This is a genomic window from Enterovibrio calviensis DSM 14347, assembly GCF_000621165.1.
Classification (GTDB): Bacteria; Pseudomonadota; Gammaproteobacteria; order Enterobacterales; family Vibrionaceae; genus Enterovibrio; species Enterovibrio calviensis.
In genome coordinates, this window is the sequence record NZ_KK211218.1 from 117,196 (window position 1) to 232,538 (window position 115,343).

Annotated in this window: 95 protein-coding genes, 3 pseudogenes and 2 riboswitches (1 of these 100 running past the window's edge); of the genes and pseudogenes, 41 read left to right on the forward strand and 57 right to left on the reverse strand. The window is 47.2% G+C overall.

Annotated features, from left to right (window positions below; all coding sequences use genetic code 11):
* The 3 genes from Q365_RS25970 to Q365_RS26790 all read right to left on the reverse strand — a co-directional run.
* On the reverse strand, positions 1 to 2,588 hold a 2,588-nt coding region (locus Q365_RS25970; RefSeq protein WP_051563851.1), incomplete at its 3' end, for a calcium-binding protein.
* Between the two features lie 555 nt (positions 2,589 to 3,143).
* On the reverse strand, positions 3,144 to 6,233 hold the full coding sequence (locus Q365_RS0121750; RefSeq protein ID WP_162176385.1) for a calcium-binding protein: 3,090 nt from the start codon (positions 6,231 to 6,233) through the stop codon (positions 3,144 to 3,146).
* 158 nt (positions 6,234 to 6,391) lie between these two features.
* On the reverse strand, positions 6,392 to 6,595 hold the full coding sequence (locus Q365_RS26790) for a hypothetical protein (RefSeq protein ID WP_155859038.1): 204 nt from the start codon (positions 6,593 to 6,595) through the stop codon (positions 6,392 to 6,394).
* A 164-nt stretch (positions 6,596 to 6,759) separates the two neighbouring features.
* Here Q365_RS26790 and Q365_RS0121760 point away from each other — a divergent pair, with 164 nt between their 5' ends.
* From Q365_RS0121760 to Q365_RS0121775, 4 genes are all read left to right on the forward strand, one after another.
* Positions 6,760 to 7,272: a DUF2589 domain-containing protein gene (locus Q365_RS0121760; RefSeq protein ID WP_028025342.1), complete on the forward strand. Its 513-nt coding sequence runs from the start codon at positions 6,760 to 6,762 to the stop codon at positions 7,270 to 7,272.
* Between the two features lie 48 nt (positions 7,273 to 7,320).
* A complete protein-coding gene (locus tag Q365_RS0121765; protein WP_028025343.1) occupies positions 7,321 to 8,016 on the forward strand; it encodes a DUF2589 domain-containing protein in 696 nt (231 codons plus the stop codon).
* 112 nt (positions 8,017 to 8,128) lie between these two features.
* Positions 8,129 to 8,350, forward strand: a complete 222-nt coding sequence (locus Q365_RS0121770) for a hypothetical protein (protein WP_028025344.1) — start codon at positions 8,129 to 8,131, stop codon at positions 8,348 to 8,350.
* Between the two features lies 1 nt (position 8,351).
* Positions 8,352 to 8,795: a hypothetical protein gene (locus tag Q365_RS0121775; RefSeq protein ID WP_028025345.1), complete on the forward strand. Its 444-nt coding sequence runs from the start codon at positions 8,352 to 8,354 to the stop codon at positions 8,793 to 8,795.
* Between the two features lie 159 nt (positions 8,796 to 8,954).
* Here Q365_RS0121775 and Q365_RS0121780 read toward each other — a convergent pair whose 3' ends face one another.
* The 3 genes from Q365_RS0121780 to Q365_RS0121790 form a co-directional block, all read right to left on the reverse strand.
* Positions 8,955 to 10,190, reverse strand: coding sequence for a hypothetical protein (locus Q365_RS0121780; RefSeq protein ID WP_028025346.1), 1,236 nt, complete (start codon positions 10,188 to 10,190; stop codon positions 8,955 to 8,957).
* Between the two features lie 33 nt (positions 10,191 to 10,223).
* Positions 10,224 to 11,126: a hypothetical protein gene (locus Q365_RS0121785; RefSeq protein WP_028025347.1), complete on the reverse strand. Its 903-nt coding sequence runs from the start codon at positions 11,124 to 11,126 to the stop codon at positions 10,224 to 10,226.
* A 160-nt stretch (positions 11,127 to 11,286) separates the two neighbouring features.
* Positions 11,287 to 12,081: a hypothetical protein gene (locus Q365_RS0121790; protein WP_028025348.1), complete on the reverse strand. Its 795-nt coding sequence runs from the start codon at positions 12,079 to 12,081 to the stop codon at positions 11,287 to 11,289.
* 313 nt (positions 12,082 to 12,394) lie between these two features.
* On the opposite strand from Q365_RS0121790, the gene Q365_RS26185 reads away from it, so the two are divergent.
* Positions 12,395 to 13,315: a LysR family transcriptional regulator gene (locus Q365_RS26185; protein WP_028025349.1), complete on the forward strand. Its 921-nt coding sequence runs from the start codon at positions 12,395 to 12,397 to the stop codon at positions 13,313 to 13,315.
* Positions 13,316 to 13,479: 164 nt separating this feature from the next.
* Here Q365_RS26185 and Q365_RS0121800 read toward each other — a convergent pair whose 3' ends face one another.
* From Q365_RS0121800 to Q365_RS0121810, 3 genes are all read right to left on the reverse strand, one after another.
* A complete protein-coding gene (locus tag Q365_RS0121800) occupies positions 13,480 to 13,698 on the reverse strand; it encodes a hypothetical protein (protein ID WP_028025350.1) in 219 nt (72 codons plus the stop codon).
* 46 nt (positions 13,699 to 13,744) lie between these two features.
* Positions 13,745 to 15,019, reverse strand: a complete 1,275-nt coding sequence (locus tag Q365_RS0121805; RefSeq protein WP_028025351.1) for a hypothetical protein — start codon at positions 15,017 to 15,019, stop codon at positions 13,745 to 13,747.
* A gap of 446 nt (positions 15,020 to 15,465) precedes the next feature.
* Positions 15,466 to 16,767: a serine hydrolase domain-containing protein gene (locus Q365_RS0121810; RefSeq protein WP_028025352.1), complete on the reverse strand. Its 1,302-nt coding sequence runs from the start codon at positions 16,765 to 16,767 to the stop codon at positions 15,466 to 15,468.
* 144 nt (positions 16,768 to 16,911) lie between these two features.
* Here Q365_RS0121810 and Q365_RS0121815 point away from each other — a divergent pair, with 144 nt between their 5' ends.
* The 6 genes from Q365_RS0121815 to Q365_RS0121840 all read left to right on the forward strand — a co-directional run bounded on the left by Q365_RS0121815 (position 16,912) and on the right by Q365_RS0121840 (position 21,554).
* Entirely contained in the window at positions 16,912 to 17,832 is a 921-nt protein-coding gene (locus Q365_RS0121815; protein WP_081796362.1) for a LysR family transcriptional regulator, read from the forward strand.
* 76 nt (positions 17,833 to 17,908) lie between these two features.
* Complete coding sequence (locus Q365_RS0121820; protein ID WP_028025354.1) at positions 17,909 to 18,520, forward strand: Crp/Fnr family transcriptional regulator; 612 nt, start codon at positions 17,909 to 17,911, stop codon at positions 18,518 to 18,520.
* A 152-nt stretch (positions 18,521 to 18,672) separates the two neighbouring features.
* Positions 18,673 to 19,404 (forward strand): SDR family oxidoreductase, encoded by a 732-nt coding sequence (locus tag Q365_RS0121825; protein WP_028025355.1) that lies wholly within the window; start codon positions 18,673 to 18,675, stop codon positions 19,402 to 19,404.
* Positions 19,405 to 19,851, forward strand: a complete 447-nt coding sequence (locus Q365_RS0121830; RefSeq protein WP_028025356.1) for a DUF2141 domain-containing protein — start codon at positions 19,405 to 19,407, stop codon at positions 19,849 to 19,851.
* Between the two features lie 8 nt (positions 19,852 to 19,859).
* The gene (locus tag Q365_RS26560; RefSeq protein WP_028025357.1) at positions 19,860 to 20,528 is read left to right on the forward strand and encodes a TVP38/TMEM64 family protein; all 669 of its coding nucleotides are present in this window, start codon (positions 19,860 to 19,862) and stop codon (positions 20,526 to 20,528) included.
* Positions 20,529 to 20,906: 378 nt separating this feature from the next.
* Positions 20,907 to 21,554, forward strand: coding sequence for a LysE family translocator (locus Q365_RS0121840; RefSeq protein WP_028025358.1), 648 nt, complete (start codon positions 20,907 to 20,909; stop codon positions 21,552 to 21,554).
* 220 nt (positions 21,555 to 21,774) lie between these two features.
* Here the strand turns inward: Q365_RS0121840 and Q365_RS0121845 are convergent, their stop codons facing one another.
* Complete coding sequence (locus tag Q365_RS0121845; protein WP_028025359.1) at positions 21,775 to 22,263, reverse strand: GNAT family N-acetyltransferase; 489 nt, start codon at positions 22,261 to 22,263, stop codon at positions 21,775 to 21,777.
* 209 nt (positions 22,264 to 22,472) lie between these two features.
* Between Q365_RS0121845 and Q365_RS0121850 the strand changes: the two genes are divergently transcribed.
* Both Q365_RS0121850 and Q365_RS0121855 read left to right on the forward strand, forming a co-directional pair.
* The gene (locus Q365_RS0121850; protein WP_028025360.1) at positions 22,473 to 23,111 is read left to right on the forward strand and encodes a glycine-rich domain-containing protein; all 639 of its coding nucleotides are present in this window, start codon (positions 22,473 to 22,475) and stop codon (positions 23,109 to 23,111) included.
* A gap of 445 nt (positions 23,112 to 23,556) precedes the next feature.
* Positions 23,557 to 23,847 carry a hypothetical protein gene (locus Q365_RS0121855; RefSeq protein ID WP_028025361.1) on the forward strand — a complete coding sequence of 97 codons (291 nt, stop codon included), beginning with the start codon at positions 23,557 to 23,559 and terminating at the stop codon, positions 23,845 to 23,847.
* Positions 23,848 to 24,243: 396 nt separating this feature from the next.
* Here Q365_RS0121855 and Q365_RS27255 read toward each other — a convergent pair.
* The 6 genes and pseudogenes from Q365_RS27255 to Q365_RS0121890 form a co-directional block, all read right to left on the reverse strand.
* Positions 24,244 to 24,387, reverse strand: a pseudogene (locus Q365_RS27255) (alpha-amylase family glycosyl hydrolase); the annotation flags it as partial.
* A gap of 106 nt (positions 24,388 to 24,493) precedes the next feature.
* Positions 24,494 to 24,982, reverse strand: coding sequence for a hypothetical protein (locus Q365_RS0121865; protein WP_245621598.1), 489 nt, complete (start codon positions 24,980 to 24,982; stop codon positions 24,494 to 24,496).
* Positions 24,983 to 25,250: 268 nt separating this feature from the next.
* A pseudogene (locus tag Q365_RS27260) lies at positions 25,251 to 25,361 on the reverse strand (alpha-amylase family glycosyl hydrolase); the annotation flags it as partial.
* Between the two features lie 453 nt (positions 25,362 to 25,814).
* The gene (locus Q365_RS0121875; RefSeq protein WP_081796364.1) at positions 25,815 to 26,636 is read right to left on the reverse strand and encodes an HNH endonuclease; all 822 of its coding nucleotides are present in this window, start codon (positions 26,634 to 26,636) and stop codon (positions 25,815 to 25,817) included.
* Between the two features lie 390 nt (positions 26,637 to 27,026).
* Entirely contained in the window at positions 27,027 to 30,077 is a 3,051-nt protein-coding gene (locus Q365_RS0121885) for an efflux RND transporter permease subunit (protein WP_028025366.1), read from the reverse strand.
* A 3-nt stretch (positions 30,078 to 30,080) separates the two neighbouring features.
* Positions 30,081 to 31,202 (reverse strand): efflux RND transporter periplasmic adaptor subunit, encoded by a 1,122-nt coding sequence (locus Q365_RS0121890; protein ID WP_028025367.1) that lies wholly within the window; start codon positions 31,200 to 31,202, stop codon positions 30,081 to 30,083.
* Between the two features lie 201 nt (positions 31,203 to 31,403).
* Between Q365_RS0121890 and Q365_RS0121895 the strand changes: the two genes are divergently transcribed.
* Positions 31,404 to 32,000, forward strand: a complete 597-nt coding sequence (locus Q365_RS0121895; RefSeq protein WP_028025368.1) for a TetR/AcrR family transcriptional regulator — start codon at positions 31,404 to 31,406, stop codon at positions 31,998 to 32,000.
* A gap of 33 nt (positions 32,001 to 32,033) precedes the next feature.
* On the opposite strand, the gene Q365_RS26805 is transcribed toward Q365_RS0121895, so the two are convergent.
* A complete protein-coding gene (locus tag Q365_RS26805; RefSeq protein WP_155859039.1) occupies positions 32,034 to 32,210 on the reverse strand; it encodes a DUF6435 family protein in 177 nt (58 codons plus the stop codon).
* Between the two features lie 389 nt (positions 32,211 to 32,599).
* Between Q365_RS26805 and Q365_RS0121910 the strand changes: the two genes are divergently transcribed.
* On the forward strand, positions 32,600 to 33,913 hold the full coding sequence (locus Q365_RS0121910; protein ID WP_028025369.1) for an anaerobic C4-dicarboxylate transporter family protein: 1,314 nt from the start codon (positions 32,600 to 32,602) through the stop codon (positions 33,911 to 33,913).
* An 89-nt stretch (positions 33,914 to 34,002) separates the two neighbouring features.
* On the opposite strand, the gene Q365_RS0121915 is transcribed toward Q365_RS0121910, so the two are convergent.
* The 6 genes from Q365_RS0121915 to Q365_RS0121940 form a co-directional block, all read right to left on the reverse strand.
* Positions 34,003 to 35,043 carry a histone deacetylase family protein gene (locus tag Q365_RS0121915; protein WP_028025370.1) on the reverse strand — a complete coding sequence of 347 codons (1,041 nt, stop codon included), beginning with the start codon at positions 35,041 to 35,043 and terminating at the stop codon, positions 34,003 to 34,005.
* Positions 35,043 to 36,071, reverse strand: coding sequence for an ABC transporter substrate-binding protein (locus Q365_RS0121920; RefSeq protein ID WP_028025371.1), 1,029 nt, complete (start codon positions 36,069 to 36,071; stop codon positions 35,043 to 35,045). The genes Q365_RS0121915 and Q365_RS0121920 overlap by 1 nt, the downstream gene beginning before the upstream one ends.
* Before the next feature lie 328 nt (positions 36,072 to 36,399).
* Positions 36,400 to 38,382 (reverse strand): alkyl/aryl-sulfatase, encoded by a 1,983-nt coding sequence (locus Q365_RS0121925; RefSeq protein ID WP_028025372.1) that lies wholly within the window; start codon positions 38,380 to 38,382, stop codon positions 36,400 to 36,402.
* Between the two features lie 102 nt (positions 38,383 to 38,484).
* Positions 38,485 to 39,393, reverse strand: a complete 909-nt coding sequence (locus Q365_RS0121930) for a LysR family transcriptional regulator (RefSeq protein WP_028025373.1) — start codon at positions 39,391 to 39,393, stop codon at positions 38,485 to 38,487.
* Between the two features lie 134 nt (positions 39,394 to 39,527).
* The gene (locus Q365_RS26810; RefSeq protein ID WP_155859040.1) at positions 39,528 to 39,704 is read right to left on the reverse strand and encodes a DUF6435 family protein; all 177 of its coding nucleotides are present in this window, start codon (positions 39,702 to 39,704) and stop codon (positions 39,528 to 39,530) included.
* 97 nt (positions 39,705 to 39,801) lie between these two features.
* Positions 39,802 to 40,701 carry a DMT family transporter gene (locus Q365_RS0121940; RefSeq protein WP_028025374.1) on the reverse strand — a complete coding sequence of 300 codons (900 nt, stop codon included), beginning with the start codon at positions 40,699 to 40,701 and terminating at the stop codon, positions 39,802 to 39,804.
* Between the two features lie 154 nt (positions 40,702 to 40,855).
* Between Q365_RS0121940 and Q365_RS25985 the strand changes: the two genes are divergently transcribed.
* The gene (locus Q365_RS25985) at positions 40,856 to 41,740 is read left to right on the forward strand and encodes a LysR substrate-binding domain-containing protein (protein WP_035025571.1); all 885 of its coding nucleotides are present in this window, start codon (positions 40,856 to 40,858) and stop codon (positions 41,738 to 41,740) included.
* A 14-nt stretch (positions 41,741 to 41,754) separates the two neighbouring features.
* On the opposite strand, the gene Q365_RS0121950 is transcribed toward Q365_RS25985, so the two are convergent.
* Positions 41,755 to 42,519 carry a nuclear transport factor 2 family protein gene (locus Q365_RS0121950; protein ID WP_028025375.1) on the reverse strand — a complete coding sequence of 255 codons (765 nt, stop codon included), beginning with the start codon at positions 42,517 to 42,519 and terminating at the stop codon, positions 41,755 to 41,757.
* Between the two features lie 394 nt (positions 42,520 to 42,913).
* Here Q365_RS0121950 and Q365_RS0121955 point away from each other — a divergent pair, with 394 nt between their 5' ends.
* The 3 genes from Q365_RS0121955 (at position 42,914) to Q365_RS0121970 (ending at position 46,096) form a co-directional block, all read left to right on the forward strand.
* Positions 42,914 to 43,774 (forward strand): PA4780 family RIO1-like protein kinase, encoded by an 861-nt coding sequence (locus Q365_RS0121955; RefSeq protein WP_028025376.1) that lies wholly within the window; start codon positions 42,914 to 42,916, stop codon positions 43,772 to 43,774.
* A gap of 231 nt (positions 43,775 to 44,005) precedes the next feature.
* Positions 44,006 to 45,373 carry a tetratricopeptide repeat protein gene (locus Q365_RS0121965; RefSeq protein WP_028025378.1) on the forward strand — a complete coding sequence of 456 codons (1,368 nt, stop codon included), beginning with the start codon at positions 44,006 to 44,008 and terminating at the stop codon, positions 45,371 to 45,373.
* A gap of 87 nt (positions 45,374 to 45,460) precedes the next feature.
* The gene (locus Q365_RS0121970) at positions 45,461 to 46,096 is read left to right on the forward strand and encodes a DsbA family oxidoreductase (RefSeq protein ID WP_028025379.1); all 636 of its coding nucleotides are present in this window, start codon (positions 45,461 to 45,463) and stop codon (positions 46,094 to 46,096) included.
* 149 nt (positions 46,097 to 46,245) lie between these two features.
* Here Q365_RS0121970 and Q365_RS27265 read toward each other — a convergent pair.
* Positions 46,246 to 46,335, reverse strand: a pseudogene (locus Q365_RS27265) (CDP-alcohol phosphatidyltransferase family protein); the annotation flags it as partial.
* A gap of 306 nt (positions 46,336 to 46,641) precedes the next feature.
* Between Q365_RS27265 and Q365_RS0121980 the strand changes: the two are divergent.
* Positions 46,642 to 47,721, forward strand: coding sequence for a DUF418 domain-containing protein (locus tag Q365_RS0121980; protein ID WP_028025380.1), 1,080 nt, complete (start codon positions 46,642 to 46,644; stop codon positions 47,719 to 47,721).
* A gap of 67 nt (positions 47,722 to 47,788) precedes the next feature.
* Here the strand turns inward: Q365_RS0121980 and Q365_RS0121985 are convergent, their stop codons facing one another.
* The 11 genes from Q365_RS0121985 to torC form a co-directional block, all read right to left on the reverse strand.
* Positions 47,789 to 48,403, reverse strand: coding sequence for a CDP-alcohol phosphatidyltransferase family protein (locus Q365_RS0121985; protein ID WP_028025381.1), 615 nt, complete (start codon positions 48,401 to 48,403; stop codon positions 47,789 to 47,791).
* A complete protein-coding gene (locus Q365_RS25990; protein ID WP_051563852.1) occupies positions 48,396 to 49,106 on the reverse strand; it encodes an ATP-binding cassette domain-containing protein in 711 nt (236 codons plus the stop codon). Before Q365_RS25990 ends, Q365_RS0121985 begins: the two co-directional genes overlap by 8 nt.
* Positions 49,069 to 50,775, reverse strand: coding sequence for an ABC transporter permease (locus Q365_RS0121995; protein WP_028025382.1), 1,707 nt, complete (start codon positions 50,773 to 50,775; stop codon positions 49,069 to 49,071). The genes Q365_RS25990 and Q365_RS0121995 overlap by 38 nt, the downstream gene beginning before the upstream one ends.
* A gap of 40 nt (positions 50,776 to 50,815) precedes the next feature.
* Complete coding sequence (locus tag Q365_RS0122000; RefSeq protein ID WP_028025383.1) at positions 50,816 to 51,955, reverse strand: ABC transporter substrate-binding protein; 1,140 nt, start codon at positions 51,953 to 51,955, stop codon at positions 50,816 to 50,818.
* 26 nt (positions 51,956 to 51,981) lie between these two features.
* Positions 51,982 to 54,138, reverse strand: a complete 2,157-nt coding sequence (gene lpdA / locus Q365_RS0122005) for a dihydrolipoyl dehydrogenase (protein ID WP_028025384.1) — start codon at positions 54,136 to 54,138, stop codon at positions 51,982 to 51,984.
* Between the two features lie 431 nt (positions 54,139 to 54,569).
* Positions 54,570 to 54,926, reverse strand: a complete 357-nt coding sequence (locus Q365_RS0122010) for a hypothetical protein (RefSeq protein WP_028025385.1) — start codon at positions 54,924 to 54,926, stop codon at positions 54,570 to 54,572.
* A 407-nt stretch (positions 54,927 to 55,333) separates the two neighbouring features.
* Positions 55,334 to 55,927: a TfoX/Sxy family DNA transformation protein gene (locus Q365_RS0122015; protein ID WP_028025386.1), complete on the reverse strand. Its 594-nt coding sequence runs from the start codon at positions 55,925 to 55,927 to the stop codon at positions 55,334 to 55,336.
* Between the two features lie 120 nt (positions 55,928 to 56,047).
* Positions 56,048 to 56,143, reverse strand: a riboswitch (cyclic di-GMP riboswitch).
* Between the two features lie 304 nt (positions 56,144 to 56,447).
* Positions 56,448 to 57,458 carry a substrate-binding domain-containing protein gene (locus Q365_RS0122020; RefSeq protein WP_028025387.1) on the reverse strand — a complete coding sequence of 337 codons (1,011 nt, stop codon included), beginning with the start codon at positions 57,456 to 57,458 and terminating at the stop codon, positions 56,448 to 56,450.
* 538 nt (positions 57,459 to 57,996) lie between these two features.
* Complete coding sequence (gene torD / locus Q365_RS0122025; RefSeq protein WP_028025388.1) at positions 57,997 to 58,644, reverse strand: molecular chaperone TorD; 648 nt, start codon at positions 58,642 to 58,644, stop codon at positions 57,997 to 57,999.
* A gap of 98 nt (positions 58,645 to 58,742) precedes the next feature.
* Positions 58,743 to 61,271, reverse strand: a complete 2,529-nt coding sequence (torA, locus tag Q365_RS0122030; RefSeq protein ID WP_028025389.1) for a trimethylamine-N-oxide reductase TorA — start codon at positions 61,269 to 61,271, stop codon at positions 58,743 to 58,745.
* Between the two features lie 85 nt (positions 61,272 to 61,356).
* Positions 61,357 to 62,520 carry a pentaheme c-type cytochrome TorC gene (gene torC / locus Q365_RS0122035; protein WP_028025390.1) on the reverse strand — a complete coding sequence of 388 codons (1,164 nt, stop codon included), beginning with the start codon at positions 62,518 to 62,520 and terminating at the stop codon, positions 61,357 to 61,359.
* Positions 62,521 to 62,932: 412 nt separating this feature from the next.
* Here torC and torR point away from each other — a divergent pair, with 412 nt between their 5' ends.
* The 3 genes from torR to Q365_RS0122050 all read left to right on the forward strand — a co-directional run bounded on the left by torR (position 62,933) and on the right by Q365_RS0122050 (position 65,063).
* Positions 62,933 to 63,643, forward strand: a complete 711-nt coding sequence (gene torR / locus Q365_RS0122040; protein ID WP_028025391.1) for a two-component system response regulator TorR — start codon at positions 62,933 to 62,935, stop codon at positions 63,641 to 63,643.
* Between the two features lie 26 nt (positions 63,644 to 63,669).
* Positions 63,670 to 64,140 carry a DUF2947 domain-containing protein gene (locus Q365_RS0122045; RefSeq protein ID WP_028025392.1) on the forward strand — a complete coding sequence of 157 codons (471 nt, stop codon included), beginning with the start codon at positions 63,670 to 63,672 and terminating at the stop codon, positions 64,138 to 64,140.
* A 521-nt stretch (positions 64,141 to 64,661) separates the two neighbouring features.
* A complete protein-coding gene (locus Q365_RS0122050) occupies positions 64,662 to 65,063 on the forward strand; it encodes a hypothetical protein (protein ID WP_028025393.1) in 402 nt (133 codons plus the stop codon).
* Between the two features lie 566 nt (positions 65,064 to 65,629).
* Here Q365_RS0122050 and Q365_RS0122055 read toward each other — a convergent pair.
* The 13 genes from Q365_RS0122055 to Q365_RS0122115 all read right to left on the reverse strand — a co-directional run bounded on the left by Q365_RS0122055 (position 65,630) and on the right by Q365_RS0122115 (position 80,724).
* A complete protein-coding gene (locus Q365_RS0122055; RefSeq protein ID WP_028025394.1) occupies positions 65,630 to 66,682 on the reverse strand; it encodes a TRAP transporter substrate-binding protein in 1,053 nt (350 codons plus the stop codon).
* Between the two features lie 118 nt (positions 66,683 to 66,800).
* Positions 66,801 to 68,123, reverse strand: coding sequence for a TRAP transporter large permease (locus Q365_RS0122060; RefSeq protein ID WP_028025395.1), 1,323 nt, complete (start codon positions 68,121 to 68,123; stop codon positions 66,801 to 66,803).
* Complete coding sequence (locus Q365_RS0122065; RefSeq protein ID WP_028025396.1) at positions 68,120 to 68,689, reverse strand: TRAP transporter small permease subunit; 570 nt, start codon at positions 68,687 to 68,689, stop codon at positions 68,120 to 68,122. Before Q365_RS0122065 ends, Q365_RS0122060 begins: the two co-directional genes overlap by 4 nt.
* A 33-nt stretch (positions 68,690 to 68,722) precedes the next feature.
* The gene (locus tag Q365_RS0122070; RefSeq protein ID WP_028025397.1) at positions 68,723 to 69,436 is read right to left on the reverse strand and encodes a glutamine amidotransferase-related protein; all 714 of its coding nucleotides are present in this window, start codon (positions 69,434 to 69,436) and stop codon (positions 68,723 to 68,725) included.
* 9 nt (positions 69,437 to 69,445) lie between these two features.
* On the reverse strand, positions 69,446 to 70,612 hold the full coding sequence (locus tag Q365_RS0122075; RefSeq protein ID WP_028025398.1) for an iron-containing alcohol dehydrogenase: 1,167 nt from the start codon (positions 70,610 to 70,612) through the stop codon (positions 69,446 to 69,448).
* A gap of 9 nt (positions 70,613 to 70,621) precedes the next feature.
* Positions 70,622 to 72,007 (reverse strand): aldehyde dehydrogenase family protein, encoded by a 1,386-nt coding sequence (locus Q365_RS0122080; protein WP_028025399.1) that lies wholly within the window; start codon positions 72,005 to 72,007, stop codon positions 70,622 to 70,624.
* Positions 72,008 to 72,016: 9 nt separating this feature from the next.
* Positions 72,017 to 73,387: a glutamine synthetase family protein gene (locus Q365_RS0122085; RefSeq protein WP_028025400.1), complete on the reverse strand. Its 1,371-nt coding sequence runs from the start codon at positions 73,385 to 73,387 to the stop codon at positions 72,017 to 72,019.
* Between the two features lie 215 nt (positions 73,388 to 73,602).
* A complete protein-coding gene (locus Q365_RS0122090) occupies positions 73,603 to 74,586 on the reverse strand; it encodes a LysR family transcriptional regulator (RefSeq protein WP_028025401.1) in 984 nt (327 codons plus the stop codon).
* Between the two features lie 128 nt (positions 74,587 to 74,714).
* Positions 74,715 to 76,388, reverse strand: coding sequence for a pyridoxal-dependent aspartate 1-decarboxylase PanP (gene panP / locus Q365_RS0122095; protein WP_028025402.1), 1,674 nt, complete (start codon positions 76,386 to 76,388; stop codon positions 74,715 to 74,717).
* 187 nt (positions 76,389 to 76,575) lie between these two features.
* Entirely contained in the window at positions 76,576 to 77,112 is a 537-nt protein-coding gene (locus Q365_RS0122100) for a hypothetical protein (protein WP_028025403.1), read from the reverse strand.
* A 163-nt stretch (positions 77,113 to 77,275) separates the two neighbouring features.
* Positions 77,276 to 78,559, reverse strand: a complete 1,284-nt coding sequence (locus Q365_RS0122105) for an ABC transporter substrate-binding protein (protein ID WP_028025404.1) — start codon at positions 78,557 to 78,559, stop codon at positions 77,276 to 77,278.
* Between the two features lie 10 nt (positions 78,560 to 78,569).
* Entirely contained in the window at positions 78,570 to 80,012 is a 1,443-nt protein-coding gene (locus tag Q365_RS0122110; RefSeq protein ID WP_028025405.1) for an ATP-binding protein, read from the reverse strand.
* Entirely contained in the window at positions 80,002 to 80,724 is a 723-nt protein-coding gene (locus Q365_RS0122115) for a response regulator (protein ID WP_028025406.1), read from the reverse strand. The genes Q365_RS0122110 and Q365_RS0122115 overlap by 11 nt, the downstream gene beginning before the upstream one ends.
* Positions 80,725 to 81,311: 587 nt before the next feature.
* Between Q365_RS0122115 and Q365_RS27355 the strand changes: the two genes are divergently transcribed.
* The gene (locus Q365_RS27355) at positions 81,312 to 86,021 is read left to right on the forward strand and encodes a calcium-binding protein (RefSeq protein WP_028025407.1); all 4,710 of its coding nucleotides are present in this window, start codon (positions 81,312 to 81,314) and stop codon (positions 86,019 to 86,021) included.
* A 105-nt stretch (positions 86,022 to 86,126) separates the two neighbouring features.
* Here the strand turns inward: Q365_RS27355 and Q365_RS26825 are convergent, their stop codons facing one another.
* Positions 86,127 to 86,225 (reverse strand): MetS family NSS transporter small subunit, encoded by a 99-nt coding sequence (locus Q365_RS26825; RefSeq protein ID WP_155859041.1) that lies wholly within the window; start codon positions 86,223 to 86,225, stop codon positions 86,127 to 86,129.
* The gene (locus Q365_RS0122130) at positions 86,222 to 87,721 is read right to left on the reverse strand and encodes a sodium-dependent transporter (protein ID WP_028025408.1); all 1,500 of its coding nucleotides are present in this window, start codon (positions 87,719 to 87,721) and stop codon (positions 86,222 to 86,224) included. The genes Q365_RS26825 and Q365_RS0122130 overlap by 4 nt, the downstream gene beginning before the upstream one ends.
* 929 nt (positions 87,722 to 88,650) lie before the next feature.
* Between Q365_RS0122130 and cydH the strand changes: the two genes are divergently transcribed.
* The 7 genes from cydH to Q365_RS0122165 all read left to right on the forward strand — a co-directional run bounded on the left by cydH (position 88,651) and on the right by Q365_RS0122165 (position 97,977).
* On the forward strand, positions 88,651 to 88,743 hold the full coding sequence (cydH, locus tag Q365_RS26830; RefSeq protein ID WP_155859042.1) for a cytochrome bd-I oxidase subunit CydH: 93 nt from the start codon (positions 88,651 to 88,653) through the stop codon (positions 88,741 to 88,743).
* 236 nt (positions 88,744 to 88,979) lie between these two features.
* Positions 88,980 to 90,185 carry a patatin-like phospholipase family protein gene (locus Q365_RS0122140; RefSeq protein WP_028025409.1) on the forward strand — a complete coding sequence of 402 codons (1,206 nt, stop codon included), beginning with the start codon at positions 88,980 to 88,982 and terminating at the stop codon, positions 90,183 to 90,185.
* A gap of 140 nt (positions 90,186 to 90,325) precedes the next feature.
* Entirely contained in the window at positions 90,326 to 90,883 is a 558-nt protein-coding gene (locus Q365_RS0122145; protein WP_028025410.1) for a DapH/DapD/GlmU-related protein, read from the forward strand.
* Positions 90,884 to 91,028: 145 nt separating this feature from the next.
* On the forward strand, positions 91,029 to 91,628 hold the full coding sequence (locus Q365_RS0122150) for a GTP cyclohydrolase II (RefSeq protein WP_035025577.1): 600 nt from the start codon (positions 91,029 to 91,031) through the stop codon (positions 91,626 to 91,628).
* A gap of 339 nt (positions 91,629 to 91,967) precedes the next feature.
* On the forward strand, positions 91,968 to 93,170 hold the full coding sequence (gene emrD, locus Q365_RS0122155; protein ID WP_028025412.1) for a multidrug efflux MFS transporter EmrD: 1,203 nt from the start codon (positions 91,968 to 91,970) through the stop codon (positions 93,168 to 93,170).
* Positions 93,171 to 93,430: 260 nt separating this feature from the next.
* Positions 93,431 to 94,825: a peptide MFS transporter gene (locus tag Q365_RS0122160; RefSeq protein WP_028025413.1), complete on the forward strand. Its 1,395-nt coding sequence runs from the start codon at positions 93,431 to 93,433 to the stop codon at positions 94,823 to 94,825.
* A 347-nt stretch (positions 94,826 to 95,172) separates the two neighbouring features.
* Positions 95,173 to 95,270, forward strand: a riboswitch (cyclic di-GMP riboswitch).
* A 31-nt stretch (positions 95,271 to 95,301) separates the two neighbouring features.
* Positions 95,302 to 97,977 carry a calcium-binding protein gene (locus Q365_RS0122165; RefSeq protein ID WP_028025414.1) on the forward strand — a complete coding sequence of 892 codons (2,676 nt, stop codon included), beginning with the start codon at positions 95,302 to 95,304 and terminating at the stop codon, positions 97,975 to 97,977.
* Between the two features lie 196 nt (positions 97,978 to 98,173).
* On the opposite strand, the gene Q365_RS0122175 is transcribed toward Q365_RS0122165, so the two are convergent.
* Together Q365_RS0122175 and narQ are read right to left on the reverse strand one after the other, a co-directional pair.
* Positions 98,174 to 98,803, reverse strand: coding sequence for a response regulator (locus Q365_RS0122175; protein ID WP_028025415.1), 630 nt, complete (start codon positions 98,801 to 98,803; stop codon positions 98,174 to 98,176).
* A gap of 9 nt (positions 98,804 to 98,812) precedes the next feature.
* A complete protein-coding gene (gene narQ, locus Q365_RS0122180; RefSeq protein ID WP_028025416.1) occupies positions 98,813 to 100,516 on the reverse strand; it encodes a nitrate/nitrite two-component system sensor histidine kinase NarQ in 1,704 nt (567 codons plus the stop codon).
* A gap of 184 nt (positions 100,517 to 100,700) precedes the next feature.
* Between narQ and napF the strand changes: the two genes are divergently transcribed.
* The 5 genes from napF to napC all read left to right on the forward strand — a co-directional run bounded on the left by napF (position 100,701) and on the right by napC (position 105,089).
* Positions 100,701 to 101,180: a ferredoxin-type protein NapF gene (gene napF / locus Q365_RS0122185; protein WP_028025417.1), complete on the forward strand. Its 480-nt coding sequence runs from the start codon at positions 100,701 to 100,703 to the stop codon at positions 101,178 to 101,180.
* Positions 101,177 to 101,452 (forward strand): chaperone NapD, encoded by a 276-nt coding sequence (locus Q365_RS0122190; RefSeq protein ID WP_028025418.1) that lies wholly within the window; start codon positions 101,177 to 101,179, stop codon positions 101,450 to 101,452. The genes napF and Q365_RS0122190 overlap by 4 nt, the downstream gene beginning before the upstream one ends.
* Positions 101,449 to 103,935 (forward strand): nitrate reductase catalytic subunit NapA, encoded by a 2,487-nt coding sequence (gene napA, locus Q365_RS0122195; RefSeq protein WP_028025419.1) that lies wholly within the window; start codon positions 101,449 to 101,451, stop codon positions 103,933 to 103,935. The genes Q365_RS0122190 and napA overlap by 4 nt, the downstream gene beginning before the upstream one ends.
* Before the next feature lie 98 nt (positions 103,936 to 104,033).
* Positions 104,034 to 104,468 (forward strand): nitrate reductase cytochrome c-type subunit, encoded by a 435-nt coding sequence (locus Q365_RS0122200; protein WP_028025420.1) that lies wholly within the window; start codon positions 104,034 to 104,036, stop codon positions 104,466 to 104,468.
* Positions 104,469 to 104,477: 9 nt separating this feature from the next.
* Positions 104,478 to 105,089 carry a cytochrome c-type protein NapC gene (gene napC / locus Q365_RS0122205; RefSeq protein ID WP_028025421.1) on the forward strand — a complete coding sequence of 204 codons (612 nt, stop codon included), beginning with the start codon at positions 104,478 to 104,480 and terminating at the stop codon, positions 105,087 to 105,089.
* 114 nt (positions 105,090 to 105,203) lie between these two features.
* Here napC and Q365_RS0122210 read toward each other — a convergent pair whose 3' ends face one another.
* Positions 105,204 to 105,524, reverse strand: a complete 321-nt coding sequence (locus Q365_RS0122210; protein WP_081796366.1) for an HI1450 family dsDNA-mimic protein — start codon at positions 105,522 to 105,524, stop codon at positions 105,204 to 105,206.
* Between the two features lie 337 nt (positions 105,525 to 105,861).
* Between Q365_RS0122210 and Q365_RS0122215 the strand changes: the two genes are divergently transcribed.
* The 3 genes from Q365_RS0122215 to Q365_RS0122225 all read left to right on the forward strand — a co-directional run bounded on the left by Q365_RS0122215 (position 105,862) and on the right by Q365_RS0122225 (position 109,116).
* Positions 105,862 to 106,650, forward strand: a complete 789-nt coding sequence (locus Q365_RS0122215; RefSeq protein ID WP_028025423.1) for a hypothetical protein — start codon at positions 105,862 to 105,864, stop codon at positions 106,648 to 106,650.
* A gap of 294 nt (positions 106,651 to 106,944) precedes the next feature.
* Positions 106,945 to 108,315: a YjiH family protein gene (locus Q365_RS0122220; RefSeq protein WP_407637609.1), complete on the forward strand. Its 1,371-nt coding sequence runs from the start codon at positions 106,945 to 106,947 to the stop codon at positions 108,313 to 108,315.
* Positions 108,316 to 108,522: 207 nt separating this feature from the next.
* Positions 108,523 to 109,116, forward strand: coding sequence for an alpha/beta fold hydrolase (locus Q365_RS0122225; protein WP_028025425.1), 594 nt, complete (start codon positions 108,523 to 108,525; stop codon positions 109,114 to 109,116).
* A gap of 53 nt (positions 109,117 to 109,169) precedes the next feature.
* On the opposite strand, the gene Q365_RS0122230 is transcribed toward Q365_RS0122225, so the two are convergent.
* A complete protein-coding gene (locus Q365_RS0122230; protein WP_028025426.1) occupies positions 109,170 to 110,453 on the reverse strand; it encodes a DASH family cryptochrome in 1,284 nt (427 codons plus the stop codon).
* Positions 110,454 to 110,929: 476 nt separating this feature from the next.
* Here Q365_RS0122230 and Q365_RS0122235 point away from each other — a divergent pair, with 476 nt between their 5' ends.
* Positions 110,930 to 111,265, forward strand: a complete 336-nt coding sequence (locus Q365_RS0122235; RefSeq protein WP_028025427.1) for a hypothetical protein — start codon at positions 110,930 to 110,932, stop codon at positions 111,263 to 111,265.
* A 428-nt stretch (positions 111,266 to 111,693) separates the two neighbouring features.
* Here the strand turns inward: Q365_RS0122235 and Q365_RS0122240 are convergent, their stop codons facing one another.
* Complete coding sequence (locus Q365_RS0122240) at positions 111,694 to 112,374, reverse strand: OmpA family protein (RefSeq protein ID WP_051563853.1); 681 nt, start codon at positions 112,372 to 112,374, stop codon at positions 111,694 to 111,696.
* Entirely contained in the window at positions 112,371 to 113,762 is a 1,392-nt protein-coding gene (locus Q365_RS0122245) for a TolC family outer membrane protein (RefSeq protein WP_028025429.1), read from the reverse strand. The genes Q365_RS0122240 and Q365_RS0122245 overlap by 4 nt, the downstream gene beginning before the upstream one ends.
* Before the next feature lie 479 nt (positions 113,763 to 114,241).
* On the opposite strand from Q365_RS0122245, the gene Q365_RS0122250 reads away from it, so the two are divergent.
* On the forward strand, positions 114,242 to 115,343 hold the 5' end (the start) of the coding sequence (locus Q365_RS0122250; protein WP_028025430.1) for a retention module-containing protein. It continues 9,218 nt past the right edge of the window; 1,102 of the gene's 10,320 nt are visible here — the first part of the coding sequence; it begins with the start codon at positions 114,242 to 114,244; its stop codon lies beyond the right edge, outside the window.

A 115,343-nucleotide genomic window follows, 5' to 3' on the forward strand; every position in this document is an offset into this window, starting at 1 on the left:
AGAAGACTACTTGCTCGGAAAATGCCATCGTCATCGAGGTGTCGGGAAAGAGTGCTGTTGTCTAGCAGGTGCGTCATATTGATAGTGTCGCTGCCGGCTTCAAAGTCGGTGATAGTGGCGTTATAAATGATGTTTTGGTCAGCGGAGGTGTAGCCGCCAATTTCAAACGTATCTTCGCCATCTCCCCCAGTTAAAATATGGCTCCCTTGGTCTGCAATAAGGTGATCGTTTCCAGCTCCACCATAGAGTTCGTTGTTGCCTTTTTCGCTGTAAAGCGTGTCATCACCGTCTTCACCGTAAAGCTTATCTGTGCCTGAATCGCCCCATATTTGGTCGTCGCCAGCGCCACCAAATACTTCATCATTGCCTGTGCCAGCTTTTATCTGGTCGTTGCCCATGCCGCCATAAATAACGTCATTGCCCCATCCGCCATCAATATTGTCATCCCCGCCGAAGCCTTGAATCGTGTCATTGCCACCATACGTCGTAATTTGATTGTCAGCGTTGTTCCCTAAAATCTGTTCATTTCCACTATTACCGATCACATTGAAAGAAATGTGATCGTTTGAAAGGGTGGAGACGTCTGTGTTTTTGAGTATGACTTGGAAATATTCATTAAACGTGAACACGGCCGATGAGCCTACTTGATCAGGGGTGATCGCCGATAGGTCAATACCCTCCAAGTCATAGGAATAGAATGTGAGTGATAACGTGTCTACACCACCCGTAAAATCTTCTACTTGCGTAAACTGAAATTCGTCGTCGCGATAGAGATCTATATCGCGCCCAAGGATATCGAAGTGGTCATTTCCTTCGCCTCCTACAAGGATGTCATTCCCACCAGTAGACGCTAAGTAATCATCCCCCGTACCACCATCTAGATATTCACTGGTGTTATTTTTCCCTGAAAGTTGATTATCTTGGTCGTCACCAAAAATATTTTTTCCTTGAATGTCGTGGCTTGAAACATTGGGATTTTCAGTGGTTGTGTAGTGCCAGTTCTCATCAAGATGACCCTGCCAGTCGGCTAAAAGGTGGCTGTACGATGTGGCGCTAGTAAAGCTAAAGTCAGAGGCACTGATGTCTGATGATTGTGTTTTGTTTAGCGTAATGCTTGAACCATCAGGCAGCGTAATGCGGGTTGTAGAGTGAAATTGCTCAATCACCAGATCGTCCATGCTTTGTGCAAGGCTGGTATCAATGCTGATGGTATCAACACCCAGCTCAAAGTCGACAATGCGGTCATTTCCGATGTTGGTAGTTTGTCCCTGGGTTGTTTCTTGGCTACGAAATATTGAATGGCCGAAATGGAAGGTATCTGCACCGCTGCCACCGAACAGTAGCTGGTTACCACTATTGCCTGATAGGTAATCATCCCCCGTGCCACCAAAAAGTCGGGAATTGCCGGCTGCCGATCCGTAAGCTTGTAATATATCGTTGCCAGATCCGCCGTTCAGAGTGTCGTCGGTGCCCAGACTAACGAGAATATCGTTGCCGCTACCACCACGGAGGCTGTCTCCGCCAAACCCTTCCAAAAAGTCATTGCCAGCGCCCCCGATGCCGACGTCTTCAGTTGCGGCGTTTGTTGAGATGATGTCATTGCCACCTGCACCAATAGCCAGTTCACTTTCACTGATGTTATCGTTTCCGATTGAGCCGTAAGCCTGATCGTAGCCGGCACCACCGATCAGTGTGTCGTCACCCGTTCCGCTATAGAGAATGTCGTCGCCGAAACCACCAATAAGCTGGTTATCGCCACTTTGACCATACAGAACGTCGTTGCCTTTATTTCCATAAACCCAATCGTCGCCATTGCCAGCGTAAATGACATCGTCACCGTCGTTTCCATACAATAGGTCACTGTGGTCCCCGCCATCGATAGTGTCCTTGCCAATGCCGCCGTATATATAGTCACAGCCAGTACCACCTTCAAGATGATCATCTCCACCTTCTCCAAGAAGGTAATCATCGTCTGCATCACCAGAGAGAAAGTCAGCGTCATCGCCTCCCTCTAGTCGATCAGTTCCTTCGCCACCATAAAGTTCATCCTCGCCTTGGCCTCCGTAGAGTTTGTCTGAACCGCTTCCGCCAAAGAGGGTGTCATCTCCCTCATCGCCTTCAAGCTCGTCATGGCCATCTTCACCGTAAAGTATGTCGTTGTCTTCACCGCCGGAAAGCTCATCGTTCTCGGTGCCGCCATAGAGAACGTCTTCGCCAGCCTCGCCATAGAGTTGGTCTTCGCCATAGTTGCCATGAAGCTCATCATCGCCACTACCGCCATAGAGGTTATCGTTGTAGTTGGTCGGGTTGGAGGGAGATTCGCCGTCATCATTGACATCATCGCCATAGAGTTTGTCGTTACCCTCTCCACCATAGAGATAATCTCGTCGATTGCCACCGTGCAACTCATCGTCTCCGGCGAGGCCGTCAAGCCGGTCTGCACCACCAAGGCCAAAGATTCGGTCGTCTCCCTCCGTACCTTCTAATGTGTCGTTTTGATTTGTCCCGACGATCTCGTTGACGGGTGTTTCTAGCGCACTGACTGACGTTGACTGTGTTTCTATAGAGCCTTCGTTATTATTAGACATACCTTTCTCCGTGAGATGAATTCGCCGCAACGGTTGAATGCGAGTGGCTGGTGCGGACTTTGATGCTTGAAACTGCGGCTATTATTTTTGTATGCCACAACGGGCATTTAACTAAATGATGTAGCTGAAATCTGTAGCATTCTTTAGACAGGTAAACGGCACTCTGCATGGCTTCACAATATCAATCTAAATCACCAGAACCCCATCCCATTGCCTCGAAAATCAACGGATAGAAATAGAACATGCTTTAGACAAAGAAGGGCAAAAATAGACATCGGAGAGTGGTCAAAGCGAAATTTTTATATTTATAATCAATTAATTAATGATTTTCCGGTTCGGTTTCTTGATGTGGTAAACGTCGTTTACATGCATTGTTGGTGATCAATTCAATGGTGAGTGTGAAGAGTATGTTTCGCTGTTGCAGGGGAGGGGATTGAACCCAAACCTTGTGTGGCTTTCTTGAATCAATGTGAGCGAAAGGTTTTGGGGCAATGTTGAAGAAAGCACAACCCCCATTCATTGGGGATTGTGACGAATCGAATCGTGTACTACTAATCAGATTGAATAAAAGAACTCAAAGTCATTGGCACTAATGTCAGTGGCGTCTATCCCTTTGAGAAGCACGTTGACGTGGTCAGCCGTTACTGGTTCGTCCCGATAGGTGTATGCGCGGAACATCTGCACCAGGGTGTCATCTCCTTGTTGAGTGATGATGAAGTCATTGAAATCCATTTGTTCGTGGAAGTAATCATTGAACGCGATTTTGTCTTCGCCGATGACGAAGTCGGTGATGGTGTCGGTTTCAACGTCGCTGGTGTAGTTGGCACGTTCGTCACTCACCACGAAAGTATCGGCACCGTTACCGCCAGTGAGCGTATCTTCGCCGGCGTCGCCTTGAAGCCAATCATTACCTTTACCACCTTCCAACGTATCATTGCCACTGCGGCCCATCAGCGTGTCGTTACCGTCCCAACCCACAATGTGATTCGCGCTGTTTCGTCCGAACAATGTAAAGTTGAATTGATCGCCAGAAATATCGGCCAGATCGACGTTCTCGAGCGTGACTGTCACGTTCTGAGAAGCGTCCAATATGACGTCATCGCCCCCTTGTTCGAGAAGACTACTTGCTCGGAAAATGCCATCGTCATCGAGGTGTCGGGAAAGAGTGCTGTTGTCTAGCAGGTGCGTCATATTGATAGTGTCGCTGCCGGCCTCAAAGTCGGTGATAGTGGCGTTATAAATGATGTTTTGGTCAGCGTAGGTGTAGCCGCCAATTTCAAACGTATCTTCGCCATCTCCTCCTGTTAGCGTGTGATTTCCTTGTTTTGTCAGAAGGAAGTCGTTACCTGCACCACCGTCGAGTTCGTTATAGCCGCCTCCAGTATCGTAGATTTTGTCGTCGCCATCGCCACCATAGAGCTTGTCACTGCCTGAATCGCCCCATATTTGGTCGTTACCTGCGCCACCAAAAATCGTGTCATTGCCTAAACCGCCATCGATGATGTCATCACCGCCAAGGCCATGAATCGAGTCATGCCCATCGCGTGCATCTATTTCGTTAACCGCATCGTTTCCTATAATCTCCTCGCTCCCGTTATTGCAGATCACGCCGAAAGAGATTTGGTCGTTGGAGATAGAGGAAATATCGGTGTTTTTCAGTACCACATGGAAATAATCACTAAACGCAAACACACTTGACGATCCGACTTGCTCAGGAGTGATTGCTGATAGGTCGATCCCCTTTACGTCAAACGAATAGAAATTGATTGTTAGCGTGTCTACGCCAGCAGAATAATCTTCGACTTGTGTAATTTGTGTGTCATGGGAGCTACCATATTTTTCAATGCCGAACCTTTCTGAGATAACAAAGGCATCATTTCCTTCACCACCAACCAGAATGTCGTTCCCGCCTGTGGACACCAAATAATCGTCGCCTGCGCCGCCATCTAAGTATTCGCTGGTATGGGTGCCGCCCGATAAACGATTGTCCTGATGGTTACCGAACAGTTTTTCCCCTTGGCTGTTCCCCAATGAAATATCTTGGTTGTTCTCGGTGGCGTAGTGCCAGTTTTCTTCCAAGTGAGCTTGCCAACCCGCGAGCAGATCGCTGTAAGTCGCAGTGGCAGTAAAGGCGAATGCAGACGCACTAAGGTCAGTGGCGTTGGTGTTGTTTAGAGTGATGGTTGAACCATCGTTCAGGGTAATGCGTGTTGTGGCGCCATATTGCTCAATGACCAGATCATCTATGCTTTGCGCTAGGCGAGTATCAATGCTGATGGTATCGACACCTAGTTCAAAATCGACAATGCGATCATCGCCGATAACAGGGATTTGCGTTGTGGTTGTTTGGTCGGCACGAAAGAGAGAATGGCCGAAATGAAACGTATCAGCGCCGCTGCCACCAAACATAAGCTGGTTGCCAGCGTTACCCGAAAGGTAATCATTCCCTGTGCCGCCATAGAGACGAGAGTTGCTCGCAGCCGAGCCATCAGCTTGTAAGATATCGTTACCAGCGCCGCCGCGAAGTGTGTCGTCCCCTCCTAAGCTAATCAGCACATCGTCACCAGAGCCGCCGCGAAGCTGGTCATTACCATGGCCTTCAAGCCAATCATTCCCCGCGCCACCAATACCAACGTCTGCCGACACTGAGTTTGTTGAGATGATGTCATTACCGCCGCCACCAATGGCGAGTTCACTTTCGCTGATGGTATCTTGGCCTGTCGAGCCATAAGCCAGATCGTCGCCAGAACCACCAATCAATATGTTGTTGCCACTGCTCGCATAGAGAATGTCATTGCCTTGATCGCCTAAAAGCTTGTCGTCGCCACTTTGCCCATCAAGAATGTCGTCTCCTTTGCCGCCGTAGAGCCTGTCGGTACCCGTGCCGCCGAAGAGTGAATCGTTCCCGTCATTGCCATACAAGTAGTCGTTCCCGTCATCGCCGTAGAGCGTATCGTTTCCTTTCCCACCATGGAGGCTGTCATTGCCTGTGCCCCCATTGAGACGATCTTCTCCCGTTTCCCCTAAAAGGTTGTCATTTCCGTCATCACCCCATAAAGAATCATCGCCATCGCCTCCTTCTAACGTATCGCGATCGGAACCGCCATGAAGTCGATCTGCGCCTTCGCCGCCCGTCAGGTTGTCATCGCCACTGCCACCGAATAGGGTGTCTTCGCCTTCATCTCCATACATGTAGTCGTTACCTTCTTCACCATGCAGGGTATCGTTGTTTTCACCGCCCCGCAGGTAGTCGGTTTCTGTGCCACCATAGAGTATGTCGTCGCCAGCTTCGCCATAAATACTGTCATGACCGTAGTAGCCATACAGTTCATCGTTGCCATTGCCGCCGTAGAGTTCGTCTCCGTAGTTATAAACGTCGGTGGGAGAGTTTTCGTCATCGCCATAGAGCTTGTCATTACCGTCGCCGCCATACAGGGTATCTCGTCGATTTCCTCCATATAGCTCGTCATCTCCTCCGTATCCATAGAGCTTGTCACTCCCTCCCAAGCCAAGAATGCGATCGCTCTCCTCTGTTCCTTCTAAGGTGTCAGGTTGAATTGTGCCGATTATTTCGTTGAATGATGCGCTTGTTGCGCTCACTGACGTTGAATGTGTTTCTGTTGAACCTTCGTTTTCGTTGGACATACCTTTCTCCATGAGATGGATTCCGCGCAACGTTGAATGCGGTGTTAACGACGCGGACGCTAATGCTGATGAACAGTGGCGTTATTATTGGTTTACCACTGACACCATTAGACGAAAGGAGCTAGTAGAAATCTGTATTATTTATTAGACAGTTATGGTTAGGGATGTATACCTTCACAAAGCGATAAAAAATCACAAATCTCGCTGAGCAACATTCTTTCGTTGCGGAGCTTCTGCACGCGCAGGCACAAATCAGTCATCCAGATGGCGGCATGATGATCTGGATTAAGAACCTTAAACTGGATACGCAAGCGTTCATCACGTGGGTGCTTGGCTTTGGTATAGGAATAGGTATATTTCATTTGTGACTAATTTAATAACCAAATAAATAATCGCCCATTGTTCTATATTTCATTGCCTTATCTCTGTGTTTCTATCCTGTTATACCCACCATTCCAAATCCGATTTGTGTTAATTCAATTTAAATTCAAAACTAATAGTGTCTGAATTATTCAAAGGAAGAATCATGATTAATTTAAACTCTTTGGTTTCAGCCGTTCACCTGAGCGTGACTAAAGCCAATCAGGCACTTCAAAATGAAAACCAGGAGTTGATCAATCGTTTCTTTGACGCTGTGCCAAGCAGTGAATCAGGAAAGCTTGGTGGGTCGGAAGGTTCTGATAATGATGGTGAAACCACATATCGCCCTAAATACGTGACCATCGAATATCCGACAGAAACTTCTGAAGGCATTCATACAATAAGTGTCGATGTTCCTCTGCTGACACTTGTTCCTGTTGCCAGCCCAAGAGTGAGTGAAGTGAAATTTAGAACCAATTTAGAAGTGAATGTGAATGAAAGTAATGGGCTTGATGTTTCATTCGCTGGAAATAATAACGGCGGTTTGTTCAAGGCTGGAAAAAAAGAGAATCCAACCGCTGAACTTGAAATTACCATTAATGCCGATGAACCGCCTGAAGGACTAAAAAAATTGGTTGAAGGTTATGAAAGAGCACTGAGAGCACAAATCCCAGGTTAATGGGTGCGGGCTTCATTTTGTAAATATTCATCTATCAGGAGAAATACCATGCCAGACGTCAGCACAGGACCAGCACTAGTCTCTATGGCGCAGCAATTCGCAGGATTGCCAATGCGCTCATTAATCGGCGGCCCACTCAATGCCGCGGCACAAGCCAATAGCATGATGGCCGTTACCCAGACCAAATTTATGTTGGACACCTGCTTCAACAAGAAATCAGACACAGACGGCAAAGGCAATGACACGCTAGAGCCCATTATGGTGACCATGCAAATCACCCGAGGGATAATATCCGAAGGGGAAGCGAAAGAGGGCGAAGCACCGGATGTGAACGTAACAGAAGTCACTACCCAATTTGATGTCCCCCTTTTGACGATTGTTCCGCTCAATTCCTTAGGTGTCGATAACGTGCAGGTCGACTTTGAGATGGAAGTGAAATCGAGCTATTCAGACGAATCGTCGCAGTCAACGTCCAGCAAAACCAGTGAACAGGGCAGCTTCTCCGCCAAGCTGGGTGAGGGCTGGTGGTCTGTGGAAGTGAAAGGCAGCATCAGTCACGACAGTCAGTCTGCTTCTGCGCAAAAGTCATCCTATCAAAAGAGTAACAATGCCAAGTACACGGTGAGTGTTCATGCAGGCCAGCTTTCGCTGCCTCAGGGCGTCACGACCATTATTCAAGCGTTCACTAACAGCATCAGTCCGATCACACTGGGTTCCGCAAAAGCTGCGGAAAAATCGTCTTAACCTCATCCTCAATTAATTGAATTCACTGTGTGATTTTATCCCCCGGCTGTACACCGGACGGAGCGATACGCTCTTTTATCAGCCGGGCTTTTTTTGAATAGGAGCATCATTGATGAAAAGCCAATTACCTTGCCCTGATTGCCGGACAAGCATCTCCTTTGATGTCAGCTTGCTGTTGTCTGGCACCTCATTTTCATGCCCTTGCTGCGCACTGAAATTTAGCTTAGATCCTAGTAGCAAACCACAGTTGAGCAAAGCGGTAGAAGGCTTCGCAGAACTTAAGCGGTTAGATAACGAAGCAAAACACGCGTCTACGAACGTGATGAGAGGCTGACATGAAATATTTTAGTACTTCAACCCAATCAATTTCTCTGGTGACGGTTTTGGCCCTGCTGCTATCAGGTTGCATCAAACAGGATAGAGAGGTTGAAAACCTTGCGCTCGGTGCGAATCCCCCGTTGAAAACAGGGTTGGTGATTCGGGCTGGGCAATGTTCAGCAACGGCGTTTAAAAACGGCAGTGGTGTTCATGTGGCTAGCGATGGCGATACCATTTCAGGTCTGAGTGTTAACTGCACAACAAATACGAGTAATAAAGCCGTCTATTCCAATTACCTGACGGGCATTGGCGGATATAGCCAGTACTGTGTTTCAACGGTAGCGGGGCTAAACGGCGTAGGTGCTAAAGTGGTCGCAGACCCGATTAAAGGAAATTCAGAGCACTGCTTGCTATCAGGCAAGGCGAGTAAGATTGCCGGTAAATTAGCTAAGTATCCCTAGCGTGCATGTGAGATTTAACTCATTGTTGTTAAGCGATAAATATCAACTATTAAACGGCGTTTAATCCAGAAGATTAAACGCCGTTTTTGTTCTGTCTGTACTCGTGGGGTTGGGTTCGTTGGCTTGGCTTGGCTAAGCTTTGACTTGGATTAGATTGGATTAGTAAGGCTGATCGCTTTGTTGACCCGCTATCGCTGCCCAACTCATCATCACACTGTTAAAGCTGCTGTAAAAACCGCAGCGCTTATAGATGATGCCTGACCAATTACCGCGTACAGCGTCTGATATAGGTTGACCAGACGCGGTTTGCGTCACCACGATGGGATCCGACACATTGCGGATGAAGGCATAGTTGATGCCCGCTTGCTCAGCTTGATGCGCGATCACCGCGTCATCCATTTCCAAGAAGCAATACGGTTTGCTCGGCTCCTTCCCTTCGATGAAGTAAAAATCCGTGGTTAACAACGCTTGGTCTTTGCTTACCTTTATCTGCGCTTGCTGAAGGTTTTCTGGGTTGAGCGGCGCATTGATCAAATCATCATAGGTGTAAGGCTTGGTGTCTTTTGCTGTTGTGGCATTCGAGGAAGTCGAGGAAGAAGAAGTTGTGATAGTAGAAGTCGCTGTGGTGTCTGCGCTAGCTGAAGTTTGTTCATTTTGAGTTGATTGATTTAGCTCGTCGATGGCCTCGGCAATGGTTGTATTGTTCCAAACCTTGTTCATCGGAAACATCAGGGCGTCCTGCGTTACTCGGTACAAACTCTCTGAGGGGAACCAACGGTTACACGTAAAGGTTTGGTGGTTGTAACTGCAGTTTTCATTTTCCGGTTTTGCCAACAGAATGTGTGCTTTGTTGGTAACAATGGCAGCGCCCAACATATCTGTGATTGCGCCTCCGCCTGCGGTACCGGTTGATAGGATGTACTTGGCACCCACGTTTTTCAGCAATATGTCGATGAAGGCTTCTAAACCTGAAATCCAAGGCGGGTGGGCGAGATGGACTTGTGATTTCACCAACAGCACGCGTTGCTGTTGGCCGCTTTCATTTGTGATCCCCACCAACTGGAAATAGAAAATCGGGTCGGTGTCAGGTTCCTCGCTGTACGGCTCTATTTCTTGGTTATCTGCGTAGCTATACCAACTCTTCCGCCAATCAGTGTCTTCTGCGTAGCGCGGTTCGGTGCTGTTCAGCATGACATGATCAAGCGCTGACCACTCCGCCGATGTCCAAGTCACCAAGATAAAATCGGCGTTTGGCAGTTCACCTGCCGCCATGGTAAGCGGCACTGGTGCATCTTGGTTAATGGCCTGCCACTCAACGGTTGGCAGGGGAAGCGGATTAGTTGTCGTCGTGAGCTGAAACGCAGAGCAAATATTGACATCATCAAAACGGTTCACTGTTTTATCTCCCTATTAGGGTGTCAGGATGGTTCAGTTTTGGAGCAACAAGATCAGCGTTCGCTCGTTGAGCTGAACGTTGTGGATCAGCGAAATATCTGCAGTTTGTTGACTTGATAGCGCCAATTTCCAGCCTTCGCAATTGCCGTCAAATCGATTGAAGGTCATGGCACCATCAGGCTGATACGTGAAGAAGTAGGGGGTTTGATTTGTATCGTAAAAAGTTTGAACGTCGGATTGGCTTAACATTGATGGAGACGCAGATTCATTCAAGACCGGATGCGAACCAAGATCGATGCTGTCCATAAAGTGATCGATGTTGACCTTGAGGTATTTCTCGTTGGTTTTAATAAAGAAGTTTTCCGCGCCGAGGCGGAAAAACGCAAACCGTGTCCAGCCCTGAGCCCACGTATCGGACCAGACTTTTTGCGCATACAAGGCGGAATAAGCTGGGGCGACAATTTGAAATTTCGCTACGTCGCCTGACGTTTTGTTGTAAGCAACAAAGAAGACATCATTTCGATAGTAAAGAGGCTGCACCGTGGTGAAGCCTTGCCCTACTCGAATCTCGGTGACGGGTGTGATTGTTTCGCCATCAAAACGGTAGAACTGCACATAGTCAGAATCTTGATGATACGAAAGTAACCAAGGCTGACCACCAAAATAGAAGCTGTGAAGGGTATCGATGGGGTAGTCGCTTGGAACAGAAACTTGCTGTGAAAAGTAGCACTGCGTTTTTACGTCATAGGTTTTGCTGACAATAAACGCGTTAGGGCTTTGCAGAGCAAAAATGGAGTACGAACAGTCGTTAACATCGACACTGGTACTCGCCGTCACGGCTTGCCCCTGAGATTCGATGTGAGCGTCCGGCAGCGGCGTTAATTGCAGGACGTTGTCCGGCTGAACCGTCACCTCCATTAGCGTACTTGCTTTCATGATTAACTCCTTTGTCCTATTGGTGGATCTATTTGTTTGTGTTTATGCATCGTGTTTGTTGATTTGAATCGATGGAAAGGTGGCGTGCGGGTTGTCGGTTAAGCCAATTGTTTATACGCGATGCTTTAACTGAACCGATGCTTTTAAGCGGACCGATGCCTTAACCAGACAGGCGCACATCCAACGCTTGACCCGCAGACACGTCAATGCCGCTATCATCTTCACTAAACAGTGGCGAGATATTTACCGTGTCGTGAAATGCCTGCATCACCACTGAACATTGATTATCAGCCAGAGTTTGGATAATTCGATCTGGCCAACTCAATACGTCTGACGCAAACCAAATAATCCCGTAACTTTCCTGCATAACAGCGATGATTTCGAATAGATGATTGTTGCTTGATATCGCTTTTTCACAGGCATTCAAGAGATTGACGCTGCTTTGATAGGGGTCAGCCTTTCCGTCATTTTGCCAAATCCAAACAATCACGCCGACATACAGTCCGTGCCAGTCGATCGCTTCACCAGAGAAGTAGTAGGGTGTTTTCCATTGGCATTTGGTGGTGTTTGAGTAAGCCGTGGGAAAATTGGAAAAACTGGCGGGAACGGCATCCGGTGTAAAGTTAAAAACCGTTTCATGAAGGGAGGAGTAGGCTCTGCCAGCTACGGTTTGGTGGCTTGCTTGCTGATAGGTTTGTTGGGATGGATAACCCACTAAGGCGATTTCATCCGGTAGTTTTATGGTTGGGCAGACGACTTTTTGGGAAGCCACTGTTTGGGAAGGGACTGCTGGGTAGTACATTCTGAGGCCCATTGGGGTCATTAGTTGCACGGTGATCGGAATGAATATTTGCCCCAACTTATTTAAGAATCCCTCTGTATTATCAATGAATTCTGGGCGTCGATAGCCTTGCCAAACACGGATGCCATTCGGTGTGATGAGGTTTGTTTTCATATTTGATTTCCGTGTTTTAATTCGAAAAAACGCACTCCAGTATTGTTAGCAAGCAGAAAGGAAGGCAAATCCGATTTGTTATAACCCCTATAACGACATCAGTACGTTGAAACAATCATGTGATGCCGTCTCCGCATCTTGATTGCACCGATATTTAGGAAATGTATCTCGCAAGCGACACTGAGTGTATGAAACGAACACTACACTCAATATAGCGTGTTGTTTGATATACACCCAACCAAGCTAAAAATGCTCTTTGAATAGTCAGGCACACGAAATGCTCAATGAAACTCTTAGTAGGAAGGAAGAGAAAATGATGCATTTAGACCCGAAGTTATTTCGCGCATTTAAAGCGGTGGCTGAATCCCGCAGTTTTAACGATGCCGCTGAAATGGCCGCCATGACTCAGGCAAATATCAGCAAGCACATCCGCAGCTTGGAAGAGCAAGTGGGTTATGAGCTGTTTATTCGAACGCCTAAGTGCCCAGTGATGACAGACGCGGGCAAGAAGCTCCTTCAGCACATCAAAAACATTGAGGATCTCAACAGCGATTTTTCTCTCGAAGTACAAAGCGATTTTAGCCAAATCGAAGGGGTGGTCGGCTATGCCATGCCGCCTTCTTGCTTGTTGTCGCCGCACTTTCTGATGCTGCTCGAACGGCGGTTGGACTACCCAAAACTGGAGATAGATTTAACCCTCATTCACAACAGTCAGGTTTTCGACAAAGTGTTATCGAGTCAGGTTGATTTTGGCTTTGTCACGGAGAAGGTGGATCACCCGCGTTTGGAGTATTTCAGCTTCTGTCAGGAAGAGTATGTCATGGTGGCTGCGCCGAATTGTGGCGTGTCTGAAATCAATGAAGACAATATTCTGGAATACAATTTCATCGAATATCCCGGCATGGATGTGTACTTTAATTTTTGGCGTCGTCACTTCTTCCCAAGCCTTCATTCGGTCAGTGATTTGTCTGTGCATTTCGCGGGGCGAATCAATAGCATCGAAGGGGCTATTTTGATGGCGTTAGGCGGGCTGGGTATCTCGGTTTTCCCTCGTCATTGTGTACAGCAATACATTGATAGTGAGCGTCTGGAAGAGTGCAACATACACTCAACCGTTTCCGATCCGGTTTTCAATCATATCTACATCATCAAACTCAATACCTGCAGCCAGCCGAAGCGTGTCGATAAAGTGATTTCATGGTTTATGGAAATTGCAGCGGATAAGCATCACTGATCTAAGGCTCTTGGTAGTGCTCCGAGCGGTGTGGCCAGCAATGAATAAGAAATGGCGAGTGCCAGATGGGAAGTGAAAATGAGGAATGACAAAAAGGGCAGCGATGCTGCCCTCTCATAGGATGAATCAATTTCTTGGTGCCTAACGTTAGGCTCGGTTTGAAGCTATAGCGATTCCGCTAACGATTCAAACGCCTCCAATTTAGCCTTTGAGGTTTCACGTGCTGCATTGGATGCACTCTCAGCCGAAGAGAAGGTGGCGATAACGACATTCTTATCTTGGTTGATATAGAGGAACTGCCCGAATACGCCGCGATATGTCGCAATGTTCTTGTCTGATTCACATCCAAATGATGGGACAGACGCGATAAGAACTAAAAGCATATACTTGATATTGTAGCTACTTTTCTTAAAGTGCCTGTCCCCACTATTAGTCCATATTAAACTCAGGGGCGTCAGTGAAATCGAGATGGCCGAGCTTTCCGTTTGCTACGACCACGGTAATAGGTCCGAAACTAGCACTACCTGTGTTGGCGTAAACTTTGTAAGTAGCGTTTGCCAATACACCGCGCATTTCATAATGCAGCTGGTCAGAAGTTACCAACGCGCCATCGTTAGAATAAGCGCCATCCAGACTCTCAATATAAAGATCTATATACTCACCGTAACCGGCTTTAGGAGTAAAATCTTGACGATATGTTGTCGCGTCTGCCCACTCTCCAATTTGGTGTTTGTAAGTGCTTGGTACTCTTAATTCAGTGTAGGACGACGGTAGGGTCATGGAGTTCTCTAGAACTGATAATGCCTTATCGAAACTGGAGAAATCTTCATTACTATTGGACGAATTTTTCGAGTCGCGAATCAGTTGAATGATGCCCTCATTTGTTAGACCGTGTGCGCCCAAATACGCTAGCGATTCCAAGTAGATGCTGTAAGGATTGGTATATTGAGGATGGATGCTGGAAAATTCTTGTTCGTCATACCAGGTTTGGACATTAAATGGAGATTCTTTCGTTGTATCGACAAAGTCGTTGAGCGTTGTCGTCGTCAGGTTACCAAACGTAGCACCAGTAAAGAGCTCTGCTGTAGACTCGGTAAACCAGCGTGGCATTCTCAAAAAGGCTAGCTCGTCAATAAGTTGCATTTTGAATGTGTGGAACAATTCATGTTTAGCTAAGTCGTAACCTGATGTGAAGCGAGAGCTGTTTGGGTCAACTGATGTTGGAGAAAATTCAAACTTATCAATATAAGCGGTACCTTGACCAGTCTGACTTGAATCATAGCAGACCGTCCATTTTTGGCTAATATCTAAATCTTCTGTCAGTGATAAACCGGTGTGTTCAATCAATTCCGCTAACGCGACTTCAGTCATGCGTGTGGCATCTTTCAGGTTGTCTATATTATTTGTTGGGAGGTCATAATGAAATGAAGCAACAAAGTGGCTCGTTTCAACTGTAATGTTATCACCAGAGCCACAAATGTCAGCAGTCTTCCCATCAGTGATAGCCACCTTTTGAAGTTCTAATTTAATTTTGGTGAGATCCCACGGAGTAATACCAAAGGCTCCATTTTGATTACCGCCACCATCCCCACCGGTATTGATGTCGCCATTATTACCACTATTCGAATTTGATGAGTCGTCACCACCACATCCTGCTAGAGCAGCAGCGATTGAGAGAATGATGAGTGATTTTACTAGTTTCATGTATTTTTAATGCCTATATCTTTTTATAAAACAATAATTATGAGTTATGGGTTTTTAATTCCGGGCTAATAATACATGTATTGTGTAAGGTTAAATGAATGAAGCTCACAATAAGCTCCTTGTTTTAATTTGATATGGTTGCTGGTTGAGGGTTTATTTTTAAGATCGAAATTATGTGGTTAGATTAATATTAATCCATTCACTGGGTGTATATCTGCAAGCTAACTCAGTTGACTATTCAATCTAAACTGATATTTTTAAATATATATCCTCGGTTGATAATTTATAATTATTTCAAAGGGTATAAGGTATTTCTAGCTATAAAATGCAATAGCAAACAGTTGCCTAAATTGCAGGAATACGAAAACCATTAAAAAGGGCAGCGATGCTGCCCTCTCATACGATGAATCGATTTCTTAGTGCCTAACGTTAGGCTCGGTTTGAAGCTATAGCGATTCCGCTAACGATTCAAACGCCTCCAATTTAGCCTTTGAGGTTTCACGTGCTGCATTGGATGCACTCTCAGCCGAAGAGAAGGTGGCGATAACGACATTCTTATCTTGGTTGATATAGAGGAACTGCCCGAATACGCCGCGATATGTTGCAATGTTCTTGTCTGAATCATGTACCCACAAGAAGTTTTTGTAGCCTTCTAGGTGCGAGTCAAACACGTTTCCGTCTTCATTTTTATACACGCTGTTCATCATGTGCGTGTTTTCGTCTTTGGTGATGTTGAAGCTGTCTTTCACCCACTTTTCAGAGAACACTTGTTCGCCGTTGTATTCACCATTGTTAGCCATGGCGAGGCCCACGCGCGCAAAGTCTTTCAACGTGGTATTGAAGCCGCCTGTCGCCACAGGGTTGTAGTTTATGTCGGTAATAAAGAACGCATCATGATTTACGCCGAGTTTGCTCCAAATATTATCTGCAATGTATTCGTTGAGCGGTTGGCCAGATACGCGAGCGATAATCCAACCAATCACATCCACGTTAGGGCTATGGTATTCAAACTGGTGATTCACATCCAAATCGGCGTTCTTCTCAAACATTGGCGCAAAGCTCAACAAATCACGCGGTGTATCTGTTTTCGTTGGATCTAAAGCCATTAGGTCGTAAGCCGGAATAAACCCTAAGCGGCGGAAGTATTCATAGTGCACATCGCCTGGCGCCATGTTTACGTAGTCTTCGCTGTAATCAATGGCGGTTGTCATGTTCAGCAGCGTGCGAATCGTTTGCTCACCAAAGTAAGAGCCTTTTAACTCATCAATATAAACACTGACTTTTTGGTCAACGTCGACTTTGCCTTGTTCAACCAACAAACCCAATGCCTGACCCACGAGAGATTTGGTGCTCGATGCCCACATATGATGGTCTTTGGCCGTGAAATCTCCGAAGTATTCTTCGTGTAGTATCTTTCCATCTTTCAGAATGATGTAGCCGTCAGTGCTGTCGTTAATCATGGCGTCGCGGAATGTTTGTGTTTCATCACCGTAAGTGAATTTGTGTTGAGCGACGTCTGGATTCAGCGCTTGCGGGATTTCATTGATGGCGCCATCACGAGGAACCATCACGCTTGGGTGAATGCCCATATTTTGGAACGCCCATTGATTGAACGGCGCGTGAGTCCAGTTACTTAACGTCACTTGCTCATCTGCCTGTGCAGGCACGGTAGACATTGGTTTGATGTCCGCAAACGCGGTGGTAGAGAATAGGCCAGTAACGATAAGAGTAATAATTGATTTTTTCATTTGAATTCCCCGTTAACAATCTTGTGTGTACGGGAGTAGATTAACTTGTTAGATTCGAACATATAAATCCAAAATGTACGCTTAAGCAGTACATGTGATTCACCGCCAAGCAGTACATGTGATTCACCGCCAAGCAGTACGCCTATGCCGTACCTCGGCAAAATGGAAGGGACACTGATGATTTCGATGGAACAAGTGGCTTGCTTCACCAGTGTTTACGAGCTGCAAAGCTACAGCGCAGCCAGCAATAAATTGGGGAAGGCGCGTTCAACGGTGAGAGAGCGCATAAACGCCCTAGAAGATATGATGGGGGTTGAGCTGTTTTCTATCGAGGGAAAGAAAGCTGTTCCGAATAACATCGCACATCGTCTTTACCCAAGGGCAAGGCTATTGGCGCGGCAATCGCTGGAGTTTGAAAACATCGCTTTGTCGGCCTACAAAGGCGAACTGAGTAATATCACCGTGTATCACGACAGCGCCATTCCTACCAAGCTGTTGCTGAATATCGACACAGAAATCAAAGCCCTTCATCCGCATATCATCATTAACTGGCTGCAAAGAGACAGGCACCATTGCCTACAACAAATCGAAGACGGCGACGCACTGTTCGCGATCATGCCAGGGATGGGCAACCTTCATCCAAGTGCGGGTATCGGTAACATCAACCTTGGCACGTTTTCATTGAGTATCTTTACGTCTGTGCATTCAAGCATTCCCAATGCGCCTGTCTCTATCGCTGAATTGGCAACCTTCCGACAGCTCGTCACCGAGAATGACATCGCCAATCAACTCAGACACACCAAAGTAAGCCACGAGTTTGAAGTGGTGACCTCACAGCGTTTACTGATTGAAAAGCTCAAGCAGGGCGGGTGGACAGTGTGCTCGCCAGACGTGATGACACCGCACATAAAGAATGGCGACATTCGAGAAGTCGAATTGGAAGAAGCGCCGATGACAGTGCGACAAGATTGCATCCTGTTCTACAATCTCTCCTCCAAAGCCTCTCAGCAAGAGTCAGAAATTCTAGATGTGGTGGCGAAGGTGGCTAAGAGTTTGGATTTGTAGCAATCGAACGTGCGATCGTATGGACGCTAGCTGTCGTATCACTCTGTTAAATCACAGTTCATGGATAAGAAAATAAATGGAAAACACCCAACTCTTAAGCCTTTTTGAAAATGGTTTTCGAACGCGATTTACACTTTCAGATGAAGAGTGGATGGCCTTTATCGACAAAGGAGCGCTTCGCGCGTTTTCAAAAGGAGACGTGCTATTTCACGCGGGTGATATTGCGGACAAGCTCCGATTTGTCTGCTCGGGTACGTTTTGTAATTACTACCTCACGCCAGATGGAACACGAAGAAACAAATCGTTTTTGCTAAGCGGCGACGTTTCAGCAAGCCTCTCATCCTTCGTGGCATCGCGCCCGACACGATTCACCTGCGAAGCGCTAACGGAAGGCGTGTGTTTTGAAATATCTGCGTCCTGCTTAAAGCAGTTGAGCGAGAGTCACTCAGGGTGGAAAGATACGTTTCTTGCCATGGTAACGGCGCTTGCGATGAAAAAAGAGCAGAGGGAAGCCGATTTACTCCTGCTTTCATCCACTGAACTGTATCTTCAATTTGTCGATGCCCAACCGGAATTGGCGGCTTCATTGCCGAACTACCACATCGCATCATACCTTGGGATCACCGAAGTCTCGCTCTCTCGTATTCGCGCGAAACTCGGAATGCAAAACGCCTATCAACGTCAGTAGATTCCTGCGTTTTTATAGCGAAGGCCAGAGCTAATACTAGGGTTAAATGTTCACTGTACTGGCAGAAAACGTAGGCGTTTTAACATGTGTTAATTTGTTTTGGTTGTCGGTTCATTACGATGAGTTCCATATCATTCAGATAGGGACACATCATGAAGCTAACCAACAAAAGTATTGTGCTAACGGGCGGCACGTCCGGCATCGGGCGAGCGCTGGTGGAATGCTTGGCCGAGACAAATCAACTGATCGTGATTGGTCGGGACGCCGAGAAACTTGATCACCTAAAACGTGACTGGCCATCAGTTATTACTTACCGCGCCGATCTTTCCGATGTGAAAAACGTCCATTCCATCGCGCATTCTATTCAGCAACAGCACCCCAAAATCGATGTATTGATAAACAATGCCGCAGTGCAATTTACGCCATTTTTTAACGATGATCGCTTCGAATTCGATTCCATTCAGCACGAAATTGACACCAACTTCACCTCGGTGTGTGCATTAACGCATGGCTTATTGCCGTCACTGTTGGCGGCATCCTCATCGCGAATCGTGAACGTTAACTCCGCGCTTGCGTTAGTACCTAAAGCATCTTCAGCGGTGTACTGCGCAACCAAAGCCGCGCTCAATATCTTCTCTCAAAGTTTACGTTATCAATTTGAAGGCTCTGCAATGGGTGTTCAGCAGGCATTCTTGCCGCTGGTGGACACAAAAATGACCACGGGCAGGGGCAAAGGAAAGATAAGCGCGTCGTCGGCAGCGTTTGAAATCATTGCGGGTATCGAGAAGGGAAACAGGGATTTTGATATCGGGATGACGCGATTTTTGAGAGTGCTGCTCGCTATCGCCCCCTTTGCCGCGAAAAAGCTGTTAAAGGGGTCATAAATGACGTTGAAGCAAGCGGTGATTGCCATGATTTTAGGAGGAATATCGATGAGTGTTGATGCGTTAGAAAACAGTGTAGAAATACGGGTTAAGGGGATTGATACAAGCCGGCCTGGGCAAATATTGGTGATGTTGTTTCAAGAGGAAGGGTTTCCTAAGGTGCATGACAAAGCACTGAGCATTCTGCGTTATCCATCCACGGACAGTGAGCGCGTTGTTGTGTTTGAAAACGTACCAACATTGTTCGCAATTAAAGTTCTTCATGATGAAGACGAGGATGGCAAGGTCACTAAGAATTGGACGGGTATCCTTCCCAAAGAGGGCTTGGGGTTCTCCCAAGGGGCGCGTATTACCTATAAAGCGCCGAGCTTCTCTAGCGCACGTTTGTCCGTTGCAGAGCTTCAAGAAAGCAACGCGCCACATGACATCACCATGCGTTATCCCTAGGAGGATTTATGACATCACTCATCAAATTAATGAGCCTAATGGCCATCTTTTTTGCATCAACATTTTTAGTGGTCAACGGCCTTGGTTGGTTGTCCATGGAGAGTATCGAGCGCTGGCTCATTGCAGCTGAGTCCGTTAATGCCTTAGTGGTTGCAGCAATAGTGATTTCATTGCTTTTCTTAGACCTTTTCATCGCCGTGCCGACGCTTTCCATCATGATGTTAGGCGGCTACTTTGCAGGGCCTTACATTGGCGCGCTGGCGGCATTTATCGGCACATTCTTGGCGGGTGTAGTGGGCTATGGATTGAGTTATTTCTTTGGTGACCGACTGCTCAATGTGGTGATTAAAGACAAGGCAAAACAGCGAGATCTTCGCCATAAGTTTCGTGAACATGGCGTGCTGATGATTCTGTTGTCCCGCGCGCTGCCGATCCTCCCAGAAGTGACCGCCTGTATGTCAGGGATCAGCCACATGAAGTTCATGACGTTTGTTTTATCGTGGATAACGGTGACATTGCCGTACACCATCATCGCGGCTTATGCGGGGTCTATTAGCTCGCTTGATAATCCTAAACCTGCCATTTTGACTGCCGTTGCACTCACGTCTTTCTTCTGGTGTGGCTGGCTACTGTTGAACCGCTATGGTTTTCGCAAAGAGGCTAATTCCGAGCTTTGATCGCTAGATTCCTAGGGGGAAGTGACAGCGTCGCTTCCCCAATTAACTAACCAAACTCTTCTTCATGTTGTGGCTAACGACTTGATAACCCATGCTTGAATAGAGTGACTGAGCCGCTTACTTGCGCTTTACGCCTTACGAAATCACGCTTGACCTGTCTATAGCTTCATGGTTTATAGTCACGCCATTAATCGAGGAGGCGGTACCTGATTGGCCTCAGAAAGTGAGTAGAGAGGAACGATGAAACGTTCCATCCAAAAAGAATGTTTGTCTCATTGGGGAATGACGGAAACGGGTAAGCTTTCGGGGCAAAAACTCGTTATGCTTGGCGGGCAATGACGCTTTGTGCATTTCTCACGCTAAGAAGGAGCTTACCCGGTGCTAGGAATCGAAAACATTTGGTTATTTATTATCTCAGGTTTCCTACTCAACATGATGCCGGGGCCTGATTCATTGCTCATTGCTGGTCGTGCGGCCAGCCAAGGATTTAAAGCGGGTTCTGCTGCGGCTTTAGGAATTGGGAGCGGAACGCTTATTCATGTTTTTGCGGCGGCATTCGGGCTTTCGGCCATTATGGCGACATCTGCAACGGCGTTTACTGTCGTGAAAATGCTCGGTGGTCTGTACCTGATCTACATGGCCGTGACGATGTTAGCGGGAAGCATGAAGAACACGAATGAACACCGCGCCAATTTGCCGCCTCAGCCCGCTAAAACATCCTTAATGAAGATTTACTCTCAAGGGTTTGTCACGAATGTGTTCAACCCTAAAGTGGCGATTTTTTTCCTCGCGTTCGTACCGCAATTCATTTCAGATACCAGTGAGAACAAAGCGCTGGCCTTTATCGTGCTTGGCCTTATTTTTAACCTTAACGGCATGATTTGGTGTCACTTCATCGCTTGGGCTTCTTCGCTGATTAGTCACAAACTGTCGGTGAGTGATTCTGCCCAGAAATGGTTAACCCGACTCTCTGCGAGTTTGTTTGGCTTTTTCGGTATCAAGCTTTTGATGTCGACGCAAGATTGATCAAACAAATAGCACCTTGTTCACTATGTGATCCAGCGGGCTCCATTTGATTGCATCGTGCATAACACCTTTTATGATGACGGCGTGTGGTGCTTTTCAAAAAGTGCCTGTTCCCGCTATTGCTTTTTAGAACCGCTATGGTTTTCGAAAATCGGCTAATTCCGAGCTTTGATCGTTATATTGTTGGGGCTAGGGGAAGTGACAGCGTCGCTTTCCCCAATTAACTAACCAAACTCTTCTTCATGTTGTGGCTAACGACTTGATAACCCATGCTTGAATAAAGTGACTGAGCCGCAGAATTATGGCTAAAAACGTGAAGGCCAAGGCTGGTTGCACCAAGATCAGACGCTACCGTTTCAATGCAGCGAAGGGCTGATTTGGCATAGCCTTTGCGGCGATAACCTTCGAATATGCCGACACCATAGATAAACGCAGTTTTCGCCCCAAAATGGGTTTCAATTTTCACCCAAATGTATCCAACGTTTTGGTTCGTCGCGCTTTCAATGATGTTGAATAAGTGGTCGTCTGGGCTGTTTAACCCCTCTGGCAAAAGTTGCGCATAAACCTTTTTCGAGCGTTCCAATGCGTCGGATTTTTCCCACCGACCAGACTCGACATTGTCATGCGCGTAAGAGGGGATGGCGAATTGCAAATACTCGGAGAATGACGCTGAATCCATGGCTTCTAAAGAAACGTGTATACCATCCATTTCTAATGACTACCCTCGTAATAAATCATTGAATAAATGGTAAATATTCTAACTGAATGGATAGAGTATGAGCGTGCAGTGGTACGCATTATTCGGTGAGCATATTCATGTTGAACCATTAAACCTCGTTGATTTTTACCCAAATTGAGCTTTTCTTGTTCGATTTAGATACGATTGTTTGATCGTACATAAAGGGAATGGGGTAGTTGATGGAAATATGGATATTTCTCATTGTGTTGGTGTGCCTGTTCTGGCCTTGGCTCGCCTACAAGAAAAAGCGAAAAGCGCAGTTGGTTTTCATTGGCACGTATCGTTTCAATTCGGCGATAAAGAAGAGAGTGTCGAATAGATATCCGCATTTGACTGATCGTGATTTGGCGTTAGTGATAGATGGCCTTAAGGACTACCTTACGATCTGCAATCAGGCAAATAAAAAGCTGGTATCAATGCCGTCACAGGTGGTCGATGCCGCTTGGCATGAATTCATCTTGTTCACCAAGGAATACCAGCTGTTTTGTGATAAAGCGTTTGGACGGTTTCTTCACCACACACCAACAGAAGCGATGAAAACACCCACCTCCGCTCAAGAGGGGATCAAACGCGCTTGGCGCTTAGCTTGTGCTAGAGATCGCATTGACCCCATTCACCCAACGAAATTGCCACTGCTTTTTGCAATTGATGCGCTGCTCAATATTGAAGACGGTTTTATCTATTCGCTTGATTGTAAAAACACATCATCAGCGACAGAAGGAACAGGATACTGCGCCAGCCACATTGGCTGCTCTTCTGGCTGCGCGGGTTCTAGCAGCGTTGACGGCGACGGCGGAGGATGCGGAGGTGGTGATTAGGGAGGCTAGGCTGATTATTTCATTTGTGGTCAAAATGGTTGGCAATCAAACAATATGAAAAGCATATCGTTCCGAAGCCACCCATTCATCTTTACTAGGCGTCTTTGAGCTTGGGGGCGCTGAATTTATGCAAGTGATAATATTGTACTTTTCTAAAAGAGCCTGTCCCCGCTAATCCATGATCGGAATGCACAGCCCAATCTATTTACAAATTTTTTGTTGAAATTTTCGTCACCTCACTTAAAATACAGTGTATTGTTAAATTATTGAGTGTGTATAAATTCTGAAATTAAAGAGTGAGAGGCATCTTTAAGAACTAGATATATGGTTTTTAGGTGATTGGCGATTTTCGTGAGAACTAAATGAATCGGATCGCCATGTAACGCCCTAACAAGCGCGTAAAAATTGCAATTTTCGATGATCTTCAAAAATACAGGGAGAAATTATGAAGTCACATTTTTTTGTTCGGCAGAAAGGAAAAGCAACCGCGTATTTCTTTGAAATGTACGATAACCATGTAATTGTTCACCGAGCTTCACCACAGGCCGAACGAACAACAGTGCATACTTTCTACTTTGGTGATGTGTTGAGCAACAACAGTGGTGTTCAGTTTGTAGTTGATCGTTTTCATGCGCCAAATCCGAATCAGTATAACGCAAGTGTTTATGCTTACGGTGGAACGAACGGAGAGTGTTCACTAGCTAGCCAATGTGATAAGCAAGCAGGTATGATGTAATGTTACTGATGTGGATTCTGTTAACTATTTGTGTTTCTTACTTGGCTTCGAAGTTCAATCGCGATTGGGTCTCATATTTCGTTCTAGCATTATTACTTTCTCCGTTAATTGGATTTATTGTTCTGTTGATTAAAGGCAAGGCTAAGTCAGGTTTGCAATTAAGAAATGAATATAAAGAATATAAAATGTATAGTGACGCATTCATTAGCAGGTATTTGGAAAGTGAAAGTGTACACCAGGAAAATCCAATAATTAAAGAGGTCTTTGACAGTTTATCTAGCAACAAAACTGTCGATATTGGAATGATAAAAAGCGCATTGAATATTATTAAGTGATTTATCCTTGTCTGTTTTGTTAGGGATTTGCGAAAAAAGAATGATAAAGTTAGAGTCACAATCGCCGAACACAACGTGAAACGCATTGGTAGTAAGGGGTTGCGTTGATACTGATGAGAGACGTACGGGGTTTAGTCATTAGCAATAAAAATGGTTGGCAATCAAGTAATATGAAAAGGATATCGTTCAAAAGGCAACCATTCATCTTTACCAAGCGTCTTTGATCTTGGGAATGCTGAATGCATGTATCTGATAATGTCTTTCTTAAAGTGCTTGTCCACGCTATTCCGCCTTTCCGTTGTTTTGATTTTCTATCCGCAATCTGGCTGAAAGCTAGGTAGGGTGTTATCTATTTTTTCACAGCTCATGAAAATGTTGATGTTTGCCTCACAGTAACTTTTCATTGCGACAAGAAGCGAGTCGGCGGCTTCAATTTTGCCATTATCTCGAAGGTGACTTTGAACGATGAGCGCAGTCGCTATAGACTGCTCATAAGTCTTTGATGGTTGTTGTGTGATAGTACCCAAAAATAAGCTTGTTAAAGAGAGTGCTTCGGGTATATCTGACGAAAGTTCTCCGTCACAGGACGATTCAAGGGCGAGGGCGTTAGATGCTTTTATGATTTCGTTTGCTTCATTGCTATAAGAGTATCGGGATAAATCTAGTTGGCCTTGCGCCATTTTTGAAATCAGTTCATCGTTACGGTCTACGATATTACTGACGAAATAGAGTCCAATGGTAAAGCAAAATGCTGCGCCCAAGGTGAACGCGCTTAGTAATTTCATCCATTGTTTTAGCAATTCAATATTCCTTTTCTACACATAGCAACCTTACTGAAGGTGGCGTATTCAAGTAAGGTCAGTTTCTTGCGTTGATTGCAAAATGTCCTTTTACTCTCGCCTCCATACATCTGTGGCTTACCTTCAGTTGTTCGCCCGATAACTGAATATTCAAAGTGATGGTAACAGTATCTCGCGCTAATTAGTCTTTTATGTCAGAGGCATACGGAGTGATTCACAGTTTATAGGTTCTAGCTGCCATTGCTTGGAAAACGTTGCTAAAGGATCACTGGGCTTTTTCATCATACCCACAAAGAAATGATCGCCGAACACAATGTGAAACGCAGTGATCGTAAGGGGTTGCGTCGATACTGATGAGGGATGAACGGGGCTTAGTCATTAGCAATCAAAATGGTTGGCAATCAAACAATATGAAAAACATATCGTTCCGAAGCCAACCATTCATCTTTAATCAGCGCCTTTGAGCTTGAGGGAACTGAATACATGCAACTGATAATATTGTGCTTTTCTAAAACTAACAGTCCCAGTTTTTAGATAAGTTTTTTGCTATGTTTCGTTGGTCTTCGAAGATACATGTCCGCTAGCCCTTGTGCGATAGTTTCGAACAACTCATCACTACAATCATCATCTATAGATGTCACATTATGCTGTAACATTGCCGATTCGATTATGCGCTGCTCTTCTCTTTGAGCATCCATTTCAGATATATAGTCAAATAGTGGAGCTAGCTGCTTTATAGCTTTCGATTGGATGCACCCTCTTGTATTGAGAATTACTTGTGGGCTAATGTTATACTCTATGTCCAAATCCAGTTTTTCTAAAGAGACTGGGTCTATAGCGTAGCAATAAGAAATATCGGGGCCAGACCAAGCTCTTGAGAGCAAAACACTAAACCTAAAACCTCCAAACAACTCGACAAGTGCAATACACAGCTTATCTTTATTGGAAGAATATAAAAAACACGATGATTTATACTCGAAACACTATATTTTTCAGGGAATTCTGAGTTTGTATCGGAGAAAACAATATCTTCAATATTTTCATCGCTACCGTTGATGTAATCTATAATATCATTAAATTCTCCACTTCTTAACCTCGAAGGGGATACTTTTGTAGCTAACATCGTAAGAGCCATTTTAGCTACAGACCTCAAGTCATCTTCGCAGAGGGAAAAAGTCGAGTTTGTTTCAGCACCGTATTGAGACACTAACGTTATAGTCCCATTCTCTACATCATCTAAAGACTTGCCACGCGATTTCAATTGACCTTTAACTATTTTTAGAGCCTGCTCTTCGGTGTTAGCGATGACTTGGAAGTTGATTTTATTAGATTCCTCTTTCCATTGTTGTTTAATCTTACGCTTCAGCATTTCTCCATTAGGTGACAAATTGTAATATTCGCCGTCTAGCTTTACCGCGTCTATTTGAGTTGGGGCACTCTTATTGCGACCAGTCGTTATATTTAGTAATGTTGAAATCATTGACAGCCTTGAAGAGAGTCCGTCATCAATAGCTTTTCCTAATCGATTATTACAAAGCTCACAACAACTATTTCTAGACAATTTTCTGCCGCCTAAAGAAGATAAAATAGCATGCTCCTTAGATCCTTTCCCCAGTGGAAATCGCTCTGTTTTACAATAAATACAATCTAACATGTCTATCTTCTTAGTCTAACAATTTATTAGCGGGCAACTTGCCCGTTTAGTCCGAAATCGGGACGCCCGACTAGTCCGGTGAAGCTGTACAGAATCAAAACATACTGATTAAAAATCAATTGCATAGACATCAAGGCTACACCCCAAGTCGTAGAAATCGGGCGTCCCGACCTAAAATTACGTTTTTTCACTATATTCATAATGCCGTTCATTTGAACAGTATTACATACTGTGCATTCATACTGCTGATAGTACAGTAATTTACGCAATTTGATGCTTAAAAAAGTCAGCTCTACAACACACTTCAAAGCAAAGATATTAGCTTTAAGCACCTACAAAAACGCCACGTAATCACGTGGCGTTTTGCTTTCTACTTTTCAGCTTTAGCGCTTAAACCGCTTCCACCTTCACCCTAAAGAAAATCGCATAGAACAGCGGGATAACCACCAAGGTTAGGATCGTTGCGAACAGCAGGCCAAACATGATGGTGACGGCCATACTCTTGAAGAACGGGTCTACCAAGAGAGGGGCGACACCTAAGATGGTGGTTAATGCGCCCAGCAATACCGGCCTTGCGCGGCTGAGTGCGGCGTCGATAATCGCGTGGTAGGCGGTTTTGCCATCTTTGATTTCCACGTCGGCTTGGTCGACCAATACAATGGCGTTTTTCACCATCATTCCGATCAGGCTCAAGAAGCCGAGTATCGCCATAAACTCAAACGGCGTTTGGAAGATGATCAAACCGACCGTCACACCAATGATGGCGAGTGGGGCGGTTAGCCAAATCACCAATGGCTGACGAATCGCGTTGAACATGAAGATGACCGACAAAATCATCGCGGCAAAACCGTATGGCGCTGAAATCACCAAGCCTTCATTCGCGTCTTTTGATGCCTTGTATTCGCCGTACCATTTCAGGGTATAACCTGCGGGCAATTCGAGGGCTTCAATTTCCGTGCGAACTTTGTTGAACGCATCCGCCGTTAACACGCCTGGGGCAGGGTCAGCTTGCACCAGAATGGTAGGCGTGCGGTCAATACGACGCAGCATGTCATCTTGGTACACTACATCGACCGATTCCACGACTTGGCTGACGGGAATGAAACCGCCGACGGTGTGGCTAAACACTTCGGTGTTTTCAATCGCACGCTGATGGTTGCGTTCCGCATCTGGCGAGCGCACCACAATCGGGATCAAATCATTACCTTCGCGGTACACGCCAACATTGCGGCCTGACAAGGTCTGCGCAATCGCTTGGTTGATCTCTTGTGTCGTCAAGCCATAGCGCTGTGCCTCTTCCGCGGAATAAACAGGGCGGAGCACAGGCACTTGCTGACGCCAATCATCTTGCACGGCAATCAGGTTTGAATCGTTAAGCATGATGGCTTTGGCTTTTTCAGCCAGCTCACGCAGCACAGCGCTGTCTGGGCCTTTAAAGCCTGCTTCAATTTTCTTGCCGCCCCCGCGACCGAGCATGAACTTCCATACCTTGATTGACGCATCTGGGTATTTCACAGAAAGCTCGTGTTGTAGTTCGCCGAGCAGTGGCGCGATCTTCTTGTAATCGTCGATGTCGATCAGCAATTGACCGTAGCTTGGGTTACGCGCTTCGGGTGCGTAGGTCAGCATGAAGCGCAAACCACCGCCGCCAATGAAGCTAGAGATATTGGTGATGCCTTCTTTGGCTTGTACATCTTTTTCAATGTTCGCAACCAGCGCTTCGGTGCGCTTGATGTCAGAGCCTTGTGGCAAGTAAACATCAACGACAAACTGCGCGCGTTGTGATTCTGGCATAAAGCCCGGTGGCACGAATTGCACGCTCCACATGGCAGTAGCGAGTGTACCGAAAAGCATGAGTGAACTCAGTGCGCGGTGCGCCAATACCCACTGCAACAAGCCTTTGTATGCAGTCACGACACGGCCCGGTTTTTGGTCGGGGTTTGCGGCTTTTACTTTGAGGAAATCCAAGCAAAGCATCGGCGTGATAGTGACGGCAAACACCCAGCTTAGGAACATGGAATACAAGATCACCCAGAACAGGGAACCCGCGTATTCGCCCATGTCAGACGGGGACAAACCAATTGCACTAAACGCACAGATACCAACGACAGTACCGCCAAGCAGTGGCCATTTGGTGGCGCTCACCACCTCTGACACGATGGTTTCACGATCTTCTTCTGGGTTTTGCTGGAAGCGCACCAGAATACCGTCGGTCACTACGATGGCGTTATCCACCAACATGCCGAGCGCGATGATCAGCGCACCGAGTGAAATACGCTGCATGGCGATGTCTTCAATCAACATCACACACAGTGTGCCCGCCACGGTGAGTAGCAATACGAAGCCGATGATCACACCAGAACGCACGCCCATGAACAGCAGCAATACCACAAAGACGATGGCGACAGCGGCAATCAGGTTATCAATAAAGTTGGTGACGGAATCACGCACCGAGTCGGACTGCATGGAAATAACGTGCAGTTCCATACCCAATGGACGTTGGTCATCCAACTCAGCAATGCGCGCTTTTACGGCATCGCCCATGTCGACAACGTTACCGCCGGTGACATTGGAGATACCAAAGCCAATCGCACGTTCGCCGTTGTAGCGCATCAGCATAGATGCCGGTTCTTTGTAGCCGCGTGTGACGTCGGCAATGTCGCCCAAACGCAGCACGGTATTGTTGTTACCGACGGCGATTTGCAGGTTCTTCAAATCAGCGAACGAATCAATGCTTGAGCTTGGGATCACCGGAATACGCATGGCGTCGGTTTCGATGCTGCCTGCCACGGTGACCATGTTCTGCTTTTGCAGCACTTGGTAGACTTTCTCAGCAGATACGCCGAACTTCGCCAAACGTTCGCTGGAGATCTCAACAAAGATGGTTTCTTGTTGTTCCGCTAACGTGGCGGTTTTGGCAACCCCTGGCACCAACACTAAATCACGACGTAAGGTATCAACGTAATCTTGCAGCTGCTTGTCGGTAAACCCTTCGCCAGTGACAGCAAAGAAGAGGGCATACACGTCGGCGAAATCATCGTTGACGATGGAAGGGCCAGCACCGGGAGGGAGCTGTCGCTGAACATCTGAAATCTTGCGGCGAAGTTTGTCCCAAACCTGTTGTAAATCCGCCGCGCTGTTGGCGAATTCGAGTTTGATTTCGACCGTGACTTCGGACATGCCTTGCTTCGAGACGGACTTCACTTCTTTGAGTTCTTGAAGCGATTGCACCGCGCCTTCAATCACGTCCGTGACTTCGTCTGACACTTCTTGTGCGGTTGCACCCGAGTAAGCGGTGTTGATCACTGCCTGACGGATAACGAACTCGGGATCTTCAAAGCGCCCGAGCTTTAAGTAACTGATGTAGCCACCCAGCAGTACGAGGGCAATCAATACCCAAACACTGGTGCGTTTGGCGATGGTGATACGTGCTAAGTCCATCGATTACGCTCCGCCGTTGTTTTTGGTAGACGTGTTGTCGGTATAAGGACGCACTTCCAACCCCTCGCGAATGCTCGATACACCCGCGATCACCACACGCTCACCTTGCGCTAGGTGACTTTTCACCACGATGCGGTTTTTGCTCAATGCACCCACTTCGATAAAGCGTTTTTCGGCTTTGTTGTCAGCGTTGATCACCCACACGAATTGTTTGCCCTGATTATCAGGAACAACGGCAGTCAGCGGCACAGTTAAAATCTGCGCTCGCTCATGACCATCGCTTGCGTCAGCAGGGACGACTTTCACTGCCATACCCGGCAAGGCGCGGAAGCCTTTCAAATCATCAAAGCCCAAGACGACAGGGTAGGTTTGGGAAACAGGGTCGGCTTCGGTGGCGTAAGTACGCAAAACCAGCGGGAATTGTTGACCCGGAATGGCAGAAAGCTCGGCCATGGCTTTGGTTTGATTTAGGCCAGACAACATCACTTTATGAGGAATGTTGATCACGACTTCCAAATCACTCAAGTCATGCAAAGCAACAATGGTTTCGTTGGCTTGAATTTGAACGTGGTTGTCCACGAATTTACGACCAATGATGCCATCGAATGGGGCTTTCAACTCGGTGTATTCAAGTTGACGCGTAGCATCATCGACGCGGTTTTTCGCTAAGTCGTAGCGAGTAGTAATGGCGTCCAAATCGCTTTTCGAAATGGCTTGGCTTTTGTCGAAAATCGCCTTCGCACGGCGGTATTCAACTTCGGTGTTTTTCAGTTCTAGCTTGGCAGATTCCAACGCGGTTTTCGCATCACGCGCATCAAGCACTGCCAGCACTTGGCCCTGCTTTACTTGGTCGCCTTCTTTCACGAACACATCGGTGAGACGGCCGCCAACGCGAAACGCCAAATCAGCACGCTCTGCCGCTTGGATCACGCCATTGAAACTCAGTTCGTCACTGGCACGTGCTGACACAAGTTCGGTAAGGGCTGGTTTAATCACAGGTGCAGCAACTTGCTGAACCTCTTTCTCGCCACATCCACTCAATAGAAGTACAGACACCGCGATGCTCGCAGCGAGGGTATTGGCTTTGAATGTTGCCAATGCAGACTTTTTAGAAACCATGTTCACCTTTTTCTCCTTAGAAAGAAGGGTCAGGCGCGACCACTGTATGAAGGTTTTTGTGTTTGTTGGTGACTTCGGGTGCGTTCAAATGCCCAGAAGTAAACTCTGGAGTTTATTTTATGCGTGTTTTTCGAAAAGGTAAACTCAAAAGTGTACTTTAATGATCGGCCTTGCTAAAGTTGTCGCATCGGTAAACGGAGAAATGTAATGACACGCTCTGAACAAAAACGTCTCGCCATCATCAACGCGGCGAGAGAAGAATTTATTCAACATGGTTTTATCGCGGCAAACATGGACAGAGTCTGCACCTCGGCAGAAGTGTCGAAGCGTACGTTGTATCGCCATTTTGAAAGCAAAGAGGTGTTGTTTGAATCGGTGTTGACCATCATTCAAGAATCGATTGAAGAATTGGCTAGCTATCCGTTTGATCCTGAAATCAGCGCTTATGAGCAGCTAAAAGCCATCAGCCGAAAGGAAGTCGATATTCTGTATCACTCCTACGGTATTCCGCTCACGCGCGTTATCTTGATTGAGTTTCTTCGCCAGCCTGACATGGCGCACACTATTATTTCCAAGCTCTATAACGCCAAAGCACTATCAGCATGGTTTGCGGGTGGATTAGAAGCAGGCAAGCTCAGCAACATGACGCCCGAGCTTTTTACTAACACTTATACGAGCCTGTTTAATGGCATGTTCCTGTGGCCACAAGTTTTCGACATGCGCGCAATCCCTGAAGGGAAAGAGATCGATGACAACATTGAGCATTTTGTAAATGTGGTGTTGGGGGCGTGTGGGGTGGAGTAATCAGCGCATTGACACCAATGCGCGGGCAAGTGTTTATGCTTTTTCTTGCTCGAGTTTTTCTATTTCTTGCCAAATTTGCTCGGCTTCTTCGGTGATGGTGGAGTACGACCTGATGTCACCGTTGCGCTGGGCTTTCATCGCTTCTTCTAATTTTGCGTTGAAGGTCTTTCGTAACTTCTTGGTTGGGTCCGATTTGAAAAATGAAAACATGCGTGTACTCCGTTGATAATTTGAAGAGTGTTACGCATGTCGATAGCCGTAAGATCATAAACCCACTGCTCCTTTTTGAATTTGTCATTTTCATTTCCCATCATTTCGTTCCTCAGACACAGCTTGAACGTTTTCGACGTCAGGCAAACCACCCTTGTTTCCCCCATCAAACACATCTGATTCCCTGTCTCGTGTTACAGCTTTTACGCTTTTTTGATCGCATTTCGTTTCGATGAATTCTAAAAAATTGAGGTCACTCTAATTTACTGACAATAAGCCATTTACATTCGAAATTTGAATATCTTATGTGATGCTAAATCAATAATTCGACCGAATAAATACCTATGATTTGAGCGTTTATTATTAACGTTGTCATCAAGGAGATTGATGTGTTTTTCATCGAGTTTTTCATAGTTCTCGGCTGTATTCTTATCGGGGCTCGCATCGGCGGGATTGGTTTAGGTGTTCTTGGTGGCGTCGGTCTTGCCATTCTGAGTTTTGGTTTTGGCCTTCAACCTACCAGCCCACCGATTGATGTGATGCTAATGATCATGGCGGTTGTTGCTGCGGCAGCGGCAATGCAAGCGTCAGGTGGTTTGGATTACCTCATCAAGATCGCATCAAGCATTTTGCGTAAGAACCCTCGCCACATCACTTTTATCGCGCCACTTGTTACTTATCTATTCACCTTCCTAGCAGGTACGGGCCACGTGGCATATTCCGTGCTTCCTGTTATTGCTGAAGTCAGCCGTCGCAGCGGTGTTCGTCCTGAGCGCCCAATGGGTATGGCGGTTATCGCATCTCAGTTCGCGATTGTGGCGAGCCCGATTGCAGCGGCAGTTGTTGCGCTGGTGGCGTTCCTTGAGCCTCAAGGCATCACCCTTGCCCAAGTGCTAGCCATCACGATTCCGGGTACTTTCCTTGGTTTGGCGTCAGCTTGTGTCATCGTGAACAAGCTAGGTAAAGAGCTGAAAGACGACCCTGAATATCAACGCCGCATGCAAGATCCTGCGTTCCGTCATGAGATGGAACAAGACGTTGAAGTGGCTGAAATCGTTGTGAAGAAAGAAGCAAAAACGGCGGTTGGCCTGTTTTTGTTTGGTGCGTTGGCCGTGGTCATCATGGGTGCATTCCCAGCACTTCGCCCTCAGTTTAATGGCTCAGCGATGGGTATGGCTCACACCATTGAAATCATCATGCTTTCAATGGGTGCGTTGATCATTCTGATTTGTAAGCCTGATGGAAATGACATTACTCAAGGTTCGGTTTTCCATGCGGGTATGCGCGCTATTGTGGCGATCTTCGGTATTGCTTGGTTGGGTGATACTTTCATCGCAGGCCATGGTGACATCGTAAAAGAAACCGTATCTGGTCTAGTAGAAGTTGCACCATGGACATTTGCGTTCGCTCTGTTTGGTTTGTCTGTGATGGTAAACAGCCAAGGTGCGACAACGGCGGTATTGGTGCCGGTTGCCATTGCGCTTGAGTTGCCGGTGGAAGTGATCATCGCGACGTTTGTGGCGGTGAATGGTTACTTCTTCATTCCAAACTACGGCCCAATCATTGCGTCTATCGACTTTGACCGTACGGGCACGACTAAGATTGGTAAGTACATTTTCAACCACAGCTTTATGATCCCTGGTCTGTTGAGCATGGTGTTCAGTATTATCTTCGGCTTTATCTTTGCAGGTTTCGTTCTGTAATCTGAAAGCACGTTCTCGTTATTGCGGGAATGCGTTGATACAAAAAAGTCGCCCTCAGTGGCGACTTTTTCTATTTTAGATATCGAGAATCACTTGGCCGATTTAAACCCGTTCAACACAGCAACGGTGTTATGGCCAAGATCGTCAACGGCGTAACCACCTTCAAACACAAACAGGGTTGGAAGACCTAACTCGCCCAGCATTTCGCCGATGTTTAGGTAGTCTTCAAGCTTGAGCTTGAAGTGGCTGATTGGATCGTGCTCATACGTGTCCATGCCCAATGAAATCACCAGAGATTCCGCGCCAAAGATGCGAATTCGCTCGATTGCGGTTTCAAGCGCAGGGCGATACAAAGACCAATCGGTTTTGCCTTGTGGCAATGGCAAGTTGAGGTTGAAACCTTCACCTTTGCCTTCGCCGTGCTCATCATCAAACCCCAAATAGTGCGGGTAATCGTAATCTGGGTCACCGTGGATCGAGACAAAAAGCACATCGTCACGGTCGTAGAAAATACTCTGCGTGCCGTTGCCGTGGTGATAGTCGATATCTAAGATCGCGACTTTCTCGTGGCCTTGGCGACGTAAGCTTTCAGCGGCGATGGCAGCATTGTTGATGTAGCAGTAACCGCCCATCAAATCAGGCGCGGCGTGGTGACCTGGCGGACGGCATAATGCGAATGCGGCGTTCTCGCCATTCATGAGCACTTCAACACCTGTCAGGGCGCAATCTACCGCGGAAGAAATCGCTTCAAAGCTGGTTTTGGTGATCGCCGCTGTCATGTCGAAACTGTAGTAACCCAGTTTGCCTTCGATGTCTTTCGGTACGCGGTTACGAAGGTGACGAGCAGGAACAAAGCAGTAAGGCGACGCATCGCGTTCTGGGCCGTAAGTGGCTTCCCACTCGTTCCATGCGTTTTGCAGGAACTCGACATAATCTGGGGTGTGCACCCACAACATTGGGTCGATGCCAAACGTTTGTGGCTCGATAACGTCGTAGCCGCCGTTGCTGTTAATGGCGTTGAGCACCATGTCGGCACGTTCTGGTTTTTCGAAACACGCAGTTGGCTCGCCGCCAAGGAATTCGTATTTTACGTGGTGAAGTTTTTGCTTCCCGCTGTAAATAACTTTCATTATCGTTTTAGCTCCATCCAGTATTGATTGTAGATAGACACCGCGTCGCCAATGTCTGACAGGAATTGACCTTTTTCTTTGACCTCTTTAGGCGGGAAGATCACTTCGCTGTTTTTCAATTCGTTAGGTAGATGGTTTAGCGCGCCAAGATTTGGCACCGCATAACCAATTTCCTCTACCAATACCGCTTGGTTTTCTGGTTTCATCAAGAAGTTAATAAAAGCGTAAGCTGCATCTTTGTTTTCGGCATGTTTTGGAATGACGATGTTGTCCATCCAGAAAATCGTGCCTTCTTCTGGGTAAACATAGTGGATGGCTGGGTTTTCAACCGTCGCGCGATACGCCGTGCCGTTCCACTGCATACCGACATTCACTTCGCCCATGATCAGCGGGGTATGCGGTGCATCTGAATTGAACAAGGTGACGTTCGGTTTTAGCGTTTTCAGCTTTTCATAGGCTTGGCGAATTTCATTTTCATCGCGGCTGTTAACGCTGTGTCCATTCATGATCAGCGCCATGCCGAACACGTCACGCACGTCATCGGTCAGTAACAGTTGGCCTGCGAAATCGTCATTCCAAAGGTCTGCCCAACGCTTAACGTCTTTACCATCAACCATGTCTGCGTTGTAACCCATGCCGGTGCTGCCCCACATGTAGGGAAGGGAGTAGCGGTTTTCTGGGTCAAACGGTTGGTTAAGGATAGACGCATCAAGGTTGGCAAAGGCAGCGATTTTGCTTTTGTCCAATTCGTGCAGCAGGTCTTCTTGTGCCAGCAAAGAAACGTAGTACGTGGAAGGCACCACCAAATCGTAGCCTTTTGCGTTGAGCAGTTTCAACTTGGCGTACATGGTTTCATTACTCTCGAACGTGGAGTAGTTAACCTTGATGTTGGTTTCTTTGGTGAACTGTTCGATCAACTGTTGAGGAAGATATTCTGACCAGTTGTATATGTTCAAGAATTGTTCGGCATGCACAGAGGCAGAGAAAAGCAGGCTGGAGGTTGCAGCGATAACAAAGGATTTTTTCATTTATGTCGTGTTTTCCGAAAGCATAATTTCTATTAATTGAGCGCGATATTGCGCGCGCGAATTACATAGTAAAATGAAGGCGGTCGCAATAACTGCCTTGTATCTATTGGAATTTTTTACCCTTTCCATTGATCTCACCCCGTTTTTGTCTGGGTCTTATTGTTCTGAGGAATAAGAAGCCATACATCGCGTTGAGGTGGAGCATTGCTTGCCGTTACAAAGGCGCGGACGAGGACGAGGAGAGGTTATAAAAAAACCTCCCCAAGATGAGGAGGTTTTGTCGAAACAAGCGTTAGGAAAACCTGATTTCTTGTCTAGCGTGCGAAGATTACTTCTTCGGTTCGATGATGTTGAACCAGAAATCGAAGTTATCCATCATGCTGGCAATGTCGGTCAACGCTTTAGCATTTCCGTCGATTTTCGCGTTACCTGATTTCACGAGTTCTGCAATGTTGGTTGTACCCATGAGCACTTTGTTTAGCTCTGAACGATTCATGGTCAGTGTCATGTCTGGGTTATCAGATTGCACGCCTTTAAGGTTGTTCAAGTGCGCGTTTTCCAGTTCCACTAAGAAGGATTCATTCACGTCAGGCAGCACGAAGTTAATGGTGTAATCCACGTTTGCCGCTTTCATGCCGTTCAAACGTACGCCGAGGTAATCCAAGAACAGTTCGGTGTCCATGGCAACGACCATATCAGCGCCTGCCGTTTTGGTTGCATCGCCTTTTGGCGTGCCGTTACGAAGCTCAAACGCGCCCATCAGGTAAGTGTTTCGCTCGCCAGCAGACTCACTTTGGTAGCCCAGCTGTTCCAAGCAGTCCGCTTGAAGGTAACGCGCTTGCTGGTTGGTCGGTTCTGCAAATACGGCTTTATCGACAATCTCGGCACACCAACGGTATTCGCCGTTGTTAAAGGCTTTTTGGCCAACGCTTAGTACGTTATCAATGCCACCCATGGCTTCAACGTATTTTGGCGCGGCGTCAGCAGGCGCAAGTGGTCGCAGCGTCGCTGGGTTCATGTCGAAGTAACCCAAGTATTTGTTGATCACGGCTTTGGCATTGCGGTGGTAACTGCCGTGGTAGCCACGGTTGTACCATTCATTCGCGAGTACGTCAGGCACGTAAAACTCGTCTTGAATTTCATTGATGGTCACGCCGTGGTTTGCCATGCGCAGCGCTTGGTCATGAATGTAGCCATACATGTCACGCTGTTTACGAAGGAAGTGATTGATCTCTTCTTCGCCCCAACGAGGCCAACTGTGCGATGCGAACATCACGTCAGATTTGTCGCCGTACATGTGAATGGATTCATTGATGTACTTGCTCCACGCTTTGGCATCACGCACTTCTGCGCCGCGCAACGTGTAAACATTGTGCAGGCCGCCAACCGTGTTCTCCGCCATCCACAAAGCATCGAATTGTGGGAAATAGGTGTTCATTTCCGCAGGAGATTCAGTTCCTGGCGTATTTTGGAACTCCATGGTGATGCCGTCGATAGTTTTGGTTTCGACTTCTTCGACAATCACTGTGGTTGGTGCGATCAGGCTGATTTCACCCTGCGCGACCCCTTTGCCGATGGCGGCATCCACTTGGCCCGTTGCCGCTTTTTCTAACGCGTTGCCATATTGGTAAGTCACGCGACGAGACATCGCATTGCCTGCAAGCACGTTTTCCGCGACAGCATGATGCAAGAAACCGCGAGGAGCGATAATAGCGACTTCGCCGCTGTCAGCTTGCTCTTGAGTGACGATACCTTTTACGCCGCCAAAGTGGTCAGCGTGCGCGTGGCTGTATACCACGGCTTTTACAGGGCGCTCACCTAACTCTTGGTTTACGAAATCCAGCGCGGCTTTTGCGGTTACTGGCACGGTGAGTGGATCGAAAACGATCCAACCGGTGTCACCTTGAACAAAGGTAATGTTGGCAAGGTCATAGCCGCGTACTTGATAAATGCGGTCGGTGACTTTGTATAGGCCATGGTGCATGTTCAGTTGTGCTTGGCGTTGAAGACTCGGGTGAATACTGTCGTAGTTCTTGCCATCAAGTAGGAACTCGTAGTTACCCAGCTCCCAAACAACTTTGCCGTTTTTGTCTTTTATCTCTAGATTATCTTGCCTTGCGATGAACCCTTTTTCGACGAGTTTAAAATCGGTTTTATCAGCAAATGGAAGCGTGGTGCGTTGCTCTGCTGCAAACGCTTGGGTGGTGGAAGTTGGCGCTTTTGTATCAGGAGAATAGGTGTGTGCGACAACTGGTGCGCTGACAGCTGTAACAAGCAATGCGATTAACGTCGGCTTGAATATAGTTTTCATTGTGATCTGCTTTCTTCGTTAATAATGGGAAACAAGCAGCACTATAGGTAAGCACGCCGCTTTTAACGATGTGAAAAACTATAATCAATAGTTAAGCAGTGCTTAATGGTTGGTGAGTGTTTCAGCGATCTGTTGTCGAAGCCAGTTGATACCGTCGTCATTTTGTTTTGCTTGGTGCCAGCATAGAAAAGTCGGGATAGGGCGGATTTCAAAGGGGAGAGGTTGGACAATGAGGCCAAGTTTTTCTGCCCATAAATCGGCAAGACGTTTGGGTGTGAAACAGAGTAAATCAGTCATGGCGGCGGTTGCCATCAAGTTGAGCATGGAATCGCTTTGATAATGCACGTTGCGCGCGGGTAACGGTTTATCAATGAGGTTTGAAAACATGAAGTTACCGAATCGGCGACTGGTTAGCGCAGTATGTTTCTCAGCAAAAAACTGCTGAAGTGAAACTTCTCCAGCCAGCCGAGGATGGTCTTTTGCATAAGCGACAACCAGCTCTTCCTCCGACACTTTCTCTGTAACAATCGATGGGTGGCTGATTGGAAGCGATGAGAGAAACAGGTCAACGCCACGCTCACTGAGCACCTGACTTGGCGTGAAATGATTGTCTTCATAAGGCGTTAAACTAACTCGGACATTTGGTGCTATTTGGCTGAATTTTTTCAACAATTGAGGCAATACTGCCAAATCGAAGTAGGCATGGCCGCCCAACATGAATTCGCGCGTGCTGGTGGCAGGGTCAAACGAAATGTTGGTTTCTAACCCGAAGCGAATGGCACTCAAACCTTCTGCAATATGCTTGTGCATATTGATGGCATGCTGTGTCGGCTGAATACCGCGACCATAGCGAATAAAAAGGGGCTCACCAATGTGCTCACGTAATCGAGAGAGATTCTGACTAACAGCTGCGGACGTCATGTTGAGCTTATCAGCAGCTTTGGCGACTGAACCTAATGTCATCACTGAATCAAAAACGGTAAGCAGGTTTAAATCACAATCTCTAAGCATGATGTTCTATTAAGCATTGGTTAATGTTTGTTAGCTTAACATGACGAAGTTAGTGGGGTGAAGAGAAAGGAAAAGCCACTGATACAATCAATGGCTTTTGGGGTGGATATGGGCTGAAAGGGGAAATTGAAAAATTATTTGGCGTTACTCTCGATGCGTTCTATTTCTCGCCAAAGATCTTCAGCCTCTGCGTGGATAAAGGAATAAGCGCTGATGTCACCATTGCGTTGCGCTTGCATCGCACGCTCTAGTTTATCGTTGTATTGCTCACGCAGTTTCTTCGTTGGGTCTTTCTTAAATAGTGAAAACATAAGACACCTCTCCAAATACTAGATGTACTATCACTACGCAAAGTATTGCATTAATGATCTTTGTTGTCGTTATGTTAACACTGTAATTGCGACGAACTCATGACGCCTTGTTGACAGTTTGCATACGCGCTTTCTGAACCAGCCATACACCAATCATGATAAAACCCATGGCACCAAGGTCAGTGGTACTGATCGGTTCATTCACTAAAAATGCGCCAATCAGTAAGGCAACGACAGGCGGTATATAAGTGACGCCTGACGCAACAATCGCACCCATTTGATCGACCAAGTAGTAATAGATGATGTAGGCCATTCCCGTTCCCAGAATGCCAAGCCCAAACACTAATCCTAGTGAGGCTTTGGTGTCTTCAAACACCGCGTTAATACCCGACATATCAGTAATGAAGAACAAAAACACCATGGCGAAGCCGGTTTGATAGGTTGCGAGCGCGAGAGGCTTCAACCCCAACGGCTTAATAAAATGCTTTGCATAAACGAATGAAATCCCCACGCTAAATGCCCCCGCAATCATGTATAGGGTTCCTAGACCATTTACGCTGCTAACATCGCTTTGCCAAGGTTGTGCAATCAACAACACGCCTAAGAAGCCCATGGCGGTGCCAATGATGGAGCTGAGAGTGATTGGCTCGTCTCGCAACAAGAGCGCCGCTGAGACAAAGGTAAATAGAGGAATAGCGCCACTTAACATGCCCGCGATACTGGAAGGTAATAAAGCTGTACCTTCCGCAAACGCAATATAGTAGAGCGAGGTAGCAATGAGTGACATCACCACAAAATGTTTCCAGTGCTTAAGATCTTCCCAATGTAATACGCGCTTAGACAAGGCATAGAAAAACAAAGGCAGAAAGCCGAATACGACGCGTAGCAGCACGATTTGAATCGGAGTGATGAACTCTGCTGCCCATTTGGTGAACAGGAACATGGTTCCCCAAACAACCCCTAAGGCGATGAATGCAATGGCAGGTAAAGATGGCATGAAACACCTCTGACTATTTTAGTTATCGACGCCAATATCCATTGGCGCGTTGGTATGACCCTTTATTGAGAAAAATTTTATCTGTCTCTGTGCAGCTGGAACAAGCGCGAAAATTTTGTGCTAGTGTGAAGAAAAACTACAGTCTGGACAGCGGATGCGTTTACCTAACCTGAACAGCCTTCGAATTTTTGAAGCCGTTGCGCGTCATGGCAACGTACGAATTGCCGCTGAGGAGTTGAACCTCACGTCCAGTGCGGTGGCGCAGCGTATTCGTCGCCTTGAAGAAGAAGTCGACCATGTGCTGTTTATTAGAGAGGCGAGGGGCGTGTCGTTGACGGAGGGGGGAAAGGCCTTGTTCAGTGAAGTGTCGAGAAGTTTATCAATACTCAATCATGCACTCAAAGCGCTAGGAGACGTAAACCAATCCGTATTGATGAGTGTGCCGCCGTCTTTTGGTGTGAAATGGCTGATCCCGCGCCTCGGGCAATTTCAGCAACACCATCCAGAGATCGACTTAAGGCTTTCCTCTTCCGAAGCGGTGAGCAACTTTTTTGCCGATGACGTCGATTTCGTTGTTCGTTTCGGTATGCCACCGTTTGGCGACGATTTGGAGTGGCACTTATTGTCACCTGTAAACCTCAAAATTGTCTATAACCCACTTTATCTGGACTCTCACCCGCGATTGCCAACAAATAGAGACTTTACCGGACATGTGCTGATCGATGATTCGCATCAGAATTGGAAAAAAGTCATGGGAAAACAACACGGCGCAAAGCTTGGGAAGATGCTCAATATGTATCAAACTGGCTTGGCAATTGATGCAGCGTTGTCAGGGCAAGGCCTGTGCATTTCACCTCTCGTGTTGATTTCAAGCTATGTCGCACAAGGTGATATGGTGGTTTTGGGAGATGTGCCCGCCCCAGATCATCAAGGTTTTTACCTTGTATATCCAAAGGGCAGGCAATTTAGTGTAGAAAAGCAGTGTGTTATGGATTGGTTGCGATGTGAAATCGAGCAAAGCAACGCTCAAATGTGTTAACGATCCGAAACAGCTTAGAATTTACCGTTCTCGTTGTTCCACTCGTCGCGCGGGGGAACGGCTTCAACGGTATCCCAATGCTCCACAATTTTTCCGCTTTCTATCCGAAACAGATCGTAGAATGCGGAATGTTCTCCCTTTCGAAATCCTTCGCAAACCGATAGTACAAAATTACCTTCTGCCAGTGTCCGGTAATGGGTCTCATAATGCAGGGTGGATGGGTTATCTGCGGTACCCAATGCGGCCTTAAGCAACGCCACGTCGTCACCCAGCTCTGGGCTGTGTTCGTGGTAGTGGTTTGTGTCTATGTAGTCTGTCAGCGCTTCAGTGTTTTTATTAATCATTACGTCATCGATAAAACGCTCAATGATGCGTCGATTTGTTTCCGTTTGCTCAAGGTGAGAGACTTCGGTAAGGCCATCGGTCATTGAACGACCTGATGCATTTAAGGGTTGGCGAAGCTGAAGGTTGTCCCAGTGCTCGACAGTTTTATCGCCTTCAAAGCGGAAAACCTCGAAGCAAATCTTCTCGCTACTAAAATCGTATTCCGTATGCGCAAAGATGTAATCGCCATCGGAGAAAATGCGAATGATTTCTACGTGTGGATTGGTTAATGCAAGGCGCGCAAACAATTCAGCAAGGCCTATTCCGCCTTCTTTGGTGAGCGGGTTGTGTTGTACATATTGAGATTCGTCCACGACTGCTACGGCTTCAGCATCGCCATTTTCGATACCTTTCTTTAAGAGGTCGTGAATCCATTGCTTGCGTTCATTGCTCATCACTTTGATTCCCTTCGGCCAACACCCATCTATTCACTTCTCACACATTACGTTCTGACAATCTGCACAAGATCGTGTGACATAGTTTAGCTGAAAGCACTTCAGACAATTGTCTGTCTTTTGATCTCTGGTGGGCAAAAGTGGTGCATGGGTCATAGCGTGTGATGTCTGGATGCCATAATGTTTAGGGTCTGTTGTCTTTAGTGATGGCTTAGTTTGCTTTCAATTCAGCAAATGGATTGCCGCGCTGTTAAACTGTCTATCTGTGTCTTGCAGCGTATGTTTCTTTACTTATGCCGCGAGGACAATTATTGTGCCGGAAAAAGTATTGTCGCTAATACAAAATCACTAGCGTCATGCGTGTTGTAACGGTTTAATCACGTACGAAGGTGTAATGAAAATACCGACAAGGTTACTGCCATTGGTTGAAGATGGCATGGTTGATGAAGTGATTTCTCAGCTAATGAGTGGCAAAGAAGCTGACGTTTTTGTTGTTTCGAGCAATGGAAACATTTGCTGCGCCAAAGTGTATAAAGAAATCGATCAGCGCAGCTTCAAGAAAGCCGCTGCTTATCGAGAAGGACGTAAAGTCCGTGACAGTCGCCGAGAACGTGCGATGTCGAAAGGTTCGAAGTTCGGACGAGAAGAAGCAGAGAAAGTGTGGCAGAACGCAGAGGTTGACGCTTTGTATGCGCTGTCAGCGGCGGGTGTTCGTGTTCCTACGCCATTAGGTTGTGTAGATGGCGTGCTTTTGATGGAACTCGTTACTGATGATCAGGGCAGTGTTGCACCACGTTTGAACGATGTGACGCTCACCAAAGAACAAGCATTGAGAGACCATGCCACGGTGATCCAAGACGTGGTTCGTATGCTTTGCGTGGGTATCATTCACGGCGACTTATCAGAATTCAATGTACTGGTTGATCACCTCGGCCCCGTTATTATCGATTTACCACAGGCTGTGGATGCATCGGCAAACAATAACGCGAAGTGGATGCTAGAGCGTGACGTGAATAATATGACCAACTATTACGGTCAATACGCGCCAGAGTTGATTGGCACGCAATACGCTAAAGAGATGTGGGCGCTTTACGAAGCGGGTGATCTCACGCCGAATACTGAACTGACCGGGATTTATGAAGATGATGGCGAGGACGCTGACGTCGACGGCCTAATGGCCGAAATCAATGCCGTGATGGAAGAAGCAAGGTTGCGTAAAGAGCGCCGAATGGAAGCTGAATCTGACAGCGAGTAACCAATACTCTTTCTATTATTTTTTTGCTTACATACACATAGAAGCCAGTCTTAGACTGGCTTTTTGCATTTGATCTCCCCGATAAACAATTTCTTCCCTTTCCCCCAAATTATCCTGCGTTGTTTGTGCATCAACCCCTGCTTATGCTCTTGGAATGATAAATAAGTGGCTAACGTCCTCATAAATAGAGATTGAAAAACGCAGGACGAAAGACATAGGGAGATGAACACCATGTATCAAGACAGTCGAGGTCTTTCCTATTCAGGAACAGATGAAGAAGGTATCGCAAAATTCGAAGCAGCAATGGCATGGAATTTCGATTATCGACCGAATGGATTAGAAAAGGTCGATGCATTGCTAGAGGCGTATCCAGATTTTGTCATGGCATGGGTACTAAAGGGATACAGCATTGCAAGTGAAGGGCGCTTCGAAGCGCTTGGTAATATCCCTCTCTCGTTTATTGAAAGCAGCAGTATTGCTGCAACCCAAAGGGAAAGGAGGCATGTTCTGGCATTGTCTGCCTATGTACGAGGGGACATAAAGAAAGCGGTTGAAATTTGGGCCGATATTTTGAATGAATGGCCACTGGACTTACTTGCGTTCCGACAATCGACTGGGGTCTTATTCTGGATGGGAGAACGTCAACGCTTGGTAGATACCGCTGCAAAAATAGCGCCTCATTGGACTGAGAATACTCCTGGATATGGCTACTTTATTGGTGCTTTCAGTTTCGCACTGGAAGAGGTTGGGGAATATACAACTGCTGAAAAATACGCACGCCGAGCTGTCGAAATAAACCCATCCGATATGTGGGCAGTGCATTCCATGGCGCATGTTTTGGAAATGAATGCGAGGACGGACGAAGGCATCGTCTGGATTGAAGAAAGGCATGGGCGACTGCCAACCCACAATGCGTTTGTGGGTCACATATGGTGGCACCTCGGTTTGTTTCACTTAGAGAAAGGCAACATTGATAAAGTATTGTCTTTGTTTGACCAGTATATATACCCAGAAGCCTCATCGTTTTACCTGAATGTGCAAAACGGTGCCTCTTTACTTAAACGCTTGGAGTTTGTTGGTGTAGATGTGGGTCACCGATGGGAACGATTATATGAGGGCGTCAGAGAATCCGTCGGCGACTACCTGTTTCTATTCACAGAACTGCATGTAGCGATGGTGCTGAGTCGCTCGGGCAATGCTTATCAGCTTTCACATCTTCATTCGTCTTTGTCTGACTGGAGCAAATTAAGATATGCCAATGAAACGGCGATCACCCAACAGTTAGTGTCAGGTATCGCAGCGTATGAAGATAATCAGTATGGCATCGCGTCAGAAAACATACTCCCTCAACGTTATAACCTATCTGTCCTTGGTGGAAGCCATGCCCAACAAGATATTCTCTCTCAATACCTCATTAATGCTGAGTACAAAAGCGGTAACTACAATGCAGTGACTGGATTAATGAAAGAGCGAGTATCTCGTCGAACGCAATGGGACCAAAAGCCAGAGCGATTCATGGAAATGTGGCATCAAATTGAAGCCATAAAAGATGGCGTTTCAAACGATGTGTTTTATCAACTGCTTAGAAAGGTTCATTGAGGCATACGGGATTTAATGCCTTAGGCAAGGCAAAGTGAGCAAACAAAACAGTGTTAATTATGGAAGCAATCATAAGGAAAATTAGGCATGTCAGTCACCATCAATTTTTATAGCGACTTGCTTTGCTTTTGGGGTTGGGTGGGTCAGCAACACAATGACAAGTTGATGCCGCTTTGCAATGCCAATGTGGAATGGAAGCACCATTGTTTAGCTTTGTACGGAAACGTGCCTGAACGAATGCATGCGCTTGGGGCAGGAGACAAAGGTTACATGAAATATGCTGAAATCACGGAGCGGTTAATGGGACGTTTTGATGGGTTAGATGTTCACCCAGACCTATGGCGAAAAGTGCGACCCACTAGTTCATTAATGCCGCATCAAGCGATTAAAGCGGTTAGGTATGTTGCAGGGGAAAAAGAGGCACATGATGTTGAACGTGCTCTGCGCGAGGCATTGTTTTGTGATGCCCGCGACATTAGCCACTTTGGTGTGATAAAAGACGTTCTTGTCGACCTCCATTTGGCTGTGCCTGATGTGATTGAATGCCTGCAGAGTGGACATGCGTTAGCCAAGGTCTATGGCGACATCAAACGCGCTGAAGCGGATAAAGTGCCGGGTAGTCCTGCTTGGATCTTTGATGAAGGACGATATCGTTTTTTTGGTCAAGTTGATGTTGAGTCTCTGGCATTTGCCATTAATCGTGTCGCGGAAAAGAACGCTTAGGCTTGCTTAACCAGAATGGCTAAGACAGAAGAACTAAGACAAAAGAGCCAGCGAGAGGCGTCTATCAACCTACCTCATCGGCTCTTTTTTCAACATACCTAACATGGTTACTCGTCGGCGTTATCCACTTTCAACGTTTGATAACCCGCCTAAACCTGAGTTGCTGTTGTCACCCAACACAGTGCGCCAAAGGACCAAGCGATTTCGGCAAAGTAGCCTGGGAATAAACAGAACAGGACGTCGACGGCCTAATGGCCGAAATCAATGCCGTGATGGAAGAAGTAAGGTTGCGTAAAGAGCGCCGAATGGAAGCTGAATCTGACAGCGAATAGCATCGATTCTGCATAGGCTGATACACAGCATGAATAAAAAAAGGGAGTGAATGAATGATTCACTCCCTTTTTGATTTTTGTCGTTCTGAAACATGTAACGCACAAAGACTTCCTGATAGAAATCAGAAAAGTAGAAAAGACGGCGCACAGATGAGACCATACCGTTTTGTATGAATCTTGCCCACAATGCCCACGATGAGCACAAGGATGACGATGAGAACAAGAGTGACAGGGTTTGATGTCGCCAGAGCATTGGCTATTTTCGGTATGGTTATCGTGAATTTTAAGATAGCCATGAATGCTGAAACTGGATCATCACTTTTACTGGCGTTCTCAGCGCTATTCGAAGGGCGAGCGTCCGCATTGTTTGTGATCCTTGCTGGTGTGGGGGTGACATTTCTAACCAACAAAGCCCGAGAAGCAAATAACCCAGACCGTGCAAAAAAAGCAGCGTATGCCCTGATTAAGCGAGGGGTACTATTAGTGGCGATTGGCCTCCTTTATGTGCCTATTTGGGAAGCTGATATCCTGCATTTTTATGGCTTCTACTTTCTGATTGCAGCGGCAGTTTTTATGCTAAGTAATCAGCGCTTGCTGCTCGTTTCGGTTGGAATCATGTTCGCTTTTCCATTGTTAATGATGGTGTTCAATTATGATGCCAATTGGGATTGGGACACGCTGACTTACCAACACTTTTGGACAGTAGACGGCATGTTTCGTCATATTGTATTCAATGGTTTTCACCCAGTGTTTCCATGGGCTGCTTTTCTGGTGTTTGGCATGTGGCTTGGCAGGCAAGATCTGTCTCAGCCTGCATTAAGAAAGCGCTTGTTCATCCAGAGCATGGTCACTTTCGTCGTTATAGAAGCCGTATTTTGGGGATTAAGAACCATCGTCGGAAATGGCAGTGAATTCGAACTAACGCCGGAAGAAGCGACATTGCTGTTTTCGACCTCAATCATTCCACCATTGCCTCAGTACATGCTTTCGGCTGCGAGTTCCGCGGTGATGGTACTGATAACTTGCCTCTATCTTTCCGATAAATTCTCAAGCAGTCGCATCCACTTTTGGCTCAATCAAACAGGAAAGATGTCGCTGACACTCTATGTGGCACACGTGATCATTGGTTTGGGTGTATTGGAAGCATTAGGACGATTAAGCGACGAGTCGATTGAGTTTTCTTTGCTCAGTTCTTTGGTTTTTTGTATTTTCAGCGTGATATTTAGTGTTGTTTGGTTACGGTTCTTTTCCTCTGGGCCTCTTGAATGGCTGTTTAGAAAAGCGGCGACCTAAGCGAAGATGAACAAAAAGGATGTGAGCGATTCATGCTCACATCCTTACGTTGAAACGCTAAATAGATTCAGTCCGACGTTTTTAATGTGTTGTATCCCGCCCAAACCCGAGTTGCTGTTGTCACCCAACACAGTGCGCCAAAGGTCCAAGCGATTTCGGCGAAGTAGCCTGGGAATAAACAGAACAGGACGAAACAGGCGATGGTTTCGGTGCCTTCGGTTAATCCGCCAATGTAGTAAAGCGACTTGCTTTTGTACACGGGGTTTTCAATGTTGCGCTTGCTCGCCATCACTGCAAAGGCAAGGAAACTCGAACCCGTTCCCATGAAAGAAAACACCAAGAAGGTTGCCGCGACGGCATTCTGTTCAGGGTTTGCTAAAGCGAAGGCGAACGGGATCATGGCGTAGAACAAGAAATCGAGCGTGATATCGAGAAACCCGCCAGCGTCAGTAATACCTTGTCGCCGAGCGAGAGCGCCGTCTAGTCCATCAAATATCCGATTTAGCGCAATAAACAATAGCCCAAGCCAATAGTTCTCAGTGGCAATCGCAGGCAGCGCGAGCAAACCAATTAGAAAACCCACCACCGTGACCTGATTCGCTGAGCAACCGATTTTGTCCGGCAGTTTTGCCGCTTGTTTAAGTGGCCATCGAATGATGGGGATGGCGTAGCGATCAAGCATGTTTGTGCTCCGATTGAAGACTGTCAGTGTCTTTTTCTTGTTGCGTTAGCTCGTGAGTGGAGGGCTCGTTTGATGCCATCGGCCAGTTAAGCAAAGTGCTTTCAGGCGGCACGTCATCTTCATCGTGCGTGACCATCACTGCCGCTATATTGCGGTTTTTGATTTGCTTAAACACAAAGGCACGAAACGATTTTCGAAGCGGCTTATCGAGCTTACTGAAGGGTTCATCCAGCAAGATGACAGTAGGGTGTGAGAGTAGAGTGCGCATCAAGCTAATTCGCGCTCGCTGCCCACCCGAAATTTGGTCCGGCGCTTTGTAGGCGATATCGCCCAGTTCTATTTCTTCTAATGTTGCCAACGCTCGTGACTTTTTCTCTGGTGCTGTCATGGTGTCGGGTAAGCCAAACGCGAGGTTTTGCCACACGCTGAGGTGAGGGAACAGCAGATCATCTTGGAACAAAATACCGATTGCCCGTTTTTCCGCAGGCAAAGTCAGCACACTTTTTTGGCTGACTTGAATGTCTCCTTCGCATTTGAATTCTGGTGACAAATGTCCCGCGATAGCGCTTAGCAAGGTCGATTTCCCACATCCGCTAGGCCCCATGATCGAGAGAATGTTGCCGTTCTCAACATCGAAGGACATATTGCCGACCAAGGTCGCTTGTTTAGACTTTATAGTCAGGTTTTGTACGGACAAACTCATTCATTGTGTCTCTTTTTGGGGCGCGCTTAGCAATACGTCTTCGCGGATCGGCAAACCGACTGGCTACCAGAGCAAAGCCAAAGAATACGAGCGGCAAGAAGGCTTGGATTAAACCATATACAGCACTGATACGACGGTCTTGTCCGCTGGCAAGGCTGACAGCTTCGGTCGTTAACGTTGTTATGCGGCCAGCGCCTAACAGTTGTGTGGGCAAGTATTGAGAAAAACTGACACTCAGCCCTACTGCCCATGCGAGTAAAATAGCGGGTAGCACGATAGGCAACTTAACCGACCACCAAGCTTTTGTGGCACTCTGACCTAGGCTTCGCGCTGTCTGGGTGAGGCGTTGATCGAATGACCGCCAAGGGCCGTCCAATGCCAAGTACACATAAGGAAAGGCGAACAGAATGTGCGCCCAAATGGTGGCGGGCACATGCCATTGACCAGGTAACATATAGATGGCGATTTGAATCCCAAACAGTATCGAAAGTTGCGGGATCAGCATCGGAATTGCGATCACGAGCTGCGGCAGTGATTTGTGGTATCTGTCTCTATATTCCAAACACCCCACGGCGAATATCAGCGCAACCGTTGCCGATACCAATCCTAGAATCAAGCTGTTGGCTGCCAGTTCGATAAGGTTTGAAGACTCTTGTTCCCAAAAGCGCACGCTAAGTCGTGAGGGCCATATGTCGGGGAAACGCCACCGAAGCGCGAAAGACCAGACGAGTAGGACAGGGATCATGAGAAACGGCACGATGGCGATAAGTTTGAACCAGTGCTTTCCCGGTAGGTTGAACGTTTTGCTACCGCTGAATTGCCAGTTTTGCCAGCGAGAAATCAGCACAAATTCGAGCAAGCGATACACGGATAATACGCCGAAGCATAAAACAAACAAAGTAATCGCACCGGCTGCGGCACGGGGAAGTTGGAGTAAGTCAGGGTCGTTAAACCATTGCCATACCAATACGGCAAACGTGGATGGCGTAGAAGGGCCAAGGATCATGGCGACGTCTACCACGGATAAGCCGTAAGCAAGCACTGCATAAATGGGGAAGCGCATTTTCGGTAACCATTGCGGCAACACCACTTTAAGCCACGCAGCGCTTCGGTTGTAGCCCAAACTTTGGGAGGCGGCCAACAAGCGGTCTACTTGCATTTGGCGTAAAACCGATAAGCTCATGAGTAACAAAAACGGGGTTTCTTTGATTGCCAAGGCAATGATCAGCCCATAGCCACTGCTGTCTTGAACCAGTGACCATGTGTAAGGCGTCGGTTCTTGAGTAAATAGGGCAAAGAAGCGGAACAACCAACCTGAAGGCGCGAACGTCAGTGCGAAACCAATGGCAAAGGCAACATGCGGCATGGCCAGTAGCGGAGAAAGCCATTTCTCGACACGGTTCCAGCCACGTGTTGCCCAGCAACGCTGCAGAATCAAAAATGTGATTGTTACTGCCAGCAGTGTGGCGGTGACACCAGTGAAAATCGTTAGTTGAAGCGCGTTAAGGCTACCAGGCCATGCCGACATGGCTCGCCAACCGTCAAAGTTTGGTTCAGTCAGTCCGAGAACAGGAAGGTAGCTGGTGGCGGACAGAAGCACGCCACCAAGCCCAGGTATTAAAGGCAAACAACATACAGTCAGCGTCATCACGTACAGCAGACGTAACATGCTTACCCCTTAGTGAATGGCGATGTGTCGTACATTGCCATTATTGACCGTAGCGCTCAAGCCACGCTTTTTCTAACGCGACTTGCCAGCTTGGGTGCGGTTCAGGTTGAGATTTAAATAGCGGCTTGTTGCCAACGCTGGAGAGTTTCACCACCGCCGGATCGCCCCACACATCACTGTTTGCCTTACGCGCTTGCGCTTCTTCACTCATGAGGAAGTTAATCGCGACGAGGGCACCTTCTTTGGCATTGGCATTCCAAGGCACACCCATGTAGTGGATGTTAGAAAGCGCGCCTTTATCAAACGCAAACGCTTTTGCTGATGGGGCCAGTGTGCCGTTTTTAACTGCAGTTTCTGCCGCGTTTGGGTTGAAGGTGATGGCGAGCAGTAGTTCGCTGTCGTCTAGGAGTTGTAACGTCTCCGCGCTGCCTGCAGGGAATTGTTTACCATTGCGCCACGCAACAGGGTGTAGCTCATCTAAGTAAGCCCAAAGTGGTGCAGTGATCGCATCGAAACGCGCTTCATCAACCGGTTGATAAAGTGGAGCACTGTCTGTTGCCAATTCAAGCAACGCGGCTTTTAAAAAGCTGGTGCCATGAAATTGCGGCGGTTTCGGGTAGGCGATCTTACCTGGGTTCGCTTTCGCCAGACTCAGCATTTCTACAAATGAGGTCGGCGGATTAGCTAGCGTCTTTTGATCATGAATAAAGACTAGCTGGCCCATGCCCCAAGGGGCTTCTAGGCCATTCGTTGGCTCAGTAAAGTCAGCGGTGACAGGAAGAGACTTATCCACGATTGACCAATTAGGCAGTTGTTCGGCAAACGGGCCGAACAACAATCCATTGGACTTCATCGATTTAAAGTTCTCACCGTTAATCCATACCATATCGACACTGCCGCCTTCGGTTTTATCTGCGGCTTTTTCTGCGACCAAGCGGTTTACGGTTTCTGCAATGTCTGACACTTTAACGTGCTCAAGCGTGACACCGTAACGATCTTCAAGTGTGTCGCCAGCCCAGCGCAAGTAGGCGTTGATTTCTTGGCTGCCGCCCCATGCATTGAAGTAAACCGTTTGTCCTTTGGCGTCTTTCTCAATCTGTTCCCAGTTAGAGAGATCTGTCGCAATGCTAACCGAGCTAACACCGAGTGCACATGCAGTGGCGATTGATAGGTATTTCATGGTTAATTGTCTTCCTTAAGGTTCTATTAAGCGCGGTTGTTTTTTGGCGCGTTACGCATCCAAGCGTGGAATTTCTCGACCCAAGCTAATAATCCTTGTGGCGCGTTGTTCTGTTTCCAAACGCCAGCCGTGTATTTCGTGGCTTCACTCATGGTTGGGTATGGGTGAACCGTACCAAGAATTTTGTTTAGACCAAGGCCGTGGCGCATGGCGAGTGTAAATTCTGCGAGCAAGTCGCCAGCATGTGAACCCACAATGGTGGCTCCGAGAATCTTGTCTTTGCCCTTTGGCGTAATGACTTTAATAAAGCCGTGGTCTTCACCGTCTGCAATCGCACGGTCGAGGTCATCAATGCCATAGTGAGCCACTTCGTAGTCGATACCTTGTGCGATGGCTTCTTTTTCGTTGATACCGACACGAGCGACTTCGGGGGCGGTGTAAGTCGCAGCAGGCATAACCGAATAGTCAGCTTTGAACTTCTTGAAGTCGCCGAACAGGGCATTCACAGCGGCATACCATGCTTGGTGACCTGCTGCATGCGTTAACTGGAATGGGCCAGCCACATCGCCAACGGCAAAGATATTGGGGTAGTTGGTTTGCAGGTAATCGTTCACTTTTACTGTGCCGCGCTCTGTTAGCTCAACACCGATGTCTTCAAGGCCAAAGCCCTTGGTGTTTGCCACACGGCCTAGCGCCAGCATCACATGGTCAAATTCCACCACGACTTCTTCGCCATTCTTATCAAGGTAAGCACGTTGAGTGTCGCCCTCTTTTTCAAAGCGAGTGGCTTTGTGACCCAGCAGGATATTAACGCCATCTTCTGTTAAGCCTTTAACAACAAGCTCTGCGGCATCAGCATCTTCACGGATCAGCAGTTGGTCAGCCATTTCAACCAGAGTGACGTCTGAGCCTAGGCGAGAGAAACTCTGCGCCAGTTCAGCGCCGATAGGACCACCACCTAATACCAGCAGTTTCTTAGGTAATTCTTCCAATTCCCACACGTTGTCTGACGTGAGGTAGCTAACGTCTGCAAGGCCAGGAATGCCCGGAACTAAAGGACGTGCACCTGTGGCAATCACGATATTTTTTGTAGTGAGTCGCTCACCATTTACTTCGACTTCCCAAGGCGAAAGGATTTTTGCTTCACCTTGAATACATTCCACACCAAGTTTTGTGTAACGCTCGACTGAATCATGGGGTTCGATATCGGCAATCACCTGATGAACGCGGCCCATGACCTCTTTAAAGTTCACGCTTGGTTCGCCCACGGTGACACCAAACTCATTGGCTCGTTTGATTTCATGCACCGCATGACCAGCACGAATGAGCGCTTTTGACGGTACACAGCCCGTGTTCAAACAGTCACCGCCCATTTTGTGTTTTTCAATCAGAGTGACTTTCGCCTTCACTGCCGCGCCAATGTAAGTCGTCACCAAGCCGCCAGCACCAGCACCGATTGCGATGAGGTTACGATCGTAAGTAACAGGCTTTTGCCATTTTGCGTAAACACGGCGTTTTTGAATGAAGTTCATAATAACCTTTGCAATAACTGGGAACAGACCAAGTAGCACAAGTGAAAGCAGTACGCCCGGAGAGACAATGCCGCTTAATGAATCAATTTGAGCGAGTTGCGTACCCGCATTGATGTATACCGCGGTACCCGGGAGCATGCCGATTTGGCTGACAACATAGAAGGTCAATGTGCGAATAGGGGTGAGGCCCATCAGCAGATTGATGAGGAAAAACGGAAACACGGGAATCAAACGAAGTGTTAGTAAGTAGAACGGCCCATCGTTTTCGACGCCTTCGTTGATGGTGGAAAGCTTATTACCGAATTTACTTTGAACCGAATCTTTCAAGAGGAATCGGCTAACAAGGAATGCCAGTGTGGCACCGATGGAACTTGCAAACGAAACCAGAAGCAATGCCCACCAGAACCCGAAGAGTGCCGCGCCAAGCAAGGTTGCTATGGCTGCACCTGGCAGTGAGAGAGCCGTCATGGCGATGTATACCAAGAAGTAAACAATACTGGCGGTTAGGAAGTTTTGTGAAATGCTGTCTTTGAGAGACTCATGCTGTGCTTTAGCATTTTCAAGTGTGAAAAGCGCGCCTAAATCAAAGGCAAACCACGCAATAAATATGGCTGCAATGATAAAGACAATGCCTAACTTCTGTTTATTCATCTGTCATCCTTAATGAGTAACTGAGTGCCACGCTGTTTCTCATTCAACAAACAACGTCGGTAATTTTCTCTCACAGTGTTTCCCTAGCCTAAGTGTATAACGTCATTTCGTTGTAAAGGCGTATCTCAATGAATCAACGCGATTATTTACCCAGACTGTGACCACAATAGGGTCTAAAAAATGAGTTCGTATAACGAGTGAGCGATTTCTGGTTTTGTGTGGGGATAAAGACCTGTGAGCGAGGCGTTTAATTCCACACTTCATCAATTTTTTCGATGTTATTACGTGATAGTGGAGCATTTGGATTGGAGGGGTGGATTTAAACCCTTGTTTTAATTAATGAATTCAAGGTGGGGATGGGTAGGCGTGAGAGGTTTGAGTCGGATTGCTAGGTGCGGGGAGCCCCAAGCAGTAGCAAGCGAAACACAATGTTATATGCAGTATTTTGAATATTGAATGGCTAGCAGCGATAAAGGAACCACGGCGAGGGTAGTGGTTCCTACAATGTGGTAGTTACGATGCCAGTATCGCTGTGCGAAGCTATTGAGCCTTAATCCCCAAAGGATCACCACGGAGTTGATACTGATAAAGACAATCACCAAAATTGAGAGAAATGACGGCGCAAACATCCCATCGACAAGGGCTGCATAAAACGAGATCGGCAACAAGAAGCAGAAAAATACTGCCCACTTGAAACGTCGAGGCCACTTGCGAAAGTGGTCTCTAAAGATCCTGTCAATTTGGTCTGGATAGGGTCTGCTGTAATGCATTTTATTGTTGCCATTCATCTATCTACTCTTTGGGCTTAGTTCAAAATTTCACCAATAGATAGTCAACTGGATGCATTTGGAATAATAAACGTGATAATTGTCACATAAATGAGAGTTTTGGCTTTTTGGCAGCCTCAAAAAGAGATTGATAAAAATTCTGTATTTATCGACAAAAAGGTCATTAGAACCTTACCCAGTAAGCAATGGAACATGATGTTCTTTTCGCTTAAGTGTTAGCTTTGAACTAAAAATCGTCGAGATGATTGGGAGTTTTGTTAGATACGGTATGAAATGCGTTTAATGTAACCCGTATGTGTTTGAGTGATGGGCTGGGAAATAGAGGTTCGTAGGGGAGTTTATCGTCCCATCTCCCGCTGGTTGAAAAAGAAGCGGGAGACTGGACGAAAGAATATTGTATCGTTAAATCACTGTCTGAGAGTTTCTAATAGCTCATCGCGTCTTTGAGGTGTGACGACTGACCAATGTTTACCTTCAATTGCGCCCTCTAGTGCCCAAAGAAGTTCCAGACTTAGCGTATCACTGTGTGACTTTTGTAGAGCTTGATAAGCCCTCACGGCGCCTTCTGTTTGCAATTGCTCCACAGAATCGATGCCCGCTTTTTTCAGCATACGTTCTGTCGCAAGTCTTAGGTTTGGCAAATCTTTGATACGCGTTGGCGCCGCAGCCTTCTTTTCTTGTTGATCATCTTTCGCGATAGCATACGCCGTGTTTGCGTAATTCATTAGCACGTCAGATTGATCCCACCAGGTTTCTGGCACGGCATAGTATTTGGTGACGACAGGGAAGCCACGTTTTTTATAAACGTAGGGTGTCATCGAAAGTTTGATGAAATCGGCTTCATTCGCGGGACCAGCGCGAAGGTGAAGCTGGTCGTTAACGACCAAGGCGAACATTGTCTCGTCGCAAAAGACACCAAATCCGCCAAACATAGAACGTGATTTGATTTTGCCCAGACATTCGAAGAATTTTAACGTGTTTTTTAGTGTTGGTTTATCCATGTGACTTATTCTCAATCATTACGTTCCGTTCCTGGATGAGCGGTCAAGGAGCAACGTAGCAAAGCTAATTCAGAGAATTGTCAATGTACCGAAGTAATTCGGTGTATGAATGCTAACGTCATCGGTAACTCCGCTACCACCAACACGAAAATTTGTGTGTTGTGAGGCCGGAAGCTTTGCGTCCCACGCTTTCGCTGTGGTTTGCCTTTTTCTTGACGTCTATTAGCTTAACTGAATCGCACCATATTGTCGTTATTGCTAGTCTCAAAAAGTGTGATCTTGCTTCAGATAGAGTCTTATTGATATAAGTAAAAATATCAGGTTGTCTTTGTAATTGAAGCAATTTTAACCAAGATGGTCATTTTCTGATTGGGTTAAAGATTAGCACTAGAAAACTAGACAAAATGCAGTTATTGAAGCTGATCGCAACATTGAGAAGAATTTGTTAGGTTTACTTGTCACAAAGAAAAATAGCCCGTCATTTCTGGCGAGCTATTGATAGGAATCTTGAGAAAAGACATTACTCTTCGTTGAGGTTCTTCACTGAGTTACGAATAATCAGTTCAGGCTGCATCACAAAGATTTGTTGCTGGTTTTCTTTGTTTGCTAAACGCTCTAGTAATAACTTTATCGCCGTTTTACCCAAGCGGTTTTTTGGCTGGTGGATCGTTGTCAGTGGCGGTGAGAAAAACGCTGCCAAATCGATGTTGTCGTAGCCAATGATTGAAATGTCGTTAGGTACATCAAGCCCTGCTTGGCGGAAAGTACTGATGGCTGCCAGCGCCATGATGTCATTGAAGCAAAAGAGGGCAGTTGGACGATCATCAAGAGCTAACAATTTGTTCGCGGCTTCTACAGCGGTGTCACATTCGAAATCTGCATCAACAATCCAATCAGGGTTTTCTTCTAATCCAGCTTCTGCCAATGCTTTGCGGAAACCAGCAAGGCGCGTTTGACAGGTTAACTTATCTAGCTGACCTGACATGCAGCCAATTTTGGTGTGGCCGTTATCAATAAAGTGCTTAGTAGCAATGTAACCACCGAGCTCTGCATTGTCTTGAATGCAGTCTGTATTGACGTGTTGCGTACCCCAATCCATGACGACCATTGGCAGATCTTGTTTCTTCTCAAGCAGGGCAAGCAGCTCTTCGTTCAAATCTGAACACATGACTAGCAAACCATCGACACGTTTCTCTGCCAACATGCGTAAGTAGTCGCGCTGCTTCGCCAGGTTGCCCTCGGTGTTACATAAGATCAGCGTATAGCCCTCTTTGTAACAGTACTCTTCTACGCCATGCACAACTTCTGCAAAGAATGGGTTGGTCGACTTCGTCACAAGCATGCCGATGGTGCGGGTTGAGTTGCATTTCAAGCTACGCGCAACAGCACTCGGTGCGTAGTTTAAGTCATCCACCGCAGCCCATACTTTTTTGGTCGTATTCTCTGCGACAAAACGTGTTTTGTTGATCACGTGGGAAACCGTTGTGGTTGAAACTCCGGCCATGCGTGCGACGTCTTTAATCGTTGCCATTTGGTATTCTTCTTATCATTTTCGTCGGCAGCATGAGAAATGCGGGCTGCCTTACATGTTTACGCCGCTAACGAGGAGCGGCGTACTGGATTCGACGAAACAGGTTTCCATTTTCTCGACCGTTTCGTATCAATGTGTGAAAGCACGTAGCCAAAATGCATGCCTTCTGTGTTCTTTGCGATTCGTCTTACGCGATAGGCAGCGAATCGTCGAAACGATTGGAATTATTCAGCCATCTGGCACTAAGACATATGAGGCCATGGCATCACATCGGTCGATCACTACGTTGATCTATCGAAACAACAAGTGGTTGTTATGACCTTGTTGCTGTGAATGAGAGTTTTCAGCAATTTCTCAATGCCAATCGCTTGCGTTCACAGTTTACTGACTCATGGGCGCGGTCGCAATTATTCAATTGAAGCGACTCGCATAAGCTTGATGCGTATCAAGCTTGCGAAATCACTACTCTTTTCACTTTCTATCTCTAAAAAATGAAAAAGCCGGGCAAGCCCGGCTTCGAGGTTTTGGCGCTTGAGCGCTATTCGCCCTTAAGAAACGAAAGATCAAGTGCGACAAATGCGGTAACTAGTGCGCCCGACGCTTTGTAAAAGCCGAAATTGTCGAACTGTTCCAGAGATTTCTGGAAGCTGCCTAGCCACGTTGTCACCATGGTTTCCAAGAAAACTTGCTGCTCTTGCATCAAGGCTTCTTGCTTGTCTTCTTCCGTCTCTTTATTCGCAAGAATGACCAAGTTACCCATGAAATCGAGGACAACAGCAAGGTGGTCGAAAGGCTCGTTAAAGTCTTTGCGTTGAGCAATGCCGTATTTTTCCATCCATTGACCCATCTCTTGTGCAGGTTTGTCATTCAGCAAACCTGTTTCGCCGATGTACATGGAGGCATAAGGCAATGCGCCAGTTTTTGGCGTGCTCAAGAACAAGCCACAAAAATCAGCGGCGAGCTCCAGTTGCGCGTCTTCGCGTAGCTTGAGTGCAGCCAGTGCGTTACGAAAATCTGCAATAGGGGCTTTCAACTCATCTGTCATAGCCAGCGCAGAATAGTAACTATCCATGGCACTGCCTTGGTAGTTCTTCAGATCTTCTTGCGTTAGCTCAGTGGCAAAAAGAGAAGACATCCACCAGTAAAATTCGGCGCGTTGTTCGTTGATGGCGATAAATTCTTTCATTGTCATTCCGTCGTTAAGGAAGGGCAGAGAGAGTACAAGTGTATATAAGTTCAAGTAAAAAAGGGCAGCTAAGCTGCCCTTTTTCTTCACACTGTCTCTTATGCGATATCCATCGCTGGGAACAGCGGGTTCACGTCGTCCACAGCGGTTGGGCCACTAAAGCCGGTCACTGATGGAACTTCTCCCGTGTATTTTTCAATCTCGACCAATGCAGTGTGTGCAGAGGTAGCTTGAGCCAGTTTCGATGTGCCGATATCCACAGTCAGTACGTTTGGATCGCCGTAGGTACAAAGTGTGCCTGGTTTACCGCCTTCCAGAGGGGAGTACCATGCACCTTCTTCAATACGACATACGCCTGTTTTGTAATCGTCAGTTACTACTGCGCCTGCTAGCACTTGGCCACGGTCGTTAAACACGCGAACGATATCACCAGAGACAATGCCACGTGCTTTTGCATCAGCAGAGTTGATGTAGCAAGGCTCACGACCCGCAACAGCATAAGTGTTACGGAAAGCGTCTGATGAACATAGTTGCGAGTGCAAACGGTAGTTCGGGTGACAGCTTTGCATGTGCAGTGGGAAGCTGTTTGACTTAGGACCGCCATGGCTACGTTCTACTTTTTCGAACCACATTGGGTGACCTTGACAGTCGTCGTAACCCATATCTGCGATTGTTTTACAGTAGATTTCGATCAAGCCTGACGCAGTACCCAATGGTTCCAAGTCAGGTTCGTTACGGAACGCTTGGTGGCGAACCCACTCAGTGCCTTCAGGGAACGAAATGAATTGTTCTTCTTCCCAGAATTTAACGAAGTTTGGCATACGAACGCCGATACCACGGCCTTGCAGACGTGCACCGTTGTAGATTTCTTCGATCCATTCCATCTTGGTTTTGCCACCGGTGAACGCTTCTTCGCGATCGTAACGGGTGCAAAGTTCACGGAAAATATCGAAGTCATCTTTCGCTTCAAACATTGGCTCAACGATTTGTTTCATCGCGATGATGCCTTTGTTCGAGTGGTTACCGAATGACTCAATGTCATTTCGCTCGTAAGTTGTGGTTGCTGGCAGAACGATATCTGCAAAGCGGCAACTTGCGGTCCACTGGTGGTCGATAGAAACGTAGGTTTCTATCTTACGCCACGCCTTGATCATGCGGTTGCGATCTTGGTGTTGGTGGAACAGGTTACTACCACATGAAATTGCCATCTTAATGTGTGGGAATTTCACTTTGTGACCATTGAAGTCAATGGTTTCACCCGGTTTCTCAAGGCAATCCACAATACGCGCGATTGGGATATAACTTGAGTAACCGTTGTAGCTACCGTTATGGATCGGGTCAACGCCAGTCACTGAGTTGAAGCCTGACATTAGCGGGCCAGCCGAGGTCACGGTACCTGCATCATTGTAGTGCCAGCCGAAACCGAAACCACCACCAGGTAGACCAATTTGGCCTAGCATTGCAGAAATGACGACGATCATCCATGCGTACTGCTCGCCGTGCTGCATACGTTGCAGACACCAGCCAGCCATGATTTGCGTGCGGCCACTTGCCATGGTGCGTGCAAGGTCGCGAATGTCATCAGCTGGAATGCCACAGATTTTCTCTGCCCATTCTGGTGTTTTTGCTACGCCGTCTTTTTCACCCAGCAGGTAAGGCAAGAACTTGTCAAAACCTGTGGTGTAGTCCGCCAAGAATTGCTCATCGTGCAATTTCTCAGTGTATAGCGTGTGTGCGATAGCAAGCATCAATGGCACGTCAGTTTGTGGGTTAACCGCAATCTGTTTGCCACCGAAGAATTTGTATGAAGAAGTTTTTACTGGGTCAACGTGGAACACCTTGATTTCGCCAGCTTTTACTTTCTCTGCCAATTGCTGGTAGTAGCCGTAAACGCTGTGGTCAGGGATCTGCCAACCAACCTGCAGGTTCTTAACTGGGTCGTTGCCCCAAATCACGATGTTTTTGGTGTTTTCCAGTACAACAGGCCATGAAGTTTGTTGTTCGTAAACTTCCATTGCGCCAGCAACGTACGGCAATACCACTTGCGCAGAACCGGTTGAGTAGTCACCCATCTTCGCAAGGAAAGTACCATGCAAACCGATTGCACGATGCATCATGGTGCCAGCAACGTTAAGTTTGCCAACTGACTGCCAACCCGTGTTACCTGCGTAAAGAGCGCTAGGGCCGTAGGTGGTTTGAACACGCTCCAACTCGTGGTGGAAGAAGTCCAATGCCTGAGACCATGGCACACGTACAAAGCGGTTATCACCACGTTGTGAGGTGTCTGATTTCCAGCCGTGCTTTAGCCAGTCAATACGTACCATTGGGTATTTAACGCGAGATGGGTTGTAAACCACTTCGCGAACAGCGTTAAGCATTGCTGTCGGGTGCGGGTCGTGTTCAAACGGAACGGTGTCGACCCAAATGCCATTTTCTACTTTTGCGCGGAAAGCACCCCAGTGTGAACCGTGGATCACGTCACCAGAGAAGGTGTTTTTCGCGTCAGTCGCTGCCATTGCAGAGCGTGGCGCAAGTAAGCTACCACCGATAACAGCACCCGCACTTGCGGTTAACATGCCAGAGAGAAAACGACGGCGGGTAATGCCTTGTAGTTTTTCAGTCGCCATGTAGGAATCCTTATTCGTTTAAAGTTGAAGTGGACAGGCGCATCTGCACCTGTCCATTGTTTATTCTTTTTATCGCTGCGGCAGATTAGTGCGCGCCAGCACCACCGGTGTCGCTGCCATGGTTCTGCAGATACTTCAGCAGGGTGCGTTCTTCGGTTTTGCTCAGGCGGTAATAAGCACTCATTGCTTTCAGGCTCGAAATCCAGCCGTTAGCGGTGAAGTGGCCTGGAGCAGGGGCTGCGTGACAAGAGTTACAAGAAGACGAGTACATTTCTGATGCGTAATCCCAAACAGGATCGATGCTGTCAATCAGACCGTCTTTGGTCACGTAGGCGTTAACTGCAACTTGTTTCCAAGCAATGTTGGTTGCTTGGTCGATTTCTTCAGAAATCACAGTTTCAGTCGTTTTGACTTCACCACGGATGGTTGCCTTGAATACACGTTTACCCATGTATTCGGTCATCACGCGGCCTTTACCGTTGGTTTCGATCCAGCCCTGAATGCGAACTTTCAGCATGTCGCCTTCTTCAGCGATTACATCGATTTCAGAAGCAGGTAGCAGTTGACCTTCCACTTTGCCATTCGCATCAGCAGTGGCGAACAAGCTCTTCTCTTCAATTGAGTACAGCTTTTTAGCGCCAGCAGGAACTGTTGCAGAAGCCGTCAGTGTTTCGAATGTCTTACGGAAACCACCTGCCATGTTTGGCAGTTCGTGGGCAATACCTTTGTGACACTCAACACACGCCATGTTTTCTTTGGCAGCAGGGATCATCTCTTTCATGGCTTGAACAGATTGTTTGCTGTGATCCATTGCGTCGTATGAGTGACAAGTCGTACAGGTTTTGTAGTTCTCGTCCGCCATGCGATCCCAGACTTTCTGGGCGAGCTCGAGCCGGTGCTCCTCGAACTTTTCGGGTGTATCTATCTTGCCAGTGATGAAGTGGTGATAAAGGTCAGTCACCGCACCCATCTTGCGGGTTACTTTACCAACGAAATCTTTTGGTTGGTGACAATCCACACATTCAGCACGGATGCCTTTGGCATTACTGAAGTGAACAGATTGCTTATATTCTTCGTAGTTCTGCTGCATGGTATGGCACGACGTACAGAATTCAGTCGTCGAGAACACCTCAAAGGTTTTGTTCATCGTGACTACACCTGCGATCGCAATGATGGCACCGATCAGTACCAACGCAATGATTGGATACTTACGGCTTGGCTTCATCAGCTTTTGCAATAGCTTTTTCATAAAATGGATACACCCATAATGTTCTTGTAGTTAGTGATGGGTCATTCCCTGAACCGTGTTAGGAAAGCAAACCAGCGCACTTTAGCTACGTGTTTTTGATGCGTTATTTCGAGTGGCGCATAGTAACGGTTGGATGTGAATATGGTTACGCACCAAAATGAACGGCAGGGATCGAGATATGAAAGGATGTGAACAGATGACAATTCGGCGTCGTAATGTGGCGACAATGTGCTTCTAACTCCTTAAAAAATGGAGAATTTGTAATTCAACTCGCAAAATTCCACTTCATGTCTTTTTAAAATCATTAGCTTGAGATTCCAAAAAACTGAAAAAATAGTGAGATAAATCAAATTTCGCCACGCATTAGCTGTTAAAGTGCGCGCCTTCGTGACGAGTTGTGAACAGGATTACGTTGAGTTATCACATTTTGGTCGTAGATGACGAAGTTGTTACTCGCACAATGATATGCGGATACTTCGAAAAACAAGGATATAGTGTCAGTCAGGCCGCTGACGGCAGGGAAATGCACAAAATTATGAACGACCGGCATGTTGATCTCGTTTTACTCGATATCAACTTACCGGGTGAAGACGGTTTAATGCTGACCAGAGATCTTCGCAGTAAATCTGATGTGGGGATCATTTTGGTGACGGCTCGGACCGACAGCATCGACCGCATCGTCGGTTTAGAAATGGGCGCAGATGACTACTGCACAAAACCTGTCGAATTGCGTGAGTTGTTGGTAAGAGTCAGAAATTTGCTTTGGCGTATCTCTCGCAGCAATAACGCCACAGTTATTGAGAGTTTACCGCGAGAAAATGATAAAATCGTTAACTTCAATGGTTGGACATTCGACATTGATCGCCGAGCGCTCAGTAATGCGTATGATGCGGTAAAGTTGACCAAAGCAGAATATGAAATGCTCGTTGCTTTTACGGCAAATCCGAATCGGGTTTTGAGCAGAGAGCGTCTTCTCAATCTGATCAGCCATCGTGTCGATGCGCCGAATGATCGTACCGTTGATGTACTGGTTCGTCGCTTAAGAAACAAAATAGAAGCAGAACCCAAGAAACCGCAGTTGTTTATTACTGTGCATGGTGAAGGTTACATGTTTGCGGGTTGATAGATGACTCGTGATCTGAGAGAGCTATGAATTACATTTCCTTTGAAGACTACAAACGTAAGTGGATTTTCACGCACCAGTCTATGCCTGTTGCGCCGGAAGACTACACCGAAATCAAGCCAATGGCGGAAGCGCGTGGCGCACAGTTGTGGCGTGATTTTATTAGCAATGAAAGCCCGACACCTGACCATTTTGGTAAAGGTGATTGGCCTGTCATGCAAAGTGTGTGGGAGAACGATGTTAACTGGCAAAACCCTTGGGAAGAGGAAGCGGATTTGCCAGAGGCATTCATTGCGCATTTCCCATGGGAAGACAATGCGGTGGTGTATTTTTGCTATGAAAAAAATAACATCATAGAAACGCGCTGGGGAATGTTTAAGAAGTATTGGAAGAACTTCTTGTTCTATGACGACAAGCCATTGTTGCTAGGTCGTAAAAACAAGCAAGTGGCCATGTTTGATCAAAACGGTACTGCAAAACTGGGTACACGCCCTTAGCGCCTTAAACTGCTTGGAGATATCGTGTTTAGCCTTTGAATTCATGGCTCTTGGTTTTTTAGAAAGCACGATGAGTTTTATAAAAAGCAGAAGCGGAAACGCTTCTGCTTTTTTGTTTTCTAACGTGTCATGAACCCTTCTGCTCGCTTGTGCTTGTGCTTGTGCTTGTGCTTGTGCTTGTGCTTGTGCTTAGTGGCGTAGTGCGTTCATTTACCCAGAAAATATTCCAATAGAATGTGATATAGCTCTGACATCAAGCCTATGGCTCTCTACTTTTAAGTACCCCCAAACATCACCTTCAAATTTCACCTTCAAACATGGCTCCCAAATACCGCCTCCAATGTTTTCTGTTCATTTTTAGATATTTACTTATCGCTTGACGTTGTTTGCTTGCGCATTTCGGATGATTTTCAGTCAAGTTTATCGAATGGCGCCAACAAATTGCCGCCAAAATGGCGCGTTTATTGCACACATATTGAGCATTGCCGCTGATTAAAAGTGAATAGAAAAAAGGACTTAGCATGAAAGCTAACTATGTTGCCGCCATGACGCTGCTTGTACTCAGTGGGTGTTCTTATGTACCCACCTATGGCGTACACGGAAAACTGTTGATGACCGAAGAGCAAGTGATTGACTGTGAGTATGAAGCGGCGCTGGACACCTTGCAGCGTTTTACGGTGGTTGGAAGCGCGAAAGAGAAAGCATGGGCGTTTGAGTTCATGGGTGTTGTGTATCAAGAAAAGATGGATCTTGAAGCGTTCAATCACACGCTAGATCGTTTTCTTTTCAATGAAGTAGGGCGAGGGGCTGATCCAGCAGCAACTATTCATCAATGGAATGAAACTCGCCGATCTATTCGTGAAAAGCGTGTTTACAAGTTGGGTCGTGCAGAATGCGCCACTAACTTTGTGAAAGAGGGATGAATCGAATGTTGATTTTTATTGTGAGGCTGTTTCCAGTCTTCTAGGTGGATCGCATTTTTCATGCATCTATTTAAAAGATAAAGGAACTTTTTATAGACCTCACAGTTTTCTTATTCATCAGATACTAAATTAGCCCTGTGTTCAAAATCAGTCAGTAATGCAGGCCGCCACTTATCGACTGATTCTGAACCACAAGACTTTCATTTCTTTCTGTTTTTAGTTTATAAGCTGAAGGAAATAAATGAGAGGGCGGAACTCTAAAGCCGCTAGCAAAACTCGAGGAAAACCAGTGTCGGTATTGGCCTATTGACGCTGGTTTTTTTCATTTCTACCGTATAAATTCCCTCGTTCGCTCAATGCTAAATTCCCTATATTTCAGCTTCATTACCCTCCATGTTTATTGAATCTTGGCTTCGCTATGTAATGGGCTTTTCTGTGTGACAGTGTCATTCCAGCTGCTAGAGCAATAACGGTAAGCTGTATTACGATTTTTGGGCGAAAAAAAGCGGCAATATTCCGCCGCTATTGAGTGTTCCTGAAAGTATGTCGCTGTGGTCAGCTATGGATTAAGAGTATCTGTAAGGTTTACCCGCTTTGTCCATCACGCTGGCATACTCTTTGAAGATATCGACCACTTGTTTAGTGCGAGGGCTCGTTTCGGCCACTTCATCCCAAAATTTGTAGGCCTCGATTTCGACCTGACGCCACTCTTCGTCAGGGATGGTGGTCAACTGCATCTTAGTGCCTTGGGTTCTCAGCTTAGCTTCTCCGCCCCAGTACCAGTGTTGGCGGTAATAGTGCGAGGAATCCATCATCATGTTGAACAGCACCTTCAAGTGTTCTGGAAGTGCGTCCCAACGCTCTGAGTTGGCGAAGAACGAGCCACACCAAGCGCCTGAAATGTTATTGGTGAGGAAGTAGTTCGTCACATCAGCCCAGCCAACAGTGTAGTCTTCCGTGATACCTGACCATGCGATGCCATCTAGTTCACCCGTTTGTACTGCGACTTCCACGTCTTCCCAAGGCAGGGTGACAGGAATCACGCCAAAGCGTGCAAGGAAACGTCCCGCTGTCGGGAAGGTGAATATCCGTTTACCTTTTAGATCAGACAGACTGCGGATTGGCTCGACGGTGGCAAAGTGACAAGGGTCCCATGAGCCCGCACTCAGCCAAGTGACGCCTTTCACTTCGTCATAAGCTTCTTTCCAAATTTCTTTCAGGCCGTACTCTTCAAACAGAACCGGCACATCAAGGCTATAACGTGTTGCGAACGGGAAGTACCCGCCAAACACAGCAATGTCTACGGGAGCGGCGATAGAGTCATCGTCGCTTTGTACGGCGTCGATGGTTCCTTTTTGCATTGCGCGGAACAACTCGCCTGTTGGGACAAGCTGGTCGGCGAAATACAACTCGATCACCATCTCGCCATTGGCGGCAAGGTTAAACGCATCCACGGCAGGTTTAATAACGTGTTCAGCAAGAGCGGGGCCAGCGTAAGTTTGCAATCGCCAACGAATGGGCTCTTTGGCAGAAACAACGGCGGGTGCGCCCATGATAGCGGTTGCGCTCCCCGCACCGACGATCCCTGCTTTTTTCAAAAAATCGCGTCTATTACTCATAGCGGTGTCCTTTTCACTGATAGGTTTGATGCTGCATGTTTGACGCTACATCGCTTGGTTTAAGATCTTGGTATTACGTCTTGCTGGTCTTACTTTTGAGTCTAGAATCTTTTATTGATCATCGACTGTAATGCCATTCAGGCAGCCACAAGGCGACCTGAGGGAAAACCATGACGATGACAAGCGCCCCCATCATGATGAGTACAAATGGAATAATGGATCGGTATATATCGGTCAATGAAACCTCTGGCGGTGCCATGGCCCGCATCAAAAAGAGGTTGTACCCGAATGGCGGGGTCATATAGGCAATTTGGCAGGTGATGGTGTAGAGCACGCCATACCAAATCAAATCGAATCCGAGCAGTTTGACTAAAGGAACATAGAGCGGCGCGACAATCACCAGCATGGCCGTGTCATCGAGGAATGTGCCCATGATGAGGTAGGAAAGCTGCATTAAGATCAGCACTTCCCATGGTGTTAAACCAAGGCGGTCAACAAACAAGGCTTCAATGGCTTTGACTGCACCCAGCCCATCAAACACTGCGCCAAAACATAACGCCGCCAGAATAATCCACATGAACATGCAGCTAATGGCGAGGGTTTTTCTAAGAGTGTTTTCCATGACCTCTTTGGTCATACGGCGTTTGATAATGGCAGCAACAGTCGCCGCTAACGCTCCGACAGCGGAGCTTTCCACCAAGCTGGTTACGCCCATTAAGAACAGGCCAGTCATCGAGAAAAAGATAGCCAGTGGCAATATGCCAGCGCGCAGCAGTTTGAGTTTCTCCGAGAAAGGAACGTTACGTTCTTCTTCAGATAAGGCAGGCCCTAGTTGCGGCTGCAGTTTGCAACGTATAACGATATACATGACAAACATAAATGCCATGAGTAAGCCTGGGAATACACCCGCCAACCACAATTGACCAACCGGTTGCCTAGCGATCATGCCATACAGCACCAAAACCACACTGGGGGGAACGAGTATTCCGAGTGAACTACCCGCTTGTATGACCCCCGTAACCATGATCTTGTCATAGCCTCGCCGCAACAGTTCAGGGAGCGCGATACTGGCACCGATGGCCATCCCTGCGACACTTAAGCCGTTCATGGCAGACACGGCCACCATCAATAAAATGGTACCAATGGCCAATCCACCGTGTATGGGGCCCATCCATACATGGAACATTTTGTAGAGATCTTCTGCTATTCCTGATTCGGACAACATGTAACCCATGTAGATGAATAGAGGCAGGGTAAGCAGTGGATACCACTTCATCAGTTTCATGGCTGCGCCAAAGGCGATTTCTGACCCGCCGTCACCCCACAGCAGCAATGACGCAATCACAGCCACAGAACCAATGGCTGCAAAGACGCGTTGGCCAGTTAGCAACATCAGCATCATGGAAGAAAACATCAAGAGAGCGATCAATTCATAGCTCATTGCGCGTCTCCTTCTGTTGGCTGAACAGGGGCTCGCAATTTGGCGATGTCTTTAAGCATCACTGCCGTTGCTTGAAGGATCATCAGGAAAATACTGACGCACATAATGAGTTTGATAGGGGACATATAAGGTCGCCAAGCCGAGTAGCTGCGCTCGCTGTATTCCAACGCATAGGTGGTGCTAGAAATGCCGCCGTAAAGCAGCACTCCGAGATAGATAAACAGAAAAATGACGGTGACACAGTCAACAATTGCTTTGGTGCGTGGCGACCAATTTCCATACACGAGGTCCATGCGAACATGGCTATTCAGTTGCATCGAATAAGGGCCACCCAGCATGTAGTAAGCGACCATGACGAACTGCGCCATTTCCAATGTCCAAAGTGAAGGAAAGAAAAAGGTTTTGGTTACAGAGGAATAAACGAGAATGCCAAGCATGAGAAAAATAAGGTACATGGCGAACCGACCCACATAGTAGTTAATCGATTCAACAAACCTGACGTAGCTTGCCAGTGGTGAGGGCAGATACGTCAGTGTGTCATCAGCTTCATCGCACTGAGATTTCATGGATCATTTCCTTATGATGGCCGTTCTACATGGCTAATTCGTTGCTGCCTTTCGCAAGAAATTTAGAAGCCATTGGGTGACTTTTTTGCTGTCTGCGGTCTGCTTCAGTGATGCCTGACCGCTATCAATCACAGCTTCGGGAATGCGGTCTCGCCTTGCTTCCATGAGATCGAAGGAGTAGGCGCGGCTGAATTCTGGGTGTCCTTGAATGGCCAGAAAGTGATTGTCTACGGTGAACATGCCGATGGGGCAAAACTCACTTCCAGCTAGATTTTTTCCGTGTTCAGGTAAGCGAGTCACTTGGTCTTGATGACTGACAACCAATGAATAGTGTTGGGTGTCAGGGTCAAGCCAATCGGCTTTGGCTTTGATTTCGCTGTTAGCGATACCGACTCCCCAGCCGCGCTCTGATCGGCCAACTTCACCGCCCAGCGCTTGAGCCATCATTTGATGGCCGAAGCAAATTCCGACCGTGGGTATGCCTTGTTTAAACAGAGTGCGAATAAAGGCTTCAAACGTTTTTATCCATGGCAGATCGTCATAGACGCTGTAACGACTGCCTGAGATGATGTAACCCTCGCATTCGTCCATTTTCTGCGGATATTCCCCGTCAATGACGCGATAAAAACGCAGCGACAATTCCGGTTCTTCTCGCAGCAAAATTGCGGCGAACATGTCTGAGTAGTTCTGATGTGTCGCTTGAAGCTCAGTTTTCACATCATCGCAAAGTAAAATGCCAACCTGCATAAATCCTCGCTATACGCCAGTGCCATTCACAGCATCTGAGAACAACTGGCTGTATTGCTTAGCGGTCAATGAAATCGGGTTGCCGCCCGCTGAAGGATCATGCAGCGCCATGTTTCCGACCAGTTCGGCGTCGGACTCTGTAATGCCAATTTCACCTAATGTGTGCGGAATACCGACGGATTTCCTCAGTGCTAACACCCACGCCAGCACGGTATCTGTGCCTGTCGCTTGTGGTTCCAAATCAAGGTATCGGGCGAGTCTTGTCATTTTTTCTTCGATCTGTTCGCGGTTGGCGTTAAGTACATACGGCATCAAGATGGCATTAAGTAAACCATGATGACTGTTGTACAAAGCGCCAAGACTGTGAGCGATGGCATGCATGGCACCTAGTCCTTTTTGAAACGCTGTTGCGCCCATACTGGATGCGACCAGCATGTGAGTGCGGGCTTCAATGTCTGAGCCGTTTTCGACAACAATCGGCAAGTTGTGTTTGATCAGCCGAATGCCTTCCATCGCAATGCCTTCTGCCATGGGGTGATAAAACGGCGAGCATAGGCCTTCAAGATTGTGTGATAGGGCATCCATCCCAGTTGCTGCCGTGATATTGGCAGGTAGGCCGACCGTCAGTGTTGGATCGAGGATAACTTTGAGGGGCACCATAGCAGGGTGAAAAATGATGATTTTGCGTTTTTCGCGTTCATTGGTGATCACCGATGCACGACCCACCTCTGAGCCTGTTCCTGCTGTCGTAGGTATGGCAATGACGGGCGCTATTTTGTCTTCGTTGGCGAGTGTCCAGTTGTCACCCACATCTTCGAAGTCCCAAAGAGAACGAGTTTGCAGGGCAGACAATGCGATGGCTTTGGCGCAATCAAGCGCGGAGCCACCGCCAAGCGCAACCACGCCATCGTGTTCACCACTGACAAAGGCGCGGTTCCCCGCCTCTACATTTTTGCCTGTTGGGTTGCCTTGTACGTCACTGAATAGCGTCGGTTCTATACCAGATTTCTCACATAAATCGATGACTTGCTGTGTCATCGGAAGCGCCGCGATACCGGGATCCGTCACCAACAATGGCCGACGCATACCAAGATTGTGGCATGCGTCAGGAAGCTGTGAGATAGCACCTTCACCCGCGACCATGGCGGTAGGGTAGTTCCAAAAAGATAGGCTCATGGTTTGCTCCTAAACGCGCTTAAAGTGGAAAGATTTGGGTCGGGTCAGTTGTTCAAATCCAACTTGAGACAGCGTACAGCCGCGACCACTATTTTTGACGCCAACCCAAGCCAATGCAGGGTCTAGGTAGTCACAGCGGTTGAGGAATACGGTGCCTGCTTCTGCGCGCTCGGCTAATTGTTCCCCGCGATCTTCGTCTTGGGTAAATATGGCGGCAGTCAGACCAAATTCGCTGTCATTCATTAAATGCAGCGCTTCATCATCACTTTTCACTTTTTGAATGCCGAGTAATGGCCCGAAGGTTTCTTCGGTCATCACACGCATGTCATGGGTGACGTTAACCAGCAACTGTGGCGCAAGATACGGCGTACCTGCTTGATCGGCGGGAAATTGGCTAGCGTCGATCAAAGCTTTCGCGCCTTGCTCAATGGCTTCTTGTGCTTGAGCGCGAACAAAATCGGCCGATGCAGTGCGAACCAGTGGGCCTAAGGTTGTTTCTGGGTTATCTGGGCGTCCGAGTTTGTATTGTTTAACGAGGTCAATAGACTGGTTGACGACATCGTCGTACACATCTTCGTGTACATAGAGACGCTCCATTCCGCAGCATGATTGCCCAGAGTTGAAGAATGCCCCATCAATCACCGTTTCAACGGCGTTTTTAATGTCGGCATCTTGGCAAATGTATGCGGGGTCTTTGCCGCCAAGTTCAAGACCTGCGCTAATAAAGCGTCCTGCGACTGTGCGCTCGACCATCTCACCGCCCGGCACGGAACCGGTAAAGGCCACATGGCGGATGCTGTCATGCTGCATCACCTTTTCGGTGTCGGCATGGGACAAGTGCAGATACTGGAAAACGCCCTTTGGAATACCCGCTTCAACAAAAGCGGCCACCATACGCTCTGCGCAAAGCGGCGTTTGAGCGGAGTGTTTTAGGATGACGGTATTGCCAGCCAATAATGCAGGAACTATGGCGTTTACTGCCGTTAGATAAGGGTAGTTCCACGGTGCAATGACAAACACAGTGCCTAACGGAACGCGTTTAATGTAGCGACGAAATCCTGATTTTTCCGGTAACTCAATCGGCGCGAGAGCGTGAGGCGCAATATTGATCATGTGTGTGGCGCGCTCTTCGAAGCCCGCGACTTCGCCTCTTGTGTAGGCCATCGGGCGGCCCATCATCCATGTGACTTCTGCGCCAATGGCATCTTGATTTGCCACAAAGCATTCAACGGCTTTGGAACAAATGGCCTGACGTGCTTCCAAGGGCAAGGACTGCCAATGTGCTTGTGCGGTCTGCGCATTTTCTAGCGTGTGATTAATAACGTCGGCATTCGCGTAAGCGCGTTCGACATAGATAGAGCCATCAATTGGTGTGATCGTTTGAAAACGTTCCATGTTTCCCACCTAAATAATTTCGAAGTAGCGGTCTAATTCCCAATCCGTGACGTGCTTACGGAATTCTCGTTCTTCCCATTCTCTTGATGCAGCGAAGTGTTCAACAAACGCCTCTCCAAGCAGAGACTTTGCGGCTTCAGATTGTTTCAATGATTGGGCGGCTTCCCACAGAGTGCGAGGAAGTTGCAGTTCCTCGGGATGCTCCATTTCGTAAGCGTTCCCGATAATCCGGTCATACGGCTCTAGTTTGTTCTCTATGCCATAAAGACCAGAAGCTAACGCAGCCGCTAGCGCGAGGTAGGGGTTGGCATCAGCCGCACCTAAGCGATATTCAATACGCTGGGATTTCTCAGAGCCCGGGATAACACGAAGCGATGTGGTGCGGTTCTCGACGCCCCATGTGGCATCGGTCGGTGCCCAGAATCCGGGGATCATTCGGGAGTAGCTGTTAATGGATGGTGCAATCATGCACAAAAATTGGGGCATCAATCGTTGCTGACCCGCAAGGAAATGACGTTGTATATCGCTCATGTTGAGCTCTGCGTCTGGCGCATAGAACGCATTCTTTCCTGTTTGTTTATCTCGGAGCGACACGTGAATATGTCCACTTTGACCGGGGTAGTCATTGCTCCATTTCGCCATGAAGGTGGCCATCATGTCGTTCTTCTGCGCGAGCACTTTCATGTAGGTTTTGAAAAGGGCGGCTTTGTCTGCAGCATTGAGCGCTGAGTCATACGCTAGTGCGGCTTCAATCACGCCTGGTCCCGTTTCTGAGTGAATACCCTCAATAGGGAAGTCCATGGACTCACTCATGGCGAGAATGGCTTTGTACAGCCCTGAATAGGTGGAGTTGCGGATCATTGAATAACCAAACCAATCCGGCGTGATGGTTTTAAGGTTCCGAAACCCTTTATCGCGAGCGGAGTGTGGCGTTTCATCGAAGATAAAGAATTCATATTCGAGCGCAGCAAACGCATCAAAGCCCATGTCTGACGCTTTATCGAGAACGCGTCGTAATGTAGCACGCGGGCATACTGCTTCTGCTGCGCCTGCGAACTCGGCAATAAACATCACCATGCCATCTTCGTCGAGCACATCACGACAGGTTTCAGGAAGAATGCGAGCAGGGGCATCAGGGTAGCCTGTGTGCCAGCCGGTGAATTTTACATTGTCATACAGTTGGTCTTTAACATCCCAGCCAAGTACCACATCGCAGAAGGCAAATCCGCCATCTAATGAAGAAAAAAACTTGTCCTTGGACATGTACTTGCCGCGCATGACGCCATCGTTATCAAACAGTCCCACTTTTACATGGGTTAGCTTTCTTTCTTCAACAATGCGTTTCGCATCCTCTGCCGTTTTTACTTCACGCGCTTCCATTGCCGCTCCTTTTTGAAACCCTTCGGTTATCGCACCAAAAAACATTTACTGATCAACGATAGTTGACGCACTCAGAACCACCGTTTCGAGATTCAGAGTCTGGCGTTCGGTAACGATCTAATGAAATTAAGGTAGGAGAGGATGCAAAAAAACTGCCACAACAATCACGGAAAGTAAGGTAACACTATAAGCATTCGTAATAGTACTGATCACGGTCACACCGCGGAGTATCGCCCAATGCGGATTTTTCCATCTAGCCATGGGTGATCTTGGCGGATTTTATTGAGGTAGTGTTGCCTGAGTATTTTGCAGCTGTCGTTGGCAAGGGTTTCCGGCAAATCGCCCAGCTCATTGCGACGGGAAATAAGGGTTAAGTAACGGAAAAATGTGTCTTTTTCAGGAAGAGGTAGGCAAGTGATTTGCTGGCGGAACAGCTCTCCTTGCATGAGGCACAATGGCGTCGTGAGCGCCCAACCCAAACCTTGTGCCACCGCAGACAATACGGCGTACGTGTTGTCGAGTTGCATACGATCGGGCACATCTAAACCTTGCTGGTGGAGGTATGTCTCAATTGATTGACTAATAAGGCTTTGTTGACTGTATCTCACCATGTCTAGATGTCGACTGAGTGCGGGTAGCGAGGTACATAAATCAGGGAACCTTTCGTAGAAAGCGCGCGGAATAACAAGCACAAAGGGCTCTTTCAGTATTTGGCAGCGCCGAAGGTTATCTTGTTTTTCGAGCACATCATCAGAAATGATAATATCAATACTGCGACTCAATAGCCCTTGTTGGTGCAGATGTGAATAGCCCGTCATCATGGTCCAATTTTCAGTGTGCTTTTTGACGACCTCGATAAGTGGCTGTCCGACAGTCGCGGCGAGTGAATCTACCATGGCCATTCTGACTAAGTGCAATCGGTCAAAACTACCTTTGGTGACTTCATGTTGGGTTTTGTACGCTTGATCAAGCAAGTGGACAGATTGGTCATAGAAATAGCGGCCAGCGACCGTGAGTTCGACAGGGCGCACGCTTCTATCTAACAGTTTCACGCCAAGGTTAGTTTCAAGTTGAGCGAGGATCTGAGAGACAGCAGACTGGGACATATTGAGTTGAGCGGCCGCAGCAGTCATGTTGCCGTTCTTTGCTGTTGCAACGAAAACATCTAGTGCTTTTAGTTCAAATCCCAATGCTCGCATTCCCACCTCTTCATGTTTTGCTCATACGCTGTCGTGTTTAAGCGTAGCAAGCCAACAAACAATTGAAGTGTCATTTCAGTGATTTATCACCAAGAAACCGCCATCAGCGGTCTCTTGGCAACAGGATTTTAGTCCGTGGTTAGCGACGAGGGCACATGATCGTTAAGAATGCGGCCTGCTAACGCAATCAGTTCGGGATAGGCGAGAGTGCTTTGCTTGGCGATGTGTCGTTGTTCATCGAGCACATCTTGCAAAATAGCGTGTGTCGTCAGTGGATTGGCGAGAACAACACGGAACACATGCGTCGAACGCCCATTTAGGTGAGCGGGCGTGAGCGTGGTGCGCGACACGAAGTTCTGGCCAGCTTCTCGCTGGCGCTTTTGAATGAACACGGTCAGTGCGTTGAGTTGTTCGTGAAGTTCGTCTCTTTGTTCTGACGTGGCAACCGTATAAGCGCGGCGCACAGGCTCTGGCACGTATCGATAAGTCAGCAAACACAGCTCAGGCTTACTGATAAGCGCAAAATCGGGCTGTTGGTTGATCAGGCGAGCAAAGTAATCTGCTTTTTCAACGCTTTGGTCGATCAGCAATTCGTAACCTTGTCGACCAATGATGTTCAAGCTTGCAAACAATAACATTGCCATGCCACCGCGCGACCCCTCAAGGGTATGGCTGCCAAGGTCTTTGGATCCTTTGCGCAAAATGTAATCTGCATGGTGCTCGATGGCGGATACCAAGGATGGATCTTTAAATATCACCATGCCTGCGCCCATCGGGACATACATTTGTTTATGTGCGTCGATAGTCACCGAGTCCGCGCGTTCAATACCGCGAAGCTTCGGACGCTGCGTGTTGGAAAGTAAACTTGCGCCGCCCCAAGCGGCATCAACGTGAAAGTGCATACCTTCACGCTCGGCAATGTCTGCCATTGCTTCAAGCGGGTCAATATTGCCCGTTTCTGTGGTGCCAGCAACGCCAACCAACGCAAAAGGTTTGATGTTCTTTCGCTTGAGAGACGTGATGGTTTCTTCAAGCTTATCAATGCGGATGCGGTTGTTTTCGTCAGTAGGAATGGCAATCAGTGATTCGCGACCAATTCCCAGTACATCGGCAGATTTCTTCAACGAATAGTGTCCGCGATCAGAAACCAGAATGGCGAGATCCTCATAGCCATAATGCTTCATAGCGCGGAATAGGCCTTCCTCTGCTACCCCTTTAAAGTCGCCATCAGATTTTAAGGCGGCATTTCGAGCGACCCAAAGCGCGGTAATGTTGGCGACAGTACCACCAGAGCAAAATGCGCCAAGTGAGTGTTCCGCACTGTGCATCCAGTTGTCATAGAACACATCATCTTGTTGATAGATAAGATTATGCAACATGCCTAACACTTGGCGTTCAAGCGGTGTGAACGCTTTGGACGTTTCGATTTTTACCGTGTTCTGATTAAGCGCAATCATGATTTTTGACAGCGGCATCAGAAAGTAGGGTAAGGCTGACGTCATGTGCCCGATAAAACGTGGCGATGAAGTGTGCACGGATTGCGCGACCAATTTATCGAGCAAGAACTCGGTATGATCGGATACAAAAGACGGTTGCTCTGGCACATTGGCGTTGCAGAAATCTTTTTCTATTTCGGTGAGCGAGTATTCCGTGGCGATGATGTGGTCTTGCAGGAAACGGTTTAAGTTCTGCGAGATCGCTTGCTCAATCGAACCCAAGGTGGAATTAGGGGCTTCAGGTACAGTAAAAATACGGTGAAGGCTTTCTAGTGATGCTTCTGCCTTCTTTGTCTCAATAACCATAACAGGAATGCTTTCTCGAAGTTGGATGGGATTAGCTTAATCGACACTGAACAATATGCATCGACGAAGCACGACGTGAGTCACGCAAGTCAGTATTGTTCGTTCTGGCAGTCGTCAATGTTTGGAGGTCGCTGTCGTTAAACGATGAAGGCAGTTCGATGTGAACTGCCTCATTTTGCGCTAACGATTACGCTTTTTTGTCACATTGGGTTTGGGACAAGGCTTGCATCTCTTTGTTGTAACGCTCTAGCGGTACTTCAATCTCTTTCGGATGGCTAAGCAGATCCGCCAATGCGGAACGTAGGTCATAGTTGCCTTCGTGGGCTTGGCTTTGACGGAATTCGAAGACCTTTTTCGCTACGTCTGCGAGTTCGCCTTGTGATTGACTCAGGGCTTTCACATCTTCTTGCGTTAAGCTCAACCACGATTCAACCGGTGCGTCGAGGTTTAGCTTGCTTGGGTCATTTTCAATATAATAATCAAACGCTTCGTTATTCAGAGTGAAGTGATTTCGGCGGCCTTCAAGAAACCAGTTAGCCACACCTTCCAGTTTAGGATCTTTCTTAATCGTCAAATCGACCAAGTTTTCGTACCAAGAAATCGATGCATTGACATAGTTTTCATATTTCTGAGTCGCACACGCAGTATCAATTTGATTGATGTCTTTGGCGACGGCAATGCCGGGAATAAGAGTGGCTAGAAGAAGTAGGGCAGAACGACGCATATCGCAAATCCTTTTTGGTCGAAGTGTATAGCCGTTACAGAACGGCTTATTTTTATTGTTGTTATGGTAATGGTATACCCAAATGACCTCAAGGTGCATGTTTCATCAAGAAAAAATCGTGATTAATTCAGTGCAGTGTTAAGGCGTTAAAGGGCCATCGTTGTTATAGCTTATCAGCGAGAACAGCCGCGCGAATGTGGCGAAGCGTTTCGTCGATATTGACGTTATCGTTGTTGTAAAACCGTGAAATGACATCAAATAAAGCAACTTGTGAAGCGCGTCCTATGGCCATGTTGTGCGATAAACTCGCGACGAGATTATCGGTCGCTGCAGCGCGCAGAAAGGCCTGCATGGCGTCTTGTCCGCAATCGTCGAAGCTTTTCATATCGATATCAACTCGCACGGGGATTGACCCTTTGCTTTGGTTAAATTCGCGCTGAAATTCTGGATCCAGTATCAGTGTCGCTAACTCTTTTTGGGACGCGATAGTCTCTGGGTTGTTGCTGTCGAAAAAGACGAAACTGTCGATATTGAACGAAAATTGATTGGCCGTGCCCGGTGCGGGTAAACAGACGAAATCGGTTCCTGCGACCTTGTTCGCTGCCAAAAATTCACCTTTTGCCCAATCCCCCATGATTTGCATGGCGGCCTTTCCTTCAATCACTAACGACGTGGTATCACTCCAGTTTCTGCCGGGGCCATTCGCATCCGTGTATTGCTTCATTTTGCGAAGTGTCAGCAAGGTTTCACGCATTTTGGTGCCAGTGAGCAGCTCGGAATTGTGCTCGGAAAACGCGCGTCGAAAATCATCGGTGCCCATGATGGCGAGGGCGATAGATTCAAACAATGTCGCTTCTTGCCAAGCTTCGTTGCCAAGGGCGAGAGGAATATAGCCAGCTGCTTTGATTTTTTCTGCTGCGACAAAGAACTCTTCCAGCGTTTGTGGAAGCGTTGCGCCGACTTCTTCAAACACCTTTCGATTCGCCCAAAGCCAATTGACTCTGTGAATATTGAAAGGGACAGCAACATAATGACCATCGACTTTGAGGTAATCTGACACGCGACGGGGGAGTAATTCGCTCCAGTTTTGCTGTTCTGCGACGTCATCAATGTTGGTAAGAAAGCCCAGCGAGCCCCATTCTTGAATCTCGGGGCCTTTAATTTGCGCGACGTCGGGAGGGTTGCCAGTTAGCGTGCGAATACGAAGCGTATTGATCGCACTTGCGCCGGCTCGTCCTGGAACAGCGAAGTCTTTCCAGTTGTGGCCTTGCTCTTCCATCATGTCTTTCAATTCTTTGACGGCTAAGGCTTCGCCACCGCTTGTCCACCAGTGAAGGACTTCAATTTCGTTATTGTTTGCGCTTTTACCGGCACTTTCAGTGTCTGCCGCTATGGCTAGAAAAGGGACGCTTAAGCTCACCGCGAGCAAAATGGAGACAATGTTCATAGCGTCACTTTTATTGGTCGACTTTAGGGAACGCAATATCAATTTGAAGCCCCCCAATGTTTCTATTGGATAAAATTAATTCGCCACCGTGGGCGCGAACGATGTTTTTGGCAATACCCAAGCCTAGGCCGGTTCCGTGTAAGTCGGTGTGCAGACGGAAGTAGGGGTCAAACACCTTCTTCAAATATTCTGTGGGAATGCCAGGGCCGTTGTCCATCAAGGTGATGTCTAATGATTTGTCGCTGTCGTGGATATAAACGAGCACTTCGTCGCCATATTTCACGCCATTATCAATCAAGTTGGTCAGGCAGCGCTTGAAGGCCAGTGGCTTACAACTGAATGGGCGGCTTTGCTCCCCGCGAATGATCACACGTTGGCGTTGTTGATTGTGGATTTCTGCGATACTCGTAATAATCTGCAGCACATCAATTTGCGTCACATTTTCGTGGATATCTGTGTCTTTAACAGTTTGTAATGCGCCTTTCACCATGATTTCTAGCTCATCCAAATCTTTGTTGATTTTGGCGGCTTGAACTTCGTCATCGATTAATTCTGCACGAAGGCGAAGTCGGGTGATCGGTGTTTTCAAATCATGCGAGATGGCGCCAAAGAGTTTCTCTCGATCATGCATGTAGCGCTGCAGTCGCATTTGCATCAGGTTAAAAGCCCGCGTCACTGTTGTTATTTCGCTTGCCCCTTCTTCGACCAATTCAGGCTGTTCGATGTCTGTACTTAGTCTGTTTGCTGCTTGTGCGAGGCGTTTTAGCGGCCGAGTCTGGTTGCGAATCAGGGTAAAGGTAAACACCAGCAACAGCGTTGTAATTGCGAAAAGAAACACGATTTGGTCGGCGTTCACCAAATCATTTTCTAGCGTGATGTAAGGCGCAGGCAACACGGCGGCAATGTACACCCACTGTGATGCATCCAACTCAATTTGTACGACCAAAATCGGAGGATTAAGCGGTTCCAAGCTCAATGTATGGTGCGCCCAAGATTTTGGAAGATCAGAGAGCAACAAGCTGTTGTTTAAGACGCGAAGTGTTTCTGGGCGGGAGAACTCCACGAGAATATTATCGACGATGGGCAACTCTTTTTGCAGGACGGTTTGGATCGTCTTCACGGCTTCGCGCTTCGCGACACTCTCTTCCACCGGCTCAATGTCGATTTCTTCTGTATTGAATGAAACGAAAAAGCGTGCGCCGCCCATGTTCCGCAATTGATCCAGGGCGATATGACGATATTCGACAGGCAAGGATTGGAAGAACGTCGTGGTTGAGGCGAACATTTGCGCCATGCTTTCGGAAGCAGCTTTCAAGCCGTCAACTTCTCGCTGTTTCGATTGGGTATACCAAAAGAAGCTCGCAATACTTTGCGCGAGGATCACCGATAAAACGGTCAAGATCAGCGTTCGCGATAACAGCGAACGCGGCCAGAAGTACTGCTTAAGATTCATAGGTAATGTCTGCGACAAAAATATAGCCGGTTCCGCGCACCGTTTTAATGATGGTGGATTGGCGGCCGTTATCTTTTAGGCGCTGACGGAGTCGGCTGACTTGCACATCAATCCCGCGCTCTTGTGGCTGAGCTTCACGGCCACGGGTTGCGTTAGAAATCGCATTGCGATCGAGCATGGTGTGGGGATTTTCAATGAATAACATAAGCAAGGCAAAGTCAGCAGATGTCATTTCAACGTCTTGCCCCGTCACTTGGTGGTTTAAGCGCTGGGTGACAGGGTCGAGGCGCCACTGCGCAAAGCGAATCGCTTTGGGCTTTGACATCGTGGTTTCTTGTAACTGCTGTGTGCGACGAAGTAGGGCGCGGATCCTTGCTATTAGCTGTCTTGGGCTAAAAGGTTTCGCGATGTAGTCATCGGCACCGAGTTCTAAACCAATGATTTGGTCTGTCTCATCAGACACGGCAGTGAGCATGATAATCGGCACACTAGAATCTTGGCGGACATATTTACATAGGGTAAATCCGTCGTCGCCGGGTAGCATGACATCAAGAAGAATCAGATCGGGATATTGCACAGCGAGTTTGGCTTTCATTTCTTGTCCATTTTGGGCGGTCGTGACGCTATAGCCAGACTTGGACAAGTATTCCTGAAGCAGTTCGCGGATTTCTAAATCGTCATCCACCACTAAGATCCGCTTCTGATTAACCATGAAAGTTATTCCTCTTCTTAAATATAAGCGCAATATTATCTTAGAGAATAAGGATTAGCGCTAGCGCCAAACGCCGAATTTGATGGGCTAGATAGGATCTCTTCTAAACCAAGCTGAATACGATGATATTTTGTGCAAGATGACTGGTGTTAAGGCCTTTGGCTGATGGACTTAGCGAAAGATGCCATTGGGCGAGTTTTACCTCTCATTCCCTAATTTTCAAACTTTCCATTTAATTCCTTCAATCCGTCAATTCAAACCCAAAAATGACCCTCTCAATGGTATTAAACTGTAAAAAATACAAACATTTTGTCTAGTTAAAATCATTTTTTGTCTAATTTTTATTCTTTCAATATGAGAATCTAAATGTCTGCAATTTTATGTTTATGATGACTAGCTATCGAGATATTTACTCTAAAGCCAGAGTTTTTTATGTATTTCAAATGATTAAGATGTCTCACTTATAAGATTATCACTTAATGTCAATTCTTCATTATGAGACGCAAATTGCATATTTGGAGCATTTGGATAAAGAGACTAGATTTTATACAGCGAATGAAAGTTGTGATGATATTTAGGTGGTTTCAATGGCAGATGAAGTTGTAAATGGAACGCAGAGTGAAGATGTAATTCGTGGTACTGCGCTCAACGACACAATAAATGGCGGCCTTGGTGATGATGTTATCACTGGCGGCAAGGGCGATGACGTCATCATGGGCAATGGAAGCGGCATCGAACCTTCATCTGCAGACGTTCAGCTAACCCATGAAGTGGACAGTAGCTTATTCAATGTTCAGGGAGATGGCCCGATAAAGCTCGAACTGAGCAATATCGCCAGTACTGCTGGGTTCAAAAGCAGTTTGGGTTATTACGTGGTGGACGATAACGGGCTGGTGATTGAAGCGCAGATTGTTGCTGACAACGTTAAAGAAATTTCCGAAGCGTCTGTATCCATCACTCCTGATCTAAGTGCCACTTCTGTGGGCCTGTTCCTTGTGCCCAACGGCTATAACCTTGGCTATGACAACGGCCCCGTCGAACTCGATTTGGTTTCTAGCCCTCCTAAAGTGATTCAAGATGGTGTTGACGCAAATGTGTTTGTGTCAAATGACGCTCTGAATGGTGACGGTGGTGATCACGAACGCTTCGACGGTGAAACCTCTGGTTGGGAAGACCTTTGGGGCCTTGGCGATCGTGATTATGACGACGTGCTGTTGACGGTATCTGCGGTTCAAACTGTGGTGAGCACAGACAACGACACCATTAATGGTGGTAAAGGCGATGACACCATTTACGGCGAAGAAGGTGACGATACTCTGATCGGCGCTCGCGGTGATGATGACCTCAATGGTGGCAGCGGCGACGATGTTCTGAAAGGCGGACGCGGAAACGATGAACTTCAAGGTGGCATCGGGGAAGATTCGCTATATGGCGGCCGCGGTGCTGACAGTCTTTATGGTGGTGATGGCGACGACCTGCTAAACGGTGGTTTAGGCAATGATTTGCTGCAAGGCGGAGAAGGTAATGACTCCCTCATTGGCGGCAAAGGCCAAGACAGCCTGTATGGCGCAGAAGGTGACGATACCCTAAATGGTGGCAAAGGCGCCGACCAACTGTTTGGTGGTGATGGTAACGATACCGTTATTGGTGGTAAAGGAAACGACTACCTCAAAGGCGATGCGGGCGATGATTCACTGTCCGGTGGGAATGGCGCCGACGAAGCCAAAGGTGGCTTAGGCAACGATACTATAAACGGTGGCAACGGTAATGATGTTCTCTATGGGGATAAAGGCGATAGCGCTGCCCGCGGAGAAAACATGACGTTCAATGGCGATTTCGAAGCATGGGGTGATGACTCTCGTGCTCGATGGGGTCTGTTCGACGAAGCAGCTGGGTGGACGACACCTGACAATGTCAAAGTTGAATTGCAGCAGGGTGGCTTCGGTGGCGGCCCTGCAAACTCGAACAGCAATACCGTCATGGAATTAGATTCCACTCAAAACGCAACGGTTCAGCAAACAATCAATGTGGCATCGGTAGCGCAAGACAAAGATACACCTCTTGAGCTGAGTTTTGACTACGCAAACCGTTATAAAGGCGGTGACACAGAAACCAGTGCGTTCTCTGTGACGATCACTGACCAAGATGACAACGTTATCTATACCCAATATTTCGACAACAACCAATCCAATGAAAGCTACCTCTCTTTCGATGCTTTGTTTGTGGTGCCTGAAGGCACCGAAGACATCAAGGTAACGCTCCAAGGTGAAGGGAAATCTGACAGCTACGGCGCACTGATTGATAGCGTTTCGATTACTGAAGTGTATGAAACGGTGGCGGTCGATGGCGTAGTTTACGAATTTACCGGCAATGCCGACGTCATTAATGGCGGCAAAGGCAATGACACTATTTATGGCGAAACGGGCGACGATCAACTTAACGGCGGAAAAGGCGCTGATTATCTTGATGGTGGCTTAGGCGATGACACCTTGTTTGGTGGACGCGGCAACGATGAATTGCAAGGCGGCGCTGGCAACGATGTATTGAATGGCGGCTTTGGTGCTGATGTTCTAAATGGCGGTGTTGGCGACGATCAACTCAATGGTGGTCGTGGCAACGATGAACTCCAAGGTGGAGAAGGTCGAGACACCCTAAACGGTGGCTTGGGGGCGGATACCCTCAATGGCGGTGACGATAACGATGTCTTAAACGGCGGCAAAGGCGCGGATGTGCTTGATGGCGGCGATGGAGATGATGAACTGCTTGGCGGCTTTGGCAACGACCAACTGCAAGGCGGCGAAGGTAGTGACGTATTAAACGGCGGCAAAGGCGCTGACGTACTTGATGGCGGCATTGGCGACGACGAACTCATCGGTGGTCGTGGCAACGACCAACTGCAAGGCGGTGAAGGCAGCGACGTATTAAATGGCGGCAAAGGCGCGGATGTGCTTGATGGCGGCATTGGTGACGACGAGCTTATCGGCGGCCGTGGTAATGACCAACTGCAAGGTGGTGAAGGCAGTGACTTATTAAACGGCGGAATTGGCGCCGACACGCTCAATGGTGGCGATGACGACGACACGCTCTATGGTGGCAAAGGTAACGATTCGCTTTCAGGTGATGACGGAGACGATTCCCTGTTCGGTGGTTTGGGTAACGACCAAATCAGCGGTGGTAAGGGTGACGACGCCTTAACGGGCGGCAAAGGTAGCGACGTTCTAAACGGTGAAACGGGTAACGACACCCTCACTGGTGGTCGCGGTAATGACGAACTCAACGGCGGCTCAGACGATGATTCCCTTTATGGCGGTATCGGTAGCGATATTCTGCAAGGTGGGAACGGTGAAGACATCGCCTATGGCGGTTCAGGCGCTGACAAAGTGTATGGCGGTAGCGGAAACGATCAGCTGTATGGCGGCAATGGTGCCGATAAAATGTACGGCGGTTCGGATGATGACAGCGTATACGGCGGCAAAGGCAATGACTATGTCAAAGGTGATGCGGGTGATGACGCCCTTTACGGCGGCCTTGGCAACGATCATCTAAAAGGCGGTACAGGCAATGATGCGCTGTATGGTGCCACTGGCAATGACTTGCTGGAAGGCGAAGATGGAAATGACACCTTGTTTGGCGGCAGTGGAGCCGATGAACTTGATGGTGGCGAAGGCAACGATACGCTGAATGGCGGGTCTGGGAACGATGTTATTTATGGTGACGAAGGTAATGACAAATTACTTGGTGGCCTAGGCAATGATGTGCTGCAAGCGGGAGAAGGTAACGACACCCTGAAAGGCGGCGCGGGCGCAGACAAATTGTACGGTGCAGAGGGTAATGACAATATCAATGCTGGAGACGGCAATGACATTGTTTACGGCGGCGAAGGTAACGACATCGTTAAAGGTGGTAAAGGTAATGACACCTTATCTGGCAGTGAAGGCGATGACATTGTCTTTGGTGGCGACGGTAACGACTCCTTGTCTGGTGCTAACGACAATGACACGCTGGTGGGCGGCAATGGTAGCGACAGTATCAACGGCGGTAGCGGCGACGATTTGATGCTCGGTGGCAATGGCGATGATGTGCTCTACGGCAGCAGCGGCAGCGATGTTGCTTATGGTGGAGAAGGGACTAACAGCATTGAACTGGGCAGCGGCAACAATACCGTCGTCTATGACGGCAAGGGTAATGACACCGTTATCGACTTCAGTACGCGAGATGACAAGATTGTTATCCCTCGTTCGCTCGGGATGCTCTCTCTGGCTGCGTTAGGTTTGACGCAAGACGGTGCGGATACGGTGTTGTCTATCGGAGGTAACTCACTTCGTTTACAAAACGTGGATGTGGAAGATATCACCGAGAGTAACGTTGAGTTTGTGAGTGATGACGATTTCGACGATATGTTGAGTGTCGATAATGTCATGGCGGTAGAAGAGCAAGGGATTGTCGCGCAACTTGATGGAAGTTTTCTTGCCACGGGTAACCTGCTCAGCGAAGAAAATACCGTTGGGCATTGGCATATCAAAACCATTGAAATTGATGGCACCATCTATGAAGTGTCTAACTCAACGGTCGTGATTCAAACTGAACATGGTGAACTTACCGTATTCGGTCAAGATGACGAGCGCCATAGTGAAGGGGAATACGCATATCACCTTACATCGGCAGCAGCGCTCGATGAAACCCTTGAACATTTCGATTTGAAACTTGAAAACGACATTGGCGATATCGCAGGCGCATCGTTTGATATCGTGGCAGGAGAAGAGGCCAATGAAGAACTTCATGATCTTGCTGGCGACGAAGTGATTGAAGGTACTGCCGGTAACAACGTTCTTGTCGGTAATAGCGACGACAATGAAATCTATGGCTTTGATGGTGACGACCTGATTGATGCAGGCCTAGGTGATGATTTGGTATCCGGTGGGGCAGGCTCTGATGACATGTTTGGCGGAGAGGGTTCAGATACCTTTGTATTCTTGAAAGAGCATGCTGGCGAAGGCACTGTCGATGTCATCATGGACTATTCACCAACACAGGATGTCTTGGATTTCAGTGATTTGTTAGACACGATAGAAAGTGAAGATCTTGGTAGCTACTTGGTGTCTCTTGAAAACAATGATGAGAATGAAGCCACATTGTCGTTTGCTTCAGAAGGGCAAGACGTGGATCAGCAAGTCACCTTCAGCAACATGTCATTGGCAGATTTGGCTGACGCATTTGATATGCCAGTCAGCTCAAGCGGCCAGGATGTGCTTAGCAATATGCTTGAGGAGAACAAAATCATCATCAATAGCTTCTAACTCGTGTTGAAGGTTTTGCGCAGAACGAATGCCGACAAGCCCAAAAACACAAAAGAAGAGATGAAAAAACCCGGCATCAGCCGGGTTTTTTACGTTGGGGGGGAGTTACTTGTCTGCTTTCATTGCTATACGAATGCAATAAGCAGCGCCACCCCAAGTGATGCCAAAACCAATTAGCATCATAATGATTGCACTTGTCGTCATGCGTTAGCCTCCTGTGCTTCTGCTGTGTTCTTAGCAGGTGATGAAACAACATTGATGATGATACCGATCACTGCAAGTAGTGCAGTCAAACCCCAACCTAGCATTAGCAAATCGCTCTGTGCGTAGCCGCCATATCCTTCGTTGAAGGTATTCACCAAGTTTGTACCCACAATCCAAGCCAGCATTAGCGGGCTAACAAAGCGAACACAGATTTCTAACCAAGCGCCAACCGAGAATTCAGATACCTTGTTCACGTGATCGCGAATATCAGAGACTTTAATCATCCAACCGATAATCACTAGCTCAATCAAACAGCTTGCCAGTAAGGCAACGTTGTTCATGAAGTAATCAACCAGATCAAGCAACAGTAAGCCGCCATTGGTAGCGAATGCCATTGAAACAAATGCGCCGATACCACATACCGCAGTTGCAGCAACTTTGCGGCTAACATTCAGTTTGTCGATGATGGCTGAAGTCACTGCCTCAATGATTGAGATGTGTGAGCTAAGACCTGCAACAACCAGCGCCAAGAAGAACACAGGGCCCAGGATATATGGAACAGGAAGCAAGTTAATTGCCTGTGGCAAGGTGACGAATGCCAAGCCAACACCACCGCTAACCACTTCAGTGACGGCTTTCCCTTGTTCTAGGGCCATGTAACCCAAGATAGAGAAGATCAACACACCCGCAAGGATAGAGAAGCCACAGTTGATCAGAACCGTCATGAAGGCGTTATTGGTAACGTCAGATTTCTTCGGAAGGTAGCTTGAGTAAGCCAGCATGATGGCGAAGCCAACAGAGAGCGTGAAGAAAATCTGGCCATAAGCGGCAGACCATACTTTTGCATCGGTCAGTTTGCTGAAGTCTGGCGTGAACAAGTAGTTCAGGCCGTCTACTGCACCTGGCAGGAAAGCAACGCGAGCGACAAGCAATAGCACCATGATAAAGAGCAATGGCATCATGATCTTGCTTGCGCGTTCGATACCGCCTTTAACGCCAGTAAACACAGCGGCGAAGGTGATTGCCCACGCCAGTGCCATAGGAAGTGCGATGTGAAGCTGCCAGTCGCCCAAGTTACTCGGAGAATTGTCACCAAGTTTCAGGTACTCACTAAAGAAGAAGGCATTGGTATCTGTGCCCCAGCTTTGGTCAAACGCAAAGCCCACATAGGACATCGCCCAACCGATGACGGCAACGTAATACACCGCGATTGTTGCTGCAATACCAACTTGGAACCAACCAAGCCATTCAAACTTAGTGTTTAACTTTGAAAAAACCACCGGAGAAGAGCCACGAAGTTTATGACCAAGGCCAAACTCCATGATCATAAAAGGAATACCAGCAGTCAGCATTGCGAAAAGGTAAGGAACAAAAAATGCGCCGCCGCCGTTTTCATAAGCCATATATGGGAAACGCCAAATGTTTCCTAGTCCGATTGCTGAGCCCACAGCCGCAAGGATAAAACCCGCGCGTGAACCCCATTGTTCTCTTTTCATAACATCTCCTTGTTGTTGAAAACACACGTCCATTCCCCCTCGTTGCGCTAACGTTGAACTTAACGTTTGGAGGCGGTGTTTTACGTGCAGCTACCTTTGGGTTTTCTCTTCGTTGTATGCCCAAGGTTTCTGCGCTGGTGTTTCAACGATATTGTGTTTGTGTCCCGCTGCTCTGTGCAAAATAATCATCTGCTGGCTCGGTTAATGGCAGATTAAGCACTGGTAATAAGTAAATCAATAGAGCAGATCGGTTATGTTTGTTCTGATATGCGCGCAATAGTGTGGGATATCATGTCTTGATTGGGCTTATCGGTAATGTAAATAATATATTGGCAGTGTATTAAACTGTGGTTAAAGCTGCTGTTAGTGGAAAGTTGCGATTTGGTAAACGGGTTTGATTGGCGTAATTTTGAACAAAAATTGAGGTTTGGCTCGTATTTGCTGTTTGCTTGATTAAATATCAGGTTTAAAGGCAGCTTACTGGCTTAATTTGTGATTTTTTCTTCTTTATAGCTTGGAATGTAATCGATTTAATTTCTTTTATAACAGAAGGTAAATGTAGGAGTGATAGGTTTAATGTAAGAAGTTTGGCAGTTAACCAATTGTTAAATTTTTTGACCTTTAATTATAGGTTAAAATCTAATTTTACTTGTCATTTATACATCATTAAATGAATGGATATTCAATCACATTGGGTGTCACTAAATGTTTCAGCTAGTGTGAGTAATGAAGTCATATTCTAGAGAGATATGCTGCTAAGTCTCCCTGTGGCGGTACTTTGCAATGCGTCACAAATTGAAACAATTGCAACAATTGAAAGACGATCTGTGATGGGATTGTGAATATTCTGGGTTGCGCTGTTAAACTGGTTACATTAAAAATGTGTAAAACATGTGTTATCGGAATTCATGGTGGCAAGGAGAAGCAGAATGGACACGAATCTTAAAATTGCATTGGCGACTGCATTTACTGCACTGGCTGGAATCATTACGTTTGCCACGGTTGCGATCGTCTTTTCCTAGCCTCTCGTCCCATAAATAGTTAGCTCTACGTCATTGGCTCTCGGTATAATAAAGCAACTTGATGTATCCAAGTAGAAGAGTGTTGTGATGCTAAACGAGCGCAAAGGGCGTTAAAACAAGCTTCCATATATGAGACGCAGCTAAGCGTTGAACCGTGGGCTTACATCGTATTAACGCCTTCATCCTTTTCATCACTTCTTATCGCTTGGGTATCAAACTTCTTTTCAGAGGTTATTGTGCAGAGCCCTAAATCTTCATCTCTTATTTCTTCTTCAACACTCAATCTTGGTCGTGCTGCGCTTTCTACAGGCAGAAAGCGTCGAATAGCGCTTGTCGCTCAGGGTGGGGGGCAGCGCGGTATATACACGTCAGGCGTACTTGATAGCTTTCTTGATGCAGGGTTTGACCCCTTTGAAATGTACATTGGCACCTCTGCTGGTGCATTGAATATTTCGTCTTATCTCACGCGGCAGCGCGGCTTTGGGCATCAATTTATTACCGAATATACAACACAAGATCGCTTCTTCAATCTGTTGAAATATGTAAGACGTCAACAGTTTATGGATCTTGATTGGGCACTAGAAATAATGGGGCCAACACATGCTCTTGGGCTGGACATAGAGAAAGCGAAGGCTGTTCTAGAAAATCGTCATGCCTATGCATGCGCGACCAACACACAGACATTAGAGCCTGACTATTTTCGTTTGTTTGAGAACGATTGGATGGATGTTCTCACCGCGACGTGTGCCATCCCGATGCTGTATCCCAACAGTGTTAAAATCGGCGATCAATATTATGTCGATGGTGGCGTGAGTGGTGCTATTCCAGCGAAAGAAGCCTTTGACCGTGGCGCTGATGTGATTGTCGTGATCAGAACCGAGCCCGTTGTTCAGGATAAATCGCACATTAGTTCAACCATTATCGAGAACATTCGAGGCCGAGTGGAAACGCGTTTACCCGAATATTTGGCGCGTTTAAACATGGATGATCGATTTGAGCGATTGTCTGAGTTCCATCAACAACTCTCTCAACGCTTAGATGAAGTCAAACAGCGTTACAAAGAAAATACGCCTGAACCGCTTTGGGAAAAAATCAAAGAGATGATGCCTAAGACGACCCATCGTAATGGGGGTCGATGGCTTTACGGAGGAGACACTATCTACCGTTTGCACGCCATGTCGGGTCAAAAGCTATCCAGTGACGTATTAGAAATGATGACTAAGCATTTTCATAGTTATCAGGACACTATTCAGTTTATGTCCCATCCACCTCATCGCGCCGAGTTGATTCAGATCTCCCCCAGCGAGCCACTGTCGAGTAGCCCATTGTTAAGCAAGCCTCATCAACTAGAGCATGACTATCAAGACGGTTTGCTCGCAGGGCGTCGTTTTATTGATGATTACGCGTCGGTGTTAAATGATGTTTCGTCTGTGAACAGCTAAAATAAAGGGAATGGAATCAAGCACGCTGAATCATGCCTCTTCAGGTTGTTTGGCTATAACAAGTCTGTAAATTCTTTGCGGACGTATATGTTAAGGCTGACTAAGAGTGAAGTCGCTCTGGCGCTATCAAGGATGAACGATTGACCGAATTTGAAAAAATGCAGCAAGGAAAGCCATATAGTCCCGCCGATGCAGAGTTAACACAATTTCGCTACGCGTCACGTCGGCTCTGTCAGCAACTGAGTACGATCGACCCCGCTGACGATAAAGCCCAAGACATGGTGGTGACTAAGCTGTTTGCTCAACGTGGTCAAGGCGTTGCGGTAGAAGCGCCTTTTACTTGTACCTATGGCATGAACGTTCGCGTCGGGAGCAATGTAGCCTTTGGCCCGAATTGCACGCTGATAGACAGTGGACATATCGAAATTGGCAATGATGTCTTGATTGGCCCAGGTGTGGGGATTTACTCCATTACCCAAAGCCTGCTTCCGCTTGATGTCCAAAATGGAGAGCACGAAATTTCTTTACCTATCATTATTGGTAACAACGTGGTTATCGGCGGCAATAGTGTGATTAAAGCGGGCGTATCTATCGGCGAAGGCGTGGTGGTTGAATCGGGCTCTGTCGTTGATGGTGATATTGAACCTTTTGCTGTCGTGGCTGGAAATCCGGCGGTCGTAATCAGGCGCTTACGCTGAGGTGTTGGCAGATTCGTAGCAGTTCTGTTACGATTGCCCGCCACATCGATGGACGTGTTACATTATAACAATTCATGGCGATCGGTGTTGTTGTATAGGGCAGTACATATTCGGCAAATGCCGAAAAAACAGAGAATTACAGTCGATGGCAAAAATTAGAGCAAGAGTCCCACTGAATGTTGGCGTTGGGAGCAATATCCCCGCTGAAATCCTGTCATTTGATGGTTTGAACTCAAATCAAGAGCACGTCGCGATTATCTTCAATAGTGCCGATAAGCAGCAAGGCGCGCCGCTGGTTCGCATGCACTCAGAATGTCTCACTGGTGATGTTTTTCATTCTTCACGCTGCGATTGCGGCGAGCAACTTGAAGAGACAATCCAAAAAATGGGCGAACAAGGCGGTGTCTTGCTTTATCTTCGCCAAGAAGGTCGCGGCATTGGTCTATACAATAAGTTGGATGCGTATGAGCTGCAAAGCCAAGGCATGAACACTTATGAAGCAAATAACCATCTCGGTTTTGCTGATGATCTGCGTAACTTTGAAGATGCAGCAGACATGCTAAAAGCATTGGATGTGATGACCATTCGTCTGATCACTAACAATCCTAAAAAAATCAAAGAAATACAAGATTATGGGATCGCGTTAGAAACAGTGATCGGGACGCAAGCGCACCTGAAAGATGGCAACAAGAAATACCTTAAAGCCAAGGTGTCACATGGTCAGCACAAACTAACGATTGAGTGATTCGTTGGGCATCTGATTAATGACGAGATGTTGAACATTTGAGCTTCATGAAAAAGCAGCGCATAGCGCTGCTTTTTTTATGTTTGTTTTCCATGCCATGAAAACGAGTGCTATTGATTAAAAAAGAAACAGGCATTAGAAAAACTAATCTTTAATATGATTTCTTATCGTGTATGAAACATCTTATTTGTGTTGTTTCACCCTCCTATCACGACTACTATCTGCAAAAAATTAGCGATACCGCCTAGATTTACTGAATTTCATCTGAAATATCACCTCTTAGTTCTCTGGTTCGCATTAAAGAAACTTGTTTATTTCGCTTGCTAGGGGAAGTGGGTCATGTCCGCGACGACACCTATATCAAAAATTCTACTGATGGTGATCATTTTGGCCGCCGTCGGTCAAATGACGCAAACCATGTATATACCGTCCATGGCATTGATGGCTGAAGACTTTCAAGTGTCTGCTGCCATGCTTCAGGCTGTGATGGCGTGCTATCTGATCCCATATGGCCTTTCTCAGTTTGTTTACGGCCCTCTATCCGATCGCTTTGGACGAAAGCCAATCATTTTGACGGGCTTATCCATTTATCTTGTCGGTACGGTGGTCACATTAGCGGCTCCATCCTTTGACTGGTTCCTTGTGGGTAGCGTGATACAAGGTGCGGGCATTGGCAGTGGTGGTGCAATGGCGCGTACATTAACGCGAGATTGTTTCGAGGGTAGTCGTCTACATCGAGCAAATAGCCTAGTGAGCGTTGGCCTTATCTTTTCACCATTAATCGCCCCAGTGTTAGGTGGTTACTTGAGTGTGTACTTCCAGTGGCAGGCCAGCTATGTGTTCCTATTCGTGTTGGCTGCAGTCGTGTTTTTCATCATGTCTGTGAGTTTTCAAGAAACATTGCCACCTGAAGTTCGCCGTAACGATTCTGTGCTGAAGAGTTACCACTACGTGATGAGCAATCGGAAGTTTCAGGGTTACCTGATTTGTTTGATTGCCGTATTTTCGGGTATTGCGGTATTTGAGGCCGCAGCAGGCGTGTTGCTTGGAAGCACATTAGGACTGAGCGCAACAACGGTTAGCTTACTGTTTGTATTACCTTTGCCAGGGTTCATGCTGGGCTCTTGGCTATCCACTGTGATTGAACGCCGTCTGTCAGCAGAGGCAGTATTGATGGTGGGTTCAGTGATTTTGCTGATAGGTGCACTGGTTGTCTTTGTTCCGGGTTTTGACGGGTCAGTAACCGTTGAAAGCCTAATTGGCGGTGCCTCAGTTTACTTTATGGGGGCGGGTCTTTTGTTCCCAGCAGCGACCACTGGGGCGCTATCTCCGTTTCCTCGCCATGCAGGAACTGCTGGTGCAGTCTTGGGTGGCGTACAAAACATGGCAGCCGGTTTCTTTACACTGCTGGCAGCAAAAATGAACGTTAATGATCAGTTCTCATTAGGCGCTATCTTGCTGACAATGGCCGTGCTTTCAGGGCTTGGTCTCTTGTTGTGTCGTAACAGAACCATGGTTCCCGATTTGCCCGCGACGGCATAGTCGCGGTATACCCAAGTCACTGGCTTTTGGGTACATAGCATTGAATTTTAAAGCCGGGCATCGTCAAGATGCTCGGCTTTTTACCGTTTGGAGTAAACCGTCCGCAAATATCCACACAATGTAAGATGAAATATTTTGCATCAAATATTGCGACACGTGTCAAATTGGTGCAGTCTGTACGCCCTGTAGCGGAGTCTGAGAGGAAAAGGAGGTCCATATTCACTCCCGCTGAGATCATCAGATAGGCGGTAAACACTCAAATGAATTCAAACAGACAGTCAGATTGGCTGGGTCATCCCCGCGGCTTGTTCCTTCTGTGCGGCACAGAATTATGGGAACGTTTTTCTTTCTACGCAATGCGCGCCATCTTGGTGCTTTACCTCACTGATAAAACGATCAATGGCGGTTTGGGTTGGACAACTCAAGATGCGCTAAATCTCTACGGTATATACACAGGCTTAGTTTATCTGACCCCAGTACTGGGCGGGTGGCTTGCCGATAATTTCCTCGGTCAACGTCGTTCTATCATCATCGGCGGTGCATTGATGGCCATTGGTCAGTTCACGCTGGCGTTGCCAAATAGCGTTATCGATCCTTTTGAATCACAAGCCTTCTATGTGGGTTTGGGCTTCCTGATCGTCGGTAATGGCTTGTTCAAACCGAACATTTCAACCATGGTTGGTCAACTGTATGGGGAAGGGGATAGCCGTCGTGACAGTGCGTTCACTATCTTCTACATGGGTATCAACTTAGGGTCACTGCTGGCGGGTATTATCGCAGGTACAGCGTCTATCCATTACGGGTGGAAAGCAGGTTTCCTTTGTGCTGGTATCGGCATGCTGATGTCATTGGTTGTACAGCTATTGTTTGCTAATCGTCTTTTGGGCTCGGTGGGTGTTGAACCTGCGGCCGTGAAGCAGCGCCGCCAATCGGGAACGACGGAAAAGCAGCCGTTGACCACGGTTGAACGTGATCGCTTGAAAGTCATCGTAGTGATGAGCTTGTTTGTGATCATATTCTGGGCAGGCTTCGAGCAAGCGGGTGGCCTGATGAATATTTACTCCCAAGACTACACCAACCGTATGTTGGGCAGTTTTGAAGTACCAGCAGCATGGTTCCAGTCTCTTAACCCGATGTTTATTATCATCATGGCTCCATTGTTAGCGTTGTTCTGGCGTCGATTAGGCGCAAGTGAACCCGGTTCACCCATCAAATTTGCAATGGCAATGGGCTTTCTATCGCTAGGTTTTGTCTGCATGGTGGGCGCGGCGCTTCAACAAGGTGGCGATATGTCCATCAAAGCGTCGATGTGGTGGCTGGTTGGCGCATACTTTTTCCATACTTTGGGTGAGCTATGCTTATCGCCGATTGGTTTGTCACTGATCACTAAGCTCGCACCGTTGCGCTTGATGTCAGTGATGATGGGTACATGGTTCTGTGCCAATGCCGTGGCTAACTATGTGGCGGGTTTTGTTGGCAGTCACGTTGGTGACGCAGGGCCACTCGCTATCTTCAGTGGCATTGCAATCACTTCTGCCGTTGCAGGTTTGATGCTAATTCTCTGCTCCAATAAGCTGGTAAGTTGGATGCATGGTGCCGAAGGTTCACAGCAAATTAACGAAACGCTGACAGAGAAACCGGCGGTTGTTGCATAAACTGTTAGTCATAGAGAAGGCCATTGGATGATGGCCTTCTCAAAACCTTGCCTTACGCTAAAACGCAAAAGGACACATAAAACGCGCCATTCATACTGAAATCAGTCATCAGTACTGAATCTGGTATCGTTCATTTCTAATACCGACCCATTCTTTCTTAAGTCCCAGTTAGATTCAGCCCAAAACGTGGCCTGATATTCCCATTAATTACCGTACGCAGTATTGCTCCTGTGCAATCAATCTACGAATCTGGAGGAGTATTAAGGCGGCGTAATCCCGAGATCCTTTCTTCATCGCAGATGCTGTAAGCGCCCACCTTAAACCAGCAGTTATTACGACAACTATTCGGAGAAAAAAGCCAAACCTGTTGCGAGACAGGGACGGAAAGTTTCGGATCTCTTTTGCTTTCAATGATAAAGCATAAGGAGATGGCTGAGCTGCCTCTTGCTTTGGTGAGCAAACAGAGGACAAAACTAATGGCAAATATCATAGGTACTGGCAACGCTGACACTCTCAATGGAACCTTGGGTGATGATTATATTGAAGGTAGAGGTGGCGACGATGTCATATATGGTGATGTAGGCTCTTCTAATGGCAACGGTATGACCGGTGCTGTATTCGTTTTAGGTGACGATTTTACCGCTTCGAGTGGCGAGTTTCATACGTTCTGCTTCCCCCCTACGCTAAATTTCGAAGGCTCTACGACCAGCGTTACCTTTAACGATGACGACGCGAAGCTCAATGGCGATGACAATTGCAATGAGTACTCTGATGACCAAACCCAAACCGTGGAAATGGGTGGGCAGGAATTCAGTGTTAACGTCGACTATGGACTCAAGTACACAGATTCTTCAGGTAACATTTACACGTTTGCCGTGGTGGATATTGATGAAGATGGCACCGGTAATCACTACAACAATGTGGGTGAAAACGGCAAAATCTTAATCCAACTTGATGGCCCTGAAATTACAAGTAGTACTGAGCTATCCCTTGTTCCAAATTCTTATCACAACATCAGCAGCCTTGATTATTCAACGTTCACAACACCGGAAGAAGTGGATCCAAGCACTGGTGGTGACGATGAAATTTATGCAGGTGACGGCGATGACACCGTGTATGGCCAAGGTGGTGATGACTACATTGAAGGTAACAATGGTCAGGATTCGCTTTACGGTGGTGATGGGGATGACGTGATTTACGGTAACACCGCGTCTCCAAACTTTGATAGCGACCCTTGCGTCAACGTCTTCCAGATGGGCAATGATTTCACCATGCCTTCAGGCGGCGAATTCCACACCTTCTGCTTCCCGCCTAAACTGTCGTTTGATGGTGGTTCAACCAAAGTCACCTTCCAAGATGATGATGGCACCTTGAATGCGGATGATTACTGCAACGAATACTCAGACGATAAAAGCCAGAGTGTGACAATCGACGGTGTTGAGTATCCGGTCAATCTGGATTACACCCTCAAATATTGTGATGCAGATGGTAACGTTTACGAGTTCGCCATTCTGGATGTTGACCTTGATGGCAATGGCCATCATTACAACAACTTAAGTGAAAACGGTAACTTGCTGCTTCAATTAAGTGGACCAGAAATCACTGACGCTACGCAATTGTCGATCGTTCCAAATTCTTACTCGAACATCAATGGTCTTGATTACTCTGATATTTCTGAAGGGACGACGCAAGTCTCTAACGATGAAGATTACATCGACGGTGGGGCAGGTAACGATACTATTCATGGCCAATGGGGCGATGATGTTATTCGTGGCGGCACGGGTGATGACACCATTTACGGTGGTAAAATTGCAAGCCAAACCATTGACCTTGATCGTGGTGCAGATGGGTACTGGGATGTCAGTAATGGTGACGCTGTCACGCTAGATCTTTCAGGTATCACTTCAAGTGCTGCATACAGCAATAGCGTGGGTTACTACGTGTTGGATGCGAGTGGTAATGTACTTGCGGCGTATGTCATGGCAGATAACGCAAAGCTGGATTCTTCAGCGCAAGCCGTTATTGATGTTGATGGTGCAGCTCGCATTGGCTTGTTCATTATTCCTGATGGTGACACCGCAGGCTTTAATGAGGGCGAGGTGACGTTGAGCTTTGCCAGCGGCAGCCCATCATTCAGTCAAGGTAGCCTAACGTCGAGTGGCTATGTGTCTGAAACGGGCAAAAATGGCGACGGTTTGGATCACGAAATCAACTCCGGTGAGAATTCCTGCTGGGAAGATCTTTGGTGCCTTGGTGACAAAGATTTCAACGATGTTGTGATGAAAGTGAATGCCACACAAGTTGTCGAAGAAAGCGATGCAGACACCATTTATGGTGAGGAAGGCAACGACACCATCTTTGGTGGCGATGACAACGACAAGATCTTTGGTGGTGAGGGTGATGACACACTCTATGGTCAACGCGGCGATGACATCATTCATGGTGGTGACGGCAACGACACTATCCTTGGTGGCCCAGGTAAAGACGAACTTTACGGCGATGCGGGTGATGATTTCCTCAATGGCGGCCCTGGTAGTGATGTAAGACTCGATGGTGGTACAGGCGTTGATGAATATCGTGGTAGCAACGGTGAAGACGTCCTTATCTTCTCTGAAGATGATTTTGTTGGCCTGACGACGCAAAATAGCGCCGGAGACACGGTTAATAAGCAAATGTATCTTGGTGACACTGGCTTTGACCAATTGTTGGTGACCGGCGATACCCACGTAGACTTTACGGGTGTGGCGTATCAAAGCGATTCATCAGTCACGGGTAACGTTATTGCACAAGTTGAAGCTGTGATGGGTGATGAAGGTGATCAAACCGTCACCATCAATCCAAATGCAATTTGGGCTGAATCGGATGTTCCGTTTGGTGAAGATTTCGGTACACCTGATGACTGGGATGGCTTTGTTGCATACCTAGGTGAAGGGGATGACACACTGAATCTTTCTGGTGTTCCTTGGAGCTATAACGCGACAGGTACGGTCAATGCGCCAATCAGTGCGGAGATGATCAGTACACTGGGATTATCGGCGGCTGAAGCGGGTGAGCTGAACGCATTTGTTATCGAACACGACTTCCTTGATCGCACGATTACCGTGTGGACTGATGCGGAAGACGTAACATTGAATGGCGTAGATATTTTCTAAGATGAAACCTTAAACACACAGTCATTAAGGTAATTACGGATGACTTGGTGTGGTGCCATTTGAGTTCGAAATATCATGGAGGAGCAGTATGCTCCTCCATTTTTTTGCTTATTTTATATTGGACTACGAGGTTGCAGGTAGAGGTGAGCCTGAGGTGGGTATGTTCGCAGCTAGCAAATAAGTGAAAGCCAATAACTCAACTTGACGCTTCGTTCTCTAGATACAACACGGTCGCTGCCACGCGAGAGTCGACCCCGAGCTTTTTGAGCAGGTTTTTCAGGTGTACCTTCACGGTGGATTCAGAGATATACAGTTGTTCACCAATCTGTTTGTTCCGAAAACCCTTCGCAACTTGCTGTAATATTTCGAGTTCTCTTTCCGTCAGTTGTTGTAACGGCGATTCATGGCTTTCACTGCTCGAAAGGAAGGCTTTGACCTGTTCACTGAAGGCTTTTTGACCTGTCATTGCGACTTTGAGTTTATCAATCAACTCTTCGGGTTCGCTGTCTTTCAGCAAATACCCATCTGCACCTGCTTGGACAATGGCATGAATATCATTTGGGCTGTCTGATACGGTGAGAATGACAATGGTAGCGGTGCAACCTTCTGACCTTAGAGCTTTCAATGTGTCTAAGCCTGATAACCCTTTCATGTTGAGATCAAGCACAATCAGATCTGGTTCTGCTCGAGATACTTCCGCAATGGCGTCGGTTCCGTTGCTCGCCTCTGTGATGTTTGAAAACTCTGGTTCAAACTTCAATAACTGTGAAATGCCCTTGCGCATCAACGGGTGATCATCAACAAGCAGCACGCTCCACTCAGACATTGGTCTCTCCTAGGTTAAATTGAAGCTCAGTAATACACGACACCCTTGTGTTGGCGCCGACAGGATGTCTATTTCACCCAACAACATTTTTGAGCGTTCTTGCATGATGTTCAGGCCATAATGGTTCGGTTTTTCTTTATGAAGATCAAAACCTTCACCATTGTCAGATATCTCAATATAAGCAAGATGACCTTCTTGTCGGCAAGACACGGTAATAGTGCTCGCATTGGCGTGCTTAATCGCATTGACACACGCTTCCCGAATAATCTGCAACACGTGCATCTGGTGTTCGACCGTCATAGACACAGTGTCTATGGACGACGAAACCTCGATGTGTGCCGTGGTTTGTGCTTGCAGCGTTGATACCATCTCATTAAGCGCAAGGCCAAAATCACTGTTCGATAGTGATAACCTAAACGCGGTCAGTAACTCTCTCAATTGATCATAGGTAACACGCAGCTGTTCGCTGATGTCGTCTGCGATAGGTTCGCACTCTGGCGCGTCGGCACGCTTCAAATGTCGCTTAAGTATACTGGTCTGGATTTTTAAGTAAGAGAGTGACTGTGCAATAGAATCGTGGAGTTCTCGCGCCAACGTTGCTCGTTCTTCCATCACAGCCAAATGCATGGCTTGTTTCTGCGCATGTTTATAACGCACACCACGAGCCAAAATCGCGGCGATACTTTCGAGCAACGTCCAATCAACAAGGCTGTCATCGCCTTGCCACATCAAGGTTCCCAGTGTTTCACCATCATGCTGCAGCGGAAGGGTATGCCACCTCATAGGTTTGACGTGGCCAACCGCGATTTCCCAATGCGATTCGTTAGGGTGCTGAACATCCAGTTTCAATGCCGTGATCCCTTCTGCTTTTAACGACGTGGTTAAAATATTTTCAAAGATGGTACGGGTTAATTGGCTTGATGAAAGCAGCGTTGAGCACTCATAAAGCACATTGAGCGACAGGTTGGCTTTGGTGAGCTTGCGAGTTTTGATTTCAATGTTGGATTCAAGGTCGGCGTAAAGGCTTTTGAGTTCGCTCGCCATTGAGGAAAAACTGCTTGATAACACGCCTAATTCATTGCTGCGTGCTGGTGGTAATTCGACATCAAAATCTCTGCGCTGGATTTTTTGGCTGGCACTGACCAGCATGTTGAGCGGCTGAACAATGCGCCGTTGCGTGTACTGAATCAAGAACAGAACTGTGGCAAAAATTAACCCCAGACCAATACTGCCTGTTATGGCCAACGCCTGAAGTTTGTTCTCTGAATGTTGTTGGAGTTCAAAAACAAATCTGTCGATTTTGTTTACGAATAAGCCGACCTGCTCAAGATAGAAGACTTTATCTGCCCCCAGTAGTTCGGGGCGAAGCTGCATCCAATGGGTAATCAACTCGCCATATTGCTGGCGTATGTCGGAGGGGACTGCTGGGTTGTCTAAGACCTGAAGTTCGGGAGAAAGCAAAGAGTACTCAAATGACTGAACATGCTCAGGCAGTAAAGGAGAGTCGACCACGATGTCGTAGGCAACGCGATAGCTTTGCATACGCAGCGAACCCGCCGTATTGATCGCTGCTGCGTCATTGAGGCTGGAAGCCAATGAAATGATAGAGAAGCCAGTAATGATAACGGCCAGCAGTAATATCACCACCAGAGAGCGCGCCACTGTTGTGGTCACGGATCGTTTCACTGCGAGGTCTTTGTTGTTGTCAGCCATGATAAGTCTACTGTTATGCCCAAGTTTCATAATGTGACGTGCGCCTCGCCAAATAATTGATCTAGCGCAAGAGTACCCCCGATCTACCCCCTTAGAGGTATGTGACCACTTCACAAATTTAATTAACGTGGAAGCATCAAAACGTGGAGTGACCCGCTGCACGCAACACTTGCGGAACACCAATATGGTCGATCAACGCCGACGCTTTTTTCTTCGAAGCGCTCAAAAGACAAAACAGCAATCGCTCCCTTGGATCAAGGACATAGGCGCGTTTACCGACCATTGTACGCGATGTGGCGAGTGTGAGCGCGCGTGTGAAGAACAAATTATCGTTTCAGGGGATGGCGGATTTCCCACGATTGATTTCAACCGAGGGGAATGCACGTTTTGCTACGCCTGCGCGCAAGCCTGTCCTGAAAAGCTATTTCACTCCAACGATCAACGTCCGTGGCAGCAAGCCATTTCCATCAATGAAAACTGCCTCGCGCAAAAGAATATTGAATGCCGCAGTTGTCACGACGCCTGCGATGAGCGTGCTATTCGCTTCCAACATCGATTAGGCAGCGTCGCCCAACCAGAAATCAACATCAACGATTGCAGTGGATGTGGTGCGTGTGTCGCGCCTTGTCCAACCAATGCTATCTCCATGGAGCAACAAGCATGAATGAATATCACGTCACCAGCCTCGTTGTGCACGCAGCGGCTGATCAAACCGAGAAGGTGAAAGCCGATATTGAAGCCTTACCCGGCACAGAGGTTCCGGCCACGAATGAGACGGGAAAGTTGGTAGTGGTGGTGGAAGGCGAAAGCCGCGGTGCTTTGCTAGATATTTTTGAACAAATTAAAGGGTTGCCGGGAGTGCTCGCGGCAACCTTGGTTTTTCATCAGGTCGAGAATGAATCGCCTGAACACAGTGTTGAAGGAGTCGAAGAATGAAACTGACACGCAGAAAGTTTCTGAAAGCGAATGCAGCGGCGGCTGCGGCGAGTGCTGCGGGAATTACGCTTCCTGCTGCTGTTGCACAGGCCGCGGGTAAGGATGCTGAAGTCACTTGGGACAAAGCGCCATGTCGTTTTTGCGGCACTGGCTGTGGCATTTTGCTGGGTACGCAGAATGGGCGCATTGTCGCGTCACAGGGTGATCCTGAAGCGCCAGTTAACCGCGGCTTAAGCTGTGTTAAGGGCTACTTCCTCCCTAAAATCATGTACGGCAAAGACCGTCTGACTCAGCCATTGCTGCGAAAAAAAGACGGTGTTTACGATAAAGAAGGGGAATTTACGCCAGTCAGCTGGGATGAAGCACTCGACTTAATGGCGGAGAAGTTCACCACAGCGATTCAAGAAAATGGCCCAACAACGGTGGGTATGTTTGGCTCGGGCCAATGGACCGTGTGGGAAGGTTACGCAGCTGCCAAGCTAATGAAAGCGGGCTTTCTGACCAACAACATCGACCCGAATGCGCGTCACTGCATGGCATCAGCCGTGGTGGGCTTTATGCGTACGTTTGGTATGGATGAGCCAATGGGCTGTTATGACGACCTTGAGCAAGCGGATGCGTTTGTACTTTGGGGTTCGAACATGGCAGAAATGCACCCAATCTTGTGGTCGCGTTTGGCTGACCGCCGATTGTCGGCAGATCATGTCAAAGTCGCAGTGCTGTCTACCTATGAACATCGCAGTTTTGAGCTTGCTGACAATGGCATGATTTTCACGCCGCAAACCGATTTGGCAATTCTTAACTACATCGCTAACTACATTATTCAAAACGATAAAGTCGATAAAGACTTCATCGCGAAGCACGTTAACTTCCGTCAAGGTGCCACGGATATTGGTTATGGTCTTCGTCCGACCAACCCGCTTGAACAGAATGCCAAAAATGCGGGTAGCGGTGCATCAGATCCTATCGACTTTGACGCGTTCGCGAAGTTTGTTGCGGATTACGATGTGGAATCTGTCTCCAGACTGTCTGGCGTCCCAGAAGACCAACTTATGGCGTTGGCTGAACTGTATGCCGATCCAAAAGTGAATGTCGTTTCTTACTGGACGATGGGCTTCAACCAGCACACTCGCGGTGTATGGGCAAACAACCTTTGCTACAACATCCACTTACTCACCGGCAAGATTTCTAAGCCAGGCTGTGGCCCGTTCTCATTAACCGGTCAACCTTCTGCTTGTGGTACAGCACGAGAAGTAGGGACATTTGCACACCGTCTGCCAGCAGACATGGTTGTAAACAACCCGAAACACCGTGAATTTGCTGAAGCTAAATGGAAACTCCCTGAAGGCACCATTCCACCGAAGCCGGGTTATCACGCCGTGCTGCAAGATCGCATGCTGAAAGACGGCAAACTCAATGTGTATTGGGTGATGTGTAACAACAACATGCAAGCGGGTCCGAACATTAACGAAGAGCGTCTGCCGGGTTACCGCGACCCGCGTAACTTCATCATAACGTCAGATCCGTACCCAACCGTGACAGCTATGGCGTCTGATTTGATTTTGCCTACTGCAATGTGGGTAGAAAAAGAGGGCGCTTACGGTAACGCGGAACGTCGTACTCAGTTCTGGTATCAACAAGTGAAAGCGCCAGGTGAAGCGAAATCTGACCTATGGCAATTGGTTGAGCTGTCTCGACGCATCAAAGTCGCGGATGTGTGGCCAGCAGACTTGTTGGAGAAACAACCTGATTTCAAAGACAAGACCTTGTTCGACATCTTGTTTGCGAATGGACAAGTCAACGAATTCGGCTTGGATGAAATCCCTGAAGGTCGTTTGAATGATGATGCAGAAGCCGCCGGTTTCTACATTCAAAAAGGTCTATTCGAAGAATATGCAGCATTTGGCCGCGGTAAAGCTCACGATCTGGCACCGTTCGAAACCTACCACAAAGAACGCGGCCTGCGTTGGCCTGTGGTCGATGGCAAAGAAACACTGTGGCGTTACGCAGAAGGGCATGACCCGTACGTAAAAGCGGGAGAAGGGTTCTCTTTCTACGGCAAGCCAGACAAGAAGGCGGTGATCTTTGCACTGCCTTACGAACCTGCCGCCGAAGAGCCTGATGAGGAATTTGACCTTTGGTTATCTACCGGTCGAGTGCTTGAGCATTGGCACACGGGCACCATGACACGTCGTGTTCCTGAGCTGTATAAAGCCTTCCCTGATGCCGTGGTGTTTATGCACCCGCTGGACGCCAAGAAGCGAGGCTTACGCCGAGGTGATGCAGTAAAAGTGTTATCTCGTCGCGGTGAAGTCACAACGCATGTTGAGACGCGTGGTCGCAACCGAGTTCCTGAAGGATTGGTGTTTATGCCGTTTTTTGATGCAGGGCAACTCGTGAACAAGCTAACCCTTGATGCGACTGACCCGCTTTCGAAAGAAACGGACTACAAAAAATGCGCCGTTAAGATCGTTAAAGCCTGATTGGCAGCACCGTCTAAAAAGCCCAAATAGCGCGTGTTGCTGATGGATATCAAGCAACACGCAATGAGCATAATGATTTGATTCGAAAGGATCTGAACATGAAAAAGAAAATCACCTTGTCACTGCTACTCGCTGCGTTTGTGAGCACCCTTGCGATTGCAGAGGTCACTTCACTACGTGGTGATCAAGAAATCAGTGAAAACAATAATTTGCCCAAAATCAAAGTGGTGCCGAAAAATCAGGATCGCTTTGCGCTGAACTATGTCAATCAGCCACCCATGGTTCCGCACGCGGTGGACGGTTATCAGATTAATCAGTCAAACAATGCATGTTTACAGTGCCACGACGTGGACGTTTATCGTAAAACTGGCGCCCCTCGCGTGAGCCCTACGCACTTTATGGATCGTGATAACAAGGTGTTGACCCAAGTGTCTGCACGTCGTTATTTCTGTTTGCAGTGCCATGTTCCACAAGTACAGACCGAACCGCTAGTGGAGAACGAATTTGTTCCTGCTGGCAAGTTTGGTCAGTAGGGGGAGCCAATGAAACTACCGGCGTTCATTACGAAAAGTTGGAAATGGTTCAGAACACCGAGTCATTTTGCCATTGGCACCATACTGATCTTGGGTTTTGTTTCGGGCATTATTTTCTGGGGTGGATTCAACACCGGCATGGAAATGACCAACCGTGAAGAATTCTGCATCGGTTGTCATGAGATGCAAGACAACGTTTACCAAGAGTATGTAGGCACCATTCACTACACCAACCGAAGTGGTGTGAGGGCAACTTGTCCTGATTGCCACGTTCCGAAGGAATGGGGCCCGAAAATGATTCGTAAGATTCAAGCGAGTAAAGAGCTATACGCAAAGGCTTTTGGCATTGTGGCAACGCCACAGAAATTTGAAGATCATCGTTTAGAAATGGCAACACGCGAGTGGAACCGAATGAAAGCGAATGACTCTCAAGAATGTCGAAATTGTCATAACTTCGAGTTCATGGATTTCAGTTCTCAGAAAACCGTGGCTGCAACAGTGCATGATAGGGCGGAAGAGGCAGGTCAAACGTGTATTGATTGTCACAAAGGGATCGCGCACAAACTACCGCGTAACTTTGATGCGGGTAAAGAGTTCAAATTCCCAGCATCGCCGCACTAGCGCTTGATGGTTTGCGTGTGAGTTGATCAAATAAGGCCTGCATTGCAGGCCTTATTTTTTTGTGTTCGCTGGCGCTTTAACGGCGAATTCTTTGTGTGAATTCGCAGGCAGAGACTAAGCCGCACGTTTCCAAAGCAGGTGACAAAACTTCTGTTCAGGATCACGACTAACAAGCATGCGAACCAGTACATCGTTAAGTTCGTCTTCGTTGGCTAGGCCAATACGCACTTCAACAAAGGCTTCACGATCTACGTCAAAACCGACCTGTTCTTCCCAGTCAGAACTCGCTTCAACCACAATGGCCGCGCCATCTTCATCAAAGCGTTCTTGGTAGGCGAGAAGATCGTCGTAATCGAGGTTGTCTTCAGCCATTTCATAGAAAATGTCGAATGCGGTTTCTAGTGTTTCGTCGATTGAAAGAAGGGAAGCGGTCATAATCATTCCAAAATAATAGTTACGGCAGCATTATATACCCAAACAACCTGAAGATGCAGGATGCAGCGAGCTTGACTGACGTTATGATCAAGGCGTCCCTTTGCCGATGTAGTGAACTCCAACAAAAAGGGTGAGCTCCAACAAAAAAAAGGGACAACACCGAGCATGGCGTTAGTAAACTCGCCTGATGGCCTATGAAATCGAGCATCTTCAGGTTGCTTGGGTATAACATTCAGTTTTTAAGGGAAATTAACGGTGAACATGGCTATGTTTCAAGGTGCGCAGGAAGCAAACTCGTTTTAAAATGGTAAGACTAGATAGATAAAAGGGGACTGGTTTGTATAAGGCAAAACCTCGCAGTGGCTTGTTGGCTGAGATAGAAAGAGAGTCACCGCTGCAAACAGACTATGTTGAGCCATTAGCCGCCGCAGTGCGTCAGATCCGCGGTGTACTTGGCGATACGCTGCATAGCCTATATATCTCTGGCGATATCGCGCACCGCTGTGCGGGTGCCAGTGCCGATTTTGAATTTACCTTGGTGACCTCTCGAGCGTTGAACGTGCAAGAGTATGCGTCGCTGAACACCATTCGTTGGCGCATTGAGCAGTCGAGTGATGCCGTTAAGCGTGTTGAGTTCGATGTCGTACCTTTAAAAGAGGTCACGGCGCTTAGCAACATTTTCAAATGGGGCTTTTTCATCAAGCACTGCGCACTTTGTGTGAGCGGCGATAACCTTGCAGACAGCTTCGGCCACTTTGAAGCGAGTTGGGAAGTGTCGAAAGCGATGAATAGCGATCTGGCTGGCAAGCTCAAAGAACTTCGTCAGAAAGTCGCGGTTGCAACAAAGTGGGGCACGCAGTTAGATGCGGCTGAAGACGCAGCGAAAAGGCTAATAAAAGCCGCTTTTGGGTTGGTTGCCAGCAAAGAAGGGCGATGGGAACACGATCTTCGCGCCTGCGCTGATGCATTTTTGGCTTCCTACCCAGAAAAGTCCGTTGAAATTGAACGTCTTTTTTATCTCATTGAGCGAAAACCAGTGAAGAAACGTGCCGTCGTTGCTTTGATGGATGAGTTTGGGCAGTGGGTGCAATCTGAATATGCCCGCATTGATCGTAAAATTGGATAGTTATTCATAATCACCTCGCGCTGTTCTCGTCTGATGAATGGCGTTATTTTGCCGCTAAAGCATTGATATTTTCTTTATTCCCCTAGCTGTTGTTACAGGTATTTAACAAAATAACGAACAAAAATATACACTTTACGGTCATGTTTTGGTCTATTAGTCCTATTTGTTTATTTTATTCAATATAAGTGACTAATTATGGTTTACATGCGTAAAGAGTTAAATTAATCTTGCGCTCAATTAGTCACATATTGTGAATATCTATTTCGTTCAACGCATCGCTCAGGAAGTATCGCCATGCAGAAAACTCAAGACTTGCCAAACACACCCTCATCGACACGGAATCTGTTGATGTTCCTGATACCTTCTATTTTTGGTGTCCTTTTGTTCATGACACCAGTGATGATCAACGGTGGGTTTACTATTCCTATCGCGGTACTGGCAAAAACGCTGCTTGGCGTATTGGGTCAATCTGCTCCGATTGTTGTGACGTCAATTATTCTAGTGAGCGCCTTTGGTTCATTGTTGGCTCTGGCGACAAAACCGGCTTTCATTACCAAATCTAAGTTTCTTACTGGCCTATTTTTACCGACACCTGTTTGGCTTGTAGTGCGCTTGCTTGGTGCGACGTTTGTAACCATGGCGTTCTTTGGCTTTGGCCCAGAACATGTCACTGGTGGCGCGACAGGCGGGTTCGTGATGGGCGACTTATTACCAACCTTGCTGTCAGTGTTCGTATTCGCAGGCTTGTTTCTTCCGTTACTCACTAACTTCGGTTTGTTAGAACTGATTGGCACGTTCATGACGCGTATTATGCGCCCGCTATTTGGTCTTCCAGGTCGTTCAGCGGTTGACTGTGCAAGCTCTTGGTTGGGTGATGGCAGCGTCGCTATTTTGATGTCTAGCAAGCAGTATGAGCAAGGCTATTACACCGAGCGTGAAGCCGCGGTTGTGGGCACGACGTTCTCCGTGGTTTCTATCAGCTTCAGCTTGGTGGTGATTGCGCAAGTGGGCCTAGAGCATATGTTTGTACCTTTCTATGTCACTGTGTGTTTAGCCGGTTTCGTTGCAGCTATCGTGGTTCCTCGTTTACCGCCATTGAGCTGGAAAAAGAACACGCTAATCAACGGCGAAGAGAAAGTGCTTGAACACGAAGCGTTGCCAGAAGGTGAAACCCTATTCTCTTACGGCATGAAATCAGCGGTTAACCGTGCTTCTCACATCCGTTCACTGACCGATGTGTTGAAAGAAGGCCTTCAGAATGCTGCAGACATGGTCTTTGGCGTGCTTCCTGTGGTCATGGCCATTGGTACATCAGCCCTTATCATTGCTGAGTACACACCGATTTTCACCATCCTTGGTATGCCGTTTGTTCCTTTGCTTGAACTGCTGCAAATTCCAGAAGCGGTTGCCGCGTCTGAAACCATGCTGGTGGGTATTGCGGATATGTTTATCCCTGCAGTACTGGCTGCAAATATCGACAACGAAATGACGCGCTTCGTGGTTGCTACTTTGTCTGTGACGCAGTTGATTTATATGTCAGAAGTGGGAGCGCTTCTACTGGGCAGTAAGATCCCAGTGAAAGTGTGGGAATTGGTGATGATCTTCATTCTTCGTACACTGGTAACATTGCCTGTTATTGCTGGTGTGGCGCATATCATCTTCTAAGCAAGCGAAATCTGATTGCGAAAAAATAGCGACCCGTTGGTCGCTATTTTTGTTTGTAAACGCCATTAACTTATCGATGTCCTAAACAATTGGATTGGGTGTGTAACCACTTATTCGAATGCTGCAGTGCGCTTCTCATCTTTGAAATGAAAAGATAGTTTATGATGAGCATCGAGCGACGAAGCACTTATAGGGAACTGTATTTATATGAAAATCATTTTGTTACATGGTTTGTATATGCACAGCGTAGTCATGCTTCCATTAGAAAAAAGGCTACAGCGAGCAGGGCATGAAGTGCTGAATCTTGGCTATAAAACCATTGCCCCTGATTTAAAAGAAATGTTTGATGCGATCGATGATTTCATTGATGGCGATGATGCCGCTATCGTTGCGCATTCTATGGGCGGTGTCATGACACGAACCTATTTAGAACACAACAGCGCAATGAGTCATCACGTGAAAACTGTCGTGACTCTGGGCACGCCACACACGGGCTCTCAAGTCGCTGAGTTCTTTCGTAAGCTGGGGGTCGGTGACGTCATGTTTGATCAGGCAACGCAATATTTGATGCCTGATGAGTTGCCGCGTTGGTCTTCAAGTGCAGAGCTTTATAGTTTAGCGGGGGACTTATCGATAGGCCCGGCGACCATATTACTGCATGGTCAGCCTTCAGACGGCACAGTGCTGTTAGAAGAAACCAAAATTGAAGGCATGACAAGCCACGAGATATTCCCGTTGACTCATACCGCACTTATCTTTGCCGACTCGGTGAGTGATCGGGTCATCGAAATACTCTCATGACTCCCCTAGTTGGGGAGTCATCCTTGATTGTAAGCACTGCTGCCAGCAGTGGCTTAAAATTTAAGCAGGCTTTCCGATGGAAAAGATTCAGCCCAACGGGCGACGAAGCTGCCATCGGGATCATAGGTTTTGGCTTGATGCTCTAAGTTGAAGTGACGCTGACCGCGTGGATCAGCCCCAACTCCCGCCAAATATTGCCAATTTCCGTAATTTGCTGCGACATCAAAATCAATCAGTTGTTGTTCGAAATAGGCTGCGCCAAAGCGCCAATCGACACCTAATTCGTTGACCAAACAACTGGCTACAATTTGACGCCCTCTGTTTGACATATAGCCAGTTTGATTTAGCTGCCTCATACAGGCGTTGACGATAGGGTAGTCCGTGGTGCCTTGCTCCCACGACTTGAACTGTTCGCAGTAAAAAGTGGTTAACGGACGTTTTTTCTGAATACCGTCAAAAGCAAACATGCGAGCACCGTGGTAGTGCATCATCCATTGGAAATACTCTCGCCACAAAAGCTCTGCAAACATCGCCGTTGAGGATTCATCTCTTCCGTGGCGATATTCATAATTATCCAATTCAGCTGCCACCATGCGCGCAGAAATAGATCCATTGGCAAGCCATGCTGAAAGTCGAGAAGAAAATTGCCATCCCTCCAAGCCATTGCGTGTTTTTTTGTAGTTCTTAAGTCCTTGAGATTTCCAAAAATATTGATTGAGTTGCACCATCGCCGAGTCTTCGCCGCCATGATAGGGAGTGAGGTCGTACACAAACTCTTGGCCTCCCCAAATGTCACGTCGTTCTTGTATCACAGCAGGTAATGATTCCGGCGCGCAAATAGGAATGCATGGCAATGTGTTTTGCTGCTCAAGGTGTTTCCTGAACTGGGAAAATGTTTGTGGAAAATTGGCTTGTTCAAACGGCAATTGATTACGAAGGAATAGGGTGAAACTTTCACTTACATTTACCTCACAACGAAGTGTTCGATTCAAGTACGCCACCTGTTGTCGTTCATATACGCCGGGATGATCGGTGATCCCGACATAGTCAATTTGGTGTTGCTTACACAATGCTGGGATAATTTCTAACGGATTCCCCACTTTCACGACGAGACGTTGTTTTCGTTTTTTGAGTTCTCGTTCTAAAGCGCGGAGAGACTGATAAAGAAATTCTTCTCTGAATCTTCCTAAGTGGCGAGATTGGTATCGTGATGGCTTTAGCCAAGCGGGGTCGATAACGTAGACCATAAGCGCATGAGTGCAGCGCCGGGAGAGTGCGACCAATGCGGGATTATCTGCCAGTCGTAAGTCGTTTCTGAACCAAATGAGCCCTTTCATGTCGTTTCTCCTTAAAAAACGATGATGGATTCGAACAAGTTTGGCGAAATGGTGGAGTTAGGTAAGACACCTCCCAGTGAACTGATGAACACGTAAACGATCATGTGAAGCAAGAATCGACCATGAGCTTAATACTCGATAAATTCGTCTCACTACTAAAGCGTAGTGCAGCATCTCTAAAGTCAAACAAGCTAAGAAATGAAATGTGTGCGAGATCAAGTTGCCGAACATACCAAGCCTCGTGGTTCAGGCTGGCATAGCTATCAATTGATAATGCATACAATCTCACCTGACTAATACTTGGATTTACTACCTTTGCCCTGCCGATCCTTATAAATATGAGGCAATGTATAAGTCTTGTTCAATTTGGTTGTCAGCCTTTTTTACGGTTTTAGACTCAATGTATTAGTCCTGGGCTTAATTCTGAGGTTGCTTTCTTTAGTATTGAATCAAGGCAATCTGGCAGAGGTATCATCGTGAGCGTTGATCAATTATCAAATTCAGTGCGACATGCATTGTTAGGCATGTCTGGCATTCGTGAAGAAGTCGATAACGAAAAAGTGTATTTCTATCAGCATGGCAGACTGTTTAGCATTGTGGATACTGAGGGTTTGCAGTTTGTTGTCGGCCAAGAATGTTTGCAGCAAGCGATGAAGCTACCCGGTGCTAAATTGGAACAGCCTGGCGGAAAACGCTGCAAAGGCGTGATTAGTGTGTCTGCTGAGAAGTGTACCGAGACGGATATCGACTTTTGGCTGTTATTGGTTTTGCCAACCAATCAAGGAACCGTTGATCCTATTGTTTTTCACTAAACACGAGTAAACGTTGGGGGGCGCGATAAACAACGCCGTGATGCGCGATAAACAACGTCGTGATGCGCGATAAACAGAGTTGTGCTGCCTCGACATTATGAGGAAAACTAATTTCTCATCTCATTGACGTTTAGGCACACCGGAGCCCACCTTTTCACTGTCTCTACTTTGCCATGCATGCCAGATAGTGAACATTTCCAATCAACTTTACTGCGGCGCAAATTCTGCGCAGATTACTCAAGCGGGTTTCTTTCTTGGCTCTACCTTGATTTGATCACACAGTGGCTAGATTTAAATTAAACCCCAAAGTTCTTTCCTTCTGGGGTTTACCGTTATTGCTTAAACGCTCCCTTTAGACGCATGTACTTTCAGACGTATCTACTTTCCGTTTGTTCGGAGAGCGGAGACTGCGTATCACTATTCTTGTCTTAGGATTTCGCGGGTGATGACGTGTAAATGGTCCATTTCTTGATAACGTGCATCTCAGTGTTCATGACGCTGGCAGTAACGCGTCGGCTGAGTATTTCGGTTTGTTGTGCGGAAGGTGCGGCAACAGGCTCTGATTCACCAAAGCCCATGATAGTAATTCGAGTGCTGGCAATCCCTTTCTTAACAAGTGCTGACTTGATGGCTTGCGCACGCATCGTTGATAGCGCCAAATTAAGCTCAGCGCTGCCTGATGGGCTGGCATAGCCTTTCAACTGAACCAAAGTGTGAGGGAACGTTGTCATAAAGCGAGCGAGTTCTTGTACTTCGCGCTCGAAGCTCGGTGGGATTTTTACGGAGTTATTGGCAAAGAGAACATGTAAATCATCTCTGGCTTCTGTTTCTACAAACTCTGAACAACCTACATTGTCGATTATTGCGCCGCGGGGTGTTGAATCACACTCATCTCGCGCATTGATGACACCATCACTGTCCATGTCGAAAAGATCAGCTTTTTGCTCTGCAACTGGTGGTTGAGGGGCTGACGTTGAACACCCACTTAATAATCCGGTTGCAGTTGCGATAGCAAAAAGGGCGATCTTCGGAATCAAGATCGCTCTCGGCATGTTGGTGCCTAGCTGTGCGGTGAACTTGGCTTTTCCTTGCCATACAACGTCCATCATTTGTCGTCTCCTTCCTTACCGTATACGGAGGTTTGCCACTCTTCGGGGGTAGTTACACGCATTTCAGAAAGCAGAAGACCTGTGGCGTTGAGCACACGGTATTTAGCCAAGATCCCTGTATATTTCGCATCAATGTAAGATCTTCTCGCATCGAATAACTCGTTTTCAGTATTCAATAGATCAAGCAAGGTGCGGCGACCGATCAAATACTGCTTCTCATACGCGTTGAGAGTCTTGGCGGCTGAATCAACATGCTGTTCTAAGAACTTGGTTTGGTTTTCCGAGAGCTCTTTTGCTGTCCACGCTAGACGGGTACTTTCGTCGAGTAGTCGGTGTGCGTTGTTTCTGATGTTTTTGGCTTTGTTTATTTGATACGCCGCACTGCGGGACTGGGCTGCATCGGTACCGCCGTTGAATAGGTTATATCGCATGCGCAACATGGCTTGGAATTCATCAGTGTCGCCAGGTGTACCATCGAGTTCTTCACCCCATTCCTGTGAGGCTTCAATGGTGAAAGTGGGGTAGAAGTCGCCTTTGGCTTGGTCGTACTGGGATCTTGCGGCATCGACATCATTCATCGCGACTTGAATGACGGGGTTATTTTCCTTCGCGATGGTGAGTGCTTCAATCAGAGAGGCCGGAATAAATAAGGCATCTACCTCAGGGGTGACGAGCGATTGTGGCGATTCACCAACAATGCGTTCGAACTCGATGATTTTGTCTTCGTTATTACTTTGGGCTGCCAGCAAGTTGGTGTGGGCTTGGGCTACACGTCCTTCTGCTTGGGATAAGTCTGCGGTGGAGCTGATACCTGAGTCGGTGCGGCGTTTAATGTCAGCACGAATATCTTCAAGGGTTTCAACGTTGCGCTTAGACAGGTCCAATATGGCTTCTGTTCTAATCACTTCCAAGTAGGCTTCTGTCACATCCAGTGCAGTGTCTTGCGCGTCGGCAAGTAATTGAAAGCGCTGCGCTTCGGCTTCGGATTTGGTTCGTTTAATGTCGTTATAGGTGATTGCTCCGTCCCAAATCAATTGACGCAAGTTAATACGAACGTCTCGAGGATTGAACGTTCCCTTCGTGTTGTCACTGTCATAATCCGAGTATCCAATGCCTGCTTCAAGGTCAACGGAAGGTAAGTATTCTCCTTGTGACGCATCGATATCTGCTTCACGGCTTTTGAATTCGTTGTATGCCTCTCGAATGATGGGGTTTTGAGACAGTGTTGCTGCCACGGCTTGTTCTAAAGATTGCGCTTGTACAAATTGAGGTGCACTCAATGCGGTTGCTGCGGTAAGCAGCACATGGATCTTTGTTTTTGTCGCTTTAAGCGCGAACAGAACAGTGTGAATAGTTGATAAACAATTATCACTGGTACGTTGCTTCATGAATGTTTCCTCAAAAGAGCGTTTGAGACCGTCGATAAATCGGTAACAAAAGACAATGGGTAAATGTCGCGGAAAAGCATTTACCTGGGAGACAGACACCCAATTTTAATAACAAATGAGCACCGCGTTTGCTCTGAACTATTGGTTGTCCTCGTCATTACAAGTCGTGAGAAATAAAGTGTTTTCTCGTAAAGTCAAAAATAGGGCATGTTGGAGCATATTTGACCCCCAAAGGACGCTTTTATCGCATTTATATTGCAAATGAGACAGGTAGAGACAAGTAACTAACGACCAAACTCACTGGAATACGCGATTTTCATGAAGTCGGGCATTAATCAATGCATCAGAAGATATCGTGTTGATCGAGGGGTCTATTCCTCGTTTCGTTTCTCACGTTGCGGTGCCTTTCCTATTCAATAGCGAAGATGTTGGCTCTCTGACTTTGAAGTACCCGCTTTATATGGTGCAGGTGGTATGACATGGCTGAAAAAGTAAGGGAGAGCCAAGTTAATGGCTCTGATAGTGATAATGTCCAACTTTCTGTAACTGGTGGCCAAGTTTACGTCATTAAAAATGGCGTCGCGATTCCAACGCCAGTTTCAGAAACGGCGAATTCTGGGGACATCATTCTTGCAGAGTCCAAAGCATCTTATGTGATGATGGTGAATGGTGAACCCGTATTGGTTCATGAGCCTTGCCCAACGTGTATATTGGTCAATGATCGAGGTGTGGATGTTGTCGGCCTGATTGGCAACATTAATGTTCAACAAAACAACCAAGCCATTGCGTTGCTGGAAGACGAAATTTCAGCGTTGCAACAAGCCATCTTAGCGGGTGCTGATCCGTCAGAAGATTTCGAAGAACCCGCTGCTGGGGGCGCATTGAGTTCGTCCATTGGTGGTTTTGCCGTCATTCAGTACGATTACACGAGTGTGTTAGCAGAAGCTGGCTTTACGACAAGTTATACACCTCCCTCAGTTGCATTGCTTCAAGGCGACAACCTTGCAAATTTGCCGCCTCCTGGTGGTGAAAGCCTCAACGTAGCCATAGTCGAGGGTGACCTCACACCACTTGATTCAAAAGTGGGCTATCCAACCTCGGTCACATCGTCTGTGCTGATCCCTGCAGGATCTTTGCCGCTCACGGCTGATAGTTTTGTTATTGAGCCTGATGCATTGTCTACTCTTATCGCCGAACTGACCGCTGAAACAACCAGCAATGGTAAAGCACTAAATTATCGCGTGTCTGATGATGGGCGAACAATTACTGGTGAGGTGGATGGCGTAACTGTTGTCACCCTTGCTGTTTCCGCTGAAGCTTCAGGTAGAAATGTCGAACTCACAGTGACAATCACGCTTGATGGGCCACTCGACCATATCCAGGGCAACGATAGTGGTCTCGTCGCCATTAATGGTGATGTCATCGACATCACCTTGTCTGTACAGGGCGAAGACGCCGCGGGCCGACCATTGGATGAACCCATTACTGTCAATATCGCCATCGAAGATGGAGCGAATCCGACGGTCAATCCGCAGAACGTCACTCACAACGAAAACATCCTCGATTACGTCTCTGAGCCTA

What these genes read in the sequence shown, in the direction of transcription:
- Q365_RS0121750 (WP_162176385.1), bottom strand. Translation starts at nt 6,233, where the DNA reads ATGTCCAACGAAAACGAAGGTTCAACAGAAACACATTCAACGTCAGTG.
- Q365_RS26790 (WP_155859038.1), bottom strand. Translation starts at nt 6,595, where the DNA reads ATGAAATATACCTATTCCTATACCAAAGCCAAGCACCCACGTGATGAA.
- Q365_RS0121760 (WP_028025342.1), top strand. Translation starts at nt 6,760, where the DNA reads ATGATTAATTTAAACTCTTTGGTTTCAGCCGTTCACCTGAGCGTGACT.
- Q365_RS0121765 (WP_028025343.1), top strand. Translation starts at nt 7,321, where the DNA reads ATGCCAGACGTCAGCACAGGACCAGCACTAGTCTCTATGGCGCAGCAA.
- Q365_RS0121770 (WP_028025344.1), top strand. Translation starts at nt 8,129, where the DNA reads ATGAAAAGCCAATTACCTTGCCCTGATTGCCGGACAAGCATCTCCTTT.
- Q365_RS0121775 (WP_028025345.1), top strand. Translation starts at nt 8,352, where the DNA reads ATGAAATATTTTAGTACTTCAACCCAATCAATTTCTCTGGTGACGGTT.
- Q365_RS0121785 (WP_028025347.1), bottom strand. Translation starts at nt 11,126, where the DNA reads ATGAAAGCAAGTACGCTAATGGAGGTGACGGTTCAGCCGGACAACGTC.
- Q365_RS0121790 (WP_028025348.1), bottom strand. Translation starts at nt 12,081, where the DNA reads ATGAAAACAAACCTCATCACACCGAATGGCATCCGTGTTTGGCAAGGC.
- Q365_RS26185 (WP_028025349.1), top strand. Translation starts at nt 12,395, where the DNA reads ATGATGCATTTAGACCCGAAGTTATTTCGCGCATTTAAAGCGGTGGCT.
- Q365_RS0121800 (WP_028025350.1), bottom strand. Translation starts at nt 13,698, where the DNA reads ATGCTTTTAGTTCTTATCGCGTCTGTCCCATCATTTGGATGTGAATCA.
- Q365_RS0121805 (WP_028025351.1), bottom strand. Translation starts at nt 15,019, where the DNA reads ATGAAACTAGTAAAATCACTCATCATTCTCTCAATCGCTGCTGCTCTA.
- Q365_RS0121810 (WP_028025352.1), bottom strand. Translation starts at nt 16,767, where the DNA reads ATGAAAAAATCAATTATTACTCTTATCGTTACTGGCCTATTCTCTACC.
- Q365_RS0121815 (WP_081796362.1), top strand. Translation starts at nt 16,912, where the DNA reads ATGCCGTACCTCGGCAAAATGGAAGGGACACTGATGATTTCGATGGAA.
- Q365_RS0121820 (WP_028025354.1), top strand. Translation starts at nt 17,909, where the DNA reads ATGGAAAACACCCAACTCTTAAGCCTTTTTGAAAATGGTTTTCGAACG.
- Q365_RS0121825 (WP_028025355.1), top strand. Translation starts at nt 18,673, where the DNA reads ATGAAGCTAACCAACAAAAGTATTGTGCTAACGGGCGGCACGTCCGGC.
- Q365_RS0121830 (WP_028025356.1), top strand. Translation starts at nt 19,405, where the DNA reads ATGACGTTGAAGCAAGCGGTGATTGCCATGATTTTAGGAGGAATATCG.
- Q365_RS26560 (WP_028025357.1), top strand. Translation starts at nt 19,860, where the DNA reads ATGACATCACTCATCAAATTAATGAGCCTAATGGCCATCTTTTTTGCA.
- Q365_RS0121845 (WP_028025359.1), bottom strand. Translation starts at nt 22,263, where the DNA reads ATGGATGGTATACACGTTTCTTTAGAAGCCATGGATTCAGCGTCATTC.
- Q365_RS0121850 (WP_028025360.1), top strand. Translation starts at nt 22,473, where the DNA reads ATGGAAATATGGATATTTCTCATTGTGTTGGTGTGCCTGTTCTGGCCT.
- Q365_RS0121855 (WP_028025361.1), top strand. Translation starts at nt 23,557, where the DNA reads ATGAAGTCACATTTTTTTGTTCGGCAGAAAGGAAAAGCAACCGCGTAT.
- Q365_RS0121875 (WP_081796364.1), bottom strand. Translation starts at nt 26,636, where the DNA reads ATGTTAGATTGTATTTATTGTAAAACAGAGCGATTTCCACTGGGGAAA.
- Q365_RS0121885 (WP_028025366.1), bottom strand. Translation starts at nt 30,077, where the DNA reads ATGGACTTAGCACGTATCACCATCGCCAAACGCACCAGTGTTTGGGTA.
- Q365_RS0121895 (WP_028025368.1), top strand. Translation starts at nt 31,404, where the DNA reads ATGACACGCTCTGAACAAAAACGTCTCGCCATCATCAACGCGGCGAGA.
- Q365_RS26805 (WP_155859039.1), bottom strand. Translation starts at nt 32,210, where the DNA reads ATGTTTTCATTTTTCAAATCGGACCCAACCAAGAAGTTACGAAAGACC.
- Q365_RS0121915 (WP_028025370.1), bottom strand. Translation starts at nt 35,043, where the DNA reads ATGAAAGTTATTTACAGCGGGAAGCAAAAACTTCACCACGTAAAATAC.
- Q365_RS0121920 (WP_028025371.1), bottom strand. Translation starts at nt 36,071, where the DNA reads ATGAAAAAATCCTTTGTTATCGCTGCAACCTCCAGCCTGCTTTTCTCT.
- Q365_RS0121925 (WP_028025372.1), bottom strand. Translation starts at nt 38,382, where the DNA reads ATGAAAACTATATTCAAGCCGACGTTAATCGCATTGCTTGTTACAGCT.
- Q365_RS0121930 (WP_028025373.1), bottom strand. Translation starts at nt 39,393, where the DNA reads ATGCTTAGAGATTGTGATTTAAACCTGCTTACCGTTTTTGATTCAGTG.
- Q365_RS26810 (WP_155859040.1), bottom strand. Translation starts at nt 39,704, where the DNA reads ATGTTTTCACTATTTAAGAAAGACCCAACGAAGAAACTGCGTGAGCAA.
- Q365_RS0121940 (WP_028025374.1), bottom strand. Translation starts at nt 40,701, where the DNA reads ATGCCATCTTTACCTGCCATTGCATTCATCGCCTTAGGGGTTGTTTGG.
- Q365_RS25985 (WP_035025571.1), top strand. Translation starts at nt 40,856, where the DNA reads ATGCGTTTACCTAACCTGAACAGCCTTCGAATTTTTGAAGCCGTTGCG.
- Q365_RS0121950 (WP_028025375.1), bottom strand. Translation starts at nt 42,519, where the DNA reads ATGAGCAATGAACGCAAGCAATGGATTCACGACCTCTTAAAGAAAGGT.
- Q365_RS0121955 (WP_028025376.1), top strand. Translation starts at nt 42,914, where the DNA reads ATGAAAATACCGACAAGGTTACTGCCATTGGTTGAAGATGGCATGGTT.
- Q365_RS0121965 (WP_028025378.1), top strand. Translation starts at nt 44,006, where the DNA reads ATGTATCAAGACAGTCGAGGTCTTTCCTATTCAGGAACAGATGAAGAA.
- Q365_RS0121970 (WP_028025379.1), top strand. Translation starts at nt 45,461, where the DNA reads ATGTCAGTCACCATCAATTTTTATAGCGACTTGCTTTGCTTTTGGGGT.
- Q365_RS0121980 (WP_028025380.1), top strand. Translation starts at nt 46,642, where the DNA reads ATGAGAACAAGAGTGACAGGGTTTGATGTCGCCAGAGCATTGGCTATT.
- Q365_RS0121985 (WP_028025381.1), bottom strand. Translation starts at nt 48,403, where the DNA reads ATGCTTGATCGCTACGCCATCCCCATCATTCGATGGCCACTTAAACAA.
- Q365_RS25990 (WP_051563852.1), bottom strand. Translation starts at nt 49,106, where the DNA reads ATGAGTTTGTCCGTACAAAACCTGACTATAAAGTCTAAACAAGCGACC.
- Q365_RS0121995 (WP_028025382.1), bottom strand. Translation starts at nt 50,775, where the DNA reads ATGTTACGTCTGCTGTACGTGATGACGCTGACTGTATGTTGTTTGCCT.
- Q365_RS0122000 (WP_028025383.1), bottom strand. Translation starts at nt 51,955, where the DNA reads ATGAAATACCTATCAATCGCCACTGCATGTGCACTCGGTGTTAGCTCG.
- lpdA (WP_028025384.1), bottom strand. Translation starts at nt 54,138, where the DNA reads ATGAATAAACAGAAGTTAGGCATTGTCTTTATCATTGCAGCCATATTT.
- Q365_RS0122010 (WP_028025385.1), bottom strand. Translation starts at nt 54,926, where the DNA reads ATGAATGGCAACAATAAAATGCATTACAGCAGACCCTATCCAGACCAA.
- Q365_RS0122015 (WP_028025386.1), bottom strand. Translation starts at nt 55,927, where the DNA reads ATGGATAAACCAACACTAAAAAACACGTTAAAATTCTTCGAATGTCTG.
- Q365_RS0122020 (WP_028025387.1), bottom strand. Translation starts at nt 57,458, where the DNA reads ATGGCAACGATTAAAGACGTCGCACGCATGGCCGGAGTTTCAACCACA.
- torD (WP_028025388.1), bottom strand. Translation starts at nt 58,644, where the DNA reads ATGAAAGAATTTATCGCCATCAACGAACAACGCGCCGAATTTTACTGG.
- torA (WP_028025389.1), bottom strand. Translation starts at nt 61,271, where the DNA reads ATGGCGACTGAAAAACTACAAGGCATTACCCGCCGTCGTTTTCTCTCT.
- torC (WP_028025390.1), bottom strand. Translation starts at nt 62,520, where the DNA reads ATGAAAAAGCTATTGCAAAAGCTGATGAAGCCAAGCCGTAAGTATCCA.
- Q365_RS0122045 (WP_028025392.1), top strand. Translation starts at nt 63,670, where the DNA reads ATGAATTACATTTCCTTTGAAGACTACAAACGTAAGTGGATTTTCACG.
- Q365_RS0122050 (WP_028025393.1), top strand. Translation starts at nt 64,662, where the DNA reads ATGAAAGCTAACTATGTTGCCGCCATGACGCTGCTTGTACTCAGTGGG.
- Q365_RS0122055 (WP_028025394.1), bottom strand. Translation starts at nt 66,682, where the DNA reads ATGAGTAATAGACGCGATTTTTTGAAAAAAGCAGGGATCGTCGGTGCG.
- Q365_RS0122060 (WP_028025395.1), bottom strand. Translation starts at nt 68,123, where the DNA reads ATGAGCTATGAATTGATCGCTCTCTTGATGTTTTCTTCCATGATGCTG.
- Q365_RS0122065 (WP_028025396.1), bottom strand. Translation starts at nt 68,689, where the DNA reads ATGAAATCTCAGTGCGATGAAGCTGATGACACACTGACGTATCTGCCC.
- Q365_RS0122070 (WP_028025397.1), bottom strand. Translation starts at nt 69,436, where the DNA reads ATGCAGGTTGGCATTTTACTTTGCGATGATGTGAAAACTGAGCTTCAA.
- Q365_RS0122075 (WP_028025398.1), bottom strand. Translation starts at nt 70,612, where the DNA reads ATGAGCCTATCTTTTTGGAACTACCCTACCGCCATGGTCGCGGGTGAA.
- Q365_RS0122080 (WP_028025399.1), bottom strand. Translation starts at nt 72,007, where the DNA reads ATGGAACGTTTTCAAACGATCACACCAATTGATGGCTCTATCTATGTC.
- Q365_RS0122085 (WP_028025400.1), bottom strand. Translation starts at nt 73,387, where the DNA reads ATGGAAGCGCGTGAAGTAAAAACGGCAGAGGATGCGAAACGCATTGTT.
- Q365_RS0122090 (WP_028025401.1), bottom strand. Translation starts at nt 74,586, where the DNA reads ATGCGAGCATTGGGATTTGAACTAAAAGCACTAGATGTTTTCGTTGCA.
- panP (WP_028025402.1), bottom strand. Translation starts at nt 76,388, where the DNA reads ATGGTTATTGAGACAAAGAAGGCAGAAGCATCACTAGAAAGCCTTCAC.
- Q365_RS0122100 (WP_028025403.1), bottom strand. Translation starts at nt 77,112, where the DNA reads ATGCGTCGTTCTGCCCTACTTCTTCTAGCCACTCTTATTCCCGGCATT.
- Q365_RS0122105 (WP_028025404.1), bottom strand. Translation starts at nt 78,559, where the DNA reads ATGAACATTGTCTCCATTTTGCTCGCGGTGAGCTTAAGCGTCCCTTTT.
- Q365_RS0122110 (WP_028025405.1), bottom strand. Translation starts at nt 80,012, where the DNA reads ATGAATCTTAAGCAGTACTTCTGGCCGCGTTCGCTGTTATCGCGAACG.
- Q365_RS0122115 (WP_028025406.1), bottom strand. Translation starts at nt 80,724, where the DNA reads ATGGTTAATCAGAAGCGGATCTTAGTGGTGGATGACGATTTAGAAATC.
- Q365_RS27355 (WP_028025407.1), top strand. Translation starts at nt 81,312, where the DNA reads ATGGCAGATGAAGTTGTAAATGGAACGCAGAGTGAAGATGTAATTCGT.
- Q365_RS26825 (WP_155859041.1), bottom strand. Translation starts at nt 86,225, where the DNA reads ATGACGACAAGTGCAATCATTATGATGCTAATTGGTTTTGGCATCACT.
- Q365_RS0122130 (WP_028025408.1), bottom strand. Translation starts at nt 87,721, where the DNA reads ATGAAAAGAGAACAATGGGGTTCACGCGCGGGTTTTATCCTTGCGGCT.
- cydH (WP_155859042.1), top strand. Translation starts at nt 88,651, where the DNA reads ATGGACACGAATCTTAAAATTGCATTGGCGACTGCATTTACTGCACTG.
- Q365_RS0122150 (WP_035025577.1), top strand. Translation starts at nt 91,029, where the DNA reads ATGGCAAAAATTAGAGCAAGAGTCCCACTGAATGTTGGCGTTGGGAGC.
- emrD (WP_028025412.1), top strand. Translation starts at nt 91,968, where the DNA reads ATGTCCGCGACGACACCTATATCAAAAATTCTACTGATGGTGATCATT.
- Q365_RS0122160 (WP_028025413.1), top strand. Translation starts at nt 93,431, where the DNA reads ATGAATTCAAACAGACAGTCAGATTGGCTGGGTCATCCCCGCGGCTTG.
- Q365_RS0122165 (WP_028025414.1), top strand. Translation starts at nt 95,302, where the DNA reads ATGGCAAATATCATAGGTACTGGCAACGCTGACACTCTCAATGGAACC.
- Q365_RS0122175 (WP_028025415.1), bottom strand. Translation starts at nt 98,803, where the DNA reads ATGTCTGAGTGGAGCGTGCTGCTTGTTGATGATCACCCGTTGATGCGC.
- narQ (WP_028025416.1), bottom strand. Translation starts at nt 100,516, where the DNA reads ATGGCTGACAACAACAAAGACCTCGCAGTGAAACGATCCGTGACCACA.
- napF (WP_028025417.1), top strand. Translation starts at nt 100,701, where the DNA reads ATGGTCGATCAACGCCGACGCTTTTTTCTTCGAAGCGCTCAAAAGACA.
- Q365_RS0122190 (WP_028025418.1), top strand. Translation starts at nt 101,177, where the DNA reads ATGAATGAATATCACGTCACCAGCCTCGTTGTGCACGCAGCGGCTGAT.
- napA (WP_028025419.1), top strand. Translation starts at nt 101,449, where the DNA reads ATGAAACTGACACGCAGAAAGTTTCTGAAAGCGAATGCAGCGGCGGCT.
- Q365_RS0122200 (WP_028025420.1), top strand. Translation starts at nt 104,034, where the DNA reads ATGAAAAAGAAAATCACCTTGTCACTGCTACTCGCTGCGTTTGTGAGC.
- napC (WP_028025421.1), top strand. Translation starts at nt 104,478, where the DNA reads ATGAAACTACCGGCGTTCATTACGAAAAGTTGGAAATGGTTCAGAACA.
- Q365_RS0122210 (WP_081796366.1), bottom strand. Translation starts at nt 105,524, where the DNA reads ATGACCGCTTCCCTTCTTTCAATCGACGAAACACTAGAAACCGCATTC.
- Q365_RS0122220 (WP_407637609.1), top strand. Translation starts at nt 106,945, where the DNA reads ATGCAGAAAACTCAAGACTTGCCAAACACACCCTCATCGACACGGAAT.
- Q365_RS0122225 (WP_028025425.1), top strand. Translation starts at nt 108,523, where the DNA reads ATGAAAATCATTTTGTTACATGGTTTGTATATGCACAGCGTAGTCATG.
- Q365_RS0122230 (WP_028025426.1), bottom strand. Translation starts at nt 110,453, where the DNA reads ATGAAAGGGCTCATTTGGTTCAGAAACGACTTACGACTGGCAGATAAT.
- Q365_RS0122240 (WP_051563853.1), bottom strand. Translation starts at nt 112,374, where the DNA reads ATGATGGACGTTGTATGGCAAGGAAAAGCCAAGTTCACCGCACAGCTA.
- Q365_RS0122245 (WP_028025429.1), bottom strand. Translation starts at nt 113,762, where the DNA reads ATGAAGCAACGTACCAGTGATAATTGTTTATCAACTATTCACACTGTT.